The organism is Rhodococcus sp. NPDC057297 (assembly GCF_042667435.1).
Lineage (GTDB): Bacteria > Actinomycetota > Actinomycetes > Mycobacteriales > Mycobacteriaceae > Rhodococcoides.
Genome location: NZ_JBHUZE010000005.1, coordinates 230,523 through 343,949, shown reverse-complemented (window position 1 = coordinate 343,949; position 113,427 = coordinate 230,523). Strand labels below are relative to the sequence as shown.

At 64.4% G+C, this 113,427-nt stretch carries 113 protein-coding genes and 1 tRNA gene (1 of these 114 cut by a window edge); 32 read left to right on the top strand and 82 right to left on the bottom strand.

Features of this window, described 5'->3' with window-relative positions:
• Nucleotides 1–104 precede the first annotated feature (104 nt).
• The gene (locus tag ACFULT_RS17935; protein WP_037110910.1) at nucleotides 105–572 is read right to left on the bottom strand and encodes a universal stress protein; all 468 of its coding nucleotides are present in this window, start codon (nucleotides 570–572) and stop codon (nucleotides 105–107) included.
• 144 nt (nucleotides 573–716) lie between these two features.
• Here ACFULT_RS17935 and ACFULT_RS17930 point away from each other — a divergent pair, with 144 nt between their 5' ends.
• Both ACFULT_RS17930 and ACFULT_RS17925 read left to right on the top strand, forming a co-directional pair.
• Nucleotides 717–1,172 (top strand): cupin domain-containing protein, encoded by a 456-nt coding sequence (locus ACFULT_RS17930; RefSeq protein ID WP_037110908.1) that lies wholly within the window; start codon nucleotides 717–719, stop codon nucleotides 1,170–1,172.
• A 110-nt stretch (nucleotides 1,173–1,282) separates the two neighbouring features.
• A complete protein-coding gene (locus ACFULT_RS17925) occupies nucleotides 1,283–2,005 on the top strand; it encodes a GAF and ANTAR domain-containing protein (RefSeq protein ID WP_378482055.1) in 723 nt (240 codons plus the stop codon).
• 6 nt (nucleotides 2,006–2,011) lie between these two features.
• Here ACFULT_RS17925 and ACFULT_RS17920 read toward each other — a convergent pair whose 3' ends face one another.
• Nucleotides 2,012–3,496 carry a DHA2 family efflux MFS transporter permease subunit gene (locus tag ACFULT_RS17920; protein ID WP_378482054.1) on the bottom strand — a complete coding sequence of 495 codons (1,485 nt, stop codon included), beginning with the start codon at nucleotides 3,494–3,496 and terminating at the stop codon, nucleotides 2,012–2,014.
• Nucleotides 3,493–4,110, bottom strand: a complete 618-nt coding sequence (locus tag ACFULT_RS17915; protein ID WP_378482053.1) for a PadR family transcriptional regulator — start codon at nucleotides 4,108–4,110, stop codon at nucleotides 3,493–3,495. Before ACFULT_RS17915 ends, ACFULT_RS17920 begins: the two co-directional genes overlap by 4 nt.
• A 188-nt stretch (nucleotides 4,111–4,298) precedes the next feature.
• Here ACFULT_RS17915 and ACFULT_RS17910 point away from each other — a divergent pair, with 188 nt between their 5' ends.
• From ACFULT_RS17910 to ACFULT_RS17900, 3 genes are read left to right on the top strand one after another with little or no spacing between them, the layout of a single operon-like run.
• Nucleotides 4,299–8,429: a molybdopterin-dependent oxidoreductase gene (locus ACFULT_RS17910; RefSeq protein WP_378482052.1), complete on the top strand. Its 4,131-nt coding sequence runs from the start codon at nucleotides 4,299–4,301 to the stop codon at nucleotides 8,427–8,429.
• Nucleotides 8,430–8,442: 13 nt separating this feature from the next.
• A complete protein-coding gene (locus ACFULT_RS17905) occupies nucleotides 8,443–8,997 on the top strand; it encodes an isochorismatase family protein (protein WP_378482051.1) in 555 nt (184 codons plus the stop codon).
• A 44-nt stretch (nucleotides 8,998–9,041) separates the two neighbouring features.
• The gene (locus tag ACFULT_RS17900; protein ID WP_378482050.1) at nucleotides 9,042–9,434 is read left to right on the top strand and encodes a VOC family protein; all 393 of its coding nucleotides are present in this window, start codon (nucleotides 9,042–9,044) and stop codon (nucleotides 9,432–9,434) included.
• A 27-nt stretch (nucleotides 9,435–9,461) separates the two neighbouring features.
• Here ACFULT_RS17900 and ACFULT_RS17895 read toward each other — a convergent pair whose 3' ends face one another.
• Complete coding sequence (locus ACFULT_RS17895; RefSeq protein ID WP_037110524.1) at nucleotides 9,462–9,851, bottom strand: VOC family protein; 390 nt, start codon at nucleotides 9,849–9,851, stop codon at nucleotides 9,462–9,464.
• Nucleotides 9,848–10,153, bottom strand: coding sequence for a helix-turn-helix transcriptional regulator (locus tag ACFULT_RS17890; RefSeq protein ID WP_037110523.1), 306 nt, complete (start codon nucleotides 10,151–10,153; stop codon nucleotides 9,848–9,850). Before ACFULT_RS17890 ends, ACFULT_RS17895 begins: the two co-directional genes overlap by 4 nt.
• A 53-nt stretch (nucleotides 10,154–10,206) precedes the next feature.
• Between ACFULT_RS17890 and ACFULT_RS17885 the strand changes: the two genes are divergently transcribed.
• Nucleotides 10,207–10,500 carry a hypothetical protein gene (locus tag ACFULT_RS17885; RefSeq protein WP_378482049.1) on the top strand — a complete coding sequence of 98 codons (294 nt, stop codon included), beginning with the start codon at nucleotides 10,207–10,209 and terminating at the stop codon, nucleotides 10,498–10,500.
• 4 nt (nucleotides 10,501–10,504) lie between these two features.
• On the opposite strand, the gene ACFULT_RS17880 is transcribed toward ACFULT_RS17885, so the two are convergent.
• The 3 genes from ACFULT_RS17880 to ACFULT_RS17870 are packed head-to-tail and all read right to left on the bottom strand — an operon-like array spanning nucleotide 10,505 to nucleotide 11,780.
• Nucleotides 10,505–10,660: a hypothetical protein gene (locus ACFULT_RS17880; RefSeq protein ID WP_170945310.1), complete on the bottom strand. Its 156-nt coding sequence runs from the start codon at nucleotides 10,658–10,660 to the stop codon at nucleotides 10,505–10,507.
• 55 nt (nucleotides 10,661–10,715) lie between these two features.
• A complete protein-coding gene (locus ACFULT_RS17875) occupies nucleotides 10,716–11,171 on the bottom strand; it encodes a MarR family winged helix-turn-helix transcriptional regulator (protein ID WP_378482048.1) in 456 nt (151 codons plus the stop codon).
• 33 nt (nucleotides 11,172–11,204) lie between these two features.
• Nucleotides 11,205–11,780 (bottom strand): TetR/AcrR family transcriptional regulator, encoded by a 576-nt coding sequence (locus tag ACFULT_RS17870; RefSeq protein WP_241483783.1) that lies wholly within the window; start codon nucleotides 11,778–11,780, stop codon nucleotides 11,205–11,207.
• 89 nt (nucleotides 11,781–11,869) lie between these two features.
• Here ACFULT_RS17870 and ACFULT_RS17865 point away from each other — a divergent pair, with 89 nt between their 5' ends.
• Nucleotides 11,870–14,119, top strand: coding sequence for a glycoside hydrolase family 3 C-terminal domain-containing protein (locus ACFULT_RS17865; protein WP_378482047.1), 2,250 nt, complete (start codon nucleotides 11,870–11,872; stop codon nucleotides 14,117–14,119).
• A 147-nt stretch (nucleotides 14,120–14,266) separates the two neighbouring features.
• The gene (locus ACFULT_RS17860; RefSeq protein WP_378482046.1) at nucleotides 14,267–15,001 is read left to right on the top strand and encodes an alpha/beta fold hydrolase; all 735 of its coding nucleotides are present in this window, start codon (nucleotides 14,267–14,269) and stop codon (nucleotides 14,999–15,001) included.
• An 11-nt stretch (nucleotides 15,002–15,012) separates the two neighbouring features.
• Here the strand turns inward: ACFULT_RS17860 and ACFULT_RS17855 are convergent, their stop codons facing one another.
• Nucleotides 15,013–15,339 (bottom strand): ArsR/SmtB family transcription factor, encoded by a 327-nt coding sequence (locus ACFULT_RS17855; RefSeq protein ID WP_378482045.1) that lies wholly within the window; start codon nucleotides 15,337–15,339, stop codon nucleotides 15,013–15,015.
• Nucleotides 15,340–15,355: 16 nt separating this feature from the next.
• Between ACFULT_RS17855 and ACFULT_RS17850 the strand changes: the two genes are divergently transcribed.
• Both ACFULT_RS17850 and ACFULT_RS17845 read left to right on the top strand, forming a co-directional pair.
• Nucleotides 15,356–15,826, top strand: coding sequence for an SRPBCC family protein (locus ACFULT_RS17850; RefSeq protein WP_378482044.1), 471 nt, complete (start codon nucleotides 15,356–15,358; stop codon nucleotides 15,824–15,826).
• Between the two features lie 19 nt (nucleotides 15,827–15,845).
• Complete coding sequence (locus ACFULT_RS17845) at nucleotides 15,846–16,211, top strand: RidA family protein (protein WP_094721387.1); 366 nt, start codon at nucleotides 15,846–15,848, stop codon at nucleotides 16,209–16,211.
• Nucleotides 16,212–16,284: 73 nt separating this feature from the next.
• On the opposite strand, the gene ACFULT_RS17840 is transcribed toward ACFULT_RS17845, so the two are convergent.
• Entirely contained in the window at nucleotides 16,285–16,911 is a 627-nt protein-coding gene (locus ACFULT_RS17840; RefSeq protein ID WP_378482043.1) for a dihydrofolate reductase family protein, read from the bottom strand.
• A 299-nt stretch (nucleotides 16,912–17,210) separates the two neighbouring features.
• On the opposite strand from ACFULT_RS17840, the gene ACFULT_RS17835 reads away from it, so the two are divergent.
• From ACFULT_RS17835 to ACFULT_RS17815, 5 genes are read left to right on the top strand one after another with little or no spacing between them, the layout of a single operon-like run.
• Nucleotides 17,211–17,309 (top strand): potassium-transporting ATPase subunit F, encoded by a 99-nt coding sequence (locus tag ACFULT_RS17835; RefSeq protein ID WP_019667462.1) that lies wholly within the window; start codon nucleotides 17,211–17,213, stop codon nucleotides 17,307–17,309.
• A gap of 5 nt (nucleotides 17,310–17,314) precedes the next feature.
• A complete protein-coding gene (gene kdpA / locus ACFULT_RS17830) occupies nucleotides 17,315–19,069 on the top strand; it encodes a potassium-transporting ATPase subunit KdpA (RefSeq protein WP_378482042.1) in 1,755 nt (584 codons plus the stop codon).
• Nucleotides 19,066–21,174: a potassium-transporting ATPase subunit KdpB gene (kdpB, locus tag ACFULT_RS17825; RefSeq protein ID WP_378482041.1), complete on the top strand. Its 2,109-nt coding sequence runs from the start codon at nucleotides 19,066–19,068 to the stop codon at nucleotides 21,172–21,174. Before kdpA ends, kdpB begins: the two co-directional genes overlap by 4 nt.
• Before the next feature lies 1 nt (nucleotide 21,175).
• The gene (locus ACFULT_RS17820; RefSeq protein ID WP_378482040.1) at nucleotides 21,176–21,808 is read left to right on the top strand and encodes a potassium-transporting ATPase subunit C; all 633 of its coding nucleotides are present in this window, start codon (nucleotides 21,176–21,178) and stop codon (nucleotides 21,806–21,808) included.
• On the top strand, nucleotides 21,808–24,306 hold the full coding sequence (locus ACFULT_RS17815; protein WP_378482039.1) for an ATP-binding protein: 2,499 nt from the start codon (nucleotides 21,808–21,810) through the stop codon (nucleotides 24,304–24,306). Before ACFULT_RS17820 ends, ACFULT_RS17815 begins: the two co-directional genes overlap by 1 nt.
• Nucleotides 24,307–24,524: 218 nt before the next feature.
• Here ACFULT_RS17815 and ACFULT_RS17810 read toward each other — a convergent pair whose 3' ends face one another.
• Together ACFULT_RS17810 and ACFULT_RS17805 are read right to left on the bottom strand one after the other, a co-directional pair.
• The gene (locus tag ACFULT_RS17810; protein WP_378482038.1) at nucleotides 24,525–25,415 is read right to left on the bottom strand and encodes an alpha/beta fold hydrolase; all 891 of its coding nucleotides are present in this window, start codon (nucleotides 25,413–25,415) and stop codon (nucleotides 24,525–24,527) included.
• A 19-nt stretch (nucleotides 25,416–25,434) separates the two neighbouring features.
• Nucleotides 25,435–26,040: a TetR/AcrR family transcriptional regulator gene (locus tag ACFULT_RS17805; RefSeq protein ID WP_255122938.1), complete on the bottom strand. Its 606-nt coding sequence runs from the start codon at nucleotides 26,038–26,040 to the stop codon at nucleotides 25,435–25,437.
• A 109-nt stretch (nucleotides 26,041–26,149) separates the two neighbouring features.
• On the opposite strand from ACFULT_RS17805, the gene ACFULT_RS17800 reads away from it, so the two are divergent.
• Nucleotides 26,150–27,091, top strand: a complete 942-nt coding sequence (locus tag ACFULT_RS17800; protein WP_378482037.1) for an alpha/beta fold hydrolase — start codon at nucleotides 26,150–26,152, stop codon at nucleotides 27,089–27,091.
• A 493-nt stretch (nucleotides 27,092–27,584) separates the two neighbouring features.
• The gene (locus tag ACFULT_RS17795) at nucleotides 27,585–28,172 is read left to right on the top strand and encodes a hypothetical protein (protein WP_378482036.1); all 588 of its coding nucleotides are present in this window, start codon (nucleotides 27,585–27,587) and stop codon (nucleotides 28,170–28,172) included.
• A gap of 68 nt (nucleotides 28,173–28,240) precedes the next feature.
• Here the strand turns inward: ACFULT_RS17795 and ACFULT_RS17790 are convergent, their stop codons facing one another.
• Together ACFULT_RS17790 and ACFULT_RS17785 are read right to left on the bottom strand one after the other, a co-directional pair.
• Nucleotides 28,241–28,435: a hypothetical protein gene (locus tag ACFULT_RS17790; protein WP_378482035.1), complete on the bottom strand. Its 195-nt coding sequence runs from the start codon at nucleotides 28,433–28,435 to the stop codon at nucleotides 28,241–28,243.
• A 151-nt stretch (nucleotides 28,436–28,586) separates the two neighbouring features.
• Nucleotides 28,587–28,659, bottom strand: a tRNA-Asn gene (locus ACFULT_RS17785).
• Between the two features lie 139 nt (nucleotides 28,660–28,798).
• On the opposite strand from ACFULT_RS17785, the gene ACFULT_RS17780 reads away from it, so the two are divergent.
• Nucleotides 28,799–29,047 carry a hypothetical protein gene (locus ACFULT_RS17780; protein WP_020111626.1) on the top strand — a complete coding sequence of 83 codons (249 nt, stop codon included), beginning with the start codon at nucleotides 28,799–28,801 and terminating at the stop codon, nucleotides 29,045–29,047.
• Here the strand turns inward: ACFULT_RS17780 and dnaG are convergent.
• From dnaG to ACFULT_RS17745, 7 genes are all read right to left on the bottom strand, one after another.
• Nucleotides 29,044–30,966, bottom strand: coding sequence for a DNA primase (gene dnaG / locus ACFULT_RS17775; protein WP_037110506.1), 1,923 nt, complete (start codon nucleotides 30,964–30,966; stop codon nucleotides 29,044–29,046). The genes ACFULT_RS17780 and dnaG overlap by 4 nt on opposite strands.
• 42 nt (nucleotides 30,967–31,008) lie before the next feature.
• Nucleotides 31,009–32,286, bottom strand: a complete 1,278-nt coding sequence (locus ACFULT_RS17770) for a deoxyguanosinetriphosphate triphosphohydrolase (RefSeq protein ID WP_037110504.1) — start codon at nucleotides 32,284–32,286, stop codon at nucleotides 31,009–31,011.
• Nucleotides 32,283–33,002, bottom strand: coding sequence for a YdcF family protein (locus tag ACFULT_RS17765; protein WP_378482034.1), 720 nt, complete (start codon nucleotides 33,000–33,002; stop codon nucleotides 32,283–32,285). Before ACFULT_RS17765 ends, ACFULT_RS17770 begins: the two co-directional genes overlap by 4 nt.
• A 54-nt stretch (nucleotides 33,003–33,056) precedes the next feature.
• The gene (locus ACFULT_RS17760) at nucleotides 33,057–33,665 is read right to left on the bottom strand and encodes a response regulator transcription factor (RefSeq protein WP_037110503.1); all 609 of its coding nucleotides are present in this window, start codon (nucleotides 33,663–33,665) and stop codon (nucleotides 33,057–33,059) included.
• Complete coding sequence (locus ACFULT_RS17755) at nucleotides 33,662–34,780, bottom strand: sensor histidine kinase (protein ID WP_378482033.1); 1,119 nt, start codon at nucleotides 34,778–34,780, stop codon at nucleotides 33,662–33,664. The genes ACFULT_RS17760 and ACFULT_RS17755 overlap by 4 nt, the downstream gene beginning before the upstream one ends.
• 67 nt (nucleotides 34,781–34,847) lie before the next feature.
• A complete protein-coding gene (locus ACFULT_RS17750) occupies nucleotides 34,848–35,633 on the bottom strand; it encodes an ABC transporter permease (protein ID WP_378482032.1) in 786 nt (261 codons plus the stop codon).
• Entirely contained in the window at nucleotides 35,630–36,532 is a 903-nt protein-coding gene (locus ACFULT_RS17745) for an ABC transporter ATP-binding protein (protein ID WP_378482031.1), read from the bottom strand. Before ACFULT_RS17745 ends, ACFULT_RS17750 begins: the two co-directional genes overlap by 4 nt.
• Before the next feature lie 117 nt (nucleotides 36,533–36,649).
• Here ACFULT_RS17745 and ACFULT_RS17740 point away from each other — a divergent pair, with 117 nt between their 5' ends.
• Nucleotides 36,650–38,653 (top strand): TPM domain-containing protein, encoded by a 2,004-nt coding sequence (locus tag ACFULT_RS17740; protein ID WP_378482030.1) that lies wholly within the window; start codon nucleotides 36,650–36,652, stop codon nucleotides 38,651–38,653.
• A gap of 151 nt (nucleotides 38,654–38,804) precedes the next feature.
• On the opposite strand, the gene ACFULT_RS17735 is transcribed toward ACFULT_RS17740, so the two are convergent.
• Nucleotides 38,805–40,190 carry a glycine--tRNA ligase gene (locus ACFULT_RS17735; protein WP_019667482.1) on the bottom strand — a complete coding sequence of 462 codons (1,386 nt, stop codon included), beginning with the start codon at nucleotides 40,188–40,190 and terminating at the stop codon, nucleotides 38,805–38,807.
• Nucleotides 40,191–40,466: 276 nt separating this feature from the next.
• Here ACFULT_RS17735 and ACFULT_RS17730 point away from each other — a divergent pair, with 276 nt between their 5' ends.
• Together ACFULT_RS17730 and ACFULT_RS17725 are read left to right on the top strand one after the other, a co-directional pair.
• A complete protein-coding gene (locus tag ACFULT_RS17730) occupies nucleotides 40,467–40,790 on the top strand; it encodes a metalloregulator ArsR/SmtB family transcription factor (protein WP_170947470.1) in 324 nt (107 codons plus the stop codon).
• Nucleotide 40,791: 1 nt separating this feature from the next.
• Nucleotides 40,792–41,214 (top strand): Fur family transcriptional regulator, encoded by a 423-nt coding sequence (locus ACFULT_RS17725; RefSeq protein ID WP_037107481.1) that lies wholly within the window; start codon nucleotides 40,792–40,794, stop codon nucleotides 41,212–41,214.
• Between the two features lies 1 nt (nucleotide 41,215).
• Here the strand turns inward: ACFULT_RS17725 and ACFULT_RS17720 are convergent, their stop codons facing one another.
• The 27 genes from ACFULT_RS17720 to hrcA all read right to left on the bottom strand — a co-directional run bounded on the left by ACFULT_RS17720 (nucleotide 41,216) and on the right by hrcA (nucleotide 65,455).
• Nucleotides 41,216–41,611 carry a hypothetical protein gene (locus ACFULT_RS17720; RefSeq protein ID WP_019667485.1) on the bottom strand — a complete coding sequence of 132 codons (396 nt, stop codon included), beginning with the start codon at nucleotides 41,609–41,611 and terminating at the stop codon, nucleotides 41,216–41,218.
• The gene (locus ACFULT_RS17715) at nucleotides 41,604–42,422 is read right to left on the bottom strand and encodes an isoprenyl transferase (protein ID WP_019667486.1); all 819 of its coding nucleotides are present in this window, start codon (nucleotides 42,420–42,422) and stop codon (nucleotides 41,604–41,606) included. The genes ACFULT_RS17720 and ACFULT_RS17715 overlap by 8 nt, the downstream gene beginning before the upstream one ends.
• Complete coding sequence (recO, locus tag ACFULT_RS17710) at nucleotides 42,379–43,203, bottom strand: DNA repair protein RecO (RefSeq protein WP_080732902.1); 825 nt, start codon at nucleotides 43,201–43,203, stop codon at nucleotides 42,379–42,381. Before recO ends, ACFULT_RS17715 begins: the two co-directional genes overlap by 44 nt.
• Nucleotides 43,118–44,041: an urease accessory protein UreD gene (locus ACFULT_RS17705; RefSeq protein WP_378482029.1), complete on the bottom strand. Its 924-nt coding sequence runs from the start codon at nucleotides 44,039–44,041 to the stop codon at nucleotides 43,118–43,120. The genes recO and ACFULT_RS17705 overlap by 86 nt, the downstream gene beginning before the upstream one ends.
• On the bottom strand, nucleotides 44,038–44,652 hold the full coding sequence (gene ureG / locus ACFULT_RS17700; RefSeq protein ID WP_037107474.1) for an urease accessory protein UreG: 615 nt from the start codon (nucleotides 44,650–44,652) through the stop codon (nucleotides 44,038–44,040). The genes ACFULT_RS17705 and ureG overlap by 4 nt, the downstream gene beginning before the upstream one ends.
• Nucleotides 44,649–46,355, bottom strand: a complete 1,707-nt coding sequence (gene ureC / locus ACFULT_RS17695; RefSeq protein WP_378482028.1) for an urease subunit alpha — start codon at nucleotides 46,353–46,355, stop codon at nucleotides 44,649–44,651. The genes ureG and ureC overlap by 4 nt, the downstream gene beginning before the upstream one ends.
• The gene (gene ureB / locus ACFULT_RS17690) at nucleotides 46,352–46,990 is read right to left on the bottom strand and encodes an urease subunit beta (protein WP_037107469.1); all 639 of its coding nucleotides are present in this window, start codon (nucleotides 46,988–46,990) and stop codon (nucleotides 46,352–46,354) included. Before ureB ends, ureC begins: the two co-directional genes overlap by 4 nt.
• 26 nt (nucleotides 46,991–47,016) lie before the next feature.
• On the bottom strand, nucleotides 47,017–47,667 hold the full coding sequence (locus ACFULT_RS17685; RefSeq protein WP_378482027.1) for an urease accessory protein UreF: 651 nt from the start codon (nucleotides 47,665–47,667) through the stop codon (nucleotides 47,017–47,019).
• Entirely contained in the window at nucleotides 47,664–48,140 is a 477-nt protein-coding gene (ureE, locus tag ACFULT_RS17680) for an urease accessory protein UreE (RefSeq protein WP_052059199.1), read from the bottom strand. Before ureE ends, ACFULT_RS17685 begins: the two co-directional genes overlap by 4 nt.
• Nucleotides 48,137–49,561, bottom strand: coding sequence for an Asp-tRNA(Asn)/Glu-tRNA(Gln) amidotransferase GatCAB subunit A (locus ACFULT_RS17675; protein WP_037107463.1), 1,425 nt, complete (start codon nucleotides 49,559–49,561; stop codon nucleotides 48,137–48,139). Before ACFULT_RS17675 ends, ureE begins: the two co-directional genes overlap by 4 nt.
• 33 nt (nucleotides 49,562–49,594) lie before the next feature.
• Nucleotides 49,595–49,789 carry a hypothetical protein gene (locus tag ACFULT_RS17670; RefSeq protein WP_378482026.1) on the bottom strand — a complete coding sequence of 65 codons (195 nt, stop codon included), beginning with the start codon at nucleotides 49,787–49,789 and terminating at the stop codon, nucleotides 49,595–49,597.
• Nucleotides 49,786–51,204, bottom strand: a complete 1,419-nt coding sequence (locus ACFULT_RS17665) for an amidase (protein WP_378482025.1) — start codon at nucleotides 51,202–51,204, stop codon at nucleotides 49,786–49,788. The genes ACFULT_RS17670 and ACFULT_RS17665 overlap by 4 nt, the downstream gene beginning before the upstream one ends.
• Nucleotides 51,201–51,428, bottom strand: coding sequence for a hypothetical protein (locus ACFULT_RS17660; RefSeq protein ID WP_037107459.1), 228 nt, complete (start codon nucleotides 51,426–51,428; stop codon nucleotides 51,201–51,203). The genes ACFULT_RS17665 and ACFULT_RS17660 overlap by 4 nt, the downstream gene beginning before the upstream one ends.
• A complete protein-coding gene (locus ACFULT_RS17655; RefSeq protein ID WP_378482024.1) occupies nucleotides 51,428–52,240 on the bottom strand; it encodes an ATP-binding cassette domain-containing protein in 813 nt (270 codons plus the stop codon). Before ACFULT_RS17655 ends, ACFULT_RS17660 begins: the two co-directional genes overlap by 1 nt.
• A complete protein-coding gene (locus tag ACFULT_RS17650; RefSeq protein ID WP_378482023.1) occupies nucleotides 52,237–53,118 on the bottom strand; it encodes an ABC transporter ATP-binding protein in 882 nt (293 codons plus the stop codon). Before ACFULT_RS17650 ends, ACFULT_RS17655 begins: the two co-directional genes overlap by 4 nt.
• A complete protein-coding gene (locus ACFULT_RS17645; RefSeq protein ID WP_378482022.1) occupies nucleotides 53,115–54,038 on the bottom strand; it encodes an ABC transporter permease in 924 nt (307 codons plus the stop codon). The genes ACFULT_RS17650 and ACFULT_RS17645 overlap by 4 nt, the downstream gene beginning before the upstream one ends.
• Nucleotides 54,035–54,994: an ABC transporter permease gene (locus tag ACFULT_RS17640; protein ID WP_378482021.1), complete on the bottom strand. Its 960-nt coding sequence runs from the start codon at nucleotides 54,992–54,994 to the stop codon at nucleotides 54,035–54,037. The genes ACFULT_RS17645 and ACFULT_RS17640 overlap by 4 nt, the downstream gene beginning before the upstream one ends.
• On the bottom strand, nucleotides 54,991–56,604 hold the full coding sequence (locus ACFULT_RS17635; RefSeq protein ID WP_094655441.1) for an ABC transporter substrate-binding protein: 1,614 nt from the start codon (nucleotides 56,602–56,604) through the stop codon (nucleotides 54,991–54,993). Before ACFULT_RS17635 ends, ACFULT_RS17640 begins: the two co-directional genes overlap by 4 nt.
• A 268-nt stretch (nucleotides 56,605–56,872) precedes the next feature.
• Entirely contained in the window at nucleotides 56,873–57,601 is a 729-nt protein-coding gene (locus ACFULT_RS17630; RefSeq protein ID WP_094655440.1) for a response regulator transcription factor, read from the bottom strand.
• Between the two features lie 85 nt (nucleotides 57,602–57,686).
• Nucleotides 57,687–58,598 carry a GTPase Era gene (gene era, locus ACFULT_RS17625; protein ID WP_020111631.1) on the bottom strand — a complete coding sequence of 304 codons (912 nt, stop codon included), beginning with the start codon at nucleotides 58,596–58,598 and terminating at the stop codon, nucleotides 57,687–57,689.
• Complete coding sequence (locus ACFULT_RS17620) at nucleotides 58,595–59,947, bottom strand: hemolysin family protein (RefSeq protein ID WP_378482020.1); 1,353 nt, start codon at nucleotides 59,945–59,947, stop codon at nucleotides 58,595–58,597. The genes era and ACFULT_RS17620 overlap by 4 nt, the downstream gene beginning before the upstream one ends.
• The gene (gene ybeY, locus ACFULT_RS17615; protein ID WP_019667490.1) at nucleotides 59,944–60,486 is read right to left on the bottom strand and encodes an rRNA maturation RNase YbeY; all 543 of its coding nucleotides are present in this window, start codon (nucleotides 60,484–60,486) and stop codon (nucleotides 59,944–59,946) included. Before ybeY ends, ACFULT_RS17620 begins: the two co-directional genes overlap by 4 nt.
• Before the next feature lie 45 nt (nucleotides 60,487–60,531).
• Nucleotides 60,532–61,533 carry a PhoH family protein gene (locus tag ACFULT_RS17610; RefSeq protein WP_241483684.1) on the bottom strand — a complete coding sequence of 334 codons (1,002 nt, stop codon included), beginning with the start codon at nucleotides 61,531–61,533 and terminating at the stop codon, nucleotides 60,532–60,534.
• Nucleotides 61,534–61,683: 150 nt separating this feature from the next.
• Nucleotides 61,684–62,418 (bottom strand): S9 family peptidase, encoded by a 735-nt coding sequence (locus ACFULT_RS17605; protein WP_037107437.1) that lies wholly within the window; start codon nucleotides 62,416–62,418, stop codon nucleotides 61,684–61,686.
• Entirely contained in the window at nucleotides 62,415–63,191 is a 777-nt protein-coding gene (locus tag ACFULT_RS17600) for a 16S rRNA (uracil(1498)-N(3))-methyltransferase (protein WP_378482019.1), read from the bottom strand. The genes ACFULT_RS17605 and ACFULT_RS17600 overlap by 4 nt, the downstream gene beginning before the upstream one ends.
• Before the next feature lie 2 nt (nucleotides 63,192–63,193).
• Nucleotides 63,194–64,348, bottom strand: a complete 1,155-nt coding sequence (gene dnaJ, locus ACFULT_RS17595; RefSeq protein WP_019667494.1) for a molecular chaperone DnaJ — start codon at nucleotides 64,346–64,348, stop codon at nucleotides 63,194–63,196.
• A gap of 63 nt (nucleotides 64,349–64,411) precedes the next feature.
• Nucleotides 64,412–65,455 (bottom strand): heat-inducible transcriptional repressor HrcA, encoded by a 1,044-nt coding sequence (hrcA, locus tag ACFULT_RS17590; RefSeq protein WP_026348199.1) that lies wholly within the window; start codon nucleotides 65,453–65,455, stop codon nucleotides 64,412–64,414.
• A gap of 128 nt (nucleotides 65,456–65,583) precedes the next feature.
• Here hrcA and ACFULT_RS17585 point away from each other — a divergent pair, with 128 nt between their 5' ends.
• The gene (locus ACFULT_RS17585; protein ID WP_037107431.1) at nucleotides 65,584–65,889 is read left to right on the top strand and encodes a type II toxin-antitoxin system VapB family antitoxin; all 306 of its coding nucleotides are present in this window, start codon (nucleotides 65,584–65,586) and stop codon (nucleotides 65,887–65,889) included.
• A gap of 19 nt (nucleotides 65,890–65,908) precedes the next feature.
• On the opposite strand, the gene hemW is transcribed toward ACFULT_RS17585, so the two are convergent.
• Nucleotides 65,909–67,117, bottom strand: a complete 1,209-nt coding sequence (gene hemW, locus ACFULT_RS17580) for a radical SAM family heme chaperone HemW (RefSeq protein WP_378482058.1) — start codon at nucleotides 67,115–67,117, stop codon at nucleotides 65,909–65,911.
• Between the two features lie 397 nt (nucleotides 67,118–67,514).
• Between hemW and ACFULT_RS17575 the strand changes: the two genes are divergently transcribed.
• The 5 genes from ACFULT_RS17575 to ACFULT_RS17555 are packed head-to-tail and all read left to right on the top strand — an operon-like array spanning nucleotide 67,515 to nucleotide 72,951.
• The gene (locus ACFULT_RS17575; protein WP_378482018.1) at nucleotides 67,515–69,248 is read left to right on the top strand and encodes a nitrite/sulfite reductase; all 1,734 of its coding nucleotides are present in this window, start codon (nucleotides 67,515–67,517) and stop codon (nucleotides 69,246–69,248) included.
• Complete coding sequence (locus tag ACFULT_RS17570) at nucleotides 69,245–69,955, top strand: phosphoadenylyl-sulfate reductase (RefSeq protein ID WP_037107426.1); 711 nt, start codon at nucleotides 69,245–69,247, stop codon at nucleotides 69,953–69,955. The genes ACFULT_RS17575 and ACFULT_RS17570 overlap by 4 nt, the downstream gene beginning before the upstream one ends.
• Complete coding sequence (gene cysD, locus ACFULT_RS17565) at nucleotides 69,952–70,887, top strand: sulfate adenylyltransferase subunit CysD (RefSeq protein ID WP_037107423.1); 936 nt, start codon at nucleotides 69,952–69,954, stop codon at nucleotides 70,885–70,887. Before ACFULT_RS17570 ends, cysD begins: the two co-directional genes overlap by 4 nt.
• 2 nt (nucleotides 70,888–70,889) lie before the next feature.
• Nucleotides 70,890–72,194, top strand: a complete 1,305-nt coding sequence (locus ACFULT_RS17560; RefSeq protein WP_378482017.1) for a sulfate adenylyltransferase subunit 1 — start codon at nucleotides 70,890–70,892, stop codon at nucleotides 72,192–72,194.
• Nucleotide 72,195: 1 nt separating this feature from the next.
• Nucleotides 72,196–72,951: a sirohydrochlorin chelatase gene (locus ACFULT_RS17555; RefSeq protein WP_037107419.1), complete on the top strand. Its 756-nt coding sequence runs from the start codon at nucleotides 72,196–72,198 to the stop codon at nucleotides 72,949–72,951.
• Here ACFULT_RS17555 and ACFULT_RS17550 read toward each other — a convergent pair.
• The 7 genes from ACFULT_RS17550 to ACFULT_RS17520 all read right to left on the bottom strand — a co-directional run bounded on the left by ACFULT_RS17550 (nucleotide 72,912) and on the right by ACFULT_RS17520 (nucleotide 78,129).
• Nucleotides 72,912–73,583 (bottom strand): YoaK family protein, encoded by a 672-nt coding sequence (locus ACFULT_RS17550; protein ID WP_037107489.1) that lies wholly within the window; start codon nucleotides 73,581–73,583, stop codon nucleotides 72,912–72,914. The genes ACFULT_RS17555 and ACFULT_RS17550 overlap by 40 nt on opposite strands.
• A gap of 164 nt (nucleotides 73,584–73,747) precedes the next feature.
• Nucleotides 73,748–74,824: a sulfate/molybdate ABC transporter ATP-binding protein gene (locus ACFULT_RS17545; RefSeq protein WP_037107416.1), complete on the bottom strand. Its 1,077-nt coding sequence runs from the start codon at nucleotides 74,822–74,824 to the stop codon at nucleotides 73,748–73,750.
• Nucleotides 74,824–75,624, bottom strand: a complete 801-nt coding sequence (cysW, locus tag ACFULT_RS17540) for a sulfate ABC transporter permease subunit CysW (protein ID WP_037107414.1) — start codon at nucleotides 75,622–75,624, stop codon at nucleotides 74,824–74,826. Before cysW ends, ACFULT_RS17545 begins: the two co-directional genes overlap by 1 nt.
• Nucleotides 75,621–76,445 (bottom strand): sulfate ABC transporter permease subunit CysT, encoded by an 825-nt coding sequence (cysT, locus tag ACFULT_RS17535; RefSeq protein ID WP_052059197.1) that lies wholly within the window; start codon nucleotides 76,443–76,445, stop codon nucleotides 75,621–75,623. Before cysT ends, cysW begins: the two co-directional genes overlap by 4 nt.
• A 5-nt stretch (nucleotides 76,446–76,450) precedes the next feature.
• A complete protein-coding gene (locus ACFULT_RS17530) occupies nucleotides 76,451–77,473 on the bottom strand; it encodes a sulfate ABC transporter substrate-binding protein (protein WP_037107411.1) in 1,023 nt (340 codons plus the stop codon).
• Between the two features lie 201 nt (nucleotides 77,474–77,674).
• A complete protein-coding gene (locus tag ACFULT_RS17525; RefSeq protein WP_342585472.1) occupies nucleotides 77,675–77,776 on the bottom strand; it encodes an Ms4533A family Cys-rich leader peptide in 102 nt (33 codons plus the stop codon).
• A 134-nt stretch (nucleotides 77,777–77,910) separates the two neighbouring features.
• Nucleotides 77,911–78,129 (bottom strand): hypothetical protein, encoded by a 219-nt coding sequence (locus ACFULT_RS17520; protein ID WP_241483682.1) that lies wholly within the window; start codon nucleotides 78,127–78,129, stop codon nucleotides 77,911–77,913.
• Between the two features lie 84 nt (nucleotides 78,130–78,213).
• Between ACFULT_RS17520 and ACFULT_RS17515 the strand changes: the two genes are divergently transcribed.
• On the top strand, nucleotides 78,214–80,256 hold the full coding sequence (locus tag ACFULT_RS17515) for a glycoside hydrolase family 15 protein (protein ID WP_037107409.1): 2,043 nt from the start codon (nucleotides 78,214–78,216) through the stop codon (nucleotides 80,254–80,256).
• Nucleotides 80,257–80,270: 14 nt separating this feature from the next.
• On the opposite strand, the gene ACFULT_RS17510 is transcribed toward ACFULT_RS17515, so the two are convergent.
• On the bottom strand, nucleotides 80,271–81,269 hold the full coding sequence (locus ACFULT_RS17510; protein ID WP_378482016.1) for an NAD(P)H-dependent flavin oxidoreductase: 999 nt from the start codon (nucleotides 81,267–81,269) through the stop codon (nucleotides 80,271–80,273).
• Between the two features lie 28 nt (nucleotides 81,270–81,297).
• Entirely contained in the window at nucleotides 81,298–83,196 is a 1,899-nt protein-coding gene (gene lepA, locus ACFULT_RS17505) for a translation elongation factor 4 (protein WP_051127752.1), read from the bottom strand.
• Between the two features lie 229 nt (nucleotides 83,197–83,425).
• Between lepA and ACFULT_RS17500 the strand changes: the two genes are divergently transcribed.
• Nucleotides 83,426–83,989, top strand: a complete 564-nt coding sequence (locus tag ACFULT_RS17500; RefSeq protein ID WP_037141673.1) for a type II toxin-antitoxin system PemK/MazF family toxin — start codon at nucleotides 83,426–83,428, stop codon at nucleotides 83,987–83,989.
• Between the two features lie 25 nt (nucleotides 83,990–84,014).
• On the opposite strand, the gene ACFULT_RS17495 is transcribed toward ACFULT_RS17500, so the two are convergent.
• The 3 genes from ACFULT_RS17495 to ACFULT_RS17485 are packed head-to-tail and all read right to left on the bottom strand — an operon-like array spanning nucleotide 84,015 to nucleotide 87,367.
• Nucleotides 84,015–84,845, bottom strand: a complete 831-nt coding sequence (locus tag ACFULT_RS17495; RefSeq protein WP_019664687.1) for a transglutaminase family protein — start codon at nucleotides 84,843–84,845, stop codon at nucleotides 84,015–84,017.
• Between the two features lie 8 nt (nucleotides 84,846–84,853).
• Nucleotides 84,854–85,828 (bottom strand): alpha-E domain-containing protein, encoded by a 975-nt coding sequence (locus ACFULT_RS17490; protein ID WP_037110330.1) that lies wholly within the window; start codon nucleotides 85,826–85,828, stop codon nucleotides 84,854–84,856.
• On the bottom strand, nucleotides 85,829–87,367 hold the full coding sequence (locus ACFULT_RS17485; RefSeq protein WP_255122947.1) for a circularly permuted type 2 ATP-grasp protein: 1,539 nt from the start codon (nucleotides 87,365–87,367) through the stop codon (nucleotides 85,829–85,831).
• A 366-nt stretch (nucleotides 87,368–87,733) separates the two neighbouring features.
• Between ACFULT_RS17485 and rpsT the strand changes: the two genes are divergently transcribed.
• Complete coding sequence (rpsT, locus tag ACFULT_RS17480; RefSeq protein WP_019664690.1) at nucleotides 87,734–87,994, top strand: 30S ribosomal protein S20; 261 nt, start codon at nucleotides 87,734–87,736, stop codon at nucleotides 87,992–87,994.
• Between the two features lie 65 nt (nucleotides 87,995–88,059).
• On the opposite strand, the gene holA is transcribed toward rpsT, so the two are convergent.
• The 11 genes from holA to ACFULT_RS17425 all read right to left on the bottom strand — a co-directional run bounded on the left by holA (nucleotide 88,060) and on the right by ACFULT_RS17425 (nucleotide 98,678).
• On the bottom strand, nucleotides 88,060–89,034 hold the full coding sequence (gene holA, locus ACFULT_RS17475) for a DNA polymerase III subunit delta (protein WP_037110327.1): 975 nt from the start codon (nucleotides 89,032–89,034) through the stop codon (nucleotides 88,060–88,062).
• A gap of 66 nt (nucleotides 89,035–89,100) precedes the next feature.
• A complete protein-coding gene (locus tag ACFULT_RS17470; RefSeq protein ID WP_378482015.1) occupies nucleotides 89,101–90,639 on the bottom strand; it encodes a ComEC/Rec2 family competence protein in 1,539 nt (512 codons plus the stop codon).
• Nucleotides 90,636–91,517: a helix-hairpin-helix domain-containing protein gene (locus ACFULT_RS17465; protein ID WP_037110325.1), complete on the bottom strand. Its 882-nt coding sequence runs from the start codon at nucleotides 91,515–91,517 to the stop codon at nucleotides 90,636–90,638. The genes ACFULT_RS17470 and ACFULT_RS17465 overlap by 4 nt, the downstream gene beginning before the upstream one ends.
• A 120-nt stretch (nucleotides 91,518–91,637) precedes the next feature.
• Complete coding sequence (locus tag ACFULT_RS17460; RefSeq protein WP_037110324.1) at nucleotides 91,638–92,495, bottom strand: DegV family protein; 858 nt, start codon at nucleotides 92,493–92,495, stop codon at nucleotides 91,638–91,640.
• Nucleotides 92,492–93,235: a diglucosylglycerate octanoyltransferase gene (octT, locus tag ACFULT_RS17455; RefSeq protein ID WP_378482014.1), complete on the bottom strand. Its 744-nt coding sequence runs from the start codon at nucleotides 93,233–93,235 to the stop codon at nucleotides 92,492–92,494. Before octT ends, ACFULT_RS17460 begins: the two co-directional genes overlap by 4 nt.
• Nucleotides 93,222–93,887, bottom strand: coding sequence for a histidine phosphatase family protein (locus ACFULT_RS17450; protein ID WP_378482013.1), 666 nt, complete (start codon nucleotides 93,885–93,887; stop codon nucleotides 93,222–93,224). Before ACFULT_RS17450 ends, octT begins: the two co-directional genes overlap by 14 nt.
• Nucleotides 93,888–93,890: 3 nt before the next feature.
• Nucleotides 93,891–94,301, bottom strand: a complete 411-nt coding sequence (rsfS, locus tag ACFULT_RS17445; RefSeq protein WP_378482012.1) for a ribosome silencing factor — start codon at nucleotides 94,299–94,301, stop codon at nucleotides 93,891–93,893.
• Nucleotides 94,302–95,030, bottom strand: a complete 729-nt coding sequence (gene nadD, locus ACFULT_RS17440) for a nicotinate-nucleotide adenylyltransferase (RefSeq protein ID WP_255032893.1) — start codon at nucleotides 95,028–95,030, stop codon at nucleotides 94,302–94,304.
• Nucleotides 95,031–95,054: 24 nt separating this feature from the next.
• Nucleotides 95,055–96,470: a VWA domain-containing protein gene (locus ACFULT_RS17435; protein WP_037110316.1), complete on the bottom strand. Its 1,416-nt coding sequence runs from the start codon at nucleotides 96,468–96,470 to the stop codon at nucleotides 95,055–95,057.
• A 1-nt stretch (nucleotide 96,471) separates the two neighbouring features.
• Complete coding sequence (locus ACFULT_RS17430; protein WP_037110362.1) at nucleotides 96,472–97,359, bottom strand: MoxR family ATPase; 888 nt, start codon at nucleotides 97,357–97,359, stop codon at nucleotides 96,472–96,474.
• A 50-nt stretch (nucleotides 97,360–97,409) separates the two neighbouring features.
• The gene (locus ACFULT_RS17425) at nucleotides 97,410–98,678 is read right to left on the bottom strand and encodes a glutamate-5-semialdehyde dehydrogenase (RefSeq protein ID WP_037110314.1); all 1,269 of its coding nucleotides are present in this window, start codon (nucleotides 98,676–98,678) and stop codon (nucleotides 97,410–97,412) included.
• A gap of 153 nt (nucleotides 98,679–98,831) precedes the next feature.
• Here ACFULT_RS17425 and ACFULT_RS17420 point away from each other — a divergent pair, with 153 nt between their 5' ends.
• Nucleotides 98,832–99,929 carry an NADH:flavin oxidoreductase/NADH oxidase gene (locus ACFULT_RS17420; protein WP_037110313.1) on the top strand — a complete coding sequence of 366 codons (1,098 nt, stop codon included), beginning with the start codon at nucleotides 98,832–98,834 and terminating at the stop codon, nucleotides 99,927–99,929.
• 126 nt (nucleotides 99,930–100,055) lie between these two features.
• On the opposite strand, the gene ACFULT_RS17415 is transcribed toward ACFULT_RS17420, so the two are convergent.
• The 9 genes from ACFULT_RS17415 to ACFULT_RS17375 all read right to left on the bottom strand — a co-directional run bounded on the left by ACFULT_RS17415 (nucleotide 100,056) and on the right by ACFULT_RS17375 (nucleotide 112,960).
• Complete coding sequence (locus ACFULT_RS17415) at nucleotides 100,056–101,018, bottom strand: D-2-hydroxyacid dehydrogenase (protein WP_378482011.1); 963 nt, start codon at nucleotides 101,016–101,018, stop codon at nucleotides 100,056–100,058.
• Nucleotides 101,018–102,391 (bottom strand): MFS transporter, encoded by a 1,374-nt coding sequence (locus tag ACFULT_RS17410; RefSeq protein ID WP_037110309.1) that lies wholly within the window; start codon nucleotides 102,389–102,391, stop codon nucleotides 101,018–101,020. The genes ACFULT_RS17415 and ACFULT_RS17410 overlap by 1 nt, the downstream gene beginning before the upstream one ends.
• A 189-nt stretch (nucleotides 102,392–102,580) precedes the next feature.
• Nucleotides 102,581–103,819, bottom strand: a complete 1,239-nt coding sequence (locus ACFULT_RS17405; RefSeq protein ID WP_378482010.1) for a M20 family metallopeptidase — start codon at nucleotides 103,817–103,819, stop codon at nucleotides 102,581–102,583.
• The gene (locus tag ACFULT_RS17400) at nucleotides 103,816–105,147 is read right to left on the bottom strand and encodes a PLP-dependent aminotransferase family protein (RefSeq protein ID WP_378482009.1); all 1,332 of its coding nucleotides are present in this window, start codon (nucleotides 105,145–105,147) and stop codon (nucleotides 103,816–103,818) included. The genes ACFULT_RS17405 and ACFULT_RS17400 overlap by 4 nt, the downstream gene beginning before the upstream one ends.
• Entirely contained in the window at nucleotides 105,144–106,358 is a 1,215-nt protein-coding gene (locus ACFULT_RS17395; protein ID WP_170945308.1) for a Xaa-Pro peptidase family protein, read from the bottom strand. Before ACFULT_RS17395 ends, ACFULT_RS17400 begins: the two co-directional genes overlap by 4 nt.
• A 244-nt stretch (nucleotides 106,359–106,602) precedes the next feature.
• Nucleotides 106,603–107,301 carry a GntR family transcriptional regulator gene (locus tag ACFULT_RS17390; RefSeq protein WP_378482008.1) on the bottom strand — a complete coding sequence of 233 codons (699 nt, stop codon included), beginning with the start codon at nucleotides 107,299–107,301 and terminating at the stop codon, nucleotides 106,603–106,605.
• A 15-nt stretch (nucleotides 107,302–107,316) separates the two neighbouring features.
• Nucleotides 107,317–108,780: an NAD-dependent succinate-semialdehyde dehydrogenase gene (locus tag ACFULT_RS17385; RefSeq protein ID WP_378482007.1), complete on the bottom strand. Its 1,464-nt coding sequence runs from the start codon at nucleotides 108,778–108,780 to the stop codon at nucleotides 107,317–107,319.
• The gene (locus ACFULT_RS17380; RefSeq protein ID WP_378482006.1) at nucleotides 108,777–111,698 is read right to left on the bottom strand and encodes an FAD-binding and (Fe-S)-binding domain-containing protein; all 2,922 of its coding nucleotides are present in this window, start codon (nucleotides 111,696–111,698) and stop codon (nucleotides 108,777–108,779) included. Before ACFULT_RS17380 ends, ACFULT_RS17385 begins: the two co-directional genes overlap by 4 nt.
• Nucleotides 111,695–112,960: an aspartate aminotransferase family protein gene (locus tag ACFULT_RS17375; RefSeq protein WP_037110302.1), complete on the bottom strand. Its 1,266-nt coding sequence runs from the start codon at nucleotides 112,958–112,960 to the stop codon at nucleotides 111,695–111,697. The genes ACFULT_RS17380 and ACFULT_RS17375 overlap by 4 nt, the downstream gene beginning before the upstream one ends.
• Nucleotides 112,961–113,051: 91 nt before the next feature.
• On the opposite strand from ACFULT_RS17375, the gene ACFULT_RS17370 reads away from it, so the two are divergent.
• On the top strand, nucleotides 113,052–113,427 hold the start of the coding sequence (locus ACFULT_RS17370; RefSeq protein ID WP_378482005.1) for a ribokinase. 485 nt of this gene lie beyond the right edge of the window; the window shows 376 of its 861 coding nt (coding positions 1–376); the start codon lies at nucleotides 113,052–113,054; its stop codon lies off the right edge, out of view.

The following is a 113,427-nucleotide window of genomic DNA, read 5'->3' as shown; positions in this document are numbered from 1 at the left end:
AAAGTGCCTGCTCGCAACGGGTTTCGGTCTCTGACCTGCACCCCGGTTCGATCTCATAATCCATTGGTCGCGGGTTCGAGCCCCGCCCGCCCCACACAATCACTTCACGGCACCACGGTCACCGGCCATCGCCCGGCTTTGACCAATCGCACGGCGACGGATCCGAACATTCGATGGCCTGCGTGCTCGGAGGCGCCGACGACGATGGCGTCGGCGCGTAATTCGTCGGCGACGGAGACGAGGCCGTTGAAGGGGTCACCGGTCGCGGTGCGGAACTCCCACCGGATCGAATCGGAGTCGCGGCTCGATTTCTGTATGTAGGCGAGAAGTTCGTCGGCGATCTCCTTCCCGGTTTCGACAAGGGAGATTCCCGCTTGACCCCATGCGGCGGTTGCGAGGGGTTGGACGTAGACCAGAACGAGCAGCGAGCCTTGCCTGCGCGAAAGTCCGGCGGCGTAGGCCGCGGCGCGCCAGGCTGAATCGGAGCCGTCGATCCCGGCGAGGATGACCTTGGGTCCGTCCACTCCGTACTCGAAGACAGAGGAATCGGGGGTATGTGCTGAGTCGTCCACTACTGCAGATTACTCAGCCTCACGATTTGTTCGGACGCTCCTGCCGGCTCCGCTACCGGCCGCGGAAATTTTGATACCGACTCCGCGATCGACCTGCGTATCTACGCTGGGTGCGGGTCGGTCCTTCCACGAGAGGTGAACCACATGTCCGTGCTTTCTCGCTGTGCCGCGGTAGGCGTGTCCTGTGTCGCGTTCGCCGGCCTCTCCCCTGCTCTGGCCGGTGCGACACCTCCCTCAGGGGTCACGGCGGAAACTTTGGCTCATGTCTCGTTCCCGCTGATAGCCGGCAGCGCAGAGCTCGCAGGCACGGACTTCACGGCACGCAGAATAATCATCGCACCGGGCGGAACGACCGGATGGCATTATCACGACGGTCCGGTGTATGCGTACGTCGAATCCGGCGTTCTGACAAGGACTTTGCACGACTGCACGAGGGTGTCGACGCCAGCGGGGCAAGTTGTTGCCGAAGAGGTCGACGCAAGCCATGTCCACCAGGGCGCCAACCTTGGCGCCGTCCCGGTGGTTCTGTACGCTGCCTACATCGAGCCTCCGGGCAAACCGTTTGCCGAGGATGCGCCGGCGCCCCTGTGCGCCGGGTGATCGATCGACTCTGACCACTCGGTATCCTTGACGGTCGAATGCAGCTTCTCGAGTCCAGGGCAGCGACACCAGACCCTGTGCGATATCCGCACACCCCGATCGGAGTGTTCATGACCGGTGATTTACACGCCAACGGAATCGCGTCCACCGATCCGGCGACCGTGTTCGCGGCTCTCGCGGACATCGTGTATCGCGGTACCAGCGCCGACGAGGTGTATTCGGCCATCTGTGTTGCTGCGACGCTGTTGGTGGACGGGTGCGACCACGCGAGTTTGATGGTCGTTCAGCGGGGTCAGCCGATCACGGTGGGCGCCTCCGATCAGGTGGCGCGGACTGTGGACGACATCGAGCGCGCCACCGGCGAGGGTCCGTGCTTGGACGCGATCGAGCAGGAGTCCGCTCAGATCGAACCCGATTTCCTGTCGCCGACGCAGTGGCCCGCGCTCGCGCGAGGCGTGGTGACGCGCACTCCGGTCCGCGGAGCAATGGGTTTTCGATTGCTGCTCGGCACCAAGAAGGTGGGCGCGCTCAATCTGTTCAGTGACACCCCCGGCGCATTCGACGGTGCGGTCGCGGATCGCGCCATCGTGATCTCGGCGTTCGCCGCGGTGACGGTGTCGGCGATCGCGAGCGGCGAGGAAGCAAGCACACTCCGTGCCGGGTTGGAGAGCAACCGTGAGATCGGCAAGGCGATCGGTCTTCTGATGGCGACGCACGACGTCAGCGACGATCAGGCGTTCGAGATGCTGCGCAAGACGTCGCAGGACATGAACGTCAAGATTGCTGCGCTTGCGCGATCGGTGATCGAATCGCACAAACGCAGCCTCCCCTAATAGCGGTTACTCACTCCGGACGGGTGGCCCTGGCGCATCGACGCGCTTGGGTAGAGCGAAGACGAGCAGCAGTGCCGCGACACCGAACGCTGCACTGACGGCCATCGCGACGGACGCTGCGTGCATGAATCCGCTGGCCACAGTGTCGGGGCCGGTGATCGTCAGCGATCCGAAGAGCACACTGCCGATCACCGCGATGCCGACGGCGCTGCCGATGCGCTGCATCGTCGAGATCACGCCGCTGGCCGCTCCCGCATCTTGACGGTCGACCGTCGCGACGATGAACTGCGCGTTCGGTGCGATGAAGGCGCCGTTGCCGAGTCCGGCGATGAGCAATGGAAGCAGCAGCTTCCAGTTGGTGAGGTCCGCCCCATCGGTTGTGGCGAGAACGATCCAGATCCAGATCAGACCGATGGCGACGAACGACGTCCCGAGCAGCAGCACCGTGCGCCCGAGGCGTTGTGTGAGCCTGTTGCTCTGCGACGACGCGATGATGCTTCCGATCGCGAACGGAAGCATGACTGCTCCCGACGACAGCGCGGAGTTGCCCAGACCTGTTTGCCACAGCAGTGACAGTGTGAAGAAGATGCTGGTGAACGACGCGAAGTACACAAGTGCCAGGATGGTGCCACCGGTGAAAGCGGGGTGGGTGAAGAGTTTGGGCGGCACCAGCGGGTTGCGTCCGCGCCGTGTGTATCGGACTTCCCATACGGCGAACGCAGCGATCAACAGCGCGCCTGCGACGAGCGTCAGATACGTCCACAGTGGCCAGCCCTGGTCCTGGCCTTCGATCAGCGGTACGAGCAGCGCGACGAGACCAGCGGTGACGAGAACGAGGCCGACCCAGTCGATTCCGGATTGCGGCGTGGTCTCCGTATCGGATCGCTTCGGCAGCAGAACCGCGGCGGCGATCAGTCCGACGATGCCGATGGGCAGGTTGACCCAGAACACTCCGCGCCAACCGTTCTCGTTTCCGAACGCCTCGATGATGAGACCGCCCGCTATGGGACCGAGCGCGGTGGAGACGCCGATGACTGCGCCCATGATCGCAAATGCCTTGCCCCGCACCTGCCCTGGGAACAGCAGCTGGATGAACGCGGTCACGGCGGGGACGAAGATGCCACCCGCCAGTCCCTGGACGATACGAGCAACGACGAGTTGAATGTCGTTCTGAGCCAACCCACATGCGAAGCTGGCCACGGTGAACAGTGCCAACCCGGCGAAGAACACCCATTTGTGACCGATTCGGTCGCCTACTTTTCCGGCTGGGATGAGCGCAAGCCCGAACGCCAAGGCGTACCCGGAGATGATCCAGGACAGCGTTGCTTCGGACGCGTCGAGGCTGGTTTCGATGGTCGGCAGTGCGACGTTGACGATGGTGGTGTCGAGCAGCGCCATGAACATTCCGAGCAGCAGCACCACCAGCGCCTGCCATGAGCGGCGTGGCACCACCGCGGCCGGTGCCGAGGCTCGTGAGTTGATTTCGGTCATGATGTGGAAGAGCCCTTCGATCGGTGTGATGGCGGTGGTTGGTGTGGGGGCGGAAAGTGTGTTCGTGCACGTTCCTCGGCGACGACGTCGGGCAAGGCGTCGACGAGGCTTTCGTGCCAGTCGATTTCGGCGTGCAGGCGCTTCTCGCGATGTTCCAGAGCGAACGTCTCGGCCCGCGACAAGTACGGCCGCGCCCGTGCATTTGCTTCTCGGGCGGTGCGCAGCAGTTCTTTCAGCATCGCGATGCGGCTTGTGACGATGCGGGGAAGCTCGTCGAGACGATCGGGGTCGAGCCTGCTGAGGGCCAGGTCGAACGGATCGGGTCGCAGCACGTACTCGGTCAGTCCGTCGCGTCTGAGTTCGCTCAGTGCGACGCGGCCGGCCTCGGTGATGCCGTACACCTGGCGGGCCGGAAAGTTGCCTTCCTGCTCGGTGCGCACATCGGAAATCAACCCCTCGGCATGCAACCGCTTCAGCGCGCCGTACAGCCCGCCGACGGAGATGTCGGTCCACATGTGGACGTGTTCTTCTTCGGCGAGCAACTTGAGGTGGTGGCCGTGCATCTCACCTCGTTGGGCAAGGGACCCCAGAATGAACAGGCGGATGGACGACACAGGACTACTCTCGCAGGAGTACTCGCGCGTGTCAAAGCCGCTACCAGCGGAAATATCCCATTCGTCGGATTCGTTCGGATCCAATCCAGCCGACTTCACGTCGCGCACCGGGAAGCCGTGAGGACATCGTCACATCGGCCTAACCGTCAGGTCATCGATGGGAATCCTCGAACGATGATCGTGGGTTCGTGGCAACAGAAACAGTCGACGTCAGTGTGGACACCGTCAAGACGGTGTGCGCGTACTGCGGCGTCGGATGCGGAATGACGTTGCAGATCACCCGGGGACCCGACGGCCCGGCGACGGTCGAGAAGTCCGTCGGAGACAAGTCTCATCCGTCGAACTTCGGCCGACTCTGCACGAAGGGTTCGACGACGTCGGACATGCTGCTGGCTCCCGGGCGCCTCACCACTGCGCTGACCAGAGCCAGGCGTGGGGACGATCCGATGCCTGCGGACACACCTCGGACGATCGTGGAGACGGCGCGCAGGCTACGGGCGATCCTCGACGAACACGGACCCGAATCCGTTGCAATCTACGTGTCCGGGCAGATGTCCTTCGAGGCGCAGTATCTGTCGAACAAGTTGGCCAAGGGTTTCATCGGAACCAACCAGATCGAGTCCAACTCGAGGCTCTGCATGGCCAGTGCAGGTACCGGCTACAAGCAATCGTTGGGAGCGGACGGCCCTCCCGGCTCGTACGAGGATTTCGATCACGCGGACGTATTCTTCGTCACCGGGGCGAACATGGCCGACTGTCACCCCATCTTGTTCCTACGCATGATGGATCGGGTCAAGCAGGGCGCCAAGTTGATCGTGGTCGATCCTCGGCGCAACGCCACCGCGGACAAAGCTCACCTGCATCTGCAGATCACCCCCGGAACCGACCTGGACCTGTTGAACGGTCTCCTGCACCTTCTGGTCGCCGACGGTCACGTGGATCGCGAGTTCGTCGACGAGTTCACCGACGGCTGGGAAGCCATGGAGGGCTTCCTCGCCGAGTACACGCCGGCCGAGGTGAGCAGGAGAACCGGCATCGACGAGCAGGCACTGCGGACGGCCGCGACGTGGATCGGCGAGGCCGGTAACTGGATGAGCTGCTGGACAATGGGTTTGAACCAGTCGACGCATGGAACTTGGAACACCAACGCCGTGATCAATCTACATCTGGCGACCGGGGCGATCTGCCGTACCGGCAGTGGTCCGTTCTCTCTGACCGGTCAGCCGAACGCCATGGGCGGCCGCGAGATGGGGTACATGGGCCCCGGTCTACCGGGTCAGCGGTCCGTGTTGTCGGAGGAGGATCGGACGTTCGTGGAGAACCGGTGGGATCTTCCTCCCGGAACACTCCGCACCGAGGTCGGCGGCGGCACCATCGACATGTTCTCACGCATGGCCGACGGCGACATCAAGGCATGCTGGATCATCTGCACCAATCCTGTTGCCTCGGTGGCAAACAGGAAGACAGTCATTGCCGGACTCGAACGTGCCGAGTTGGTGATCACTCAGGATGTGTTCGCGGACAACGAGACCAACGGATACGCCGACGTCGTCCTTCCCGCCGCACTGTGGACGGAATCGGAGGGTGTCATGATCAACTCCGAACGCAACCTCACACTGTTCCAGAAGGCCGTCGACGCTCCGGGGCAGGCGTTGCCGGATTGGCAGATCATCGCAGCAATGGCCTGCGAGCTCGGATTCGCCGACGCTTTCACCTATTCGAGCGCCGAGGAGATCTTCGAGGAGATCAAACAATTCTCCAATCCGCGGACCGGGTACGACCTGCGCGGAGCGACGTACGACCGTCTGCGCGCCACCTCGTTGCAGTGGCCGTGCCCGCCGGACGACGACGCCGACCGGCATCCCATTCGCTATGTCAACGACGGAATCAGCCAGACCCGGCGCGTGCTGAGCGACGGATCGGTTCCGCGCCTGTCTTTTCCGACGCCGACCGGCCGAGCGCAGTTCTTCGCTCGACCGTCCATGGCACCGGCGGAGATGCCCGACGACGACTACCCGTTCCTGCTCAACACCGGCCGACTTCAGCACCAGTGGCACACCATGACGAAGACCGGAAAGGTGGCCAAACTGAACAAGCTGAACCCTGGTCCCTTCGTCGAACTTCATCCCCTCGATGCCGAACGGCTCGGCGCTGCGAACGGCGACCGGATCGAAGTAGCGTCCCGGCGTGGCCGAGCAGTGCTGCCTGCCGTGATCAGCGATCGCGTTCGACCGGGAGACTGTTTCGCGCCGTTCCACTGGAACGACTCCTTCGGTGAATACCTGTCCATCAACGCCGTGACCAACGACGCGATCGATCCGTTGTCCCAACAGCCTGAGTTCAAGGTGTGCGCCGTGACGTTGACCAAGGTTGCCGGGGCCGTCGAGAAAAGCGACCCCGTACCCGCTTCGGCTTCGCCTTCGGCAGTCGACGCGCTGGCCGGTCTGGTCGGCGATCACGCCGGACCGGCGCTACCACTCCCCGTGCACGAACAGCGTTACATCGCAGGCCTTCTCGCCGGTCTCCGCGCGGACGGTTCGTTGGCCGGCACTCCTATGTTGCCCGCCACTACTCCCCTCTCCCCCGAGACCCGAGCGTGGGTGGAAGGTCTGCTCGCAGGCCTGTTCTCGCGCCAGGACGTGGCCGCACTGGATACACAGGCGGGAAACGACCCGCTCGGGCAGGATGCATCGGACAAGTCAGCGGTGCTCGTCCTGTGGGCGTCGCAGACCGGCACAGCCGAGGAGTTCGCCTACTCCAGCGTGGATGCGTTGAGGAACGCCGGTATCGCGGTGACGGAGCACGTCATGGACGATTTTCCGGCCGCTCGTCTGTCGCAGTACACAGTCGTGCTGCTGATCAGCAGCACGACCGGTGACGGTGACGCACCCGACAACGGTGCGACGTTCCTCGACGGACTCAGCGGAGACGACGCCCCGGACCTGACCGGACACCGCTACTCGGTGCTTGCATTCGGAGACTCCAACTACGACGACTTCTGCGGCAACGGGCGTCGACTCGACAGCAGATTGGCCGATCTCGGCGGTGAACGCCTCGTGGGCCGAGTCGACTGCGAACCCGACCACGAGGAAGCGTCGGCGATGTGGCTCGAACGGGTGCTGGCCAAGCTGAACACGGCATCGCAGCCCGTCGCACAGGCCGTGATCGCTCCGACGTCAGCATCGGCCGACGGGGCGCCGTCGTACGGCAAGAAGGCGCCGCTGCCCACCGCACTGGTGCGTAACACCCCACTGAGTGCGGCCGGGTCGAGCAAGGACGTCAGGCAGTTCGGATTCCACTTGCCGGAAGGCACGCTCACCTACTCGGCGGGTGACGCGCTCGGCGTCTGGCCGCGCAACAGTGACGTACTGGTCGACGAGTGGCTGGGCGCAACGGGTCTGGACGGAGACACCGTCGTCGACCTCGCCGGGCACGAGTCGATGCCGCTTCGCATCGCTCTCCGCGACCGGCTCGAGATCGCTAAGGCCACACCGGATTTGCTGAAGTTCGTGCACTCCCGCACCAACGACGCCGATCTCGAACGAATGCTGATGCCGGAGAACAAGAGTGCGCTCGCGGACTGGATGTGGGGTCGGCAGTCCATCGACGTACTGGCCCACGCTCCGGTGACAGCGGACGTGGATCAGTGGCTGACGGTACTGAAGCCGCTGCAGCCGCGGCTCTACTCCATTTCGTCGAGTCCGAAGGAAAGCCCGAGCGAAGTGCAACTGACCGTGTCCACGGTACGGTTCAACGTGCACGGCATACCGCGTCGTGGTGTGTGTTCGACGTATCTCGCCGACCACGCCGAGGGTGAGGACGTGGGAATCTTCGTTCAGAAGTCGGCGCATTTCAAACCACCGGAGGACCCGACCGTACCGATGATCATGGTCGGACCTGGAACGGGCATCGCCCCCTTCCGCGCCTTCCTCCACGAAAGGCGCGCTCTCGGCCACACCGGCCCGAACTGGCTGTTCTTCGGTGAGCAACATGCCGCAACGGACTTCTACTACCGCGACGAGCTGACGACGATGCTCGACGACGGTTCCCTCACGCGCCTCGACGTCGCGTTCTCTCGGGATCAAGCGTCCAAGGTGTACGTGCAGGATCGGATGGTCGAGCACGGTCCGACGCTGTGGAAGTGGCTCCAGGAGGGCGCACACTTCTACGTCTGCGGCGACGCGTCACGAATGGCGAAGGACGTCGACAATGCACTCAAAGGCATTGTCGCTCAGCATGGTCGGCTCGCTCCAGCCAGCGCCGACGCCTACGTGAAGTCGTTGTCGGCCGAGAAGAGGTACGTCCGCGACGTGTACTGAGTATCGTCGTCGCATGACGATGTGGAAGGACCGTCCGCGTACCGCGCTGCTCGTCGTCGACGTTCAGGTCGACGTGATGGCGGCGTCGATCGATTCCGACACCGTGGTGGGTCGCATCGTCGACTTGGTGGAGAAGGCACGCTCCGCTGGTGCGCCGGTGGTGTGGGTTCAGCACTCGGCCGACGACCTCGTCGCGGGATCTCCGGGCTGGGAGTACGTGCCACAGCTGAGACGAAACGAGTCCGAACCCGTGATTCACAAAACGTACGGCGACTCGTTCGAGGACACCGATCTCGACGCCGTCCTCGCGACGTCGGCCGTCGGCAGGATCGTCGTCGCGGGCGCCCAGACGGACTTCTGCATCAGAAGCACACTGCACGGCGCGCTCACCCGCGGTTACGACACCGTTCTGGTCGGTGACGCGCACACCACGGAGGATTTGACCGAGTGGGGTGCGCCGAGCCCGGAACAGGTGATTGCACACACCAATCTGTACTGGGACAACCAGCGCGCCCCGGGAAGGAAAGCCGGAACGGTTCCGACCGACAAGGTCGACTTCGGCCGGTAGAGCAGCGCTAGGCTCTGCCGAGGTACCGGGCTCGAGGAGGATACATGGACATGAAGTTGGAACTGATCCCTATCGCGGTGAGCGATGTCGATCGAGCCAAATCGTTCTACGTGGACAAGCTCGGGTTCGTAGCCGACGTGGATGTGACTCCCGCAGAGGGTGTTCGCGTGGTTCAGCTGACCCCTCCCGGGTCGGCATGTTCGATCAGCATGGGAACCGGGCTCGGTGCGTATGCAATGCCTCCCGGTTCGACGAAAGGGCTGCATCTGGTCGTCGCGGACATCGAGGCATCGCGGGCCGAGTTGGAACACCGCGGCGTTCGGGTCGACGACGTCCAGGATGTGGGAGGCGGGGTGAAGTACGCGGCATTCGCCGATCCCGACGACAACACATGGACGCTGCAGGAGATGGCGTGGCGCACCGGGGATGCGTTCTAGTCGCCCGAGCCACGCCGGCGCGCCATCTCAGCCTGCGTAGTTGGAGATCTGAATCAGGTTGCCGCAGGTGTCGTCGAACGTCGCGACGGTGACCGGGCCCATGTCGGTGGGCTTCTGCGTGAACACGACGCCGAGGCCGATCAGACGCTCGTATTCGGCGCGGACGTCGTCGACAGCGAAAGACGTGGCAGGAATGCCGTCGGCCATCAGGGCGTCGCGGAATGGCTTCACCGCGGGGTGTTCCGCTGGTTCGAGGCCGAGTTCGGGCCCGTCTTCGTTGCCGGGACCGACCAAAGTCAGCCACTTGTGTTCGCCCAGCGGAATGGCGTGCTTGACGACGAATCCCAATATGTCGGTGTAGAACGCAAGCGCTTTGTCCTGGTCGGACACCATGAGGCTGGTGATGTAGATCTTCATGATTTCTCCTGTTCTCCGGCGACCGGCCATCGGTCGACTATCGAGCGAAGTGGTGACGTGTCGAGATAGTGAAATTTGTAGCGGCCTTTGCGTTCCGAGCGAATCAGTCCGGCGGCCTCCAACACGTCCAGATGCTGGGACACCGCCTGCCTGGACAACGAAAACCCGTGGATCGAGATGAGTCGGGTGCACAACTCGAACAGCGTCTGCTCGTCGCGGAGCACCAATTCGTCCAGAATCACTCGACGGGTGGCATCCGACAACGCCTTGAACAGTTCGGGAGTCCCCGAGTCGTCGGGCATGAGAAAACAATAGGCAAGTACGCGCTTGCATGTCAATGCGTACCGTCGACCTCATGCCCGATGGCCCCGAGCGCACCGAAGACGGTCGATATGTGGTGATCAACGGTCGCCGATGGAGGGCGACCGACCCGGCAATTCCGGAGGATCGAGCTGCGGAGCTACGGTCGATACTCATGGCATGGCGCCGCGACGTGAAGGCAACGGGCGGCGCCCCGGAGTCACGGGCAGGAGTTCAGGCCTCCAAGGTTGCGCTCGGCGAACGCGGCGCACCCTGGTGGGACCAAACCGACGACGAGCGTCGCCGACGCTGGGAGACCCCAGTCCCCCGCCCCGGCGACGACGAATGATCACTCACTCCGTCGTGCGATAGACACGCCAGAACCACAGCGCCGCCAGCGCGAGCATCACTCCGCCGGAGCCATAGGCACCCACTACGAGCAGACAGGTGCCCACGCCTGCCAGCACGACGATCAAGGCCAGTTGTACCGCGTCCCGCCACTGCATCACTTGCGTCTCCAGGGTGTTGTGGTCGACAGGCAAGCCTCGCTCGCGATCGTCTCCGTCAATCGCTGATGTGCGACCTCATGCGATCGAATGCCCGCCCCAGTGACGCGACGTCTTCGATTGTCAGGCGATCGAACATCAACTCTCGCACGGCAGCGACGTGTCCCGGGCTGGCGTCGGCGAGCTTTGCCAATCCCGCGTCGGTGAGTTCGGCCGACATCCCACGCTTGTCGTCGTCGCATTTGACTCGCTTCACCCAACCGGCGTCGACGAGCCTGGTGGTTGCGCGCGTGACGCCGCTGCGGGTGGTGGTCACGGCGTCGGCGAGTTCGCTCATGCGCAGCCTGCCATCAGGCGCCTCGGACAGCACGACCAGTAGTTCGTAGTCGGCGAACGAGATGCCCGAGTCACGAGTCAATTGCCCGTCGAGCGCGCGCACCAGCAGACGGGTCGCGTCGAGATAGGCACGCCATGTGTGCTGCTCGGAATTATCGAGCCACCGTGTCGACGTCATGCGGTGAGCTTACCTATTTGATTGATTTGGAAACTACTTACCGGTGCGTCGCAGGATTTCCCAAAAGTAGGACACGTGCCGTGCCATGTCGAGTTCCGGGTCGAACATCCAGTGCGTCTGCAGTCCGTCGATCATCGCGAACATCATGATCGCGATGCGCTCGGCATCGAGATCCGACGGTAGTTCACCGGACGCTTGCATGCGCTCGACCTCGGCAGCAAGCCCGGCGCGAGACGACCGGTAGCGCTCACGGAAGAACTCGTGCGACGGGTGATCCTTCTCGGCCGCCTCGGAGGCGAATCGCGAGTACAGCTGCACCAGGCCTGGCACCTCTGCATTGTGCTCGACCAAGTCGACCAACGGATCCTCGCCGGGTTCACCGAGTGCACGGTCGACGTCCACTTCGTCGCGTCGTTGCAGAATCGCGGTGAACAGCACTTCCTTGGTACCGAAGTAGTGAAGCAATCCGGCCTGACTCAGTCCGACGGCGTCCGCAAGTTCACGCACGGTGGCCTTGCTGTAACCATCGCGCGCGACGATCTCGAGGGCCGTCGTCAGGATTTCCTCCCGCTTGGCCACCCCTTTCGAGTACGCACCTCGTCGAGCCACGAGGAGAACTGTACGGCGGGTCCGTTGCACACCAAAACCGAGCGACGTACTGTTTTGGCATCACTTCCTTTCGACGACGAGGGCGAGCCATGGACCAGAACACCGAGATCACCGACATGTCGCTTGCCGACAAGATTGCGCTGGGAAGCGGAGCGGACTTCTGGACCACCCGCGCTGCCGGATCCGTGCCGTCGCTGATGCTGACCGACGGCCCACACGGCGTCCGAAAGCAGACCGGGGCGACGGATCACCTCGGACTTGCCGGCAGCGCCCCTGCGACATGTTTTCCGCCCGCTGTGGGACTGGGCCAGTCCTGGGACCCCGACCTGGTCGGTCGCGTCGGTGAGGCGCTCGGCGTCGAAGCCCGCGCCCTCGATGTCGACGTGCTTCTCGGCCCCGGTGTGAACATCAAGCGAGACCCACGCTGCGGCAGAAACTTCGAGTACCTCTCCGAGGATCCCGTCGTGGCAGGTGTCCTGGGTGCGGCGTGGGTGAGCGGTCTGCAGAGAACCGGCGTCGGGGCGTCGCTGAAGCACTTCGCGCTGAACAACACCGAGCACGATCGAATGCGGTCGAGCTCGGACGTCGATGCGCGGCCGCTCCGCGAGATCTACCTGAACGCTTTCTCCCACATCGTGCGCACCGCGAACCCGTGGACGGTGATGTGCTCGTACAACAAGATCAACGGCGTCTACGCCTCCGAGAACACGTGGCTGCTGACGGACGTGCTGCGCGGTGAGTGGGGTTTCGACGGCGTCGTCGTCAGCGACTGGGGTGCCGTCGCCGACCGTCCGACATCGGTTGCGGCCGGTCTGGACCTCGAAATGCCCGGCCGCGGCGGCGCAACCGATGCACAGGTCGAGTCGGCCGTGAAGTCCGGCGCGGTTCCGATGGCTGCGGTGGACCGCGCAGCCGAGGCGGTCGCCCGACTCGCAAAACGCGTGCGCCGCAATGACGGAGCCACCGCGCCCGACCTCGATGCTCATCATGCCCTGGCACGCGAAGTAGCTGCTCGGAGCGTCGTTCTGCTGAAGAACGACGACGATGTTCTCCCTCTGCGAACCGATCAGCGGATAGCCGTGATCGGCGAGTTCGCACAGGAGCCGCGTTACCAAGGTGGTGGCAGTTCGCACGTCAATCCCACCCGGCTCGACGTGCCGCTCGACGAAATCCGTCGGCACGCTTCGTCCGTCACGTACCACCAGGGCTTCACGACGACCGACAACCCACCGCATGCCGGCGCTTCACCGCATGCCGGCGCTTCACCGCATGCCGGCGCTTCACTGCATGCCGACGCAGTCGCTGCTGCCGCCGAGGCGGACGTGGCCGTGGTGTTCGTCGGACTCGGCGCACGTCAGGAGTCCGAGGGATTCGACCGCGAAGACATCGACATTCCCGAGGATCAGCTGGACCTGATCACAGCCATCGCGCAGACGCAGCCGAGAACCGTCGTCGTACTGTCCCACGGCGGTGTTCTTCGTCTGCAGCCGATTTCGGCGATCATCCCTGCGATCCTCGACGGCGCCCTACTCGGCCAGGCAGCAGGCGGCGCTCTCGCGGATGTTCTGTTCGGCGTCGTCAATCCGTCGGGCCGGTTGACCGAGACGGTCCCGGAGAGAATCCAGGACGTGCCGGCCTATCTGAACTTCCCGGGCGAGAATTCACACGTCCGCTACGGGGAAGGCATCTTCGTCGGGTATCGCTGGTACGACGCCCGCGAGATCGAGGTGACCTATCCGTTCGGACACGGATTGTCCTACACCGAGTTTCGATATTCCGATCTCGACGTGTCCGCGACCGACTCCGGCGTTGCCGTGTCGGTCACCGTCACGAACTCCGGTTCCCGGTCCGGCCGCGACGTCGTTCAGGTCTACGTGGGCAAGCCCGATTCGACGCTCGTTCGAGCGCCCCGCGAGCTGAAAGGGTTCGCCGTCACCTCCGAGCTGGATGCAGGTGCCGACGAGCGCGTCGAGGTTCACCTCGACAGATCCGCGCTCGCCTACTGGGAAACTCGAACGGACCGATGGGCCGTCGAGGACGGTGACTACACCGTCGACGTCGGCGCGTCGAGTCGCGATATCCGCGCGTCGGCAACGGTGGCAATTTCCGGCGATTCCGTCGAGATCCCGCTGACCATGAACTCGACTCTCGGTGAGGCGCTCGCCGACCCGCGGACCGGTCCCGCTCTGGCCGACATGTTCCCGTCCTCACCATCGGGTTCCGACGACGCACTGGGCGTCGACATGGTGCGCATGATGGCCTCGATCCCGTTGAACCGACTCGTCGGATTCGGAATGGCACCGGAGGCATTGAACAATATTGTCGAATCGGACCGATGACGACGGACGCCACCCCTGCTGGCAGGTAGGGCGAACCCCCACCAGCGCGCAGGGTATCTGGCTGCCAGCCGCGACGACATCGTCGGCCCGGAAGACGAGAGTTCCGTGGAGAACACACCGTTCTCTCGTCTTCCGGAAGGCACCATCATGGCTAGCACTCCCACTCCCACGGTCGTACTGATTCACGGCGCTTTCGCAGATGCGGCAAGCTGGGCACCGGTCACACGACGGTTGATCGACAAGGGCCACCGCGTTCTCGTGCCCGCGGTCCCGAATCGCAGCCTCCTCGGCGACTCCGCGTACATCCGATCCATCGTCGAGTCGATCGAGGGACCTGTCCTCCTGGCCGGGCACTCGTACGGCGGTGCGGTCATCACGGTGGCGGGCGCCGCAGACAACGTCGTCGGCCTGGTCTACGTGTCGGGTTACGCCCTCGAAGAGGGTGAATCTCTCGGTGAGCTGCAGGGAAGGTTCCCCGACTCAGATCTCGCAGCCAATCTCGTCTACACGCCCTTCCCCGTCGCGGGCTCCGAAGACGGTACCGACGTCTCGGTGAAGATCGACTCGTTCCACGCGGTCTTCGCCGCCGGTGTTCCGCCGGAGGCTGCCGAGGTACTCGCAGTGTCCCAACGGCCTTTGGCAGCAGCGGCGTTCGGGGAAGCGGCGCCCGTCGCAGCGTGGAAGACCAAGCCGGGCTGGGGAATCGTGAGTAGCAACGACCGCACCATCAACCCCGATGTGGAGCGTTTCGGGTACGAACGTGCGGGGTTGCGCTCGGTCGTCGAAATCGATGCACCTCACCTGGTCATGATTGCCGAGCCGGCCGCGGTCGTGTCCGTCATCGAGGAGGCACTGGCCGCCGTCACTGCGCCTGTGGTCTGACCCCGGCTCGGTCACGACTCGTCGAGGCGCCCCAGCAGGTCGACGGCGGCGCGCGTGTACTCCCCTATCCACCGGTCCGAAATTCGCTTGATCGGCAGCGGCGCCAAGGAGAGGTGGCGCTCGCGGCCGATCCTGCGACCGGTCACGAGTTCGGCGGCTTCGAGAACGCGCAGGTGCTGCAGCGCTGTCGTCCGGTCGATGTCGGGAAACAGCGCACACAGTTCACCCGTGCTGCGGGGCGCTTCTTTCAGGGCGTCCAGCATGCGTCGGCGTAGCGGTGATGCAAGCGCTTTGAACACGCGATCATCATCGTCACCCTTGTGCCCGGAAGCTCTCATGTTGTAAAACTACAACATGTCCGAGAATCTGACCGAACTGTCCTTCACCGTGTCGGGACGGATTTCCCGACCCGTCGCCGATGTCTACGAGGCCGTCGCCGACCCCGAACAGCTGTCGAGGTACTTCAGCACCGGAGGTGCACGCGGGCGCCTCGACGCGGGCGCCGAAGTGACCTGGGATTTCCACGACTTTCCCGGCGCGTTTCCCGTTCAGGTGGTCGACGCCGATCCACCCAATCGGATCGTGATCAGGTGGGACGGTGAAGGGACGTCCTCCGACGATGGGAGCACCACGACGACCTTCGAGTTCGAGCCACTCGACGACGACACCAGGACACTGGTGACGATCACGGAGTCCTCGTGGAGGCCGACGCCTGCCGGTGCGAAGAGCGCGTTCGGCAACTGCCAGGGCTGGACGGGAATGCTCGCTGCCCTCAAAGTGTGGGTGGAGCACGGAATCAACCTGCGCGACGGGTTCTACAAGTAGAGCAGCATAATTGGGCCCCATGAGCCAAAGACAGAACATCTCGTCCGGGTCCGAGTGGGAACCCAAGATCGGGTACAGCCGCGCAGTCCGGATCGGCAACCACATCGCGGTGTCCGGAACCACCGGTCAGGGAGCGACCGCGGGTGAGCAGGCCCGAGCCGCACTCGAGACCATCGAACGCGCGCTGGTGGAGGCGGGTGGTTCGCTGCAGGACGTCATCCGTACCCGCATCTACCTGACCGATGTGTCGCTGTGGCAGGAAGTCGCCGCAGTCCACGGCGAGATCTTCGCCTCGACCCGTCCGGCGTCGACGCTTCTCGGAGTCGGCGCACTCATCGACGAAGCACTGTTCGTCGAAATCGAAGCCGACGCGATCGTGTCCTGACACCACCCCGACTCCGCGCAGGGTGCCCCGGTAGAAGTCCGGGGCACCCTGACGTGCATCCGGGCCTTCCGAATCACTGCCGCTCGGCGGACATGTCGCCTGTCTGCGGCGTGCCATCGAGACGCCCGTACTGGAGGTAGGTGACGCCGTTGTCCGTGGCCTCCGGCGGAGCCAGCAGCTCGAGGTTGGTGGGGACCGCACCACCGTCGAACACCTTCTTGCCCACTCCGAGAACTATGGGATACAGCCACAGATCGATGCGGTCGAAGAGCTTCTCGCGCACCAGCGTCTGCACTAAGTTCAGGCTCCCGACGACCTTGATGTCCTCGTGCCGATTCCTGATCTCCCCTATCGCCGACGCCAGGTCCGGGCCCAGGTGCGTGGCACCGTTCCACGACAGATCGGGCGTGCCGCGCGACGCCACGTACTTGGGGACGCGGTTGAACAATGTCGCGATCGAATCGTCCTGACCACCTTCCTGGTGCGGCCAGTACGCGGCGAAGATGTCGTACGTTCGACGCCCGAGCAGTAACGCGTCGGTTCCCTCGTACGCAGCCTGCACCTGAGCTCCGGTGAGTTCGTGCATGAGAGGTGCTTGCCATCCTCCGAAGGGAAACCCGGTGGGATCCTCTTCGGGGCCTCCCGGCGCTTGAGCCACGAGGTCGAGCGTTGCGAACAGTTCCAGCCGTATCGTGCCCATGTTCTTTCTCCTTCGAGGTCGTCTGCAGTACCGACCGTCGTGTCGCTCGAAATTCATCGCTGCCGTCTTGTTCGCGTCAGAACTCGGTTCGGTCCCGTAAAGGATCCGTAAGGATCCGTTCCGCGGCGCACACACGGCAGTAGACATGCAGTCGACCGGCAGGCACTGGGCCGCCGGAACGCTACGAAAAAGAGGGCGAAGAAATTCATGGCTGATCTCGGCTACCTCGTGGTCATGGCCGGCGGATTCGGTGTGTGCGCGCTGATCCTGAAGGCCATCGCCTCGAACGGGGTGTCCAAATGACACTCGACGGCGCAATCAGCGTGATCCTGCTGGTGATCGCGGCCGCAACGATCGTGTACCTGTTCGTTGCACTCGTCGATCCCGAAAGGTTCTGACGGCGATGAACTCTGCTCTGGCTTCTGCCCTTCAGATCGGCGTCGTGGCAGTCGTACTCGCGGCCGCCTACGTCCCGCTGGGCGACTACATGGCGAAAGTGTTCGCGCACGACAGCGACCGAGCACCGGACGTCGCCTCCGCCTCGGGTGGGACGGCGACCGTGGTGCGGTCACCGGCGATGGCGGACCTCCGCGTCGAGACCTGGATCTACCGGTTGTGTCGGATCGATTCACGGTCGCAGCAGACCTGGATCGGGTACTCGTTGTCCGTTCTGGGATTCTCGATTGCGAGTGCGTTCTTTCTCTATGTGCTGCAACGAGTTCAGGGCGTGCTCCCGCTGAACGGTGGCCTACCCGGCGTCAGTCCCTCGGTTGCGTTCAACACGGCGATATCGTTCGTGGCCAACACGAACTGGCAGTCCTACGTGCCGGAGACGACGATGTCGAACTTCACTCAGCCCGTAGGACTTGCCGTGCAGAACTTCGTGTCGGCGGCCGTCGGGCTTTCGGTGGCCATCGCAGTTGTCCGTGGATTCGTCCGCGTACGGACGGGCGGTGAACTCGGCAACTTCTGGGTCGACCTCGTACGCGGTTCACTTCGCATCCTGCTCCCTTTGTCCTTCGTAGTCGCCCTGATCCTGTTGACCCAGGGCGTTGTGCAGTCCTTCGCCAGCAGTTTCGCGTCCACCGGACTCGACGGGTCGACGGCCGGTAATGCGCTGGCTCCTGCCGCATCGCAGGAAGCCATCAAGGAGCTCGGTACCAACGGTGGCGGCATTTTCGCCGCCAACTCGGCGCATCCGTTCGAGAATCCGACGCCGTTGTCCAACGTCGTACAGATCATCTCCATCTTGCTCGTCCCGGTGGCATTGACCCGGACGTTCGGAACCATGGTCGGCGATCGAAAGCAAGGCCTGACACTGCTCGCCGTGGTGACAGTTCTGTTCGGCGCCCTGCTCGCGGTGACCGCTGCTGCAGAATCGGGCGCACGCGGTGTGGCGGCCCAAGCCGCCGGAGTGATGCTCGAAGGCAAGGAAGTTCGTTTCGGCATCCCTGGAGCCACATTGTTCGCCGTGGCGACCACCGGTACGTCCACCGGCGCGGTCAATTCCGCACACGACAGCATGTCCCCACTAGGCGGCGGTGCGGTGCTACTGAACATGCTGCTGGGTGAAATCGCCCCGGGCGGTGTGGGAACCGGCTTGTACGGCCTACTCGTCCTCGCCGTCATCGCAGTCTTCGTCGGCGGTCTGCTCGTCGGCCGAACACCCGAGTATCTCGGTAAGAAGATCGGCCAACGCCAGATAACCCTCGCCGCACTGTCGGTGCTCGTCATGCCCGCGTTGGTTCTCACCGGTACGGCGATCACCGTGATCCTGTCGTCCACCACCGGTTTTCAGGGCAACGCCGGTGAACCGGGCACTCCCGGCTCCATCCACGGTTTCACGGAGGTGCTCTACGCGTTCGCCTCCGCTGCCAACAACAACGGCAGCGCTTTCGGTGGGCTCACCGTCACGAGCGACTGGTTCCAGACATCGCTCGGCGTCGCGATGCTGCTCGGTCGCTTCCTCCCGATCATTTTCGTCCTGGCACTCGCCGGATCACTCGTCACCCAGCGGCGCAGCGCACCGAATCCTGGAACCCTGCCCACCACCGGTCCGTTGTTCTCGGTCCTGGTACTGGGAACCGTGGTTCTCGTTGCAGCACTGACATTCTTCCCGGCCCTCGCTCTGGGCCCGATCGCAGAGGCATTGCAATGACCATCACCACCTCCCCGCTCCTCGCCGACGAATCCGACGTCGACGAGTCACCGTCACCGGTCAGGTCCGGATATTTCAGTCCACGTCAACTGTGGACTTCGCTGCCGAACGCCGCGGCCAAACTCGATCCTCGGCATCTCGCACGCAACCCCGTGATGTTCGTCGTCTTCGTCGGATCGGTGGTCTGCACGGTCCTCGCCGTGCTCTCCCCGTCGGTGTTCGCGTGGCTCGTCGCGGCATGGTTGTGGTTCACCCTCCTGTTCGCGAACCTCGCCGAGTCCGTCGCCGAGGGCCGCGGAAAAGCACAGGCCGCCAGTCTGAGAGCCGTCAAACGTGACACCGTCGCCAAGCGTCAGGCAACCGACGGAAGCATCGAGGAAGTTCCGGGTGCGGACCTGCGCGTCGGGGATCACGTGGTCGTCTCCGCAGGAGAGGTCATCCCAGGCGACGGCGACGTCATCGAGGGAATCGCGACGGTCGACGAGTCCGCCATCACCGGCGAATCCGCACCCGTAGTGCGTGAATCAGGCGGCGACCGCTCCGCGGTCACCGGTGGCACCACGGTTCTGTCGGATCGCATCGTCGTCGAGATCACGTCCGCGCAGGGCGAGACGTTCGTGGATCGGATGATCGCTCTCGTCGAGGGCGCCTCGAGGCAGAAGACCCCGAACGAGATCGCGCTCGACATCCTGCTGGCGTCCCTGACGATCATCTTCCTTCTCGCCGTTGTCGCGATCGGTCCCATGGGCGCGTATGCGGGCGAGGCGCAGGATCCCGTCAAACTGATTGCGCTGCTCGTCTGCTTGATTCCGACGACCATCGGCGCCCTGCTGTCGGCAATCGGGATTGCTGGGATGGACCGGTTGGTCCAGCGCAACGTGCTGGCCATGTCCGGGCGCGCTGTCGAGGCAGCAGGCGACATAGACACGCTGTTGATGGACAAGACCGGCACGATCACGTACGGAAACCGCCGCGCCACCGGGCTCCATCCGATTCCAGGCGTCACGGCCGACGAATTGGCGGCGGCCGCCAGGTTGTCGTCACTCGCGGACGGAACGCCGGAGGGGCGCAGCATCGTGGATCTGTGCGCGCTCGATTTCGGATTGCCCCTGCACCCGACCGAATCGGAGAAGTCAGCGGAGTTCGTCCCGTTCACCGCACAGACGCGAATGAGCGGAATCGACCTGGACGGCACTCGAATCCGCAAGGGGGCGGCGGATTCCGTCCTCGCGTGGGTCGACTCCCACCTGCGTGGAGATGTAGGCCCTAGCCTACATTTCCACGCACAGGAGACCGTCACCTCGATCGCGGAGATGGGCGGCACTCCCCTGGTCGTCGCCTCCGCCGGACAGGACGACTCGGCGCGTGTCCTCGGCGTGATCGAGTTGTCGGACGTGGTCAAGCCTCGAATCGCGGAACGTTTCGCGCAACTACGCGCAATGGGAATCCGCACGGTCATGGTCACCGGCGACAACCCGAAGACCGCCAAAGCAATTGCCGCACAGGCCGGGGTGGACGACTTCCTGGCCGAGGCCACCCCCGAGGACAAGCTGGAACTGATTCGACGAGAACAGCAGGGTGGTCGCCTCGTGGCCATGACGGGTGACGGGACCAACGACGCTCCTGCCTTGGCGCAGGCGGACGTCGGCGTCGCCATGAACACCGGCACATCGGCCGCCAAAGAAGCCGGCAACATGGTCGATCTCGACTCCGATCCCACGAAACTCATCGAGGTCGTCGAGATCGGAAAACAGCTGCTGATCACGCGGGGAGCGTTGACGACCTTCTCGCTCGCCAACGATCTCGCGAAGTACTTCGCCATCCTGCCGGCACTGTTCAGCGTGGTGTATCCGCAACTCGGCACGTTGAACATCATGGGGCTGGCAACGCCGGAATCGGCCATTCTGTCGGCGGTGATCTTCAATGCACTCGTCATCATCGGGTTGATCCCCCTGTCGCTGAAAGGCGTTCGTTACGTGCCGTCCAACGCGGGGACGTTGCTTCGGCGGAACCTTCTCGTCTATGGAGTCGGTGGTGTGATCACCCCGTTCATCGGTATCTGGCTCATCGATCTCGTCGTTCGTTTCATCCCAGGGATAGGCTGACATGCGCTTCGTTCAAAGGTTCTTCGGTCAGATCGTCGCCGGACTCGCCGTCCTGCTGACGCTCACGGTGATTCTGGGACTCGGGTACCCGGCCGCGGTGTGGGCGGTGAGCAGGCTCGGATCGGACTCCGCGGAAGGGTCGCCGTTGACCGACAGCGCCGGCTGCGTGGTCGGCAGCAGCTTGATCGGCGTGGATCCTCAGGTCGAGGACGGCATGCCGGATCCGTTCTTCCACACCCGGGTCACCGGATCGGTGGCCGACGAGGACCCGTTCGCACCAGGTGATCCCGCCGCCGCACTTCCCTCGAACCAGGGACCGAGCAGCGAGACGCTTGCCGATTTCGTCGAGCAGCGACGCGTGCAGGTCGCCGAACGCGAGAACGTCGACCCGGATCAGGTTCCGGCCGACGCAGTGACCGGATCCGGATCGGGCATCGATCCACACATCAGCCCCGCCTACGCGGCCATCCAGATCGCCCGAGTCGCGCAGGTGAACGGGCTGAGTCAGGACACGGTGAGGTCGCTCGTCGACGAGTACACCTCGGGACGCCAACTCGGTTTCCTCGGCAACGAGCGAGTCGACGTGCCTGAGCTCAACGTCGCGCTGGGTCTGACCGCCCCCGGCTGCAGCTGATGTCCCCCGACGCCCGCGGTGAACTGCGCATCTATCTGGGCGCCGCTCCTGGCGTCGGGAAGACCTTCGCGATGCTCGGCGAAGCGCATCGCAGGAAGGAACGCGGATGCGATGTCGTTGCGGCCGTGGTGGAAACCCACGGCCGCGCGCGCACCGCAGCCCTGCTCGAGGGAATCGAGATCGTCCCGATGCGCACCGTGGACTATCGCGGTAGCAAGGCGCTGGACATCGACGTCGACGCCGTCATCGCGCGTCGACCTGGTCTGGTCCTCGTCGACGAGCTCGCGCACACCAACACCCCCGGCAGCCGAAACGGCAAACGCTGGATGGATGTCGAGGACTTGCTTGCCGCCGGGATCGATGTGGTGTCGACTCTCAACGTCCAACATCTCGAGAGTCTCAACGACGTCGTCGAACACATCACCGGCGTTCCGCAGCGCGAGACCGTCCCCGATTCGGTGGTCCGAGCCGCGGATCAGATCGAACTGGTGGACGTCACTCCCGAAGCACTGCGACGCCGCCTGTCGCACGGGAACATCTACGCCGCCGACAAGATCGACGCAGCACTGAGCAATTACTTTCGGCAGGGCAACCTCACTGCGCTGCGGGAACTCGCCCTTCTGTGGATCGCCGATCAGGTCGATGCGGCCCTGGCCAAATACCGAACGGCACACCGGATAACCGAGACGTGGGAGGCGCGCGAGCGGGTCGTCGTGTCGGTCACCGGTGGACCCGAATCGGAGACGCTGGTGCGTCGGGCGCGGCGTATCGCATCGAAGTCGTCCGCGGATCTGATGGTGCTGCACGTCATTCGAGGCGATGGGCTCAGCGGAGTGTCGGCGCCGCAGATGGGTAAGGTCCGCGCACTGGCCGAGCGTCTCGGAGCCAGCATGCACAGTGTCGTCGGCGACGATGTTCCTGTCACCCTGCTGGAGTTCGCCCGCGGCGTGAACGCAACCCAGTTGGTGATCGGGACATCGAGACGCTCTCGGTGGGCCCGCATTCTCGACGAGGGTATCGGTGCTGCCGTGATCCAGAAGTCGGGAAAGATCGACGTCCACATGGTCACGCACGACGAGGTCAGCCGCGGGTGGCGTCTGTCCCGACTGATCAGACCCGATCCGACGCACCGGCGGATTCTCTCCTGGGCGGCAGCCGTCGTCGTCCCGTTCCTGTCGGCACTGGCGATGTTGCTCGTGGACCCCTATCTCGACCTCGGCGGCGAGAGTGCCTTGTTCTTCATGGTGGTTCTTGCAGTCGCCTTGCTCGGTGGTGTTGCCGCAGCGGCGCTGTCGGCACTGATAGCCGGGTTGCTTCTCAACTTCTTCTTCGCCGACCCCCGCTACAGTTTCACCATCGCCGAACCGGACAATTTCGTGACGACGGTGGTGCTGTTGATCATGGCCGTCGCCGTCGCCTTCCTGGTCGATGTCGCCGCTCGCCGTGCCGCGCGGGCGAAACGTGCATCTCAGGAGGCAGAGTTGTTGACACTGTTCGCAGGCACGGTTCTGCGCGGCGGCGACCTGCACACCTTGCTGGAGCGAGTCCGTGAAACCTATTCGCAGCGTGCAGTATCGATCGTTCGGCGATCGGGCGACGTCGTCGAATCCGTCGGTAGCGACGCGCCCACCGACGCCCCCTCGGCAGACACCGCGATCGAGACGCCGGACGCCGATTTCGCGTTGCTGTTGGCCGGATCGAAAACCGGTGCGCACGATCGACGAGTACTCGCAGCGGTCGCGAACCAGGCGGCGGGACTCATCCGTCAAGCCGAACTGGCCGAGGAAGCGAGCGCAGCATCGGTTGTGGCGGAGGGTGATCGCTTGCGGCGGGCCCTCCTGTCATCCGTCAGCCACGACCTTCGAACCCCCCTCGCCGCTGTCAAGGCGTCGGTCTCCAGCCTGCGCAGCACCGATGTCGAGTTCTCCGCCGACGACACCGCCGAGTTGCTCGCGACGATCGACGAGTCCACCGACACGTTGACCGCTCTCGTCGGGAACCTGCTCGATTCGTCTCGCCTCGCCGCCGGTGTCGTTCGGCCCACGCTGTCGACCGTTCGGGTCGAGGACACGGTGCGAGCAGCGTGCGACTCCACGACGCGAGGCGCACCCGACCTCGTCGTCGACGTCGGGGACACCACCGTCGCGGCCGACCCGATTCTGCTCGAGCGGGTACTGGCCAATCTCGTCGACAACGCAGCCAGGCACGCCGCCGACACCACGATCCGGATCGGCGCCGCTACCGTCGGCGACCGCACGATCATCACTGTCGCCGACAGTGGCCCGGGGATCACGCTCGGCTCGAAAGATGCTGTCTTCGAGCCGTTTCAGCGCCTCGGCGACACCGACAACACCACCGGCGTCGGCCTCGGACTGTCCGTGGTCCGCGGTTTCGTCGACGCGATGGGCGGATCGGTCTCGGTGTCGGACACCCCCGGCGGCGGCGTCACGATGACGGTGGAACTGGCGTCGTCCATCTCACCGACATCCGACACCTGATCAGCCCGAGTTGGCAGTGCGGCTCAGTCGCTCAACGGCCGGAGCCATTCGGCCTCGAGGTCGCCCTCGACGAGTTCGGGGAGCGCACCGAAATAGGTTTGCATGAACGGTTCGGACGATACCGCTCACGATCGCGGGACGTCGGGAGCCGTTCTCGGACGCGACCGTCGCCGACAGCGGAACCGGCGCCGTCCATCGCGCCGACATCCGACACCTGATCAATCCAGGACGGAACGCAGCGCTGCCGCGAATTCGACGGGCCTGCCGGTCTGGCCGAACTCGCCGCCACAGAACCCCTGGTGTCCGCCGGGGAACACGGCGGCGTCGCGGCCCAGCAGCGCAGCAACGGCATATCCGGCGCGACCGGCTAATTCACCGTCGACCGGACCGCCGGATTCCTCACCGACGGCGACGACGATGCGGGTACCGGACGCCTTCAACGCGTCTACGTCGGGTGCGAAATCCACCACGCCACCGCGCATGTTGGACATCAACGGGTCGTTGCGCGATCCATCGTCGTCCGTCGGCAGGCCGAACTGCGATGGATCCGGCGCCGGTCGATCGAGGTAGTCCTGGTCGACGTCACCGCGGTGCATCACCAGCATGATGAATGCAGCCATCGCGGGGCCGGAGCCGTGCGCGTCGTAGATGGAGACCATGTCCTCGCAGACGGCGCGGATGTGGTCGCGGTCCGGCAGCGTCGCACCGGCCGGTGGTTCGTGTGCGACGAGCGTTCGAACGAGTCCGGGGTGGGCAGCCACGAATGCCAGCGCATTCACTGCTCCCCCACTTGTCGCGAAGACATCGACCGTGTCCGAGCCCAGTTCGAACAGGAGCGCGCGGAGATCGTCCGCGTGGTGAGCGGCTGTCACTGCGGCGGTGTCGTCCTCGCATGTACTGCGACCGGTGTTGCGGGGATCGTAGGTGACCACCACCCTGTCGGTGAAGTGCGACGCCAGGGTTCCGAATCCGCTTGCGTCCATAGGTGAACCGATCAACAGAAGCGGTACCGCGCCTTCGCTCGACGGACCGACGACGTCGTACGTCAGAGTTGCACCGGGCACGGTGAAAGTGTGAGTTGTCATGCTCGTGTCGACCGCGCTGGGCATGAAAATTCATCGCGGCGCCTCACGAGTCGGCTCCGAGCCTGCTGCCGACCATCTCGACGATCTCCGACGCCGCCGACCCCGTGTCGAAGGTGGGGTCCTCCAGGAATTCGTCGACGACCGCGTCGATCATCCCTCCCGCGAGGATCGCCAGTGTGCGCTCGTCCCGACCCGGTCCCCGGTCGTCACCCCTGGCCTCGGACAACAGTCCCGCAAGGGGACGCCAGCGCTCCTGCCTCTCGTGTCGGGACGCGCCGTTGTTCGCAGCTGCCAGTCCGGCCTGCACCATGGTTCGTGCGTGATCCGGATGATCCGCTAGGTATCCGATCATCGCGCGCACGTATGCCTCGGGGCGTTCCGGTGGCGGCGACGCGTCGACGTGCTCGCCGACGTGTGTGACCAGCGCGGTCAGAACATGCTGATATGCGGCCGTGAGCACCGCATCCTTGGTGGTGAAGTGGTACACCACCGTGCCCTTGACGACCCCCGCGGCATCGGCGATCCGCGCCAACGACGCGGCGGCATATCCGTGGTCGGCGACCAGTGAGACAGCTGCGGCGATGATCTGCGCACGCCGTTCGCGCTCGATTCTGGTCGGTCCATCGGCCCCTGACATACGCGCAGACATGACGTAAGGTTACCGACATCGACCAATTTTTGACCATATGGTCAATAAATGAGAGGTAGCCATGGACGATCCATCGCCAACCCGCCCCAGGAGAAGGCGTCGAGCATGGGTGATTGCGGCAATCGTCGTGGCGGTAACGGTGACCGCGGGCGCATTCGCCCTCCGCACCCCCAGCCCCGTCGGTCATTGGAACTCAAAGGACAAGCACGAGAAGTTCGTGGCCGATTACCAACGCGCCTGGGAGGACATGCCGACACCTGACCGAACCCTGGACGTACGAACGGAATTCGGATTCGTTCGTGTCTACCGCTTCGACGGCACCGGACCGACCAGGACGGAGCACCCGTTCGTGCTACTGCCCGGCAGATCGTCACCCAGCCCTATCTGGGCCACGAACATGCCCTCGCTGCTCGCACTCGGTGACGTGTACGCACTGGACCTGCTGGGCGAACCGGGAATGAGTGTGCAAGAAGTCCCGATCGAGAACGACGACGACAACGCGGCCTGGCTCGACCAGACTCTCGAACAACTCCCCGAAGACGAATTCAACCTACTGGGCCTGTCCATCGGCGGATGGGCCGCGACCAACCTGGCAACCCACTACCCCGACCGTGTTGCCTCCCTGATGCTGATCGACCCGGCCTACACGTTCGCCACCATCCCGCTCGGGACGGCGGTTCGAGCCATCCCGGCATCCGTCTCGTGGCTACCCAAGTCCTGGCGGGATTCGTTCGCCTCGTACACAGCCGGCGGCGCACCGGTCGAGGACAACGCCGTGGCTCGGATGATCGAAACCGCCATGAGCGCCTACTCGATCAAGCTGCCGCAACCGTCGCTGATCCCCGAGAGCGACCTGGAAGGCCTCCGAATGCCTGTCCTCGCGGTACTCGCCGGACGATCGGTCATGCACGACGCGTCCGACGCCGAGGAGGTCGCTCGACGTGCACTCGGAAACGGCACCGTCGTCGTCTACCCGAAGGCGTCGCACGCCGTCGGCTCCGAGGAGGCCGACCGAATCGCCGACGAGATCAGCCGATTCCTCTCGTCCTGAACCAGTATCCGGCACTGCCTCAACAGGAGTCGACGTGCAGCCGGTGTGCACCGCAGGTCAAGCACTGGAAAAGGTAGCCCGAAAGATCACCTTCGGCTTCCAGATACTTCCTCACGACGACGGGCTCGAAACCGGTTCCACCGTCGACATCGGCGGCGAAGTCCACGGAGTAGAACGAATCCTGGTACTTCAGGTCACTCGGTCGACCGCACGCATCGCACTCCCCCTGCCATCGACGCAGGAACACAACCCGCGACGAAATTCACCCACCTGTTGTGCGTTGTGCAGGTCTGCCTACGCACAACAGGTGGGTGAATTTGGGCCCCGACAGCGGAAACCCGCGATCAACTGGACTGTCCGCACTCGCCCTGACCTCAATGCAAAGACGCCGACGAAACGAACCGGAAGATCTTCGCGATAGACACCCAGACCCGAGGAACGTCGATTCTCAGCTGGATCGATGCCGAGAATTGCCATCGCGAATAGAGCACTCATGAACACCAAGACCCTCGTCGCCGTCATCGGCGCTGTTGTCACACTCACTCTCGGCGCCTGTTCCTCTTCGCAAACGTCACCAACCGTAGATGCACCGGCCAGCGAAGTGCCGACCTCATCCAGCGCGGTACCTCAGACCGGCACAACTCCACCTCTACCTCCGGCTCCGGTTGAACCCGCAGCCCTTCCTGCACCGATCACATTCGAGTGCGGCGACTTCTCGCTCTACCAATCCGGAACCGCTCTGTATTCCGACGGGACGACTGGATACGAAGCCAGCTGCGACACCTACCAAGCGCCCGTCGAGAAAATTCTCTGGTACTGCGATTACCCCGAGACTGCCGTCTACACAGACGGAACATCATCGGGCACGGACCCCGCATGCATCCACGACGACGAACCCGTGAACCCCGGCGGCGGATACCCGTACATTGCTTCCGAGGACCGTAACGGCGACGGCGTTGTCAACGGCTACGAACGTTGCGGCCTGGCCTGCGGCGAAGAACCCACCAGCGGAGACATCCAAACCCAGCACGGCTGCGAAGAGGGTTACATCACCGGCGAGTTGTGCAGCCGCTACAACTGAAACGGTCCGGTCGAACCACAAGTCGATTCACGATCGGAGACTCGACGCCCACTCCGCAACGTACGTCCTCAACCCCGGTACTCCTCCGCCGCAAAAGGAATCATGCTGTCCGGGAATCGGTTCAGACCACCGAGCATAGACGCGAATATCTGGTGATCGAAGCCCCGGTCCAACCCCGCAGCATGCGCCAGCAGAGTGACCCGATCGAGCAGTGCCCCCAACTTCCGTCCAGCCAACTCCTCGGGCGCGAACGTCGGTCCCACGATGCACGCCGTCGGAGGTATTCCCGGCACCCCATCGTCGAGGTTCTGAGGGAACTTGGGAAAGCCTGACCGTACGCCTTTGCCAACAGCAATTAGATACGAAAAAGGCCCCCTGTCCCGCACATGGGTGCGGTTCAGGAGGCCTAATACGCTCCCCCGGCTGGACTCGAACCAGCAACCGTCCGATTAACAGTCGGAAGCTCTGCCAATTGAGCTACAGGGGATTACTCAGTGGCTTCGCACTCTCGTGCGGGCCGAGAGAAACAATAGCGCACACCCCCATGGGAGTACCAAATCGCCCTGCTCGGGCCCCGTCAGGCAGGATGGTGGGACGCGTGCACAACACTGATCTAAGGACTTGTGATGATTCGTTTGGTTCTGGCTGCTGGGGCGGCGTACGTGCTCGGAGCCAAGGCTGGTCGTGGTCGCTACGAGCAGATTCGTAAGACGGCTTCCGCCGTGGCGGGTAGCCCGGCGACCAAGAAGGTCATCGAGGTCAGCAGGCAGAAGCTGTCGGATTCGCTGAACACACAGCCGAAGCTCGAGCCGATGAAGCCCATCGACGACGAGACGCAGCTGTACATCCCGCAGGATCAGCTGCGTAAGCGTTAGCCGGCCGCGGAGTCGTCCTCGACGTTGCCGATGGCCTGTTCGAGCAGGCTTCGTCGGTACTGTTCGAGGGCGATGACGTCGCCGAGGAGCGCGTAGTACTCGTCCTGGTTGTCCTGCGGTGACATGCGCTGCATCTTGGATTTGAGCTCGGCGACCTGCTCCCCCACCCAGACTTCCTGTAGACGAGCCAGTACCCCGCCGATGTAGCGCGTGAGCGCGATGTCCGCCACCGGGATGTGTTCGACCGCGAGCTCCATCACGAGCGATTTCACGACCGGTGTTTCGGTCCGCTTGGCGACGGCGTCGACCCACTCCCCTCCGCCGAGGCCTGCGGCGGTCCCCCCTGCGGCGGTGACCGCTGCGCTGACGGCGGCGTAGGCGGGGTGAGTGAAGGTCTCGGGAGGCAGTGAGTCGAAGACCGACCCGGCGATCGCCGGGTTCTGCAGCGCGGACTTCAACGCCTCACGCTGAGGCCACAGAGACGGATCCTTGGGATGTGGACGCGTCGGGCCGGCCGGCACCTCCGCCGGGGGCGCCTGGCGCTTGTCGAACGGTGTGCGTTTCTTCGTGTCTCCGCGCGCGCCCTTCTTGGCTTCGTCTCGAACCCGTGCGAGAACCATCGCGGTGTCGTCCCAGCCGGTCCAGCCGGCGAGTTGACGGGCATATTCGTCGCGCAGCGATGCGTCCTTGATCCGCGCGACGACGGGGACGGTTCTGCGCAGCGCTTCGACCCGGCCCTCGGGTGTGTCCAGATCATGTTCACGCAGAAGCGATTTCACGACGAATGCGAACATCGGGGTGCGGCGTGCAACGAGGTCACGTACGGCGGGATCGCCGGATTTCTGCCTCAGCTCGCAGGGATCCATGCCCTCGGGCGCGATGGCGACGAAGGTCTGTCCGGCGATCTTCTGATCACCCTCGAAAGCCTTCATCGCGGCCGCCTGGCCTGCGTCGTCGCCGTCGAAGGTGTAGATGACCTCGCCGCGGAAGTAGCTGTCGTCCATCATGAGTCGACGCAGCATCGCCAGGTGGTCCTCACCGAACGCGGTGCCGCACGAGGCGACTGCGGTCTTGACGCCTGCCAGGTGCATGGCCATGACGTCGGTGTATCCCTCGACGATGACGGCCTGATGCGATTTGGCGATGTCCTTGCGTGCCATGTCGAGCCCGAACAGCACCTGAGACTTCTTGTACAGCATGGTTTCCGGCGTGTTGATGTACTTGCCGGGCATGGTGTCGTCGTCGAACAGTTTCCTGGCGCCGAAGCCGATGGTGTCGCCGCTCTGACTGCGAATCGGCCACACCAACCGTCGCCGGAACCTGTCGATGGGTGTTCCGCGCTTACCGGGTGTCGCCAGGCCCGCGTCGATGATCTCCTTGGCTTCGAAGCCGCTGGACAGCAGGTGTTTGGTCAGGGTGTCCCAGCCGTCGGGCGCGTATCCGCAGCCGTACGCCAGCGCGGCTTGGCCGTCGAAGTTGCGCTCGGTCAGGTAGTCCCGCGCGGCCTGGGCGTCGGGTTCACGCAGACGTGCGGCGTAGAACTCCTGGGCCGCCGAGTTGGCCGCGATCAGCCGTGCTCGGGTGCCCCGGTCACGTTGAACCGATGGCCCTCCGCCCTCGTAGGTGATCGAGTAGTTCAGCCGGTCGGCGAGTTGCTCGACGGCTTCGACGAAGGAGATGTGCTCGATCTTCTGGAGGAAGGAGTAGGCGTCACCTCCCTCACCGCAGCCGAAGCAGTGGAAATGCCCGTGGTTGGGTCGGACGTGGAACGACGGGGATTTCTCGTCGTGGAAGGGGCACAGGCCCTTCATCGAGTCGCCGCCCGCGCGCTTGAGAGAGACATAGTCACCGACGACGTCTTCGATCCGTGTGCGTTCGCGAATGGCGGCGATGTCACGTTCAGGAATTCGGCCGGCCACGAAGGGCAGTCTAGTCCTGCCCCAAGACTCCGACGAAGCGGATCAGCCCCAGCTGGCCTGAGCTCCGAGGCTGCGCTTGTCGATCAGTTCGAGGCGGCTTTCGGTGTACGACGCGATCTGGTCCACCACGACTCGGGTGCGCTCGGCATCGGACTGGGCGCGGTTCCAGGCGGGGACGAAAATGGGGTCCAGCTCACCCGGCCCGGATCGTTCGACCCATTCGGCGACGCGGTGAATGCGGTCGCGTTGGCGTGCCTGCCGCACCTTGTGGCTCGCGTCGGACATCACGTAGCGCAAAGCCATCGTCTTCAGCAGAGCGACTTCGGACGCAACGATCGGCGGGATCACCAAGTCTGCGTCGTACCGGGACAGGGGCTCGGTTCCCCATTTCTGACGGGTGGCGTCGATGGCTGCGGTGGCGAATCGCCCGACCAGCTCGCTGGTCAGATGCTTCAACGCGACCGACGCGGCGAGGGTGCCGTCGAATTCACCGACAGCGACGACCACCGGCATGCGGGACAGGCGTTCGGCGGCTTCGACGAGCTCGTTCTGGTCGAGGCCGCGAAACTCGCGAACACCGAGTTCGGCGAGCTCTCGTTGCTCGGCCCGGTCGCCGAGTGACCGGAGTGCGATGCGGCCGTCGATGACGCCGTCTTCGACGTCGTGGACCGAGTAGGCGACGTCGTCGGCCCAGTCCATGGATTGGGCTTCGAGGCATTTGCGACGGTCGGGTGCGCCGTCGCGTACCCAGTCCAGGATTGCGGAATCGTCTTCGTAGGCACCGAATTTCGCGCCGGGCGACGGGCGCAACCAGGGATACTTGATGGCGGCGTCGAGCGATGCGCGGGTGAGATTGAGCCCGACGCTGGTGCCGTCGGAATCGAGGATCTTGGGCTCGATTCCGGTGAGGATGCGCAGGTTCTGCGCGTTGCCCTCGAACCCGCCGCAGTTCGCGGCGACCTCGTCGAGCGCTTTCTCGCCGTTGTGCCCGTAGGGCGGGTGCCCGATGTCGTGGGCGAGACCGGCGAGGTCGACGAGGTCGGGGTCTGCGCCGAGCCCTTCCCCGATGCTGCGACCGATCTGTGCGACCTCGAGTGAATGTGTGAGCCTGGTGCGCGGAGTGTCGCCGTCACGCGGCCCGGTCACCTGTGTCTTGTCGGCGAGCCTGCGCAATGCCGCGCAGTGCAGCACACGTGCTCGGTCGCGCGCGAACTGACTGCGATGCGACGCGTTTTCCTGCCCGCTGTCCAGCCCGGCGGTCTTGGGTGCTTCGGTGACGAATCGTTCGATGTCGTGGTCGCTGTAGTCGCTCACTGTCATTGCCCTGCCGTGTAGGAGAAGTCCGCGGTGAAGTGCGTCAGCTGATACCACAGCAACGCACCGGTCTCACGCGCGATTCCGTGGGCCTGGGACTCGCGGGTGTACACAGCCGGCCCGGTGCGGGTGGGCGATGTCCACGCTTCGAGTCCAGCGTCTCGGGCCATGGTGCGCGTGCGCAGCGAATGCCACGGATCGCTCACCAGCACGACTGATGACTTGCCCTGCGCGCGAAGCGTTTCGCTGACCGCCTCGATGCTTTCCAGCGTGTCCGAGCCCTGTTCGACGGCAATGACCTTGTCCGCCGGCACTCCCTGATCGATGAGGTAGTTACGGCCGGACGCAGCCTCCGTGTAGAGGTCGCCTTCCTGCTTCCCGCCGACGGTCACTATTTCCGGTGCGACCCCTTCTTCGTACAGCGCGGCTGCCTGTGACAATCGCGCTTCGAACACGCTCGACGGCGTGCCCGAGTACTGCGCCGCGCCGAGCACGACGATTGCCTGTGCAGGCGTGTGGTCGTCGATCCGGGCCACCTGCCAGACACGCACCGCGGTGCCGCCGACGACGACGAGTCCCATCAGAACTACTCCGACGACAAGCCTCGTCGTCCAGCGACCGAGCGTGCCGAAGAACCCGAGCCGCGCGGGTTCGGGCTCGGTGTATTCGTACGTCTCCCCGTAGGGATCGCCGTACGGATCGCGGTCGACAGTCGAGTTCACCCCTCGAGTTTGCCAGCCCGACCCTCGAGAAGGCGCCTGGGCACGCGGGGCGACCTACAACCATCCCCGTTCCCGCGCGACTCGGATTGCCTCGGCTCGCGTCGTCGTACCCGTTTTTCCGATTGCCGCGGACAAATGATTCCGTACCGTCCCTTCCGACAGATGGAGCGCAGCGGCAACTCGACCTGCAGTTCCTCCCTCGGCAGCAGCACGGAGAACTTCCTGCTCACGTGCCGTCAGCGGGGACACTCCGTCGGTCAACGTCTCGGTTGCGAGAGTGGGATCGACCACCCGCAGGCCCATGTGAACGCGCCGGACGGCGTCGGCGAGTTGGCGCGCCGGGGTGTCCTTGACGACGAATCCATCGGCACCCGCGTCGATGGCACGTCGCAGATATCCAGGCCGGCCGAAGGTGGTGACGATCATCACTCGGCAACTGGGGTAGTGCCTTCTCAGTTCCGCAGTCGCTTCGATGCCGTCGAGGCCCGGCATCTCGACGTCCAGCAGTGCGACATCCGGGCGATGCTCCACCGCCGCCGCAACCACCTCGTCGCCGCGCCCGACTTCCGCGACGACCTCGAGATCGGATTCCAGGTCCAACAACGCCGCCAGTGCGCCCCGGACGAGAGCCTGATCGTCTGCCAACAGCAACCGGATACTCATGCCGACACCACTTCCACCCGAAATCCACCCGCAGCTGATTTCCCCACGCTCAACGAGCCGTTCGACGCCTTCACACGCTCGGCCAGCCCTCGCAGGCCGTGTCCGTCGTCCGAGATGCTTCCGGACGTGCCGACGCCGTCGTCGGAGATCTCGATGCGACCGGCTTCGACGACCACCGTGCACTGCCGGGCCCCACTGTGCCGGATCACGTTGGTGACCGCTTCACGCACTGTCCAACCGAACAGTTCACGGTTGCGGAGAGGGACCACGTCGGCATCGGCGGGAAACACGGCGTCGACCCCCGCCGCGTCGAGAGCCGACCGCGTCGACGCGAGTTCCGTTGCGACGTCGACCGTGCGCATGGCCCCGACGGTGGAACGGACGTCGCCGAGTGCTTCCCGAGCAAGAGCTTCCACCTCGGCGATCTCGACGGCCGCGCGGGCAGGATCGACCTCGACGAGCCGCCCGGCGAGTTCTGCTTTCACCGTGATGACGGTCAGCGAGTGCCCGAGAATGTCGTGGACATCGCGGCTCACTCGTTCACGCTCGGCGACGACGGCGAGGTCGGCGAGCTGTTGCCGTGCCTCGGCGAGTTCGTGGTTGCGCTTGAACACCTGAGTGATTCCCCAGGCCGCGACTGCGCTGATCACGAGCTGAAATGCGAAGAAAGAACCGGGATCCCAGGACGAGACGATGCGGGGCAGAAGTTCGACGACGGCGACCAGTGCGATGACGACCGTCCACGCCTGACGGGTGGACAACGTCATCATGGCGAGAACCGCCATGTAGATGGTCGCGCCGAACGCCTGGCTTCCAATCAAGACCGCGAGGAACATCGTCAGCGCCGCCATTGCGGCCAGACTCGCCCAGGCCCATCCCCTGGCGAGTTCGTGACCCGCCCGCCGAGCGTTGCGAAATCCCCAGAACGTGACGACGAACAACGCGCCGAAGGCCACAACGGCGGTGACGCCCGATACCTTCCCGACCACACTCGGCAGCGCCAGGGACTCCCCCAGCGGGTACGCGAGATAGAAAAGCCAGATCATGCCGAAAACCCAGCCGAAACGGAACGTCCGTCCGAGTCCCTCGGAGTCGTCCGTGTCGGCCCGGGTCATGGAGAACACGCTAGTACGTGCGTGGAAATGTGTCCCAGGGGACACATTTCCACGCACAGCGGATCGGTCAGACACGCTTGGTGTCTCGGCGGAACAACACGGCCGCGCCGAGAACGAACAGACCGGCCCAGACGGCCAGGTTGGCCGAAGCGACCACGAGCGTCCCCGTCGTCGGATCGGCGAACGGCGCGCGGGCAACCGTCGCCAGCCCGTAGAGCGGAGTGAACTTGGCAACGAAGGGGAACCATCCGCTGTCTGCGAGCGGTACGAACAGTCCGCCGGCGAATGCGAGGACGGCGAGGAGCGGACCGAGGACCTGCATCACGTTCTCGGACGGCAGCAGGTATCCCATGAACAGTCCGAAGGCTGCGAACACGCCGCTTCCGAGCCACGCGATGATCCCGCTGGTGATCCAGATCCAGATCGGCATGTCCGCGCCGACGAACGCGGCGACCACGAAGACCGCCACCACCGACGCGAGGCCCATCGTCATCGCGACCAGGATCTTGGTGACGATGTACGCGACCGGACGCAGCGGTGTCAGCCGGAGCTGTCTGCTCCAGCCCTGCGCCCGCTCGACGGACACCATCGCTCCACCGCTGGTTGCGCCCAGCATCGCACCGTAGACCGCCATGCTGATGGCGATGTACGCGGTGACGTTGCCGTGTGCGAAGGAGTAGTCGGACTTGAAATCCGACTGCGAACCGAAGATCACGAAGAACACCGGTGGCATGACGAGAGTGAAGGCAATGGTCCGCCGATTGCGGAACAACCTCTTGATCTCCAGTCCGAGAAACGTGAGGCTGAACCCTCCGAGAGCCAAGGTCGGGCGAGGAGCGGTTGCTGTGGTCATGTCGCACTTCCTACGAGATCGGTTGTCAGAGCGAGGAATGCATCCTCGAGGTTCTTGGAGACGATTTCTACGTCGACGGCGTCGGTGCACGTCAACAGATATCGCGCGACGGCATCGGAATCCTTACCGTGGACTATCACTCGCTCGCCGCGCATCTCGACGTGGTCCACACCTGGAATACGCAGCAGCGCAGTCTGATCCACACCGCGGGCCGTTGCCGTGACAGTTCGACCGGAGGCGAGGTTCTTGACCTCCGCGGCACTGCCGTCGGCGACGATCCTGCCGTGGCGCAGCAGAACGATCCGATCCGCGTACGCGTCGGCCTCGTCGAGGTAGTGCGTCGCGAACATGACCGTGCGGCCGCCGCGAGCATCGTGGCGGATCGCATTCCAGAAATCGCGCCGCCCTTCGACATCCATTCCGGTCGTGGGCTCGTCGAGAAGAATGAGATCGGGTTCAGGCAGCAGTGCGAGGGCAAAGCGAAGCCGCTGCTGCTCACCCCCGGAGCATTTCGCGACGCGCCGATCGGCGATCCCGGTGATCCCGGCACGCGCGAGAACGCTGTCGACCGGACTCGTGCGCGGAAACAGCGACGCGGTCAGCTGAATCGTTTCACGGACCGTCAGATCTCGGATGAGCCCGCCGCTTTGCATCACCGCCGACACCCGTCCGTCGGCGATCGCCTCGGCGGGTGGACGCCCGAACACCGACACGCTGCCGGTATCGGGCTTCGCCAGCCCGAGCATCATGTCGATAGTCGTCGTCTTGCCCGCTCCGTTCGGACCGAGAAACGCGACTACTTCACCGGGCTCCACTCGCAAACTCACATCCGCGACAGCCTGGACTTTCCCGAAAGCTTTGCTCAGGTGCTCGAGATGCACCGCAGGTGTTGTTGTCATGAGAACTACCCTGCTCGCGTTCGGGCATCCATCCCTCGTCCGAGCGTCACGTTCTTGCCGTGACAACTGTCATGGGTGGTGCCGCGGTATCACCGCCGGACGGTAGATTCTGTTCCCATGACGCAGTTCACGGTCCGACGCTTTTTCGCAGTCACTGTTCTCACATCGATGCTCGGGTTGGCCGCCCTGATCGGAGTGACGGCCCCGGCCTCTGCGGAAGCGCCGTCGAGGCTTGCCGGCCAGATCACGGATTCGGTCGGGGCCCTCGACGAGTCGGAACTAGTGGACGTCCAGGCCGCGATCGACGACCTGTACAACTCGGCGCAACTACGGCTGTGGGTCACGTACGTCGCCGACTTCGACAACATGTCAGCCGAGCAATGGGCGCAGCAGACCTATCGGGCGAGCGACTTCGGGCAGCGCGACGTGCTGTTGGCCGTTGCCACCGTCGACCGGTCGTACTACCTCGCCGTCGACACATCGTTGGATCGAATCACCACGAGCGAGCAGACGGACATTCGGACCGACGACGTCGAGCCCGCTCTGCGAGAACAGGATTGGTCCGGCGCAGCCATCGTTGCCGCAGGATCTCTCGGCGAAGCGTACGCGAGTTCCGGCAGCGGCGGGTCCAGTACACCGTGGCTGATCGGCGCAGGCGTCGTTGTCGTTGCCGGAGGCGGTGCCGTCGTCTACTCTTCGCGGCGCAACAAAGCACGCAGGCAAGCGGGAATCGACGCTGCACACAACATCGACCCCACCGACACCGCAGCACTGTCCGCTCTCCCCCTGGAGATACTCGACGCGAGAGCACACTCGATGCTCGTCGAAACCGACAATGCCGTCCGGTCGAGCGAGGAAGAGCTGGCTATCGCTCGCTCGGAATTCGGCGACACCACAGCCGCCCCGTTCATCACCGCGTTCGAGGGAGCGAAAAGGGCGCTCGCAACTGCGTTCGAGGTACGTCAACGCCTCGACGACGCCATCCCGGAAACACCGGAACAACGACGCTCGATGCTCATCCAGATCATCTCCTCGTGCGGCCGCGCCGATCACGAACTGGATTCGCGGGTCGCCGAGTTCGAGTCGATGCGAGACCTGCTGATCAACGCAGGTTCCAAGCTCGACTCGCTGACACAAGCCGTCGTCGAACTCACCGTCCGCGTACCCGAGTCCGATGCCGTTCTGAAGGCGCTGCACACCGAGTTCGCGGCGCCGGCGCTCGCCTCGATCTCGTCGAACATCACCATGGCACAGGAGGACATCGAACTGGCCGAGCGCAACATCGAGGTCGGCCGCGAGGCTGCGACGAAACCCGCAGGCCAACAGGGCGAGCTCGTGTCCGCGATCCGGACCGCGGAAAAAGCCGTCGACCAGGCTCGGGCACTGCTCGACGGAGTAGACCACGCGCAGAACGACATTCGCAACGCAATTGCCACGCTCCCCGCCGCGATCGAGGACGTTCGCCGCGACATCCAGAGCGCCGCCACGCTCGCCGAGCACGGTGGCCAGGAGCTTCAGAACGCACGCGCAGCGGCCGAGCAGGCACTCCGCATCGCCGAAGAATCCAAAGCGACCGATCCGCTCGGCAGCTTCACGCAACTCGTCGCTGCCGATCAACACCTCGATGCCGTCATCGCCGACGCCACCGAGGCGAAGACCCAGGACGATCTGCTCCGTTCACGACTGGCCCGCGACCTCGGCGGAGCACAATCCCAGATCACCGCAGCGAAGGACTACATCTCCACCCGACGCGGCGGCGTCGGCGCAGAAGCTCGTACGAGGCTCGCCGAAGCGGAACGGCACTTCGCAGCAGCTCGACAACTCGAATCCTCGGACCCGGCCAAAGCGATCCAGCACGCGCAGGCAGCAGCGCAACTGGCATCGAGAGCATCTCAGTCCGCCCAAGCCGACGTACGGGACTGGGAGAATCGCAACCGTCCACGAGGCGGCAGCAGCGGCGGCAACGTCGCCGGCGCTGTCCTCGGCGGCATCCTCATCAACAGCGTCCTCCGCGGCGGCGGAGGCGGTGGCTTCGGCGGTGGTGGTTTCGGAGGCGGAGGCTTCGGCGGGGGCGGGGGCGGTGGCGGTGGAGGCTTCGGTGGCGGAGGCGGTCGGTTCTAGCTCCCCTCCGGCTCACCCGCGCCTGACGCCCGCGCAGCGCACCGACGCACCGACGCACCGAGCGACCCAAGCACCGAGCGAAAGTGGCTTCCGGTCAGTCTGACTGATCGAGAGCCACTTTCGCTCCGGAAAGGGGTAGCGCTCAGCCCACTCAGGCGCCCAGTAGCCGGGCCGCGAGGTAGGCCTCGACTTGGTCGAGGGCGACGCGTTCCTGTGCCATGGTGTCGCGTTCGCGGATGGTGACGGCCTGGTCGTCGAGGGTGTCGAAGTCGACGGTGATGCAGAACGGCGTACCGATTTCGTCCTGACGACGGTAGCGGCGGCCGATGGCGCCGGCGTCGTCGAATTCGACGTTCCAGTAGGCGCGCAGCTGCTGTGCGAGGTCCTTGGCCTTCGGCGTCAGGTCGGCGTTGCGCGAGAGCGGCAGTACGGCGACCTTGACCGGTGCGAGGCGACGGTCGAGCTTGAGTACGACGCGCTTGTCGACGCCGCCCTTGGCGTTGGGAGCTTCGTCCTCGGTGTAGGCGTCGACGAGGAATGCCATGAGTGACCGTGTCAAGCCGGCTGCGGGCTCGATGACGTACGGCGTGTAACGGGTGTCCGTGGCCTGCTCGTAGTAGCTGAGGTCCTGGCCCGACGCCTTGGAGTGGACCGACAGGTCGTAGTCGGTGCGGTTGGCGATGCCTTCGAGCTCGCCCCACTCGCTGCCCTGGAACTTGAAGCGGTACTCGATGTCGACGGTTCGCTTGGAGTAGTGCGAGAGCTTCTCCTGCGCGTGCTCGTAGAGACGCAGGTTCTCGGGGTCGATACCCAGGTCGGTGTACCACTTCATGCGGTAGTCGATCCAGTACTGGTGCCACTCGTCGTCCTCGCCGGGCTTGACGAAGAATTCCATCTCCATCTGCTCGAACTCGCGGGTGCGGAAGATGAAGTTGCCGGGGGTGATCTCGTTGCGGAAGCTCTTGCCGATCTGCCCGATGCCGAACGGCGGCTTCTTACGGGAGGTGGTGAGCACGTTGGCGAAGTTGACGAAGATACCCTGCGCGGTTTCCGGACGCAGGTAGTGCAGGCCTTCTTCGTTGTCGACCGGTCCGAGGTAGGTCTTGAGCAGACCCGAGAATGCGCGGGGCTCGGTCCACTGGCCGGGGTCGCCGGTTTCGGGATCGCGGATGTCGGCGAGACCGTTCTCCGGCGGGCGCCCATGCTTCTCTTCGTAGGCTTCGAGAAGGTGGTCTGCACGGTAGCGCTTGTGCGTGATGAGGGACTCGACCAGTGGATCGGAGAACGTCTCGACATGTCCCGACGCTTCCCACACCTCGCGCGGAAGGATCACCGAGGAGTCGAGGCCGACCGTGTCTTCGCGGCTGGTGACCATGTTGCGCCACCACTGCTTCTTGATGTTGTCCTTGAGCTCGACGCCGAGCGGACCGTAGTCCCACGCCGACTTGGTACCGCCGTAGATCTCACCGCACTGGTAGACGAGTCCTCGACGCTTGGCGAGGTTGGCGACGGTTTCGACTTTGGACTTGGGTGCCACTGGCGGAGCTCTCCATCTTGTGTCTTGCGAGAGGGACTTGTACAGGCGTCAAGACTATCGGTCGTGGGCCGCTTTCTCCGAACGCTCCCGTCCGCGTTTGACATGCGCACTCGTGCATATCAAAATGGAAGTGATTTGCATTAACGATCGCTGGACTACTGTGAAGCAGGTACGCGAGCCCTGAACACGAAGGAGAATCTGTTGGCAATCCTGGAGACGGACCCTTCGCACCTCGGCAACGATCAGCCTGCACACAGCCACTCCACCGAGGCCCACGTGCATGATCCGTTCGTATCCGCACCGCCTGCACCTGTTCCGGCCAAGGAGACGTTGACGGCTGCGGGTGACATCCTGCGCGCGTTGGCCGCACCCGTTCGCATCGCGATCGTGTTGCAACTTCGCGAGTCCGAGAGATGCGTCCACGAACTGGTGGGCGCCCTCGGAGTGACCCAACCGTTGATCAGTCAGCACCTACGCGTTCTGAAGGCCGCCGGTGTTGTGCAGGGTGAACGTAACGGACGCGAAGTGCTGTACCGACTGGTCGACGATCACCTGGCTCACATCGTCGTCGACGCCGTCGCCCACGCGGAGGAAGGCTGACATGCCCGAGAGCACGAGAACACGCAAGCCCGTCGCGGTCGGGATCCGAGCGACCAAGCAACGCAGCGCCATCTCGGACCTGTTGGACAACATCGAAGAGTTCCGGTCGGCGCAGGATCTGCACGACGAGCTACGCAAGCGCGGCGAAGGCATCGGGCTGACGACGGTGTATCGCACGCTTCAAGCTCTCGCCGACGCAGGCACCGTCGACGTCCTCCGGATCGACACCGGCGAATCCGTCTACCGGCGGTGCTCGTCCGGCCACCATCACCACCTGGTCTGTCGCGATTGCGGCTACACGGTCGAAGTCGAGGGCGTAGCAGTCGAGAAGTGGTCGCAGGCCGTCGCGGAGGACAACGGATTTTCCGACGTCAGCCACACGATCGAGATCTTCGGCACATGCAACGAGTGCAGGGCCAAGTAGGTCACGGAAGCAGGCCTTCGCGCGCTTTCTCCACGCCCCCGAGGACCAGTACCAGCATGGTCATCAGGGCTTCGTCGTCAAGGCCACTCGCCGGGAACGTGTAGCGCAGCAGGACATCCGCCGATTTCTCGTGGACATTCACCGAGATCGACCCGAACTGCGAGTCCGCGTTACGGTCCGCCACCTTCTTGTGCAGAGCGGCCTTGAGGGGCCGGTCCCATGCCAGTACTGCCGTCAGCGACAGCACTTCGAGACCGGGCGACAGTGCCACCGAGCGGAGAGAACACAGGGCACCGGCGTAGTCGAAGCCGAGCGAGCCTTCTTCCCCTACCACCACCGTCGCGAACTGCGACAGCGCCAGTTCTGCACGCGACTGCAGGGTGGTGGGCTCACTCATACTTCACTCCTCCGAATCGACGGTCCCTGGACGCGTACTCGATGCACGCTTCCCAGAGGTCCCGGCGATCGAAATCCGGAAACAGTTTTTTCTGAAAGACGAACTCCGCGTATGCGGACTGCCAGATGAGGAAGTTGGACGTGCGCTGCTCCCCCGACGGACGCAGGAACAGATCGACGTCCGGCATGTCTGCTTCGTCGAGGTACTTGGCGACGGTGGCTTCGGTGATCTTCTCGGGATCGAGTTTCCCCGCCGCCACCTGACGCGCGATTTCTCTTGTCGCGTCGGCAATTTCGGCGCGACCACCATAATTGACGCACATCGTCAGCGTCATGACGGTGTTCTTCTTCGTCAGTTCCTCGGCGACTTCCAGTTCCTTGATGACGCTGCGCCACAGACGAGGCCGTCGCCCGGCCCACCGAACACGAACACCCATCTCGTTCATCTCGTCACGGCGACGTCGGATGACGTCGCGATTGAAGCCCATGAGGAACTTCACCTCGTCCGGGCTGCGCTTCCAGTTCTCGGTCGAGAAGGCGTAGGCCGACAGCCACTTGACTCCGATGTCGATGCATCCGCAGACGGTGTCCATGAGCACGGCCTCACCGCGCTCGTGCCCTGCGGTTCGTGGCATTCCTCGGTCCTGTGCCCACCGGCCGTTGCCGTCCATGACGAGGGCGACGTGACGCGGAATCAGTTCGGGCTGAATGATCGGAGGCGTGGCTCCCGACGGGTGTGGATCAGGGGGCCGAATCGCCCTGTCACCGTCAGACTGACTGCGCGGTTCGCGTCGGAGAATCACGGTCTTCATCCTGCCCGACGCCTGTTGCTCCAACCTCACCAGGCCCGATCTGATGCGGTGCTGTGCGTTCGACGAGCGGCAACGTCCGCAGTTGGCGCTCCAGATGCCACTGAAGATGAGCGGCAACCAGCCCGCTGGCTTGGGACCGGACGGCCGTCGACGTCGTTTCCGTGTAGTCCCATTCACCGCGTTCGAGGGCGACCATCAGGTCCATGACACCGGTCATGGGCGTCGCCGAACCCGGAGGCCTGCAGTGCACGCACACAGACCCACCTGCCGCGACATGAAATGCTCGGTGCGGCCCTGGGGCTGCACACCGCGCGCATTCGGTCAACGACGGCGCCCAGCCGGAGAAGCCCATGGCGCGGAGCAGGAACGCGTCGAGAATCAATTCAGGAGGACGAGATCGGTCGGCGAGCGCACGCAGCGCGCCGACAGTCAGCTGGTGCAGTCGCTTCGCCGGTGCGTGTTCTTCACCGGCCAGCCGCTCCGCGGTCTCGAGGATTGCGCAGCCGGTGGTGTAGCAGCCGTAGTCGCTGACGATGTCCCCACCGAACGCGTTGACGGTGTGCACCTGGGTGACGATGTCCAGATTTCGACCCGGATGCAGAAGGAGATCGACGTGCGCGAAGGGTTCGAGCCGAGCGCCGAACTTCGACTTCGTGCGGCGTACACCCTTCGCGACAGCCCGGACGATGCCGTTGTCACGAGTCAGGAGCGTGACAATACGGTCGGCTTCGCCCAGCTTGTGCTGGCGCAGCACGACTGCGTTGTCCCGGTACAGCCTCACGTTCTCCAGTGTCCCACGTCGGCGACGATGCGGGCGGATGCCACTCACGGGACGGGTCGACGTTCCTTGCACGCGGCGCATGCCGGAGCGATCGAACGAGGGACCGGATAGCCTCCCGCACCGTATCTCCCCCGGTCGCCGCGATCCGGATCGCGTAGCCAGCATCGTTCGGAAGTACCGAGCCTGCGGCGTAGACGCCCCACTTTGCATCGAACCGGTCCAGATCCACCGCCGGATCCTCAGCGGCCGGTCCCAGCAGATACACCGTCGCGAACGCCCGAAGACCCGCCCGCGGATTCGGCATCGCCGACGCGTGTTGGGCGTCGAACAACCGCATATCGCCGTCGACGGTCAGCGTGACGCGCGAGCGAAAACTTCCGAACGACTCGGCGGTCACGTCGGGATGCGCGACGACGGCATCGGTCAGCATCACCGACCCACCCCGCTCCAGTTCGACGTGGGTGTTCTGCACGACATGCGCGAACCGAGTAAGGATCCTCGGCTCCGGCTGGTAGATGAGCATGCTCGACGCCTCGGCCCGCAGTTCGGTCTCCTCGACGGCGGGCTTCGATCCTGGCAACCCGGTCACCAACATCGCACCCTGGCCGGTGACCTCGGCGCGGGCACCCGCCGTCGCCGCAATCCGTTGCCGGACGTGATCGCCCGCATGCAGTGATGCTCCGGCATTCTGGACGATCAGCCGCCCGTGGCCGGGATCGTCCGCGTCGAGGTAGAACATCCGACCGATCGTCTGAGGCCATCGATAGCGCCTGCGGTCCAGCACTGTTCGGTTACCGGACGTAGCGAACGACAGATCGAGCGACCTGGGCTCGGTCACACGAACAGAATTTCGCGGTCGAGTACCCCGACGAGTTCGACGATGCCCGTTCCGGCGCGGGCATTGGTGCACACGATCGGTCGGCCGGATCTGACCTCGTCGGCTTCCTTCAGCATCCGTTCGAGGTCAGTACCGACATAGGGCGCGAGGTCGATCTTGTTGACCACCAGAAGATCACAGCGCACGACGCCAGGCCCCCGCTTGCGTGGGATATCGTCGCCGCCGGCCACGTCGATGACGAAGACCCAGTAGTCCACCAGATCCCGGGAGAAGGTCGACGCCAGATTGTCACCGCCGCTCTCGAGCAGCAGCACCTCGGTGTCGGGGAAGTCCGCTTCCAGCTGGTCTGCCATCGCGATGTTGAGCGAAGGGTCCTCGCGAATCACCGTGTGTGGGCACCCGCCTGCTTCGACGGCCCGTACCCGCGCGGGGTCGATCAATCCCGATCGCTTGACCCGTTCTGCGTCCTCCGCGGTGACCAGGTCGTTGGTGATGACCGACACCGAGCGACCGTGTCGAGCGAACTCGGCGATCAATCGTTCGACGATGGCGGTCTTTCCGGACCCGACAGGTCCGCCGATGCCGATTCGTGCTGCTCGCAGTGCGTTCATCGAAGCATGTACCTCCGGGCGAAGGAAACAGTCCTGGGTGGAATACCGGTGAGAAGTCGGCCGTCGGCTCGCACGTCGAACGTGCGGGGGTCGACATCGATGTGGGGCAACGCGGAATTCCGAATCATGTCGGACTTGCGCAGCGCGCGGACCGAGTCGATGGTCAGCACGTTCTTGCGTAGACCAAGGGCGTCGGGCAGTCCGGCGTCGGTGGCGAGGGCCGACATGAACACGAAGCCGAGCCGCTCGGGAGCCGACCCGAGCGATCCCCAGTTCGCGCGCTGTACCACCGGTTCGGAACGCGAGATACTGCCTGCGGCGTCGCCGAGGGCGGCCCATGCAACGAATCCGTTCTTCATGACGAAGTTCGGTTTCACCCCGAAGAATGCAGGCGACCACAGCACCAGATCGGCCACCTTCCCCACCTCCACGGACCCGACGTGCCGTCCGACCCCTATCGAGATAGCGGGATTGACAGTCAGTTTCGCGATGTACCGTTTGACGCGTTCGTTGTCCGCCGACGCGGTCGCCTCCTCCGGTAGCCTGCCGACCCGCTGCTTCATGATGTCGGCCAACTGCCAGCAGTTCGCGATGTTCTCGGCGACCCGGCCCATCCCTTGGGTGTCGCTGCCGAAGATGGAGATCGCGCCCATGTCGTGCAGGAAGTCCTCGGCAATCATCGTCTGTGGACGGATGCGCGCTTCGGCGAACGCGACGTCCTCCGGCGCATCCCAGTTCATGTTGTGCGCTTCCATCGTCATCGGTACGCCCTCGTCGAGCGCATAGGGGGTGTACGGGTTCGTCGGATTGGTTGATGCTGGAATGACATTGTCGTATCCGACGCAGCGAATCAGATCCGGGGCGTGCCCTCCCCCGGCGCCCTCCACGTGATACATGTGGATGGTGCGGTCGCCGATGGTCGACATGGTGGTCTCGGCGAATCCGAACTCGTTGATCGAATCGGTGTGCAGGTGCACCGCGAAGTCGGCCGAGTCGGCGGCCCGCAAGGTCGCGTCGATCACCGCAGGCGAGGCACCGAAGTCCTCGTGAATCTTGACCGCTCCCGCACCTGCAGCCACCGATTCACGCACTGCTGCAGCGTCGGAGGATCCGCGTCCGAAGGCGACGAAGTTCATCGGCGACGCCTCTCCGCCGCGCAAGAACAACCCGAGATTGCGGGTGCTTCCCGATCCCACCTCGAAGGCAGGCCCCGGAGATCCTCCGATCAACGTCGTGGTGCCCGTGGACAGCGCGTGTTCGCTCTGCTGCGGGGAGATCAGATGGGCATGCGTCTCGATGGCACCTGCGGTGACGATCAGTCCTTCGGACGGGATCGGCGTCGTCATGTGCCCGACGACCATGCCAGCCGTGACGTCGGGCATGACGTCCGGATTGCCCGCCTTTCCGATACCGACGATCAAGCCGTCTCGAATCCCGATGTCCGCTTTGATGATTCCGGCGACGGAATCGATGATCGTCGCGTTGGTGAACACGTAATCCAGCGCGCCGGTCGAGGACCTGGAGTTCGGCCGATACCCCTCGCCGTCGCGGACGTTCTTGCCCGCACCCGCCAGCAGCTCGTATCCGGGTGTGGTCAGATCCTTCTCAATTTCGACGACGAGGTCGGAATCCGCGAGCCGGATGCGGTCACCCGTCGTCGGACCGAACATCCGCACGTACGCCGCGCGGTCGATGCTCGTCACTGCCCTTCTTCCTCGTCGAGCGATCCGTTCACCAGTCCTCGGAAGCCATGGGCGACGCGGCCGCCCTGCATGGGAACAAGTTCGACGGTTACCGGAATCCCTGGCTCGAAACGAACTCCTGCTCCTGCCGCCACCGCCAACTTGAGTCCCCACGCTGCGCGTCTGTCGAATTCGAGTGCCGCGTTCACCTCGAAGAAGTGGCTCTGGCTGCGCACCTGGACATCCCGATCACCGGTGTTGATCACCCGCAGTTCGAAGGAGGGCAGATCGGCGAACAACTCGATCGGCGTATCCGCCGTCATGATTTCCCCTGGAGTCCGATCCCCCTCCTTCCACGGAATCGGATCGATGACGGTGACGAGCTTGGTCCCTTCGGCGAAGGGCGCGTCGACGAGCACCATGGTCAGCATCTGCGGCACCCCGCTCATGACCTGCTCGTGCGTCAGCAGGTGGCATGCATAATCGATGACGGCATCGTAGGCCATGTCCTTGCGCGCCGCGAGCATGATTTCGTCGGTCAAGTAGGCAACAGCCTCGGGATGACTGAGCGGGACGCCCGCGGCCAGATTGCGCCGAGCCATCGCAGCGGCGGTGAACACCGTCAGTCTTTCGATCTCGGTCGGGGTGAGCAGCACTATGTCTCCTGTTCTCGTGCGTGAAGTCAGCTGGCGAACAGCCTGATGCCGTCGCCTCGGCGTTGGGCGGCGATATCGGCGAAAGCGGTGAACGACGACGGTTCGGCGTCGGGAACGAGTGCCAGGATCGATCCCAAGACGCCCTCTACGTCCTGCATGATCCTCTGCGATCCCAGGTGCCCGGTGACGCCGAGGCGCAGCGCGGCACTGGCGATGCCGGACAACACCTGCCATCCGCTGATCGCTTCGGCCGCAGTCACCGTGAGTCCATGCCCGCGATAGCAGACTGCCTGCGCGACGGGAAGGTGCCCCGGCGCCGACCCGGACAGCACTGCAGCCCGGTAGGCGACCGCGTCGGATGCGCCGAGGGCGGCGAAGGTCGACAGCAATGCCGCCCCCGATCGCCGCGACGCCTCGCGGAGAGTCGACAATGCACTCGACGCCTCCCCGAGACGATCCGCGTGTTCCGGATCCTGCCACGCCGACCGCAGCAGGACTCGGTCCATCGTGTGCCAGCGGCCGGTCACCGCTTCGGCGGCGAAGGCCGACACGTCGGCCTCACCGGTGACGAAGCCGTCCCGCACCGCACCCTCCAGTCCTGAGGAGAACGCGAACCCGCCTGAGGGAAAAGCACTGTCGCCGAAACGAAGTACCGCGAGGAGGTCGGGAACGCTCACTCTTCGAGATGCTCGACGGTGCCGTCGTCGAGCAGTTCGGCGATGCGTGCCCGGTAGTCCGATTCCGGACCCTCCAGCACTACCGTCATCGTCGTCCCGGTCATCGTTGCCTTCCAGTGCAGGTGACCGGCGAGAAATCCGAGATGCATCGCGGACGGGATGGTCGACGCCCGTAGCCGCAGCGTTCTGGGCGCGCCTGCCCGCACCACCACGGCTCGTGATTCACCGAGCACCAGCACCGCACCGTCGACCAACCGCTTGTGCCGGTCGAGTACAACGGCGTAGTCGCGCCCCGCATCCGAGGTCACCCGAAGGCGACGGCGGTCGAGGTCGGTGGCGTCGAGGTGCACGTATTCGACTGCGTGCCGGTGCCGCAACTCGTGTAACTTGTCCGCGATCCCGGCTTCGAACTCGTGCCCCACGATCTCGTCGACGACCGGAGTCGACGAGACCGTAGCCCGCGAGAGTGTCATGCGGGCACAGCTGCAGGCGTCAGTGGTGCGATCCGGCCTACTACATCCGAGGCCTGCTCCAGAGCGAACCCCACGCGCAGGATCTCCGCCTCGCAGAACGGCTTTCCAATGATCTGCACACCGATCGGCATTCCGGTCGAAGAGAATGCGGCGGGCACCTGTAGCGCCGGAAGACCGGTGACGTTGGCGGGAGCGGACATTCGCGAGTACGCGGATGTCGCTCCTTCGACGACGCCGTCGTCCCAGCGAAAGTACGGATCCTCGCGCAGCGCCGCGACGCCGGGGACGGTCGGCGCCAGCAGTACGTCGATGCCACCGCCCGCGCCACGGTACATGTCGCGCCAGGCGTCCTGAATCCTGGTGCGCAGCCGGATGGAGTTGATGTAGTCGGTGGCGAGAATCGCTTCGCCTGCTTCGACGAGGGTACGTACCTCCTCGGTGAACTTCTCCGGCGAAGTCCGAAGCGCGTCCATGTGATACGCGCTGGCCTCCGCCGTCAGGATCCCCCACTCGACCGGCAGAATGTATTCGGCAAGTGGAATTTCGACCTCGACGAGTTCGGCGCCGAGACTCTGCAGCAGCTCCGCAGTCTGCTGTGCAACGTGCTGCGTCTCCTGCTCGACGTGATAGTTGTAGAAGTTGGTCGGAATACCGATACGTGTTCCCGCGACACCCCTGTCGATCCCGGTCGTGAAATCCGGGATGTCTTGGTTCACCGATGCCGGATCCCTGCGGTCGTACCCGGACATCGCCGCCATGACCAGTCCTGCGTCGACCACGTTGCGGGTCAGCGGTCCGACGTGGTCGAGTGACCACGACAGCGACGCAACACCCGCACGGGACGCCCGTCCGAATGTTGGTTTGAGCCCGACGGTTCCGCAGAGGCCCGCCGGAATCCGAATGGATCCGCCGGTATCGCTACCGAGGGCGACGTGCACGACGCCAGCGCCGACGGCAGCACCGGAACCACCCGAGGAGCCACCCGGGGTGCGGGTCGGATCCCACGGATTTCCCGAGGTCGGTGTCGTTGCGCCGTAGGCGAACTCGTGTGTGTGCGTCTTGCCGATCATGACCATGCCCACCTCGGACAGTTTCGCTACCGCTGCACTGTCGACGGTCGGGACGTTGTCGGAGCGCTGAGCGGAGCTGGATGTGGTCAGAATGCCCGCTGTGTCGTAGAGATCTTTGACTCCCAACGGGATTCCGTGCAGGGTGCCCTTGTAGTTTCCGGCCGCGATCTCGGCCTCGGCCTGTTCTGCCTGGGCGAGCGCGTGCTCACCCGTCACGGTCACGAAAGCCGTGATGGCCGGCTCCACCGCGGCCAGGCGGTCGAGCGAGGACTGCGTCACCTCGACGGGCGAGACCTCTTTCGTCCTGATCTTCTCGGCGACCTCGGACAGTGAGAGTTCGTGGATTTCCATTGACAAGCCTTTCCGAACGATGTGGGTGGGTGCCTATTCCCAGGACGCGTTGAATGCGGCGGCCGGAACCGTCTCGCCGATACCGGTGATGCTGGCCTTGCGAACGAGTGCGAGAGTAGAACTGTAGGTCTCGAATTCGGAGTCGAGGCGCTCTGCGCTGACCGGCAGTCCGGCGTACTCGAAGACAGTTGCGAGTTGTTCTTTCGTCGGAACGAAGTTGGCGGTCACAGAAGTTCTCCTGTCAGGGTGGATGCGGTATATGGAACCGCGGCGGCAAAATCGGTGCGGGCCTCGAAGGCCCGTCCGACGGCGAAAGCGAGTGCTTCCTGGAACGGTGGCGTCATGATCTGCAGGCCGACGGGTAACCCCTGGTTGTCGAAGCCCGCAGGAACGGACAGTGCCGGCATACCGGTGACGTTGGCGGGAACGGTGAGTGCATTGAGGCCGTTGAGAACGTCGATCTGGCTCTTTCCCAACGAGGTTCGCTCGGTTCCGAGTATCGGCGCGGTACCGGCGACCGTCGGCGACAGCAGGGCGTCGACCTCGCCGAACATCCGGTTCATTCCGGCAGTCACCACCGATCGCGCCCGCTGAGCGTCGACGTAGGAGACACCGCTGTGGAGGTTACCGACCCGAAGTGCGTCTACGACGTCGGAGCCGAACAGTTCAGGTCGCTCGGTAGCTCTCGCCCGGTGGAACGATGCGGCTTCGACACTGGCGACGACACCGACGATGTCCGGGCAAAGTTCGACTCCGGCGAACGCCACCGGAACTATCGTCGCGCCTGCCTTCTCGAGTTCTCGGATTGCACGGTCGAACGCTGCCGCGACGCCCGGTTCGAGACGGTCGCAGAAATAGGCTTCGCTGACGCCGAGTCGCATACCGTCGACACCTCGGTCCAGCATGACACCGAAGTCCGGTACTGCCTCCCCGGCGCTGTAGGGATCGCCTGTGTCGTGACCGGCAAGCACCCCGAGGGACAGCGCGGCGTCGGCCACGGTCGTAGCCAGCGGGCCCGCGTGGTCGAGAGTCCAACTCAGCACCGTGACCCCTCGCTTGCTCACTCGGCCATAGGTCGCCTTCATCCCGGTGACCCCGCACAATGCGGCAGGAATGCGGATCGATCCGCCAGTGTCGGTGCCCATCGCCACGGGAGCGAGTCGTGCTGCTACTGCCGCACCGGATCCGCCGCTGGAACCTCCTGGCACGTGGCCAAGTGACCACGGATTCCGCGTCGGAGGCGTCGTGACTCCGTAGGCGTACTCGTGGGTGGTCGTTTTACCGATGAGAATCGCCCCGGCGTCGCGCAGCGCGGTCACCGTTGCGGCATCCTCGGTCACGGGTGCTTCGGAAGAGGCTCGAGATCCCGACCGCGTCGGGTACCCCGCGACGTCGTACAGGTCCTTGACCGCAAACGGGACCCCGCGAAGCGGGCCACCAGGGACTCCGGATCGCACGGCCTCACGCAGCACCGAGGCCTCGGCGCGTGCTTCGTCGGCGGTCACCAGCACGAAGGATGCCAAGGACGGGTCGATCGCGGCGATCCGGTCGAGGTAGGTCTCGACGACGTCGACGGGATCCAGTTCGCCTGTTTCGACGCCGTGGTTGATCTCCGTCGCGGTCATCCCCGTCGGATCGATCACTTCGATCCTCCTGTCGTGCCGAGGACTGTCGTATCTGTCGTGCCGAGGACTGTCGTATCTGTCGTGCCGAGGACGAGGGGAAGCGAATCGCTTTCTCCCACGGCTGCGGCGAGCCGGGCTGCCGAGCGCAGCGACGACGCGCCTGCGGATGCGGCATCACCGATCATCGATTCGGGCACCCCGCGGGCTGTCAACGAGGCTCGCGCCCAGTCGTGTTGGCTCATCAGCTCGCTACTTTCGTCGGTTCGAGGACAGCGTCGACGAGCGAGCGGGTGATCGCGGTCTTCGGCTTCGAAAGCAGGTCGTCTACCGGACCCGATTCGACAAGGGTGCCGTGATCCAGCACTCCCCCGTTGTCGCACATGTGTTCCACCAGCGCCAGGTTGTGCGTGATGAGAAGCATGGTCAGTCCCCGTTCGGACTGTAGATCCTTGAGCAGGTTCAGGATCTGCGCTTGGACCGAGACATCCAGTGCGGCGGTGGGCTCGTCGAGAACGAGAAAGTCCGGATCGGTGATCAGGGCGCGAGCAATCCCAAGACGCTGCCGTTGTCCGCCCGAGAATTCGTGGATATAGCGGTCGTAGTGCGCCGCTTCCATCCCGACGCGGCCGAGCATCTCCAGCACCAATCCGCGAATCTCGCTCTTCGGTGCCATCTGGAATCGCTGCAACGCGTAGCCGATCTGCGCGCCGACACTGCGGCGCGGGTTGAACGCCGAGCCAGAATCCTGGAACACGATCTGCATCCGCTTGCGATAGCGCCGCATGTCGAGTTCGGTCATCGCCGCGATGTCGTTGCCTTCGAACAGGATCGATCCCGAGGTTACCTTCTCGAGGGCAAGCACCATCCGGCCGGTCGTGGTCTTGCCGGAACCAGATTCACCGATCAGCCCGAACGTCTCACCCTTGGCGATGTCGAAGCTGATCGAGTCGACGGCCACGAAGTCCGTTTTCTTCCGCTTCTCACCACGCACCGGGTACACCTTGCGCAGATCGCGCACCGCCACGAGCGGCACCGCGAAGTCGTCGGCTGTCATCTTGTTTCTCCTTGCGCCGAGACGAGTTGTTTGAATTCGTAGAGCCTGCGATTGCTCCGGGGCACGGCCCTGGTTGCGTCGTCGAGATGCAGTTTGGGAACCGCGCTCATCAGCCCCTGGGTGTAAGGGTGCTTGGGCTCCTCGAGCACAGCAGCCGTGGTACCCGCCTCCATCACCTCACCGTGACGCATCACCGTGACCTGCGAGCAGACGTGCGACACGACGCCGAAGTCGTGCGTGACGATCAGAATCGCCGTCCCCAGTTCACGATTGATCTCGAGCAACAGATCGAGAATCTGCTTCTGTACGGTGGCGTCGAGCGCTGTGGTCGGCTCGTCCGCGAGTAGCAGCTCCGGCCGACACGCGAGCGCGATTGCAATGACGACACGTTGACGCTGCCCACCACTGAGTTCGTGCGGGTAAGCCTTCATCCTGCGTGCCGGGTCCGGCAACGCCACCAGTTCCAGCGATTCCAACGCCTTCTTCCGGGCTGTCTCCTTGTCCACCTTTTGATGCAGCCGGATGACCTCGATCAGCTGGGCACCGATCGTGAAGGAAGGATCGAGTGCGCTCAGCGCGTTCTGCGATACCAGACCGATGTGGCTGCCTCGAATTCCGCGCATCTCTTTCTCTGTCTTGTCGAGCAGGTTCTCGCCGCGGAACACGATTGCTCCGCCCTCGATGCGGGCGCGGGAGGTACCGAGCAGGCCGAGCACACTCAGCGAGGTCACGCTCTTTCCGGATCCGGATTCTCCTACCAATCCGCGAATCTCGCCTGGCGCCATCGTGATCGATACGTTCCTGACGGCGTGAACGACACCGCCGTCGGTGTGGAAATCGACCCGCAGGTTCTGGATATCCAGTAGGGGCTCGTTCATCGTGTCTGCTTTCTGGGGTCGAGGGCGTCCCGAATTCCGTCGCCGACGAGATTGAAGGCGAGTGCGACGAAGAGAATCACCAAACCGGGAATTGTGGCGATGTGGTAGATGCCTTCGAGAAGCACGCTCGATCCGTCGGAGGTCATGATTCCCCAGTCGGGAGTTGGCGGAACGACACCGACACCGAGGAAGCTCAGGCCTGCTGCGACGACGATCATCAACCCGCACAGGGTCGTTGCGTACACGATCAGCTGGGCGATGACGTTCGGTGCGAGTTCCCGGAACATCAGATGCCCCGGATTCGCGCCGTACGCGCGCGCTGCCTCGATGTACTCCTTGCCCGATTCCTGCACGGTCGCGGTGTACGCGACACGGGCCATGTACGGGATCAGAGTGACGCCGATGGAAAGCATCACGTTGCCCAGACCTGCTCCGAGGACCGCGGACAGTGCGATCGCGAGCAGCACGAGCGGGAAGGCGAACAACACGTCGAGAACACGCATCAGGAGTTCGCCGGCGCGGCTGCGCTTGTAGCCGGCGAACAGCCCGATCATCAGCGACAACGGGAACACCACGAGGACGGGCACAACGGCGACGAGAAGTGAGTTTCGGCCACCGTAGAGCAAGCGCGAGAGGATGTCTCGGCCCTGTCCGTCGAGTCCGAGGATGTGGCCTTCGGTGCCGACTCCCGCCAGGCGGTTGACCGGGTCACCGGAGGTCGGACTGTAGGAGGTGAGCAGCGGTGCGAAGATCGCGGCCAGTGTCACCAGGATCAAGAACAGTGCCGAGACGAGTGCGACTCGGTCACGGCAGAAGGTACGCAGACCGAGTTTCCACTGCGAGGTCGAGGCTTTCGGTGCGGATGTCTCCTGCGCCGACGCCGCGGTGGTACGGACGTCGATGTCGACTGCTGCATTCATGCGTTCACCGTCTTTCGGGTGCGCGGATCGAGGAGTCCGACGGCGATGTCGGCAATGAGGTTGACGACGACGAAGGCCAAGGCGATGAACAGCACACCCGCCTGGACGACCGGAATGTCGCGTTGGGTGATCGAGGTGTAGAGCTGCTGCCCTAGCCCGGGCCACCCGAAGACGACCTCCACGAACACCACTCCGCCGAGCAGATAGCCGACCTGCAAACCGATGACGCCGACGATCGGCGGCAACGCATTACGCAGTCCGTGACGCCACAGCACCGACTGCTCGGACAGACCCGAGGCACGCAGCGTTCGGATGTAGTCCTGCTGCAGCACGTCGACCATGACGCTGCGGGTCATTCGTGCGATGACCGCCAACGGCACCAACGCCGCTGCGACGGCGGGCAGAACCAGATGCATCAGAACGTCGCCGAGCCCGCCCGGATGACGGCTGTTGTACATGCCCGAGGTCGGGAAGACGCCGAGCTCGATCGAAAAGAAGCCGATCAGGACCAACCCGAACCAGTAGACCGGGACGCTTGCCCCTGCCAGCGAGACGAACATCGCCACGCGGTCGAAGACCCCGTTCTGTTTGCGCGCGGCTGCGATTCCCAGCGGCACGCCGATCACGATGCACAGGACGAGTGCCGCGACGGTCAGGATGATCGTGTTCCAGAAGCGCGGCATCATGATTTCGGTGACGGGCTTGTTGACCGTCAGAGAGCGCCCCAGATCGCCTTGCAGCAGACTACCCATGTAATCGAGGTACTGCACCGGAGGTGACCGGTCGAGACCAAGTTCACTGCGCACGGCCGCAACCGATTCCGAGGTTGCACCGGATCCTAAGATTGTCAGCGCCGGGTCGCCGGGGACGAGCTGGAGGAGCAGAAAGACGACGATGCTGACCCCGAGCAGAACCGCAACGGTGGACAACAATCGTGAGCGGAGTGTTCCTGTCATTGCTCGAGCCTCACTTCTTTGAGGTCGTACCACTCTTCGCTCGCGGAGACGAATCCGGAGACATAGGGAGCGAGCACGTAGGGGGCTTTGTCGTTGACGACAGGTGCGAGAGCTGCGTCCTCGGTGACGATGTCGTTCGCCTGACGCCAGTACTCGTTGGCCTCGTCCTCGTCGGTGGACTGGATCGCCAGATCCATCACAGCGTCCAGTTCGGGGCTCGAGTAGTATCCGACGTTGACGCCGTTGGGCGCCTGCAGCTTCGACGATGTCACGATGTAGAGCCAGTACGGGGTGGTCATACCCCAGGACATCTGGGCCATACCGACCCCGGGTTGCATGCCCTGCGCCCAGGTGCCGAGGTACGAAATCCATTCCTGCGTCTGGATGTTCATCGTGATGCCGATCTCGGCGAGGTTCTGCTGCAGGTACTCCGCCATCTGTGTCGGAATGATCTGACCCGAACCGTCGACCGAGGTGATCAGAGTGGTTTCGAAACCGTCTTGCAGACCGACCGAAGCGAGAAGCTCCTTGGCCTGGTCGATGTCGCGAGTGTAGGCATCGGTGCGTTCGACGAACGCGCCGTTCGCGGGAGCCTGCACGCCGTACGCCGGGTTGACCGTTCCGCGGAGAAGATCGGTCGCCATGCCCTCACGGTTGATCGCGAGGTTGATCGCCTGCCGAACTTCCTTGATCGCCATGTTCGGATCCTGCATGTTGAACGAGAGGTACCACACGTGAGGCGGGGTGCCCTCCGACAGCTGGTAGCCCTCGTCTACGAGGTTGCCGACACTGTCCGGACTCGGAACAGCGATCATGTCGACGTCACCGCTGCGCAGCGCGGCGACTCGCGCAGAGGCGTCGGGCAGAGGCCGGAAGACGACACCCTGGATCGACGGTTCGATTCCCCAGTAGTCGTCGTTGCGCTTCAGGCTGATTCGCTCACCGCGGATTCGCTCGTCGAACACGAACGGTCCTGTTCCCACCGGGTGATCACCGATACCCTCGCCGTACTGCTCGATCGCGGTGGGGCTCATGATGGCTGTCGAACCGTTACCACCCTGAGCCAGCATTCGTAGGAACGGTGAGAACGGTGTCGCCTGCTTGACGACGAGTGTGTACCGGTCGACGGTCTCGATAGATTCGGTGTTCAGCCAGATGAAGTTGGTTTGTCCTGCGGCCTTCGCGGAGTAGTGCGGAGCCTCCTTGTCCCACATTCGCCGGAAGTTGTATTCGACTGCGGCGGCGTCCAATTCGGTGCCGTCGTGGAATTGGACGCCCTGTCTGATGTGGAACGTGTAGGTGAGGCCATCGGGAGAGACCTCCCACGACTCCGCAAGCCCCGGCTCCAGCGCCGGAACCTGTGCTTCGCTCGACGGTGTCCGTAGGTCCTCGGTCACCAGTGGTTCGAAGATCTGCTGATTGATGCGCCACGAGACCCAGCCGCCTGCCACCTGGGGATCGAGGACGTCGGCCTCGGATTCGATGGCGATGACGAACGTGTTGTCGGTAACGATCTCACGATCGGCGCTGCACGCGGTCAGCGACGAGATCGCCAGGACGACCGCCGCAGCGAGACCGGTGAGCGAGCCCGACCTGCGTCCGCGTTTCACGTGCGGTCACTTCGAGAAGCGATGTTCATGGACATGGTCCTTCGATCTACGAGTGTGAAGGAGAACGTCTGTCTCCGTAAGCCGAGCGGTGCGCCGTCGAACCGATCGGGATACATGAACCGTAGAGAAGGACAGAGTCGGAAGAGAATACGTCGAATTACGTATTCCAGATGTCATGGATCACAATGGAAGTCGAGGTTCTACGCCATCCAATAGGCACGTTTCTTCCACGTGACGGATGTGTTGAGAATTGGTACCGGACGCGGATTCAGGACGCCGCAAGAGAGATCGCGTCGACCGTTCGTCGGTCGGAACCGAGCCCGAGCTCGGTAGCGTAGACCGCCGCCATGACACGATTCGGCACATCCAACTTGCGCAGGATTTTTTCGACGTGGGTCGTCACTGTGCGGGGCGAGAGGACCAACTCCTCACCGATCTCCGCGTTCGACATTCCACGACGCACCAGGCCGAGAATCTGCAACTCGCGGGCGGTCAGCCGAAACCGCGAGGTCGCGCGCAGATCGCTGGCGTACCGCGTGAATGCGGGTCGCATCCGCTCGAGGATGGTCTTGGCGGGCGTCGGAAACTGTTCTTTCTCGACATTGCCGTGACACATGCCGATGAGCGTGCCGTCGTCGTCGTGTAACAACATCAGCACACCGTTGGAGAAGCCATCGGGACGCAACACCGACATCGCAGTCGGTGACGTCCCGAAGCCGGGCACCTCGGTCCAGTCGAACACCTCGTCCACGTGCGAGAACTGTTTCTCGAACTCGGGAAGCCGATCGATGTCACCGGTCAGGAACCCGGCGACCCTCTGGTCGTATCCCCGCTGCTCGACGGTGACGTAGCGATCGGTCGTCTCGTCCCGGTACGCAAGCAGGAAACTGTCGCATCGACCCTCGTATCGGAGGTAGTCGATGGCTCCGTTCATCCGCCGGGTCGCTGCCGGCGACGCCATTTCGGCAACAATGGACGCGATGTCGTGATCGGGCATGGTGCGTCCTTCGGCTCGACGGGCAGTCGAACCGAGTAAACAGCAGAACGCTTTCGTCGTTGTTAACGCACAGTTTCGACTACCGTCAGAAGCCCAGTTTGCCCATCTGCTTCGGGTCGGTCTGCCAGTCCTTGGCAATTTTGACGTGCAGGTCGAGGTAGATCCTCGTGCCGAGAAGCTTTTCGATCTGCAGCCTCGATGCCGTGCCGACCTCTTTCAATCTCGACCCGCCTTTACCGATGATGATGGCTTTCTGGCTAGGGCGTTCGACGTAGAGGATCGCGTGGACGTCGAGCATGTTGTCGTGGCCCTCGCGAGGGGTGACCTCGTCGATCACCACGGCGAGCGAGTGCGGGAGTTCGTCGCGAACGCCTTCCAGAGCGGCTTCGCGGATGAGTTCGGCCATCAGGACGTCTTCGGGCTCGTCGGTGAGTTCGCCGTCCGGGTAGAAGGCGGGGCCCTCCGGGAGCTCCGACGCGAACAGGTCGACGAGCTTCTCCACCTGCTCACCCGACGCGGCGGAGACCGGGATGACGTGACTGTCCTCGCCGAGGAGCTTGGAGAGCGCCATCAACTGCTGTACGACGCGTTCTTTCTTGACCTTGTCGATCTTGGTGACGATGCCGATCAACGTGGTCCTGGGCGCGATGTGACGTACCTGTTCGAGGATCCAGCGGTCGCCGGGTCCGATCTTCTCGTCCGCGGGGATGCATAGCCCGATGATGTCGACCTCGGAGTAGGTCTCCTGAACCAGGTCGTTCAGACGCTGCCCCAGAAGTGTTCTCGGCCGGTGGAGTCCGGGTGTGTCGACGAGGATCAGCTGCGCGTGCTCGCGGTGAACGATTCCGCGAATGGTGTGCCGTGTCGTCTGCGGCCGGGACGAGGTGATCGCGATCTTGGAGCCGACGAGCGCGTTGGTGAGCGTCGACTTGCCGGTGTTCGGCCGTCCGACGAAACAGATGAATCCCGATCGAAACTCGGTGCCTGCGTCGGTCATTCTTCGTCTCCCAGCTCTTCCCGCCGTCTGTGGCTGGGATTGTCGTCGTCTGCCGTGTCGTGTTCGTCGTCGTCGTCGGGAGCAGGCACTCGTTCCACCAGAACGGTCGTGATGCGTACTCGCCCACGTGGGTCTGCACCGCCTTCTCCGATCAGGATCAAGCCGTGTGTTTCGACGCGTGAACCGGGTAGCGGCACGCGGCCGAGCTCGTAGCCGAGCAGTCCACCGATGGTGTCCACGTCCTCGGACTCGATCTCGATGTCGAACAGCTCGCCGACGTCCTCCAGTGTGACGCGGGCGGACACACGATAGGTGCCGTTCTCCAGGTCCTCGATGGGAGCGACCTCGGCGGAATCGTATTCGTCGGCGATCTCGCCGACGATTTCCTCCAGCACGTCCTCGATGGTCACCAGCCCTGCGATGCCGCCGTATTCGTCGACCAGTAAGGCCATGTGGTTTCGATCGCGCTGCATTTCGGCCAGCAGGCTGTCCAATGCCTTCGAATCCGGCACGAACACCGCGGGTCGCATCAGTTCGTCGACCTTGACCCCTCGGCCGCCGTCTGTGGAGTAGTACGTCCGTTGGACGAGGTCCTTAAGGTAGACCACGCCGACGACGTCGTCGACGTTCTCACCGATCACCGGGATGCGGGAGTGTCCGCTGCGCACTGCGAGGGATGTGGCTTGGCCTGCCGACTTGTCGGATTCGATCCACACCATCTCCGGCCGGGGCACCATGATTTCGCGCGCGGAGGTGTCCCCGAGTTCGAACACCGACTGGATCATCCGACGCTCGTCGTCGGCGACGACGCCGCGTTCGCGGGCCATGTCCACCAGCTCACGAAGCTCGATTTCCGATGCGAACGGGCCGTTGCGGAAACCCCGTCCGGGAGTGATGGCATTTCCGATGAGGATGAGAAGACGACTGATAGGGCCGAGTATCCAGCCGAGAGCTCGAAGCGGAAACGCGGCGGACAATGCGATGGAGTACGCGTGCTGCCTACCGAGCGTTCGCGGGCCGACACCCACCGCGACGTAGCTGACCAGCACCATGACGATGGCGGTGACCGCGAGAGCAAGCGTCTCCGATAACAGGTCCATCATGCCGCCGACGAGAAGTACGGTGGCCGCGATCTCGCACAGGATGCGCAGCAGAACGGTCAGGTTGACGTAGCGAGGGCGGTCCGCCACCACTTCGAGCAACCCGATGGCACCGGGCCGCTCGTCCTTGGCCATGTCCTCGATCCGTGCCCGCGACACGGTGTTGAGCGCCGAATCCACGGCCGCGAAGACACCTGCAACGGGCACCAGCACCACAGCGGAAACGATGAGTGCAGGTGCACTGCTCACAGGTTCTCGTCCCTGGAGAACCCGGTCTTACCCAGCAGTCGTGCGTCACGAGCCGCTTGGATCTCGGCTTCCTCTGTGCGGCGAAGATCCTCGTACCACTCTTCGAGGATGCGATTCTGGAGACCGAACATCTCCTTCTCCTCGTCCGGCTCGGCATGGTCGTAACCGAGCAGGTGCAGCACACCGTGCACCGTGAGAAGCGCCAGCTCGTGTTCCAGCGGGTGCCCGGCTGCGGCTGCCTGATCGGCGGCGAACGACGGACACAGCACGATGTCGCCGAGCATCGACGGCCCCGGCTCGGGGGCGTCTGGACGACCACCCGGCTCCAGCTCGTCCATGGGAAACGACATCACGTCCGTCGGACCCGGCAGATCCATCCACCGCATGTGCAGGTCGGCCATGGTCGCCGAATCCACCAACACCATCGACAGTTCGGCGGCAGGGTGCACGTCCATACTCGCGATCGCGAACCTCGCCACGCTCACCAGTTCCGGCTCGGAGACATCCATCCCCGATTCGTTGGACACCTCGATACTCATCTACCGCTCATTCTCTGTCGATTCTCCGCTCGGGCAGCCATGAGTCTAACGGCGTGCGGCACGTGCCCCGCCCGAGCGTCGCTGCGCACGGTTACCGATCGAGTCGTTGCCCTCGCGAGAGGACTCGAAGCGCTCGTACGCGTCGACGATGTCGGACACCAGCCGGTGTCGAACGACGTCACTGCTGGTCAACTGCGCGAAGTGGATATCGTCGACCTCGGTCAGGATTTCGCTCGCGGCGCGGAGACCCGATCGGGCTCCACCGGGAAGGTCGACCTGGGTGATATCCCCGGTGACCACGATCTTGGATCCGAATCCCAGCCTCGTCAGGAACATCTTCATCTGCTCGGCAGTGGTGTTCTGGGCCTCGTCGAGAATGATGAAGGCGTCGTTCAGAGTCCGGCCACGCATGTATGCGAGCGGTGCGACCTCGATGACCCCCGCCTGCATCAGCTTCGGGATGGCTTCGACGTCCATCATGTCGTGCAACGCGTCGTGCAGCGGACGCAGGTACGGATCGATCTTCTCGTGCAACGTGCCGGGAAGGAATCCGAGACGCTCGCCGGCCTCCACTGCCGGCCTGGTCAGGATGATCCGACTGACCTGCTTGGCCTGCAGAGCCTGGACGGCCTTCGCCATTGCGAGGTAGGTCTTGCCGGTTCCCGCAGGCCCGATGCCGAACACGATGGTGTTGGCGTCGATGGCGTCGACGTACCGCTTCTGGTTGAGGGTCTTCGGCCGAATCGTCTTGCCTCGGCGCGAGAGGATGTCCAAGCTCAAGACCTCCGCCGGCGACTCGGAGACGCCCTCGGTGAGCATCGCCACCGTGCGCCGGACCGCGTCGGGAGTCAGAGGTTGGGCACGCTTGACGACGGCCGCCAGCTCGGAGATCACGCGTTCCGCCAGCGCGACGTCCGCGACCTTTCCGCTGAGCGTCACCGCGTTACCCCGCACGTGGATGTCCGCGCTCAGCATCTGCTCGAGTGTGCGTAAGTTCTCGTCCGACGGTCCCAGCAGCGGCGGAACCGCTTCTGGTGCCAATTCCATACTCGACCGAACCTGGCGTTCGGCAGGAAGATCGCTGTGTTCACTCACGTGGTGGCTATGGCCTGCTTCCGGTTGTCTGGTCTCGAACTCGGCTGCTGGAAGTTTAACGCTCCTGGATGTGAGCGCATTCCAATTACTCCACCCGCCGCATCACTCCAACACGGCGGCGAGAGAATGCTTCCAACATCGGCTGCCGGGCTGGAGGAATGCGAAATGATCCTCGCCGTCGACGACGGTCGAGGTCACGTGGTCTCCGGCCGCGCGCGCCGCCTGTGCGTACTCTTCGCTCTGCGACACCGAGACCTGTACGTCCTCGGCGCCGTGGATGCAGTGCACGGGAATGCCGGTCGGTACGCGACAAAGCGGCGACGCCGCACGGTACGTCTCCGGCGCGTCGTCGTAGTCGACGCCGAAGAGCGCCCGGATCGGCTCGTACGAGGCGCGTGACACGAGGTCGAGCACACCCGCTTGCGACACCACCCGCGACGGACGAAGTGCGGTGTCCCTCTCCCCCGCGAGCCAGACCGCGAGGTGTCCCCCGGCCGAATGGCCCAGCAGACGCACGTCGGCGAGATTCAGCTTACGCGGTGAATTGTCCTGCACCACAGTGGCGATCGCGTCGACGGCCGACGCCACGTCTCCGCTTGTCTCGGGCCAGAGCCCTCCGGCACCCACACGTCGGTACTCGATGTTCCACGCGGCGTACCCGGCTCGTGCGCATTCGACGGCGTACTGCGTTCCCAGGTTGAGCGCGTACTGCCCACTCCAGAAGCCGCCGTGGATGACCACGACGACCGAAAGCGGTTCCGTCGCATCGCCTTCGGGCAGATACAGATGTCCGAACTGCTGGGGGTGGTCACCGTAGGCGATGGTGGTTCGCTTCATGTCGGGGATCCGAAGTCGAGGGGCGCTTGCTTCCATCTGTCGGTGAGTGCACCGATCGCACCCAACGCAACCGCTGCCGCCGTCGACGTCCGTAACACCGTGGGCCCCAGCATGACCGGAGTCGCCCCAACTTCTGTCAGCCGAGCGATCTCCTTGTCGTCGATGCCGCCCTCCGGCCCGACGATCAGCAGGACCTCCTGGACCGTTCGGAACGGGAGCGACGAGAACTCGGCGGTGGCCGCCTCGTGCAGCACCGCGACCACCCCGCCTCGATCGACCACGTCGCGCACCAGGGAGACCACGCCGGCGGTGTCCTGCACGTCGCTCACCGACGGGACGAACGGTCGCCTGGACTGCTTCGACGCCGCGGCTGCGACACCTTGCCATCGCGCGACGCCTTTGACTGCCTTCGGTCCGTCCCAGCGCGCAACGCAGCGCGCGGACTGCCACGGGTGAATCGAATCGATACCGGCTTCGGTGGCCAGTTCGACGGCCAATTCCGAGCGCTCTGCTTTGGGAAGCGCCTGGACCAGGCCGACGGTCGGTGTCGGTGGCGTCGCATCGGATCGGGCGTTCACCGCCAGCTCGAGACGGTTCTTCTCCGCAGCCGTCACGACCGTGTCGGCGAGGCCGCCTCTACCGTCGGACAGCAGTAGCCGTTCGCCGACGCGGATACGTCGGACCGTGGCAGCGTGGTGGCCTTCCTTACCGTCCAGCACGGCGACGCCACCGACCTCGGGCAGCGGATCGAGATAGAAGACGGTAGCCGCCATCGTCAGCGACCGCTGAACGCTTCCCGCAACCGGGAGAACAACCCACCGCTGTGCTGAGATCCGGTAGTGACGACCTCGGCGGCGTCGCGGTCACGCAACCGCTTGAGGTCCTCGAGCACCTGTGTCTGCTTGCTGTCCAGGCGGGAGGGCACGACGACTTCCAGGTGCGCGTGAAGGTCGCCGCGGACGCCCGAACGGAGCTTCGGCATTCCGTGTCCGCGCAGAACCGCGACCGACCCCGGCTGGGTGCCTTGGTCGACCGTGATCTCGGTCGGTCCGTCGATGATGGCGTCCACGGACACCGATGTTCCGAGTGCTGCGTCCACCATCGGGACACGGATGGTGCAGTGCAGGTCGTCGCCGTCACGAACGAACACCTCGTGCGGCTGCTCGACGATCTCGACGTACAGATCACCGGCAGGGCCACCACCCGGTCCGACCTCGCCCTGCGACGCGAGGCGGATACGCATTCCGTTGCTGACGCCGACGGGCACCTTCACCGAGATCTCACGACGCGAACGCACCCTGCCGTCACCCGCGCACTTACGGCACGGGTCGGGAATGGTCTCGCCGGCTCCGCGGCACGTGGGGCACGGGCGCGACGTCATGACCTGGCCGAGGAACGAGCGCTGCACCGACTGGACCTCACCGGCACCGCCACACGTCTCGCAGCGCACCGGCTTGGAATCTCCGTTGGTGCCGGAACCGGTACACACGTCGCAGAGAATCGCTGTGTCGACGGTGATGTGCTTGGTGACACCGGTGGCGCATTCGTCGAGCGTCAGCTTCGTGCGCAGCAGCGAGTCGGCACCGGGCTGAACACGGCCGCGAGGACCACGACCGCCGCCCTGGCCCCCACCGCCGAAGAACGCCTCGAAGACGTCGCCGAGACCTCCGCCGAAGCCCGCGCCGCCGAAGCCACCGCCTCCGCCGCCGCCCTGCTGCAACGGATCGCCGCCGAGGTCGACGATGCGGCGCTTCTCCGGGTCGGACAGCACCTCGTACGCGGTCGAGATGTCCTTGAACCGAGCCTGGGCAGCCTCGTCCGGGTTCACGTCGGGGTGGAGCTCACGCGCCAACTTGCGGTACGCGCGCTTGATCTCCTGGTCGGTGGCCTTCTGACCGACCCCGAGTGTTCCGTAATAGTCCCGTGCCACGTGAGTCTCTTTCTTCGAATCTGTTCTTGGTTGATCGAGCCGATGCAGTCGAGCTGGAGGTGCTCAGCGTTCTGCGAGCACTTCTCCGATGTATCTCGCAACGGCCGCAACCGATGCGATTGTTCCTGGATAGTCCATCCGCGTGGGCCCCAGCACACCCATGCCACCGAGCACCATGCCAGCCGAACCGTATCCAGTGGAAATCACCGAGGTGCCGCGCATCTCCTCGACCTGGGTTTCCTCGCCGATCCGGACGGTGACCGTGCGCGTGTCCTGCGTCACGGCAAGAAGCTTCAGCACCACGACCTGTTCCTCGAGCGCTTCGAGGACACCGCGCAAGGAGCCGGGGAAGCCTGCGTCGCCCGCGAAATCCGCCGCGTTGCGCGTCAGATTCGCGGTTCCGCCGAGGACCAACCGTTCCTCGGGATGTTCGACGAGCGATTCGATCAGAACAGTTGCCGACCGGATGATGGCGTCGCGCAGGGATGCGGGCGAGTTCTCCGCGAGCTCGGCGACCGCGGCCGACGCCGCAGCCAGCCGCTTGCCTTCCATCGCGCCACCGAGCAGGCGACGCAGTTGCGCCAGCTCGTCGTCGTCGATGACGTCTCCGAGTTCCACGATCCGCTGATCGACGCGACCCGAGTCCGTGATGAGCACCATCAGCAGTCGAGCCGGCGTCAGCGCCACGATCTCGAGATGACGAACCGAGGACACCGACAGCGTCGGGTACTGCACGACCGCCACCTGACGAGTCAGCTGGGCCAGCAGCCGCACACCGCGTCGCAACACGTCGTCGAGGTCGACGCCGTTCTCGAGAAACTCCAGAATCGCCCGGCGCTCGGCGGACGACAGCGGTTTGACGTCCGCGATGCGGTCCACGAACTGCCGGTACCCCTTGTCGGTGGGGACACGACCGGAGCTGGTGTGCGGCTGCGCGATGTAGCCCTCGGCCTCGAGCACCGCCATGTCGTTACGGACGGTCGCGCTCGACACGCCCAGGTTGTGACGCTCCACCAACGCCCGGGAGCCGACCGGTTCCTGAGTGGAGACGTAATCCGCGACGATTGCACGCAGAACTTCGAATCGCCTGTCCTCGGTGCTCGACACGTTCCCCCCTTCGGTTCGTTCGGTCACGCGGTTGTCAACAGTCTGAGTCTAGTAGCCGCCACGAACACGAGCCGTCCAAGGCCTTACTGTGGTGCGGTGACCTACTCGACTTCGACGACGTTCACCGCATGATCTTCAAGGGCGTACGCGACGGGAAGCCGTACCCGGAGCACGGTCTCTCCCTGCGGGACTGGTCCAAGATCCCGCCACGGCAGCTGCGACTGGACGAGATCGTCACCACGACGAAGGTGCTCGAGCTCGACCGACTTCTGTCCGAGGACTCCACCTTCTACGGCGACCTGTTCCCCCACGCCGTCCACTATCGCGGCGTGGTCTACCTCGAGGACGGCCTGCATCGCGCAGTACGCGCCGCGCTACGAAACCGGACGGTTCTGCACGCTCGAGTCTTCGACTACGACGTCCTCGGCGCCTGACGGTCCCCACCACGACCGGTCAGGCCGCGATGGTCCTGACGACGGCGTCGGCGAGCAGGCGCCCACGGTCGGTCAGCACATAGTTGCCGTCACCGAAAGTCATGAGGCCGTCGGCAACGACCTGGGCCGCTGCACGGCGTTCGGCGTCGCTCAGCACGTCGGCGGGTAACCCGGTGCGCAACCGAATCTTCAACATCAGATCCTCGAGGTGACGATCCTCTGTCGTCAGCCGTTCGCTGCCCGCGATCGGCAGCGCGCCGGACGCCAGATCGTCCGCATATCGGGCAGGGTGCTTGACGTTCCAGAAGCGCGTGCCGCCGACGTGGCTGTGTGCACCGGGTCCGGCGCCCCACCAGTCACCGCCGTTCCAGTAGCCGATGTTGTGCTTGCACTCGGCGTCGGCGCCGGTTGCCCAGTTGGACACCTCGTACCAGTGCAGGCCTGCAGCGTCGAGCACAGCATCGATCCGCTCGTAGCGACTGGCGAGAACATCGTCGTCGGGCATCGGGAGTTCTCCGCGACGCACCTTGCGAGCCATCGCCGTGCCGTCCTCGACGATCAACGCGTACGCGGACACGTGGTCGACCCCTGCGTCGAGCACTGCGGCCAACGACGCGTCGAGGTCCTCGTCCCTCTCCCCCGGTGTTCCGTAGATGAGGTCCAGGTTCACGTGCTCGAAGCCTGCCTCGCGCGCCTCCTTCGCAGCGGCCACAGCCCGGCCGGGCGTGTGCGTGCGATCCAGGACGGCCAGCACGTGCTGTGCGGCGGACTGCATGCCGAGTGAAACTCGGGTGAATCCTGCGGCACGAAGTTGCTCGAAGAACTGTGGAGACGTCGATTCCGGGTTCGATTCCGTCGTGACCTCGGCACCCTGAGTCAGTCCGACGCTCGCGCGCACGGCGGCCAGCACGTCGGAAAGACCGGCTCCGCCGAGAAGAGACGGCGTGCCGCCACCGACGAACACGGTGTCGGCCGTCGGGACGTGTCCGAGGCGCGCGTCGATCAATGCGGCCGCAGCGTCGAGCTCGCGCCGCAGGCCGTCCATCCAGGACTCGGGCGATGCGGAGGTGCCCAGCTCACCGGCTGTGTAGGTGTTGAAATCGCAGTACCCGCACCGCGTCGCACAGAACGGGACGTGGACGTAGATTCCGAACGGCCGCTGTCCGATTCCGTCGAACGCCTCGTCGGGCAGGGCGAGTGGGACGGGCGGGGTAGCGAGCAGGTTCACCGCTCCAGTGTCCCAGAAGTCGAACACACCGATTCACCTCGCAGGCTCGCAGCCACGTGTCGTAGGCGCGAAGCAAGTTTCCGGCCCTCTGCCTGCCTATTTACCCAAAATCGTGGGTAAATAGGCCTGCCGCGGTCGGACCAGCGGGAATGACGTGGCACAATGGTCCGCGTGACTGACTCTGGGATCCCGCTCGTGGCGCGTCGCCACGTCGATCTCAAGCGTGTGTGCAGTTCATCGTGTCCTTGTTGTCGAGTCTGCAGCTGAGCTCTACGCCGGCCAGCTCGACCGATCTCCACGCACGAAGTCAGAACGATCCGTCCGGATGCGCGCCCGCGGTGAGAACCAGCCCTCTCCCTGCAGCGGCCCGGAAGCCGATAGAGCCAGGAGCACACCGATGTCGTCGACAACCGACGCGGCCACGTCCGCCGCCTCGTCCACGCCTGCTGGCGTAGCCCCGAGGGAGCGTACCGCCAGGCCGACCAAGCGCCGAGCCGAAGGACAGTGGGCGCTCGGTTACCGCGAACCTCTCAACGCCAACGAGCAATCCAAGAAGGACGACAACCCGCTCAACGTCCGCGCTCGTATCGAGAACATCTATTCGAAGCAGGGTTTCGACAGCATCGACAAGGGCGACCTACGCGGCCGGTTCCGCTGGTGGGGTCTCTACACCCAGCGCGAACAGGGCTACGACGGCACGTTCACCGGTGACGAGAACATCGACTTGCTCGAAGCCAAGTACTTCATGATGCGCATCCGTTGCGACGCGGGTGCGCTGAACCTCGAACAGTTCCGCACCCTCGCCGGAATCTCCCAGGAGTTCGCCCGCGACACGGCCGATCTGTCGGATCGCGAGAACGTCCAATATCACTGGATCGAGGTCGAGAACGTCCCCGAGATCTGGCGTCGTATCGAGGCCGTCGGGCTGAAGACCACCGAGGCGTGCGGCGACTGCCCGCGTGTCGTGCTCGGGTCTCCCCTCGCCGGTGAAGCTGTGGACGAGGTGATCGACCCCACGTCGGCTATCGACGAAATCGTCGAGCGCTACATCGGCAAGCCCGAGTACTCGAACCTTCCGCGCAAGTTCAAGACGGCGATCTCCGGCCTGCAGGACGTGGTGCACGAGATCAACGACTGCGCCTTCATCGGTGTGAATCACCCCGAGCACGGACCGGGTCTGGACCTGTGGGTCGGCGGCGGACTGTCGACCAACCCCATGTTGGCCCAGCGCGTCGGCGTCTGGGTGCCTCTCGGAGACGTGCCGGACGTGTGGGAAGGCGTCGTCTCGATCTTCCGCGACTACGGATATCGCCGTCTGCGCACCAAGGCACGTCTGAAGTTCCTGATCAAGGATTGGGGCATCGAGAAGTTCCGTCAGGTCCTCGAGGACGAGTACCTGCACCGCAAGCTGATCGACGGCCCGGCGCCCGAGAAGCCGTCCCGCCCCCGCGATCACGTCGGCATCCAGAAACTGAAGAACGGACTCAACGCCGTCGGCGTCGCGCCGATCGCCGGCCGCATCTCCGGCACCATCATGGCCAAGGTCGCCGACGCCGCCGAGAAGGCCGGATCGGATCGTCTGCGGTTCACTCCGTATCAGAAACTGATCGTCCTCGACGTCCCCGACGACAAGCTCGAGCAGCTCATCTCGGACCTCGACGCGCTCGGACTGCCTGCCCGTCCGTCGCACTGGCGCAAGAACCTGATGGCCTGCAGCGGAATCGAGTTCTGCAAGTTGTCCTTCGCTGAAACTCGAAAGCGCTCACAGGTTCTCGTTCCCGATCTGGAAGCACGACTCGAGGACATCAACGCACAGCTCGACGTACCCGTCACCATCAACATCAACGGCTGCCCCAACTCGTGTGCGCGCTCCCAGATCGCCGACATCGGATTCAAGGGAATGCTCGTCGACGACGGTGCAGGGAATCAGGTCGAGGGATTCCAGGTTCATCTAGGAGGCAGCCTCGGCCTGGACAGTGCGTTCGGCCGGAAGCTGCGCCAGCACAAGGTGAACAGCACCGAACTCGGTGACTACATCGAGCGAGTGGTGCGGAATTTCGTGAAGCACAGAGGCGAAGGCGAACGGTTCGCTCAATGGGCCGTGCGAGCAGACGAGGCGGATTTGCGATGACTACCAGACTGGACCTGTCGGTCGATCAGCTGAAATCGATCGCCGAGCGAGGCGCGAGGGAGTTGGACGGCGCCAATGCCGTCGAACTGCTCGAGTGGACCGAACGAGAGTTCGGCAACGACTACATCGTGGCGTCCAACATGCAGGATGCCGTTCTCGTTCACCTCGCCGCGCAGGTACACCCGAACGTCGACGTGTTGTTCCTCGACACCGGCTACCACTTCGCGGAAACCATCGGCACGCGCGACGCGGTGGAAGCCGTGTACGGGGTGAACGTCATCAACGCACGCGCCGAGCAGACTGTTGCCGAACAGGATTCGACCGAAGGCAAGGACCTGTTCGCGCGCGAACCCAACCGATGCTGCGCACTGCGCAAGGTCGCACCGTTGCGCAAGGAGCTCGCCAACTACAGCGCCTGGGTCACCGGTATCCGACGCGTGGAGGCACCGACCCGCGCCAACGCTCCCCTCGTCTCGTTCGACGACGCATTCGGCCTGGTGAAGATCAACCCGATCGCCGCGTGGTCCGACGACGACATGCAGCGCTACATCGACGAACACTCCATCCTCGTCAATCCACTCGTCGACGAGGGATATCCATCGATCGGGTGCGCGCCGTGCACCGTCAAACCTGCCCCCGGCGCCGATCCGCGTAGCGGTCGGTGGGCCGGCAAGGCCAAGACCGAATGTGGGTTGCACGCCTCATGACCGTGAACACAGCAACGGATCGCCCCCGAGTCGACAGCGCGCGCTTCGACACCCTCGACGCACTCGAGTCCGAGGCAATCCACATCTTCCGCGAGGTCGCAGGCGAATTCGAACGCCCGGTGATCCTGTTCTCCGGCGGTAAGGACTCCACGGTCCTGCTGCACCTGGCGATCAAGGCCTTCTGGCCCGCACCGCTTCCGTTCGCGCTTCTCCACGTGGACACCGGGCACAATCTGCAGGAGGTGCTGGACTTCCGTGACTACGTCGTCGCGAAGTACAACCTGCGCCTGCACGTCGCGAAGGTCGAGGACTACCTCGCCGACGGCCGCCTCACCGAGCGTCCCGACGGCATTCGCAACCCCTTGCAGACCGTTCCCCTGCTCGACGCCATCTCGGAGAACCGCTTCGATGCGGTCTTCGGTGGTGCGCGCCGTGACGAAGAGCGCGCCCGCGCCAAGGAACGGATCTTCTCGCTGCGCAACGCATTCGGCCAGTGGGATCCGAAGAAGCAGCGCCCCGAGTTGTGGAACCTTTACAACGGCAAGCACTCCCCCGGTGAGCAGGTCCGTGTCTTCCCCCTCAGCAACTTCACCGAGCTCGACATCTGGCGCTACATTGCGCGGGACAACGTCGAATTGGCGAGCATCTACTACGCCCATCAGCGCCCGGTCTATCAGCGCGACGGCATGTGGATGACCCCGGGCGTGTGGGGCGGTCCGACGGACGCCGAAGAGCTGCAGACACTGTCGGTGCGCTACCGCACCGTGGGCGACGGATCCACCACGGGCGCCGTCCTGTCCGACGCCGCGGACAACGAGGCCATCCTCGCCGAGGTCGCCGCATCCCGCCTCACCGAACGTGGCGCCACCCGAGGCGACGACCGCGTCTCCGAGGCAGCCATGGAAGACCGCAAGCGCGAAGGATACTTCTGAGCATGTCCACATCTGGTTCGCAGCTTCTTCGCCTCGCCACCGCCGGTAGCGTCGACGACGGTAAATCGACACTCGTCGGACGGTTGCTGTACGACACGAAATCGGTGCTGGCAGACCAGATCGACGCCGTCACCCGGGCGTCGGTCGATCGTGGCCTGAGCACACCCGACCTGTCGCTACTGGTGGACGGCCTCCGAGCCGAACGCGAGCAAGGCATCACGATCGACGTCGCCTACCGCTACTTCGCAACGCCTGCACGGTCTTTCGTGCTCGCCGACACTCCCGGCCACGTCCAGTACACGCGTAACACGGTGTCCGGTGCGTCAACGGCGCAGTTGGTGATCCTGCTGGTCGACGCCCGCAAAGGTGTCATCACGCAGACTCGTCGTCACGCTGCTGTTCTGGCGCTCCTCGGTGTGCCGAAGCTGGTTCTCGCGGTCAACAAGATCGACCTCGTCGAGGATCCCGCACAGGTGTTCGCGGACATCTCGGCCGAGTTCAACTCGCTGACATCCTCACTCGGGTGGGCCTCGAAGGACGTCGTCGAGATTCCGGTGTCCGCGCTGCACGGTGACAATGTCGCGGTTAGGTCGACGAACACGCCGTACTATGACGGTCCCACGCTCATCGAGCACCTCGAATCCGTTCCCGTCGACGCCGAGCCCCATCGAGTCGGTCTGCGGTTCCCGGTGCAGTACGTCATCCGTCCGCGGACAGCCGACTACCCCGATTACCGCGGTTACGCGGGCCAGGTCGCGGCGGGAGCCGTCGCCCCCGGGGACGAGGTGATCGTGTTGCCCTCCGGAACCCGTACCACCGTCGAGCGAATCGACACTGCCGACGGAGAACTCGATTCCGCACACGCAGGGCGCAGCGTCACGCTGATCCTTGCCGACGACGTCGACGTCTCCCGAGGCGACACCATCGTTTCGCCGCAGGACGCTCCCGAGCCGATCGGCGAGTTCGACGCCACCGTCTGCTGGCTCGCCGAGAAGCCGCTGCGTCCCGGTGCCCGCCTGCTGCTCAAGCACGGTACCCGTACGACCCAAGCCATCGTCGGCACACTCGTCGAGAAGTTCGACGAGCAAAACCTCACAGCCGAGCCTTCACCGGAATCGTTGGAACTGAACGACATCGGACGCATCTCGGTGCGTGTCGCAGAGCCGATCGTCGCCGACGACTATGCCGTCAACCGGCACACGGGAAGTTTTCTGCTCATCGATCCCTCCGGCGGCAACACTCTTGCTGCCGGCCTCGTCGGCGACGCCCTGTCCGCAGTCGAGCTGGGGGAATCGGTACCGGCCTGACATGAGTGTTCTGATCGCCGTGGCCCACGGCAGTCGCGATCCGCGTTCGGCGGAAACCGTTGCTGCTGTGGTCCACGGCGTTCGACTGCGCCGCCCGGACCTGGACGTACGGGTGGCATATCTCGATCTGACCGAGCCTGCTGTCGGTACCGTCATCGGCGAGGTGGCGGCCGAGGGACATTCGTCCGCGGTCGTGGTTCCCCTCCTCCTCGGCAGCGCATTCCATGCGCGGGTCGATCTCCCGGGCATTCTCGACGCGGCACGCGTCCGATACCCGTGGATGACGTTCACCCAGGCCGATGTCCTCGGTGACGATTCGCGGTTGGTCGACGTGCTCCGCGCACGCGTCATGGACACCGGCGTCGATCGATACGATCCCGACGTCGCCGTTGCCGTCGCCGCTGTCGGATCCTCGGACTCGCTTGCAAATCGACGTACTCGGGCTCTCGCGTCACGTCTTCTCGTCGGCACCGAATGGTCCGGTGCTCAGGTGTGCTTCGCGACCGGGGTCGAATCTCCGCCTGCCGACGCCGTCGCGCGGCTGACGGCGTCGGGGCCCCGCCGAGTCGTCGTAGCCCCGTGGTTTCTCGCGCCGGGCCTGCTCACCGACAGAGTGTTCGGTGCGTTCGACAACTCGGCCCTTCGTGCCGATGTGCTCGGTGACCACCCGCTCGTCGCAGACGTGGTGTCGTCCAGGTTCGACGAGGCGCCGAGGTATCAACCGAGGATCGACGAATCCTCCACCGTCCGCCGGTAGGTGTACAGCGTCGTGACGGCACACACGACAGTTGCAGCGATCAGGACCTGAGGGCCGGTGATGGCCAGGCTCATGAGTCCGCCGACGAGAGCACCGAGACTGAACGCCGCATAGAGCAGGAAGTATTCGAGCCAATCCTTGGCCGATCCACCGCTGATGTGACGCTCGATTCCCTGCCCCATCTTCACCAGAGTGCCCGTGACGTAACTCAGCGGGATCGACACCTCCCCGTTCTTGACGAACGAGGTGTTGAGCGCGCCCATCGCGAAGGAGATGAACAAGATCGGCACGAACTGTACCTGTGGTGCACTCCATCCGCTCATCACGACGTCGACCACAGAGGCGATTGCCAAAGCGATGGTCGTGAGAACCGTTGCGCCGTGGGGATGATCGCGCCACACGTGGCGCCGACACAGTGACGCGATCACGACGCCCGCGACGAACGTCAGGATCAACAGGATCGCAGCGGCGGCCATGGCGTTCTCGCCCCGGAAGAATCCGACCGCGCCGCGCTCGGTGTTCCCGGTCATGAACGTCACGAAGTAGCCACCGGTATTGGTGAAGGCTGCGGCGCCGACCAGTCCGGCTAGACCGGCGAGTACCCAGGACAGTCGGGCGTGAGAGCTGAACATGTCTCGCATGTACCCCGACGGTAGCGAAGCGCATGCCGAGGTTCTTCGTGGAATTCGTCACTGCCGGAACACGTATGCGACCAGATCACCTCGAAATGCGGAATACACGAGCAACCGTTACCGTGTGGCCGCGAGCCGCAACCGCACGGTCGAGCAACCGAACATCACCGCTGCTGGTTGCTAGTTGCGCTCTCCAGCGGATCCGTCTGGACTGCATTTCCCGTCGGGGCGATCTCCGGAATCCTCGTCGCTCTGACGTACACGGTCTCTCCGGGGCTGAGCTGGAGCGCCTCGCTGTCACCGCGGGTGATCTGCGCAGCGAACAGTTCACCGGTGGCTGCGTTCTCGAGCTCGACCTTCACCTCGAATCCCAAGTGGACGACACGCTGGACGACCGCACGTGTCACGCCCGCGGATTCGGCGGTGCCGGTCTCCTGAGCGAGAGCCAACGACGGGTCCCGTCCCACGCGGATGTCGTGCGGGCGAACGAGTTGGCCGTTGAGCTTGGCTACCTGTCCGAGGAACGACATGACGAAATCGTTGCCGGGACGGTCGTAGAGATCCTCGGGCGAACCCACTTGTTCGATGCGTCCCTTGTTGAGCACGGCGATCCGGTCCGCGACGTCGAGCGCCTCTTCCTGATCGTGTGTGACGAGGACAGTGGTCACGTGCACCTCGTCGTGCAGCCGCCGCAGCCACGTGCGCAGATCTTCACGGACCTTGGCGTCGAGAGCACCGAAGGGCTCGTCGAGAAGCAGAACCTGAGGGTCGACCGCGAGGGCACGCGCCAACGCCATACGCTGACGCTGTCCTCCGGACAACTGTGCAGGGAACCGAGTCTGGAAACCCGACAGTCCGACGATCTCGAGCAGGTCGTCGACTTTGCGTTTGATCTCCTCCTTGGGGCGCTTCCGGATCTTCAGACCGAACGCGACGTTGTCGCGGACGCTGAGATGTTTGAACGCGGCGTAATGCTGGAACACGAAACCGATCTCGCGCTTCTGAGGGCTGATCCACGTCACGTCCTGGCCGGCCAGAATCACTTGCCCGGAGTCCAGCTGTTCCAGACCGGCAATCGATCTCAGGAGCGTCGATTTACCCGAACCACTCGGTCCGAGCAGCGCGGTCAACGAACCCTTGGGTATGTCGATGCTGACATTGTCGAGAGCTGCGAAGTCGCCGTAGTTCTTGTTGGCGCCGACGACGGAGATCTCGATCTCGTCCGACTTCTGTGCGGTCATTACTTCGTCCTCTTCTTGTCGAGGGCTGTCATCAGAAGCAGCACGATGACGGCGATGGCCATGAGGAGCGTCGATGCCGCGTACGCGCCCTGCTGATTGAAGTCCTCGTATCGCGAATTGACCAGGAGGGTCAGGGTCTGCGAGACGCCGGGAAGGTTGGTCGAGACCATGATCACCGCACCGAACTCACCGAGAGATCGAGCGACGGTCAGCACGATCCCGTACGTCAGTCCCCAGCGGATAGCGGGCAAGGTGATGCGCCAGAAGGTCTGCAACGACGACGCTCCCAGCGTCGAGGCGGCCTCTTCCTGTTCCTCACCGATCTCGTAGAGAACGGGTTCGACCTCGCGCACGACGAACGGAAGCGTCACGAAGATCGTCGCGATGATCATTCCAGGCAGCGCGAAGATGATCTTGAAGCCGAGGCTTTCGATCCCACCGAACCAACCGTTGGCACCCCACAACAGAATCAACGCGACGCCGGTGACGATCGGAGACACCGCGAACGGCAGGTCGACGACGGCTTCGACGATCCCCTTGCCGCGGAACCGTCCTCGGACCAGCGCCAAGGCGGTGATGACACCGAATACCACGTTGATCGGTACGACGATGGCGACGATCAGCAGCGACAGTTGCAGTGCGGACTGCGCCGCAGGCGTGGTGATCAGCCCCCAGAACTCGAGAAACCCGTTCTCGAAGGTGCGGTACAGAATGGCGCCGAGCGGAAACAGGACGAGCGCAGCTAGATACAGCAATGCTATCGACCGCAGGGACAGTTTGACCGGTAGTCCGATCTTCATCGAATCTGCTCCTCTCGGCGCGCGAGCCGATTACCCACCACACGCAGAACGAACAGCACGATGAACGCCAGCGCCAGCAACACGACGGAGATAGCTGCCGCATCGACGGGTTGGTCGTACTCGATCAGTTCACGGATGTACTGCGACGCGATCTGGGTATCCCCGGGAATGTTGCCACCGATCAGCACGACGGATCCGAACTCGCCGATCGCGCGAGCGAAGGCGAGTCCGGTTCCACTGAGAATCGATGGAAGAAGGACCGGAAGGATGATCGACCGAAAGATCGTCCAGTTGTTCGCCCCCAGCGAGGCCGCGGCTTCCTCGACCTCGCGGTCGAGCTCGATCAGGACGGGCTGAACTGCTCGCACGACGAACGGAAGGGTAACGAACAGCAACGCGACGACCACCGCGGGCTTGGTGGCGTTGAACACCAAGCCGACCGGGCTCGCCGGTCCGTACAGAGACAGCAGCACCAGGCTGGCCACGATGGTCGGCAGCGCGAACGGAAGGTCGATCAGCGCGTTCACGAAGCGCTTGCCCGGAAACTCGTCACGAACGAGAACCCACGCGATGAGCGTGCCGAACACCAGGTTGATGACGGCGGCCGCCGCCGAGACCTCCAACGTGACCTTGAACGTCGCGATCGCTCGAGGTTCGGTGACCGCGTCCCAGAAGCCGGCGAGGCCGTCGTCGAACGATTTGACGGTGAGCGCAGCGAGCGGCAGGAGCACGATGATGCTGAGCCACAGCACCGCGACGCCGAGACCGAACGGCCCGACGGACCCGGGACCTCGAAACTTTCTTCCCTTACGTTGCGACATGTCAGCTATTTGGTGCTGTCTTTGTAGATCGTCGTAATTGCACCGGTATCACCGAAGAGCTCGGAATCGACGACGTCCCACCCACCGAGATCGTCGATCGTGCGCAGGTTCTGCGGGGTGAAGAACTTGTCCGAGAATTCTGCGGCGATTTCCGGGTTGGTCGGACGGAAGCCGGACTCGGCCCAGATGCGCTGGCCTTCGTCGGTGTAGATGAAGTCGTTGAGTGCGTTTGCCTTCTCCAGCTGCGAACTCGTGTTGACGACCGCTACCGGGTTGTCGATTCGGAAGGTGTCGGCCACGTCGATGTGCTCGACGGGCTGTCCCTGCTCCTCGATCAGCAGCGCTTCGTTCTCGTAGCTCAACAGGACATCACCCTGCCCCTGCAGGAACGCCTCCGTTGCGGCGCGGCCCGATTCCGGCTGCACCGGGAAGTGCCCGGACACGAGCTGCTGGACGTAGTCGAGTCCGGCCTGCTTGTCCTGGCCGCCGTTGCTCTTGGCTGCGTAGGGAGCCAGAAGGTTCCACTTGGCGGAACCGGAGCTGAGGGGGCTCGGGCTGATCACCTGAACGTCGGGCTTCAGCAGATCGTCCCAGGTCTGAATGTTCTTGGGGTTGCCCTCGCGCACCACCAAGGTCACCACCGAACCGAAAGGCACACCGCCGTAGGCGTTCTCGTTCCAGCCCTCGTCGACTTTGCCTGCCTTCACGAGACGCGTGATGTCCGGCTCGACGGAGAAGTTCACGATGTCCGCCGGCGCGCCGTCGGCGACCTTGCGAGACTGATTACCCGAGGCACCGTAATCGGCGTTGATGGCGGTATCCCTGCCGTCCTCGGTGGCCTCGAATGCAGGCCCGATGGCATCCCACCCATTCTTCGGGACCGCGTACCCGACGAGAGTCAGTGTCGAACCGCTGCTCGACCCACCGTCGGCCCCGACGGTATCGCTCGACCCACCGCCGCACGCCGCGAGGACCAGAGTTCCCACAGCAGCGAAGGTGGTGAGCAGGTATCGAGAGTTGAGCCTCATCGAGAAGTGCCTTTCATCGAATGTGAATCTGATTTGTCGTTGACGGAATCCGTGGAGCAACCGAGGACCGCACACACCTGCTCGAGTCATGCCCGCCGGGTAGCACGGTGAAGCGTCCTTCGGGCACGCGGGCGAGAACCCCGCACGGCGCAGCGCACGCTTCTCAGGCGCGGGGCAGTACGGACTGGGCAGGCGGCCGAATCAGGACGCGGATCGACAACAGTCGATATCCGCGACTGCAAGCATGCCGACCGCGATCAACGCCAATTCATGGCGGACCTGGTACTCGGCAGCGGCAGACACGGACAGAAATCTAGCAGAGGAACCCGGCGGACTCTAATTGCGCGGGCACGCGTCCGATCACCTGGTCAGAAACCATGCCAGAACGACGAGTACGAGCAGTGCGATCAGGGCCAGCGTGACCCTCGACTTCGGCATCAATGACCTTCCGCGACGGGCGACTCGGACGCATCTTTCTCGGCACGCGCGTCACGTCCGAGGGCATGAAGAACAACAGCCAGAACTCGATCGAACACCCGAGCCAATCCCAGCGCGGCCGGAACCAGAACGAGCAGGACGACGAGCGACTGCGGCACGAAAGGCAGCCCGGTGATCCACAGCTCGATCCCGTCCCACCACGTTGCCACTGCATGCACGAACCTCAGCCTAGAGGGCACGTGCGCCACGCCGAAAATCGCCACCGGTGGACGCCGGGCACCGGTGGCGTCGATGATTGAGCGATGACGGCCTTCGACGAACGTTCCACCGTGGTGCCCGTGCCCGACGATTCGATTCCCCGACCAGGCTCTCCCGACGGCGACGGCCATGACCCGCAGGGAGTGTTGTCGAGTACCGAAGCGCCGGTGTCGACAATCACCACCGGCCGAAGCGCGTTTCCTCCGATCGACGATTACGCGTTTCTCTCCGACTGCGAGACAACGTGCCTGATCGCCCGGAACGGCTCCGTCGAGTGGATGTGCGTTCCTCGTCCGGACTCCCCCAGCATCTTCGGTGCCGTCCTCGATCGGAGCGCAGGACACTTCCGCGTCGGCCCCTACGGCCAATCGGTTCCCGCTGCGCGCCGCTACCTTCCCGGCGGACTGATCGTCGAGACCACGTGGCAGACCGAGACGGGCTGGCTCGTCGTCCGTGACGCGCTGGTGATGGGGCCGTGGCACAACACCGATCAGCGCTCGCGAACGCACAAGCGGGCCCCGTCGGACTGGGATGCGGAACATATTCTGCTGCGAACCGTCAAGTGTGTCAGCGGCACCGTCGAACTCGAGATGAGTTGCGAACCGGCGTTCGACTACCACCGCGCGCCCGCCCGCTGGGAGTACACGGGAAAGGTGTACGAGGAGGCGACGGCGACGTGCGAGGCCAGCTCGGTCGGTGACCAACCCACGCTGAAGCTCACCACCAACCTCCGAATCGGTATCGAAGGTCGCGAGGCCCGCGCACGCACCCGAATGACCGAGGGCGACAACATCTTCGTGGCCCTGTCCTGGTCGGATCTGCCAGCACCGCAGACATTCGAGGAAGCGGCGGACAAGATGTGGCGCACGTCCGAGTGCTGGCGCCAGTGGATCACCATCGGTCGCTTCCCCGATCACCCGTGGCGCGGATACTTGCAGCGCAGTGCGCTTGCGTTGAAAGGCTTGACCTACGCACCCACCGGCGCCCTGCTGGCGGCGTCGACGACATCGTTGCCGGAAACTCCTGGAGGAGAACGTAACTGGGATTACCGATATGCGTGGGTGCGCGATTCGACGTTCGCCCTGTGGGGCCTCTACACCCTCGGACTCGACCGTGAGGCGAACGATTTCTTCTCGTTCATGTCCGACGTGTCGATGACCGAGGACGGCAAAGCCAATCCACTGCAGGTGATGTACGGCATCGGCGGCGAGAAGACGCTGGAGGAAACCGAACTGCCACACCTGTCCGGGTACGACGGCGCCAAGCCGGTGCGGATCGGTAATGGCGCGTACAACCAGGAACAGCACGACATCTGGGGCACCATGCTGGATTCGGTGTACCTGCACGTCAAGTCACGCGAGCACGTTCCGGAGTCCCTGTGGCCGCTGCTGAAGCGTCAGGTCGAGGAAGCGATCGCGAATTGGCGGAAGCCGGACCGCGGCATCTGGGAGGTGCGCGGCGAGCCGCAGCACTTCACCTCGTCGAAGGTCATGTGCTGGGTCGCGCTCGATCGGGGCGCGAAACTCGCGTCCATCCACGGCGAGACCGACTACGCGGACCAGTGGAACGAGATCGCCGACGAGATCAAGGCCGACATTCTCGAACACGGTGTCGACGACCGCGGTGTTCTGACGCAGCGGTACGGACACGAATCACTGGACGCGTCACTACTTCTGGTGCCGTTGCTACGCTTCCTCCCCGCCGACGACCATCGGGTCCGTGCAACGGTCCTGGCAATCGCCGACGAGCTGACCGTCGACGGTCTGGTCCTGCGCTACATGGTGGACACCACCGACGACGGGCTGGAGGGCGAGGAAGGAACGTTCACCATCTGCTCGTTCTGGCTGGTGTCCGCGCTCGTCGAGATCGGCGAACTCGCCCGCGCGAAGCACCTGTGCGAACGACTGCTGGGATACGCCAGCCCGCTCAAGCTCTACGCGGAAGAGATCGACGCCAGGTCGGGACGGCACCTCGGTAACTTCCCGCAGGCATTCACCCACTTGGCGCTGATCAACGCAGTCGTACACGTGATCCGAGCGGAGGAAGCGCAGGCCGCCGGTCACTTCCAGCCGGCCCACACCAACTGACGTGAGTGGCCGACTCACTGCAACTGGGTCGCCCATTCCGCCATCAAGTCGGTTGCCGACGCCGCGCGTGCGCGTCGGTGACCGGTTCCGGCCCACATCGACAGCGCCGACGGGTCCCCTGCTGCTCCGGCCTTCGCGCGCATCGGAGCGGTCAGGTAATGCAGGTCCGGGTACGCGAGCGGAGCATCACCGGAGTGATCGCGCATGAATTCGTTGACGATTCCGCGCGCGGGGCGTCCCGAGAATGCACGTGTCACCGCGGTCTCCTCGGTGGCGGTCAGCTGCTCGCGGTGGACCGGGCGGGTTCCCGCCTCGGCCGTGTTCAGAAACGCCGTGCCCAGCTGCGCAGCGTGCGCCGCGCCGGATTTCAACAGCGGTGCAACGTCGTTGCCGTCCATCAGGCCGCCCGCAGCGATACGAGGCAGAGCGGACGCCCGCCGCACCGCCTCGAGCAGTTCCGCCAACGGTTCCTCGGGAGCCGAGCCGTCGAAGCTTCCGCGGTGTCCACCGGCCTCCGGACCTTGGACGATCAGTGCGTCGACACCGCTGGCCTCGGCTTCCTCTGCTTCGCTGACGGAGGTCACCGTGCACCACACTTCGGTTCCGACGTCGTGCAGCGCGGCGACTTCCGCGGCATCGAATGTCCCGAACGTGCTCGATACGAGCGGGACCGGGTTCTGTACGAGCCAGCGGAACTTTTCCGGGTAGTAGTCGTCGCGCCTGGTCAGTTCACCCCGGGGCGCGTCGTACTTCTCCAGCCACGGAGCGATGCGATCGGCGTACGCGTCGACATCAGCACCGGAAGGGTCGTCGGGAAGGAACAGGTTGACGCCGAACCGGACCTCTCGCAGCGAATCCACCTTCGCCCCGAAAGCGTCCAGGTCGAGTAATGCACCGGCCAGCATGCCGAGACCACCGGCTCGCGAGACCGCGGCAGCGAGCTCAGGAGTGGACGGTCCGCCTGCCATCGGCGCACTGATGATCGGAATGGTCAGTTCGTTCAGGAGTCTCATCGTCACACTCCATGAAACTACTCCGCTGCTATTTCTTCGGCTTGTCCGCCGACGACTCCGAGGACAGTGCAGCGACGAATGCTTCCTGCGGCACGTCGACGCGACCGATCGTCTTCATGCGCTTCTTGCCTTCCTTCTGCTTCTCGAGCAGCTTGCGCTTACGGCTGATGTCACCGCCGTAGCACTTCGCGAGAACGTCCTTGCGGATCGCTCGAATGTTCTCGCGGGCAATGATTCTGGATCCGATGGCAGCCTGGATGGGCACCTCGAACTGCTGACGAGGAATCAGCTCTTTGAGCTTGGTTGTCATCTTGTTGCCGTACGCGGCTGCGGCATCCTTGTGCACGATCGCGGAGAACGCATCGACGGCCTCGCCCTGCAACAGGATGTCGACCTTCACGAGCGCAGCGCTTTGCTCGCCGACTTCCTCGTAATCCAGGCTGGCGTAACCGCGGGTGCGGGATTTGAGGATGTCGAAGAAGTCGAAGATGATCTCGGCCATCGGAATGGTGTAGCGGAGCTCGACTCGGGTCTCGGACAGATAGTCCATACCTCCCAGCTCGCCACGCCTCCCCTGGCACAGTTCCATGATCGAGCCGATGAACTCACTCGGGGAGATGATGGTGCACTTGACCATCGGCTCGAACACGTCGCGCGTCTTGCCCTCAGGCCAGTACGACGGGTTGGTGACGATGTGCTCGGCACCGTCCTCCATCTCCACGCGGTACACCACGTTGGGCGACGTGGAGATCAGGTCCAGGTTGAACTCGCGTTCGAGACGCTCGCGGGTGATCTCCATGTGCAGCAAGCCCAGGAAGCCGCAGCGAAAGCCGAAGCCGAGCGCCACCGACGTCTCGGGCTCGTAGGTCAATGCTGCGTCGTTGAGCTGCAGCTTCTCGAGCGCATCACGCAGGTCCGGGTAGTCGGACCCGTCGAGGGGGTACAGACCGGAGTAGACCATCGGCCGTGGCTCGCGGTATCCGGTCAAAGGTTCCGTCGCACCCTTGCGTGCGGTGGTGACGGTGTCACCGACCTTCGACTGACGCACGTCCTTGACGCCCGTGATGAGGTACCCCACCTCGCCGACGCCCAGGCCCTTGGTTGCCTTCGGGTCCGGCGACACGATGCCGACCTCGAGAAGTTCGTGTGTCGAGCCCGTCGACATCATCGTGACCTTCTCGCGCGGATTCAACGCACCATCGACGACACGGACGTAGGTCACGACGCCGCGGTACGTGTCGTAGACGGAGTCGAAGATCATCGCGCGGGCCGGGCCGTCGGCGTCACCGACAGGAGCAGGTACCTGCTTGACGACCTCGTTCAGCAACTCCTCGACGCCGACGCCCGTCTTGCCGGACACGCGCAGGACGTCGTCCGGCTCACAACCGATGATGTGAGCGATCTCCGCGGCGTAGCGATCCGGATCGGCCGCCGGCAAATCGATCTTGTTGAGCACAGGAATGATCGTCAGCTCTTTGTCGAGCGCCAAATACAGGTTCGCGAGCGTCTGAGCCTCGATACCCTGCGCTGCGTCGACGAGCAGAACAGCACCCTCACACGCCTCGAGCGCACGAGAAACCTCGTACGTGAAGTCGACGTGTCCAGGCGTGTCGATCAGGTGGAGAACGAACTCTTCACCGTCGACGACCCACGGCAGGCGCACGTTCTGCGCCTTGATGGTTATGCCTCGTTCACGCTCGATGTCCATGCGGTCGAGGTACTGAGCTCGCATCGACCGATCATCGACGACGCCCGTGAGCTGCAGCATCCGGTCAGCCAGCGTCGACTTGCCGTGGTCGATGTGGGCGATGATGCAAAAGTTCCTGATCCGGGCGGGATCGGTGAACGTCGTATCGGCGAAGCTGGGCACTCGTATCCTTTGCTGGCGCTTGCAAGAGAGAACCCGACTATCGTCCCACAGGCCCATTCCGCAGGCTCCACTCCCGCCCGTCCCACCACGGTCATTCCGCAGGCTCCACTCCCGCCCGTCCCACCACGGTCATTCCGCAGGCTCCACTCCCGCCCGCCCCACCACGGTCATTCCGCAGGCTCCACTCCCGCCCGCCCCACCACGGTCATTCCGCAGGCTCCACTCCCGCCCGCCCCAGGTCCTGGGTCGACGGGTTACGCGGGCCGGGTCGCTAAACTCGACGCCCATGGCGGGCAACTGGAGCAAATTGGGCAAGCAACTCGGGAAAATTGCGCTTCGGGAGGGGCCGAGACTGTTTCGCCAGTTGCAGAACTCCGGCGCCCTGCAGAAGGGCAAGGACGCGATTGCCGGCAACTCGTCGTCGGCACCCGCGCCCACGCCGGGTCGCCCGGTGGCGTCGAAGACCGTTCCGACGGCCCACCGCGCCCGTCGGGTCGAATACTCCCCTGACCTCGACGGCAAGGCCGATCCCGGTGAGATCGTGTGGACGTGGGTCACGTACGAGGAAGATGCAAGTCAGGGCAAGGATCGACCGGTGCTCGTCGTCGGCCGGGACGGACAGACCCTTCTCGGGTTGATGCTGTCCAGTCAGGACAAGCGCCAGGGCGACCCCGACTGGGTGTCGATCGGGTCAGGGTCGTGGGATGCGGAAGGTCGGCCGAGTTGGATCAGGCTCGACCGTGTTCTCGACGTGCCGGAGAGCGGCATCCGGCGCGAGGGCGCCATCCTGGCCAAGGGAAAGTTCGACGCGGTCGCCGCCCGTCTGCGTAAGGACTACAGCTGGTCCTGAAATCGCATGCGGGCGACGCGCCCGACTACGCCAGCCTTGTGATTTCCACCACGACATCGAGAGCGGTGGATCCACCACCCGAGAAGATGCCTTTCAGGGGTGGCACGTCTGCGTAGTCACGGCCGAGACCGACCGAGACATGCTGCTCGTTGACGGCGATGGCATTGGTGGGGTCGTATCCCCACCAGGCTCCGGTCCACGCTTCGATCCAGGCGTGAGACTGCCCTTCGACCGACGCACCGATGACGGCGTCTTTCTTCGGGTGCAGATAGCCCGAGACGTAGCGGCTGGGAATCCCGAGGCTACGCAGCAGGAGCAGCGTCAGGTGTGCGTAATCCTGGCAGACGCCCTTCTTCTCGGACCAGGCCTCGACTGCCGAGGTGTGCACGCCCGTGGTTCCCGGAACGTAGGACATCTCCTGGTTCACCCAGTTCGCGATCTCCACGACCGACTCTTGAGGCGGCAGGCCTTTGGAGAGCTTTTTCGCGATCGCTGCCAGCTGGCGGTTCTTGGGAACGTAGACGGTGTTGTCGAGGACCTCGTTGAACCGGTCGATCACTGGTTCGCTGGCAAGCTCCTCCCATGACGCGTTCTCCTCCGGAGCCAAGAACGGATCGGTTTCGACGACGGACGACCCCGTCACTTCCAGTTCCGTGTGCGGTGCGTGAAGATCGAAGGCCGTTACCGCCGTACCCCAGTAGTCGGTGTACCGGTAACTCCTGGTCACCGGATTGGTCTCGACTCGGTTCAGGATGACGTTCTGCCGGTTGTCACTTCGCGGTGTCAGGCGCGCCTCGTTGTAGGACGACGTCACCGGAGCGTCGTATTGATAGCCCGTGGTATGGACAACGCGCATACGCCAGCTCACAGTTCACCTTCCAATTGATCCTCGTACGTTCCCGAACCCGCATCGGTCCACGCGACCCAGGGCGCCGCATGGAAATACTGCTTGGAAATCGCGTCTCCCAGTTCTCGGCACGTCTCCTGCAGCGCCAGCAACCTGTCTTGCAGATCGTCCAACAGTGCTCCGGGTCGCAGAAATTCGAGCTCGCTGCGGGCGCGGCCGAGTAGTCGCTGCGCCTCGGCTCGAGCGCCGACGCGGCTGTTGGGCTGATGATCGAGTTGATCCAACGAGCGTTCCGCCTCACTCAACGCATAGAACACCGAACGTGGGAACAGCCGGTCCAACAGCATGAATTCGAGCACTCGCTGCGCATCGAGCGCGCCGCGGTACGTGCGGAGGTAGGTGTCGTGCGCGCCCGCCGCACGGAGCACGGTCACCCATGCCGGCGACGACGGCCGGTCACCCGCACGCGAGAGCAGCAGACGCACCACCATGTCGACGCGTTCCACCGAACGACCGAGAATGAGGAAGCGATATCCGTCGTCGTGACTCAGCGTGGAATCGGCGAGTCCGGCGAACATCGCCGCCCGCTCCTCGATGTAACTGAAGAACTCGTGCGGTCCGGTGCGCTTCGACGCCCGGATGCGGTCTCCCAAGCCGTTGTAGGTGGTGTTGAGGCACTCCCACATCTCGGTGGACGTGACTTCCCGTGCACCACGAGCGTTCTCACGGGCACCCGACAGGGAATCGACGATCGATCCACGTCCCTCCCGACTGAACGCGACCACCTCGGTCAGCGACCACACGTCCAGGGACACGTCGGGTTCGTGCTGGAACCCGAGAACGCGGAGCAGGACACGAGAGATGTGATCGGGATCGACCGTCGCGTCCTCGAGGAGCTGATGGACCGTGACGTCCAGGATTCGAGCCGTGTCGTCGGCCCGCTCCACGTACCGCCCGATCCAGTAGAGCGACTCTGCGTTACGCGCGAGCATCTAGCATCCACCACCGTTCGAAAGCTGTTGCTGCTGCTGTTGTTGTTGCTGCTGCTGCTGATCCATGGTCAATTCCGGGCCCTGTTCGGCCCGTGGAGCCTCGGGCGGCTCGCTGACGATCTCCTCACCCGCTAGTTCCTGCTCTTCCTGCGACGTTCGAGTTGCCAGAACCCAGGTGTCCTTGCTTCCACCGCCCTGGCTCGAGTTGACCACGAGCGAGCCTTCGGGAAGCGCGACTCGGGTCAGCCCGCCCGGCAACACCCAGACGTCGTCGCCGTCGTTGACCGCGAATGGCCGCAGGTCGACGTGGCGAGGCACGAGCCGGCCGCCGATCTTCGTCGGAACCGTGGACAGCTGAACGACGGGCTGCGCGATCCAGCCACGGGGATCGGCTCGGATCTTCTTGCTGATCGTCGACAGTTCCTTGGGCGACGCGTCGGGACCGAAGACGATGCCGTAACCGCCTGATCCTTCGACCGGCTTGATGACCAGTTCGTCCACTCGGTCGAGCACTTCCTCGCACTCGTCGTCGAGCCAGCACCGGAACGTGTCGACGTTCGCGAGGAGCGGCTTCTCGCCCAGGTAGTAGTCGATGATCGTCGGAACGTACGTGTAGACCAGTTTGTCGTCGCCGACTCCGTTGCCGACGGCACTCGAGATGACGACGTTGCCTGCGCGAGCGGCGTTGACCAACCCGGCGACGCCGAGGACCGAGTCCGGACGGAACTGCATGGGGTCCAGGTAATCGTCGTCGATGCGGCGGTAGATGACGTCGACCTGGCGTTCGCCCTCCGTCGTACGCATGTAGACGACGTTGTCGCGGCAGAACAGGTCGCGGCCCTCGACCAGTTCGACACCCATGAGACGAGCGAGCAGGGAGTGTTCGAAGTACGCGGAGTTCGCGACACCCGGTGTGAGGACGACCACCGTCGGGTCGGCTTCGTTGAGGGCCGCGGACGCGCGTAGCGCCCGGAGCAGGTGCGACGCATAATCACCGACGGCGCGTACCCGGTGCGTGGCGAAAAGATCGGGGAACACTCTCGCCATGGTGCGGCGATTTTCCATGACGTAGGACACGCCGGAGGGCGACCTCAGGTTGTCCTCCAGCACACGGAACGTGCCCTGGGCATCGCGAATCAGGTCGATGCCTGCGACGTGGATACGCACGCCGTTGGGCGGGACGATGCCCACTGCTTCACGGTGGAAGTGCTCACACGACGTGACCAGACGTTTCGGCACGACGCCGTCGCGCAGAATTTCTTGGTCTCCGTAGATGTCGGCCAGAAACATCTCCAGCGCCCGGACGCGCTGCTTGATGCCACGTTCGAGGCGCGACCACTCGCCTGCGGCGATGACGCGCGGAACTTGATCAAGAGGAAACGGGCGTTCCTGTCCCGAGAGGGAGAACGTGATGCCCTGGTCGACGAAGGCGCGGCCGAGTGCATCCGAGCGCGCGTCGAGGTCCGCTGAACTCGACGGCTCGAGTGCGGTGTGAATGCCCTTGTAGGGAGTCCGGGTCTTGCCGTCCGGGTCGAACATCTCGTCGAAGGCCAGACCGTACTTTCCGACATCGGAATAGCCGCCGAACACGCCGTCCACTTCGGGTTTCTCGCGAGCTGCCGACTTGGATTTGCTTGGCTTGGCCTTGTCTTGGGCTGTGGCTGCAGATCGCGGGCTCATCTCGGCAATGTTGCTACAGAGGCAGGAGATAAGCGCGCCGGACGCGTTAATTTCTGGAAACGCACAACACTTACCCTGTGTACGTACAGGCCGAATTGGGTTCTGCCGACGGTGCTGGTATTCTCGATCTTCGGCGCTGGGCTTCATGGCTTGGCAGCAGACTTCGGGCATTCCAGCATGGACCGCCCTGACCGGAATACCGACGAAGACAGAAGGATTTTACGCGTGGCCAACATCAAGTCCCAGAAGAAGCGGATTCTCACCAACGAGCGCAACCGCCTGCGCAACCAGTCGGTGAAGTCCTCGCTGCGGACGATCATTCGCTCCTTCCGCGCCGCTGAGGCCGAGGGCGACAAGGACAAGGCTTCCGCCATCCTCGTCAGCGCAGGTCGCCAGCTGGACAAGGCAGCCAGCAAGGGTGTCATCCACAAGAACCAGGCAGCCAACAAGAAGTCGGCTCTGGCTCTGGCAGTCAACAAGCTCTGATTCTTTTTCGTCGAAAGAACCCGCTCGGTCGTCACCGAGCGGGTTCTTTCGCGTTCCCGTGATGCCTACCGTGCACTGAGCGTCGCCACCACCGACACTGCGCTCTCCACTGCATAATCCGCGTCGGCGGCCTGGCCCTTGACGTCGGCGTTGAGCTTCGACACCACCTGCAAAGCCTCCCCGATCGACGCACCGGTCCAGCCGCGGGCCTGTGCTTGTGCTTTCTTGATTTTCCACGGCGGCATCCCCAGTTCTCCCGCCATCTTGAACGGGTCACCTCGGCCTGCCGAACCCACGAGTGCGATAGTGCGAACTGCATCGGCCAGTGCGTCGGCCAGCAGAACATGCGGCACGCCCCGATGCATGGCCCACCGCAACGCTTCGAGAGCGCCGGGCACGTCTCCCCCGACGGCTTTCTCCGCAACGTCGAATCCGGATACTTCAGCTTTGCCCGAGTAATACCGTCGGACCGCGTCGACGTCGACCTTGCCCGCGGTATCCGCAATGAGCTGCGAGCAGGCGGCAGCAAGTTCACGAAGATCGGAACCGACCGCCTCCACGACCGCCTCCACGACGTCCTGGTTCACTCGCACCTGGGCCGTGCCGAACTCACGTTTGACGAAATCCGACCTCTCCGACGCCTTCGTCAGCTTTGCGCACTCGTGCGTGACGGCACCGGATTTCTGCAGCGATCCCACCATTGCCTTGGCCCTGCCACCGCCGGAGTGCATGATCACCAACACGGCCCCCTCGGGCGGATCGGCCGCCGCGTCCAGAACCAACGCGACGGCGTCCTTACCTGCCTCGGCTGCTGCTTCGAGTACGACCACGCGGTCCTCGGCGAACAGCGACGGGCTGAGAAGTTCGGCAAGTTCCGGTCCACTTGCGTCGCCTGCCCGCAGTTTGGTGACGGGAACATCGTCGCCCTCGGGGGCGGCCTTCTTGACCGACGAGACGATCGATGCCACTGCCCGGTCCATGAGCAGTTCCTCGTCACCGAGAACGAGATGCAGAGGTTCCACCGGACTGTTCGCATTCACACCGACGATCGTGCCATGTGGGTCCGACGTAGTTCACCGCCACCTGCCGCGACGCGGATTCGGTCTTCACACCGACCAGACGATCCACAGAACCGTGGCCGCTGCCCCCGCTCCCCCGATCATCCACCGCAGGAATCGAACCCTCAGAGCGCAGACGATCGCAGCCGTCACGGCCACGACGATCACCACACCTGCTGCGCCGCCGGGAGTTCCGATACTCGCACCCGGGACGGATCCCGCGCGCTCGGCAACCAGGATCAACCACCACAGCGGAGCGTCGGTGAGTCTCAACACGAGGGACGCCGGCCCCGACGCCCACGGTGCCACGGCAGCAGCGACCACACCGACGACGGTGATCGGCGCCACGACGGGTGCGACGGCCATGTTCGCGGCGATTCCCACCACCGACAGGGTTCCGGACATGCCCGCGACGATCGGTGCGGTCACCGCATGAGCCGCCGACGCGACCGCAACGATCTCCGCGGCGCTGCGACCCCAGCCGTGGCTGCGCAGCCAATCCACCCACACCGGAGCCACCACGACCAGTCCCGCGGTCGCGGCAACCGACAGCGTGAAACCGACGTCGACGGAGAGCTGAGGCAACCACACCAGCAATCCGAGGACAGACGTACACAATGCGGGGACAGCTTGCCTGCGTCTGCCTGTCACGAGAGCGAGCAGGCCGACCGCGCCCATGACGGCCGCACGCAGCACACTCGGTGACGGTCTCGCCACGACGACGAACGCGACGACAGCCATCGCGCCGATCAGCACCGTGGTCCTGGGACCGAGCGCCGCCGAGCGGGTGAGCAGGAGAACCGCACCGAGCACGATCGCGAAGTTCGCACCCGACACCGCGGTCAGATGAGTCAGACCCGCTGCGCGAAAGTCGGTTTCGACGTCTTCCGGCAGGCCGGACACGTCGCCCACCACGAGTCCGGGAAGCACACCTGCGCGATCGGCTGGGAGAGCCTCTGCGGCGGCGGACGACAGCGATGTCCTGACGGTCGACGCCGCGCGGGCGACGGTTCCCGGTGGCTGGACGTGCAGGGGTGGTCCGTTCACGCGGACGACCGCGAGCGTCAGGTTGCGCCGGGTCGGTTCCGCCAACCGACCTCTCACCAGAACCTGTTGGCCGGGCACCAGATGGTCCCATCCGTCGGAGGGTGCGAGCACAGTGAGGCGGCCACCCAATTCGATCGGTGTGCCCGCGAGGTCGATTCGTCGGAGCTCCACCGCGATGGTCACCATCGAGGGTCCGGGCGAGCGTGTCCGTCGGGGATCCTCTACGACGGACACAGCGGCGCTGATCCACGCACGGTCCTTCGCGGCTGCGGTTACCGGACTGGACTCGAACATCGAGGCGTGCACGGCCGACGCGCCTGCGTAACAGCACGACACGACGGACATCGCGACGAGCCCGAACGCTGCCGCGCCGAGCCGAGCCCGGCATCGTAGAACAACGACGACCACGACACCCGATATCACCGCGACCGCGGCAGCGAGTACCGATCCGCCGAGAACTCCGACGATCGTCGCACCCCATCCCGCCGCTGCCGCCGGAACCAGGCGCACATCGTGTGCACGGATCGGCGGTTCGGTCATACCGTCACCTGAGGTCTGAGTTTCTCCAGGCGCACCGGACCGATACCGTCGACCTCCGCCAATTGCCCTATGTCGCCGAACTTTCCGTTGACCTCCCGCCAGGCGACGATGTTGGCCGCAGTCACCGGCCCCACGCCGTCGAGGGCGTCGAGCTCGGCGACCGTCGCGGTGTTGAGGTTCACCAGTGCCGTGGACCCGGTCGCTGAGTCCTCGGCGGAACCGGGCTGGTCAACGGAATCAGGGCCGTTGGCAGAACCGGGCCCGGATGACGCAGCCGAATCTCGTACGGTGCCACTGACTACCGGCCTACCTTCCGGCGGGAGAACTCCGACGATGATCTGGTCACCGTCACTCACCTTGGCAGCGAGGTTGAGCGCCAACATGTCCGCACCCTCCAGGACGCCGCCGGCCGCAGCGATCGCGTCCGCTACACGGGCGCCTGGCGGCAGGTTCACCAACCCCGACGAGACGACGAGGCCGACCACGCTGACCACGATCCGCGACGGGGGCTCCGGCACCGATGGCTCCGTCGCACTCGGTGTCGACTGCGAGTCCGACACCGGTTGCACGACGGGCAGGGCCGGTACCGGTGCCACCTGCGGTGAGTCTCGCAGCATCGCGTAGCCCGCGACGAGCAGGACGATCAGACCGACGCCGCACAGTCCGAGGAGTCCGGTGCGACCGGGATCCATGCGAGCTCCGCGCCACCGCTCCGGAAGATACGCGGACAGAGCGGAGTCGTGACCGTCGTCGAACCCGAGCCGCTCCGGTCCGTCCCGTACCGCGCTGTCGGAGTCGTCGGCGTACTCGTGGTCATCGGTTGCGCGATCGACTCGAACGGCCTCCCGAGAGATGGGCCGAGCCCGCGGCGATGACATGGGAGGTGACGGTAACGAGGCCGCCGACCCCACCGCGCCGCGAAACCCAGGTCGTGAATTGCCCTGTGGACAACCCAGCGCCTGTGGACAACCCGCACCCCCGCGGTGGTCCGACGACGGCTACTGCGCGACGACGACCCCGACCGCGCCGGGCCCGACGTGCGCTCCGAGGACAGCGCCGAAGGGCACCACATCGATGTCGATCGGGTGCGCGATGCGCTCGCGCAGCATGGACACCACCGTGTCGGCACGGTCCGGGCAGAGCATGTGGTGCACCGTCATGGCGAGGTCGTCGTCACTAGAGTCGTCGTCACCCGAGTCGGCGGCGCCCTCGGCCACTCTCGAGGCAGCGTCGACGAGCTTGTTCAGCGCTTTCGTCGAGGTGCGCGCTTTCTCGCCTAGTACCAGCTTTCCGTCGGTGAGGTGCAGCACTGGTTTCATCGCAAGCGCGGTACCGAGCAGTGCTGCGGCAGCGCCGATTCTGCCGCCGCGACGAAGGTGGTCGAGACGATCGACGACGATGAAGCTGCTCGTTCTCGCCGTCATCGACGCCGCGGTGTCGTACACGTCGTCGAGACCGTCACCGTTCGCTGCCGAGCGCGCCGCGGCGAGCACCGCATAACCGAGACCCATGCCGGCGGAGGCCGAATCGACCACACGAACTCGATCCCCGACGGCTGCTGCAGCCTGACGAGCAGCCTCCCAGGTGCTCGACAGTCCTCGCGAGATATGCACGGCCACAACCCCGTCACCGCCACTGCGATCGAGGGCATCGGAGTAGAGGTCGGTCAGCTCGGACGGCGACGCTCCGGCCGTCGTCACCGGACCTTTCGCAGCGAAGTCCTCGGGGATGGTGTCGACGCCCTCTCTCAGGTCGACGCCGTCGACGAAGACATGAAGCGGCGCCACTGCGATTGCCGAACCGCCGCGTTCGGGGCCGATGCATGCCGACGAGTCGGTTACCACGACGACTGTCACGCCGGTGCGCTCCGATCGGGCGCAACCGATCTCAGCACGGTGAGCATGGCGTCGGCGACCTGAACGTGGGCGTCCCAGCCCCAGTGGATTCCATCCGGGTTCGCCTGTCCGGAGTCGATGTTCTCCCGTACGGCGGTGGCAAGATCCACGAGCGGGACACCTGTGGTCGAACTCCACTGCCGCAGAGCCTTTTCCGCCGCCGGTCGACCGGAGTGAACCCGACCGTAGGCGTCGGAGCGGTGCACCGAAGGAAGCGTCCCGACGACCGGCAGATCCGGGCGGACGTAGGCCAGCGCGGCACGCGACTGTTCCAGATAGTCGACGCTGAGCTTGGGCGGCAGAGCCACCGGCCAGCCGAGGTGCGCGAGTCGCGGCTGCGCCCACTGGTATCCGGTACGAACGATTCGGCGGAGCGCGGGCGGGCGAATGTACCGAATCTGCTCACGGAGGGCGGTCGGCATCGGCGAAGGCAGCGAGTCCATTCCACCGACACCGAACACGACGGCGCCCGCCTTGGGGATCGCGGCCCACACCCGTGGGTCCTGAGTGAGTGCCCACCACGCGTCTCGACTGGTCCAGCCGATCCGGGCAACCAACTCTACTTTCCAACCCAGCTCGGCGGCAACGATATTGGGCCAGATGCGAGGATCGTCGACGGGCAGTCCGCCCTCGGGCCCGTAGTAGCTCAGCGAGTCCGCCAGCACCAACAGAACGGGTGCGGGAGCATCAGAGGACGTCACTGGCCACCCGCGCCGACGCATTCCACACGTCGAGGCGCCAGCCGAGATTCTCGCCCTCTCCGTGGCTGCTCAACTGCACCCAACTCGTGTTGGACAGTCCGCCGAGGACCGGCCACCGGTCGACCGGCAGATCCAGTAACGCCGCGGTCATGGCTGCGATCTGACCGCCGTGCGCGACGAGGACGACGGGCGCACTCGACCCGTCGGATCCCCACTCCGGCAGATCTGCGACGAGTTCCTGCACGACGGGCAGGCTGCGGCGCGCGACGTCGATCCTGCTTTCGCCTCCGGGCGGTGCCATCGTCGCGTCGGCGCGCCACGCCGCACGTGCCCCGGGTGCGACGGCGTCGACGTCGAGGTGGGTCAGGCCCTGCCATTCGCCGAGGTGCGTCTCCCGGAGTCGCTGATCCGTGACGACGACGACGCCCGACGCGTCACCGAGAGCGACCGCCGTGTCGTACGCCCGTCGCAGGTCCGAGGACACGATGCGGAGCGGTGAGCGGGCCGCGAGTTCCGCGGCCGCGGTCTTGGCCTGGGATCGACCGAGTTCGGTGAGATCGGTGTCCAGCTGTCCCTGCATCCGGTCGCCCGCGTTGTATTCGGTCTGACCGTGGCGCAGTAGGATCAGCTGCCGTTTCGTCGGTTCGGTCACTGCTCAGGAATCCGAACCGTCGTCGCCTGTTGTCTCCGACGTCTCGGGACGTTCGCCGAGTCCGGGGACCTCGATGCTGGGGCAGTCCTTCCAGAGCCGCTCGAGGGCGTAGAAGTTCCGCTCGTCGTTGTGCTGCACGTGCACGACGACGTCGACGTAATCCAGTAAGGCCCATCGACCTTCCCTGGTCCCCTCTTTACGGACGGGCTTGAAGCCTTCTTCGCGAAGCTTGTCCTCGATGTTCTCGACGATCGCGTTGACCTGGCGCTCGTTGGGCGCCGAGGCGATGACGAAGCAGTCGGTGATGACCAACTGCTCCGAGACGTCGAGAACCACGACGTCGCTCGCCAGCTTGTCGTCGGCCGCGAGTGCCGCGATGCGTGCGATCGAGGTGGCCTGGTCTGTAGCAGTCACTTAACTTGTCTCCCGTTGTGTGGAACTCGAGTGTGTCGAACCGGCTTGTGTCTTCTGAGGGGCAGGCTCCGACATGGTGACAGAGCCGTCGAGGCGCTGTTCGCCTTGCGGTCGGTAGAGGTTTCGCTTGGAGATGTACTGGACCACGCCGTCCGGTACGAGGTACCAGACCGGGCGATTCTCGCTTGCGCGCAGTCGGCATTCGGTGGAGCTGATCGCGAGTGCCGGTATCTCTATCAGCGTCAAGGCGTCCTTCGGCAGGTCTTGGAGATGATCCGCCAGGTGCTCGACGCCCAGTTCGAAGCCCGGCCTCGATACTCCGACGAACTTGGCGAGCTCGAACAGCTCTTCCCAGTTCTGCCAGGTGAGGATGCTTTCCAGGGCATCGGCACCGGTGATGAAGTACAACTCGGCACTCGGGTGCTGCTCGCGTAGATCACGAAGCGTGTCGACCGTGTAGGTAAGTTTCTCGCGGTCCACATCGACTCGACTGACCGAGAAGCGCGGATTCGACGCAGTCGCGATGACCGTCATGAGATAACGATCCTCGGCCGGGCTGACGGCCTTGCCTTCCTTCTGCCACGGCGTACCCGTCGGGACGAAGATGACTTCGTCGAGGCCGAAACTGTTGGCTACCTCGCTCGCTGCCACGAGGTGGCCGTGGTGGATGGGATCGAACGTTCCGCCCATCACGCCCAGCCTGCGAACTACGTCGGGTTGTCGGTGCACGATTGACGAGCTTACTTGCCGTGCTCAGACGGGAAGGAGTCGCGAGACGATGTCACTCAGTTGCTGCGCCGATCGGCACTCGTACATGCCGATCACCTCGCTGTACACCCCTGCCGCGGAGTCTCCGGACCCCCACTGCCCCTTCGGCTCGGGGTTGAGCCAGTACGCGTGCTTGGCAACGGCAACCGTTCGCGCCAGAGCCCCGAGTTTGGGATCCCGATAGTTGGTGCGGCCGTCGCCCAGGACCAACACCGAGGTCCGTGAGGTGACGGTGTGCGCGTACTTGTCGTCGAAAGTCTCGAACGCGTTGCCGTAATCGGAGTGACCGTCGTAGGTGATCAGCTCGGATTCGCGCATGATCCGCGACATGGCTGCACCCAGGTCGCTTCCGGTGTCGAAGAATCGAGTCACCTCGTCCGTCGAGTCGATGAACGCGAACACCCGTACCCGTGAGAACTGCTCCCGCAACGCGTGGACGAGCAACAACGTGAAGTGACTGAAGCCTGCGACGGAACCGGAAACGTCGCACAGCACCACCAGCTCGGGCCGCGCACGCCTGGGCTTTCGCTGCACGAGGTCGATCGGTACACCACCGGTGGACATGGATTTTCTCAGCGTCCGCCGGAGATCGATCGAGCCACGCGTGCTGCGCTGCCTTCGCGCCGCGAGGCGACTCGCCAGCAGCCGCGCCAGCGGGGCGACGCTTCGCTTCAGGGCGACCATCTCGGTGTCCGACGCTCGGAGGAAGTCGACTTCCTCGGCGAGCTTGGGGACGCCGTAGCTCGCGACGCGTTCCTTGCCGAGGCGCTCGGCAGCGCGACGCCGAGTCTCCTTGTCCACCATTTTCTTCAGGTCGGCGATTCGCTGAGCGGCTGTGCGCTTGGCGACCTCGTCCTCGTACGATCCCGCTGGCCTGTTCGATCCGGTTTCCGCGTTTCCGAGTAGGCCTTCGAGTATTCGGCTGAGCAACGTGTCGGGTGCGACGTCTCGGAGGGCCTGGTATGCCGAGAAGGACGGTCCGTTCGCCGATTTGTACTGGCCGAGTTCCTCGACCATCTGCGCAGCGAGCATCTCGGTCAGGCCGATCGCGTCCTCGCTGCCGTCGACGAGCAGGTCGGTGATGAGTTCGCGAAGTGCGACGAAGTCGACGTCCCCGTCGGGGGTACGCGGAAGAGCAGTGTCGATTCGTCCGGAGTCCCGTTGCCCGGTGGCCGCGGGGAACCACAGGTCGAACAACGCGTCGTAGGTGTCACGATGCGTGGGCCGACGCAACAGCGCGCAGGCAAGGCCTTCACGGAGGGCTTCGCGATCGAGCAGATCCAGAACCGCCAGAACGTGCCCCGCGTCCACGGTCTCCGACGGTCCGACGGCTATCCCGCGCTTCCGCAATGCCTCGACGAAATCGACGAGGTGACCGGGAAGACCGTGCGGTGCAAGCATGTCAGTTCAACCGGAGCTCGGCCGCGGCCTTGTCCTGATCGGATTGGTGCTTGAGCACGACCCCGAGCGTGGCACGGACTGCGTCGTCGTCGAGTGTGTCCATCCCGAGCGCGAGAAGGGTGCGTCCCCAGTCGATGGTCTCCGCGACCGACGGCAACTTCTTGAGCTGCATCGCCCGCATGACACGCACGACGCGCACCAGTTGCTCGGCGATGGCCTCGGGGAGCTCGGGGACTCGGCTCGCGAGGATCTTGCGTTCGAGGTCGGCGTCCGGGAAATCGAGATGCAGGAACAGGCAACGCCGTTTCAGGGCCTCGGACAGCTCGCGGGTCGCGTTGGACGTGAGGACCGTGAACGGCCGTCGCACCGCGGTGATGGTGCCGAGCTCGGGGATGGTGACGGCGAAGTCACTGAGCACCTCGAGAAGCAGACCCTCGATCTCGACATCGGCCTTGTCCGTCTCGTCGATCAGCAGAACCGTCGGATCCTCGCGGCGGATGGCTTGGAGCAGCGGACGAGCCAGCAAGAATTCCTCGGAGAACACATCCAGCTTGGTCTCGTCCCAGCTGCTCGAGCCGACGGTGCTGGATTGGATGCGCAGGATCTGCTTGGCGTGGTTCCACTCGTACAGTGCACGGGCCTCGTCGACGCCTTCGTAACACTGCAGTCGCACCAGTTCCGCATCGGCCGTCTGTGCGACAGCTCGCGCGAGCTCGGTCTTCCCCACTCCTGCCGGTCCTTCGATGAGCAGCGGCTTGCCGAGCCGGTCCGCGAGGAACACCGACGTAGCCGTGGCCTTGTTCGCGAGATACCCGGTCTCGGCGAGCTTGGCCACGACGTCGTCGACACTCGCGAACAGGGGCGGTGTCGTCGGTAATGCTCGATCCACAGTCAATCCTCTCGGGTTCTGCTTCAGGACCTCGGTCACACCCGGCACGATCAGACCGGGCGGGTGTGACCCTCGCCCCAGACGATCCACTTGGTCGACGTGAGCTCCGGAAGACCCATCGGGCCTCGGGCGTGCAACTTCTGGGTGGAGATGCCGATCTCGGCGCCGAAGCCGAACTGCTCTCCGTCGGTGAAGGCGGTCGACGCATTGACCATGACCGCGGCAGCGTCGACTCGCGTCGTGAATTCCCGAGCGGCGCCGAGGTCGGCGGTGACGATGGCCTCGGTGTGCCCGGTGCCGTAGGTGTCGATGTGCGAGATCGCTGCGTCGATACCGTCGACGACCTTCAGCGCGACGTCGAGAGACAAGTACTCCTCCGACCAGTCCTTCTCCGTCGCGGGCACCAATCCGGGTAGGTCGCCGTGCACGACGACACTGTGAGTCTGAAATGCCTGCAGCAACCGCGGAACCGCGACGTCCGCGATCGAACCGTCCACCAGAATGGTTTCCGCCGCGTTGCACACACTCACGCGTCGGGTCTTGGAATTGAGAACGATCTTCTCCGCGGTGTCGAGATCCGCAGCCGAATGCACGTAGATATGGCAGTTGCCGACACCGGTCTCGATGGTGGGCACCGTTGCATCACGAACGACTGCCGAGATCAGCCCGGCTCCACCGCGCGGGATGACGACGTCGACGAGTCCGCGGGCTTGGATCAGGTGCGTGACCGTCGAGCGGTCGAAGCTACGCAGAAGTTGGACGGCGTCGATGGGTAACCCGCCGGCTGCGAGTGAGCCCTGGATGGCTTCGACGAGGGCGGCGTTGGAACGCGCCGCGGAGGACGATCCTCGCAGCAGTGCAGCGTTGCCGGACTTGAACGCGAGACCGAAAGCATCGACCGTCACGTTGGGACGCGCCTCGTAGACCATCCCCACCACGCCGAGAGGAACGCGTTGCTGGCGGATTTCCAGGCCGTTCGGCAACGTCGACCCTCGAATGACCTCCCCGACCGGGTCCGGCAGTCCGGCGACCTGGCGCAGACCTGCGGCGATTCCGTCGATCCGAGCTTCGGTCAACCGCAGGCGGTCGAGAAGACCCTCGTCCGTGCCTGCGGCTCGCGCAGCGTCGACATCCGCAGTGTTGGCGTCGATGACCTGTGGAGCTGCGGCAAGCACACCATCTGCAGCTGCGTGCAGCGCAGCATCCTTCTCGGCGGTGGTCAGGAGCGCCAGGGCGCGCGAGGCGACCCTCGCTCGCTCGGCCGCGGCATGAACGAGTTCACGCTCGTCCACCTCTTCGTGGGCGGGTGCTGCAGTCATGCACTACACACTAACCGTCCGACACCGACGTTCCTGCAGTCGGTGAGTCGGCGCAGCCGAGTCGGGAATGACGACGCTGCCGCGTCGGTTGCCACGCTTCGAGGGTCTGCACTTCGACCGGCAGCCCGTCTCGAGAACGACGAAGGAGAAATCTTGAGCGCCTTGTTCGAGCCCCTGACACTGCGGGGCGTCACGTTCCCGAACCGTGTGTGGATGGCGCCGATGTGTCAGTACTCCGCCGCCAAGGAGGGCGACGATGTCGGAGCGCCCCACGACTGGCACCGGACCCACCTGGTCAGCCGCGCCATCGGCGGCGTCGGGCTGGTCATCACCGAAGCTTCCGCCGTCAGCCCGGAAGGTCGTATCAGCCCGGCGGATCTCGGGATCTGGAACGACCGCCAGGCCGACGCATTCGCGGACATCGTCTCGCAGATCCACTCCTTCGGATCGGTAGCCGGCATCCAACTGGCGCACGCCGGCCGTAAAGCGTCGACGACGGAGCCGTGGGCGGGTGGCGAGTCGATCCCCGCCGGCGAGCCGCACGGTTGGACCACGGTTGCGCCGAGCGCACTTGCGTTCGGCGACTACTCGACGCCCGTCGCAGCGACCACCGAGGACATCGCCGGCATCGTCGCAGATTTCGCTGCCGCCGCCGAGCGGAGCCTTCGCGCTGGATTCAGAGTTGTCGAGATTCACGCAGCGCACGGTTACCTGATCCATCAGTTCCTGTCGGCAGCGAGCAACAAGCGCACGGACGACTACGGCGGCGACTTCGCCGGACGCACACGTCTGCTTCTCGAGGTCGTCGACGCTGTGCGCGCGGTGTGGCCGGCCGACCTGCCCCTGTTCGTCCGAGTGTCCGCAACGGACTGGCTCGACGACACCTCGGGGCTGGAAGCTCCGAGTTGGACTGCGGATCAGACAGTCGCACTCGTGCAGTTGCTGCAGGATCACGGCGTCGACCTGATCGACGTGTCGAGCGGCGGAAACGCGCGGGCCCACATCCCTGTCGGTCCCGGGTATCAAGTGCCGTTCGCGAAGAGGGTCCAGAACGAGACCACCATCCCGGCTGCGGCGGTGGGGCTCATCACCGAGCCCAAGCAGGCCGAGGACATCGTGGCCACCGGCGAAGCGACTGCGGTGTTGCTGGGCCGAGAGCTTCTACGCGACCCGTACTGGCCTCGCCGCGCCGCCCGCGAACTGGGTGCAGACATCACGCCGTCGGTGCCGAATCAGTACGCGCGAAGCTGACCGGCACGGCTGAACGACGAAGACGCCGAACCGATTCAGTGCATCGTGGGTACCCCGGAAACGAGAGGCGAGTCCGACTCCGCCGGGGTGCCCACGATGTTGTCACCGGCCCGAGGGATCGATGCCTCAGCCTACGAAGCCCAGTTTCTTGTCCACCACGTTGACGAGGTCTTCGGAACGGGCATATTTCGTGAAGTTGGCGACGAACAACGCGGACAATTTCCCACGCCATCCGCGAGCATCGCCACTCATGTGCGGAGTGACCACCAGATTCTCGGTGGTCCAGATCGGGCTGTCAGCCGGCAGCGGCTCTGTCTCGAACACGTCCAATGCCGCCCCGGCCACGTGACCCGACTGCATCTGCGCAAGCAACGCGTCGGCGTCGAGCAGCTCACCCCTGCCGACATTGATCACTCGCACACCGGGTTTGGTGGCGGCCAACACGTCAGCGCTCACCACACCTCTCGTCGCCTCGGTCAGCGGAGCGACGAGCACGAGGTAGTCCACGTCGGGCACGACCTGGACCAGGTCTGCACTGGCATGCACCACACCGAAGTCCGCGTCTCCGGATCGCGCCGTGCGACCCACACCCGACACGCGCATACCGACCGCCTGTAGTAAGCGACCGATTTCGCGACCGATTGCACCCGTACCGACGACCATCGCGTGGGCGTCGTCGATACGCTCGGTTTCCCTGTGCTTCCATTCCTTTCGCTGCTGGAGCGCAGCGGACGCTGCTGTGTCTTTCGCGAAGGCGAGGATCTGTCCGAGTACGTACTCGGCAATCGGCCGGTCGAAGACACCCCGTGAATTCGTCACCACCACATCGGAATCGGCGAGATCGGCGAACATGAGCGAATCGACTCCGGCGGCTGCGATGTGAATCCATTTCAGCGAGTCGCACCTGCTCCACACCTGCTCTACCGCAGACGAGAAGAAGTCCCACAGCAGCAGCACGTCCGCCCCGGGGACGGCATCCGCGAGAGTGTCGGCAGTGGCGTAACGAACCTCCGCCACCGCGGACACCGTCTCCATGCCGACGGGAAGATCGTCGGCATGGAGTACGACGACAACGGGCTTGTCCGCCACTACTTCTTGTACCCCACGAGTTCCACACCGGATGCCGCGACCTCGTCGTCGTTGTCACCCGGGCACTGACTGCCCCGCAGTGAACGACCGGCCGTTTCCGGCATCAGCATGATCGGCACGAACGCAATTGCCGCGGCGAGCATCATGTACCAGCCGGGGATCAAGTTCGATCCGGTCTTGTCGATCAGGAACGTCAGGATGAGGGGCGCAGTACCGCCGAACAGAGACGTCGAGACGTTGTAGCCGATGGCGAACGCGCCGTATCGCACCTGCGTCGGGAACAGCGCCGGCAGCGTCGAGGACACGCACGAGCACATGATCACCAATAGGATGCCGAGTCCGAGCAGTCCGATGGACTGGCCGACGAGACCGGTGTTGATGATGAGCAGAAACAGCGGAACGCTGAACACGAAGTAACCGACGCAGGCGGCCAGCAACAGCGGTTTACGGCCGATTCGGTCGGACAGCGAGCCGATCGGGTTGATGATGGCCATCATGATCAACATGATGATCACCAAGGTGAAGTTGGACTGAGTCGTGCTGTGGCCCAGTGTGTCGCTGAGGTAGGACGGCAGGAACGTCAGCACGGTGTAGTACGCGATGTTGAGCAGCAAGACGAATCCCATCAGGATGAGAATTCGCTGCCAGTAGGTCATCGTCGTCTTCAACGACGCAATCGCACCGCCACCGGACGCACCCTCGGAGACCGTTTCGCCGTCGGCCTTCGCTTCGGAGAACACCGGAGAATCCTCGAGCCGCGTCCGGAGCCACAGGGCTACGATTCCCAGCGGCAAGGTCAGCAGGAACGGAATACGCCAACCCCATGCCTCCATGGTGTCGTCGCCGAGCCCGAGGTTGAGCAGCGTACAGAGAGTAGCGCCGGCGACAGTGCCTGCCAGGGTGCCGAATTCGAGGAACGACCCGAAGAATCCGCGGCGCCGGTCCGGTGCGTACTCGGCCATGAAGACTGCCGCGCCTCCGTACTCTCCACCGGTGGAGAAGCCCTGCACGAGTCGGCAGACGAGCAGCAGGATCGGGGCGAGAATGCCGATCGTGTCGAATGTGGGCAGAATGCCGATGGCCGCCGTGGCGATCGACATCATGGTCACCGTCAGGACCAGGACCTTCTGCCTGCCGATGCGGTCTCCTAGCGGGCCGAGCACGATCCCACCGATAGGCCTGATGATGAAGGATGCCGCGAGCACCGCGAAGGTGGACAGCAGGCTCGCTCCCCCGTCCTCCGACGGGAAGAAGTTTGCAGCGATGTACACCGCCAGGTAGCCGTACACTGCGTAGTCGAACCATTCGACGGCGTTACCGAGTGCCGATCCCCCGATGGCACGGTGAAGAATTTTGGTCTCCTCCGGGTTCAATTCGGAGGTGTCGGGCGGATAGCCCGTAGGACTTCCGTTTCCCCCTGCTTTCGAGTTACTACTGTCGGACCCACTGCTGGACGACTGTGTCACGGCCGGAATACCTCTCGCTTTGTGTACAAACGTGGAGCGTCGGGTTGGTACTTCGCAGCGTTTCACACTACGGAAGCTGATGTTCGTGTTTTCGCGCTACCCCTTCGTCCTGGACATAACTGCAGGTAGCGCAACGATTCTGGACGCCAATAGTGCGTACGCCCTTGCGCTGTCACACAATTGCTGGACCGACACCGATTCATCGGGTTGATGAGCCTGTGTTTCGATCTCACCCGGTCCCAGCACGACGACGGGCGTACCCAGATCTCGGGCGACGAAACCTCCGTCGCAGGATGCGGTCCACACGTCTGTCCCGCGATAACCGACCGCGTCGGTCACCGCAGCAACCGCCGCGGCCGCTGTGTCACTGTTTTCGCTGGTCAGAAAGCCCGGCATCTCCATCGAAACGCCAACGGACACTTCGACGCCGTCACCGGTGATTCCGGCGCCGTCGATCGAGAGACTCAGCTCGCGGGCAATCTCGTGTGCGTCTTCGCCGGGCAGAAGCCGCCGATCGACGGTGAGGACGCACCGATCGGCAACCATCGAGGTTCCGGTACCACCGACGATGGTGCCGACGTTCCAGGTTGCGGGACCGAGAACGGGGTGTGGGTTCTGTCGCATCTCGTGTGCGGATTCCTCGACGAGTCCGACGATCTTCGCCGCAGCCTTGATCGCGCTGCGGCCGTTGCTCGGTCTACCTGCGTGCGCGGACCTGCCCGTCACCACGATCTCCAGATTCGCAGCACCCCGGCACGCGGTGATCGTCACCAGGTCCGTCGGTTCAGCGACGATGCAGTGCGAGTACCTGGGCGCTGGCCCGCCCGCAGTGGTGCCACTCTGCACGAACGCTCTGATTCCGAGACCGGTGTCTTCCTCGTCCACGAGACAGGCAAGCGAGACAGGCGCGGTGAGTTCGCCTGCAGCGCGCTCGATCGCGGCCATCGCGATCACCACCGCGGCCAGACCGCCCTTCATGTCGCACGCGCCACGTCCGTACAGTCGGCCGTCACGTGTCGTCGCACGAAACGGATCCGTCGACCATCCACCCCCGGCGGGAACGACGTCGGAGTGCCCGACGAAGAGAACACCCGGATCCGTCGATCCCCCCACCGAGACAATCACATTCGGTCGACCCGGTGCTACGTCCACCACCTCCACTCGGAAGCCCAGATCACGGCACCGTGCGGCAAGCACGTTCGCAACGTCGCCTTCGGTACCACCTGGGTTCTCGCCACCTGCGTCGATCAATACCGATGCAAGAGAAACGATCTCATCGGAATCGATACATCCGAGCAGCGCCTCTTCGAAATCGGCAACTTCCCCCGTGATCATCGAGTGGGATCGCTGGACATCGTGTCCACCGCGCGGTCCACTGCTGCGGCAAGCCTTTTCACACCTTCGTCGATTCGCTCGGGCGTCGAGGACGCGAAGCACAACCTCAGCGAGTCGTGGAACTTGCCACCGACGGACAGTGCAGGTCCGGGTATGTAGGCGACCCCTTCTGCCAGAGCCACCTCGAACAGATCCTGAGTGGACACAGCGGATGCCCTCCCGCGCAGCGTGGCCCAGAGAAAGAACCCGCCTTCGGGATCGGTGGTCTCGATCGTGTCGCCGAAGTACTTCTCCAGGCTCCGTTGCATCGCGATTTTCCGTGGCCGGTATACGGCGGCGAGCGAACGAAGGTGTTCGGTCAGTTGACCCCTGCGGATGAACTCCGCGATCATTCGTTGGTTGGGCAGGTTGGTGCAGGTGTCCATTGCCTGCTTGGCGTTGATCAGCAACTGCCTGGCCTCGGGGGCGGCGTCGACCCATCCGACGCGCAGACCGGGTGCGATCATCTTGGAGAACGTTCGCACGGAGAAGACCAGCGGATCCGAGGGGCTGAGCGCTGCGAAACTCGGTATGTTCTCACCTTCGAATCGGAGCAGCCCGTACGGATCGTCGTCGAGGATCACCGATCCCCACTGATGTGCGAGTTCGATCAGCAGTGTGCGCCGGGCCAGCGACATCGTCGTGCCGGACGGGTTCTGAAAGTTCGGAATGACGTAGATCATCTTGGGAAGGCGCCCTGCTCGGGCGACCAGGTCCGGCAACGCTTCGACGATCAGTCCGTCGGAATCCATCGGCGCTTCGAGTACTTCGCCGCCGTAGCTCAGCACCGTCGCGGTTCCGTTGGTGTAGGTGGGGCTTTCGACGATCACCAGATCACCTGGATCCACGAACAGTTTGCAGGCGAGATCGAGCCCCTGCATCCCACCCGAGGTGATCACGATTCGGTCCGCCGACGATGGTTCGCCCACCGAGTCGAGGTACTCCAGGAGTGCGTCCAGCAGGCCGGGATCGCCTTCGGTGGCGGCGTAATCCATGGCGTCCGTCGTCATCACCTGCGCCGCGATCTCCGAGAACGCCGCCGCTGGAACCGTCTCCGCAGCAGGCGAACCCATTGCGAATCGAACGATGTCGTGCTTCTGTGCGGCGAGGAGCGACGTGGAGGAGTCGATGACCGAACCGACGAGTTTGTCGGTCCGAAGCGCCCACGGGATGGCGGGAGTGGAGCCTGCGGAATGACCCTGGTGGGCGGGAGTGGAGCCTGCGGAATGACCCGGAGAAGCGGGAGCGGAGCCTGCGGGGTGGTTGAGCGAGGTGGCGTGCATGTTCACTCCTTCGTCAGTAGGCGGCGCGGGTACGAGGTGAAGGTTTCCACTCCGCTGTCGGTGACTCGGACGGCTTCGGAGACTTCGTATCCGTAGTCGTCCATCCACATTCCGCCGATGATGTGGAAGGTCATGTTCTCGGCCAGGACGGTGTCGTCGTCGGTCCGGATGCTGACGGTTCGTTCACCCCAGTCCGGTGCGTAGGCGATGCCTATCGAGTATCCGATGCGAGACGGTTTGTGCAGGCCGTGTTTGGCGAGGCCGACGTTCCATATCTGCGCGAGTTCGGTCGTTGTCATTCCTGGTCGAACCTCGGCCAGGACTCCGTCGAGTGCTTCTCCTGTCGATTGGGCGAGGTAGTCGAGTCGCTTGCTGGGGGTTCCGAGGACGATGGTGCGCGCCATCGGTACGTGGTACCGGCGGAAGACGCCCGCGAGTTCGACGACGGTGGTCTCGCCTGCGATGAACCGCTGGTCGGACCACGTGAGATGCGGTGTGTCCGCGCCGGCGCCGGTGGGCAGCATCGGGACTATCGCCGGGTGGTCTCCGCCGAAATCGTCCGTTCCCCGTACCTGGGCGTTCATGATGGCCGCGGCTGCGTCGCACTGGCGTCCGCCGACGACGACGGCATCGTAGGCTGCCGACATCGCGGATTCGCAGACTTCGGCGGCGCCGCGCATGAGGTCGATCTCGGCGGGTGATTTGACCACGCGCACCCAGTTGACGAGTTCGTAGGAATCGGTGAATCGATATTCTGGAAGGGATTTGACCAGGGCTTCGAATGCCTTGGGGCTGAAGTAGTACGAGTCCATCTCCAGACCGACTTGGCCGTGCGAGAAATTGTTCACCACACCGAGTTCGCGGAGTCGCTGTGCGACCCAGACGAACGGGTGGGTGTCCTTGCGCTGCACGAAGGTCTCGGGATAACCGAATGTCTGCTCCTGCGGCAGCCACGAGGTCCGAAATGCTCCGTTGGCATCCATTTCTCTGGCGAAGAAGTACAGGTCGCCGTCCAACGGCACATAGAGCATCTGGGGGGTGTAGAACGACAAAGCGTTGTAGCCCAGCAGGTAATAGAGGTTGGATGGATCCGTGACGATGAGCGCCGTGAGGTTCTGTGACGCCATCGATGCCCGTACCGCTGCAAGGCGGGCGGAGTACTCGTCGTCGGTGAACGTGATGGGAGTGCTGTTGGGCAGATCCACGTATTCGGCCAGGCCTTCCGAGTGGTTCGGTCCGACTGCACTGGTGACCTCTGCCGCGAAGTATTCGTTCACTGGTACCCCCTTTCGAGGCGTTTCGGGTGTTCCGATCAACCGGTCTGCAGTTTGCAGATTGTTGACAATCAGGCTAAGTGCCAGGTCCACTCCGCCGCAAGAGAATCCGTGTTACTTCTTCGTTTCGACTTGTGCGCGCGGGCGACACGCTACCGACCCGCCCGCGCGCACGTACCCTGACCAGCTACTGGGCGATTCCCGTTGCCTCGTCGGCCATCGCACGCGTGAGATCGTGGATCGCGGTGTCCATGTGCTCGTGCACGCCGGCTTCGAGTGCAGACCAGTCTCCCCCGACCAGCAGGTTCACCAACAACTGATGTTCTTCGACCAATGCTTCCGGTCGGTAGTACGCGGTTTCGAGGTTGGCCATGCAGATGCGCGCTTCCGCGGCCAACGTCGCGTACATCCGCGACATGCGACTGTTGGACGTCGCGGACACGAGCGCAGTGTGGAACGCCAGGTCCCGCTCGGCAAGCCCGAGCCAGTCCGCGCGATCGATGAACGGCTGCATCTGATCCACGATCGCCGACAATCGAGCAGCCGTCACCTTCAACGTCGATTCCTCCCCGTGCACGAGGGTCCACGCGGCGCCCACTTCGATCGCTGCACGAGCCTCGTAGATCTCCGCGACATCGTCGCTGCTGAGTTCCACGACGAACACTCCGCGATTGCGGTAGCTGACCAGCAGACCTTCTTGGTTGAGCCGCTGTAGCGCTTCCCGCACCGGGCCTCGCGATATTTCGAGTTCGGCGGCGACGTTCGCCTCGTTGATCTGCTCACCGGGGGCATAGGAACCGTCGATGATGCGGTCACGGATCTGATCGGCGATCACCATCGACGTGTTGCGCGCGTTGATGGGCGTCAGTCTTCTTGATCCTGGCACTGGTCTCTCCTCCTGCTAGGACCTTGGGATAGCAAAATACTTGTACTCGAGGAACTCGTCGATGCCGACCCTGCCGCCCTCGCGGCCCAACCCCGATTGCTTGACTCCGCCGAACGGCGCCGCCGGGTTGGACACCAGCCCGGTGTTCAACCCGACCATTCCTACTTCCAACCGCTCCCCCATCCGGAGCGCTCGATCGATGTCCTGCGTGAAGACGTATCCGACGAGTCCCCATTCGGTGTCGTTGGCCAACGCGATCACCTCGTCCTCGGTGTCGTACGGAACGACAGCGGCCACCGGGCCGAAGATCTCGGTCGACATCAGATCCGACGTGGGATCCACCGAATCGAGCACGGTAGGCGGATAGAAGTAGCCAGGTCCGTCGTCCTGCGCACCGCCGACGACGGCGCGCGCGCCGCGTCCCAGGGCGTCGTCGACCAGACGCTGCACCTTGGCGCGGCCCGCCTCGTCGATCAACGGCCCGACCTCGACACCGGCTCTGGCACCTGGGCCCACCTCCAGTGCGTCCATTCGCGCACCGAGCTTCTCGGCGAACTCTGCTGCTACGGAACGATGTACGAAGAACCGGTTCGCCGCGGTGCATGCCTCACCCATGTTGCGCATTTTCGCCACCATCGCCCCGTCCACGGCCCGGTCGACGTCGGCGCCCTCGGCGACGACGAAAGGTGCGTTGCCACCGAGTTCCATCGACGTACGCATCACCGTCGGTGCGGCTTGCGCGAGAAGGATTTTCCCCACCTCGGTCGATCCGGTGAAACTGATCTTGCGCGCCTCGCCGCTTGCCATCCACGATCCGACGACACCCGCAGCGTCGGTCGTCGGAACGACGTTCACGACTCCGTCCGGTACCCCCGCCTCGGCGAGAATCGCCGCGAGCGCCAGCGCGGTCAACGGCGTCTGCTCGGCCGGTTTGAACACCACAGTGCACCCAGCGGCCAGTGCAGGGCCGATCTTTCGCGTACCCATGGCGAGCGGGAAGTTCCACGGGGTGACCAGGATGCACGGTCCAACGGGTTCGCGGGTGACGATGATGCGATTCTTGCCGTCGCCGGTCAGGGTGTGATCACCCGAGATCCGTACTGCTTCCTCGGAGAACCACCGAAAGAATTCGGCCCCGTACGCAACCTCACCACGTGCATCGGCCAGCGGCTTGCCCATCTCCGCAGTGATGATCGCGGCCAATTCCTCGGTGCGCTCGATAACCAACTCGAACGCGCGACGGAGGATGATGCTGCGTTCGCGGGGAGCCGTCTGGGCCCACGACTTCTGGGCTTTCGCCGCGGCTGTCATGGCCGCCTCCGCGTCCGCGACGGCCCCGTCGGCCACGGTGGCGATGGTCTCCCCGGTCGCGGGATCGACCACGTCGAAGGTCTTTCCCCCGTGTGCGTCCTGCCAGCTGCCGCCGATGAACACCTGTGTCGGTGAACCGATCTCGGGTCGGGTCAGTGATGTGGTCATACGTCCCTCCTGGTGGTACCTGGATCCAGAATGTGTGCAAGATGCGTCGAGGCTCCGGCGCTGTGGTTGTCGGTGAGCTGGCGGACCTGCATATGGCAACTGAAGCCGTCGGTCAGGATCGGGCGATTCCCGGCCCGACGCACGGCCGGCGCGAGGGCCTGCTCGGAGACCTTCATGCTCATCTCGTAATGATTCGGTTCGAAGCCGAAATTTCCTGCCACACCGCAGCATCCAGTTGCTTCGTCGACCGACTCGATGCCCGCTGCGGCCAGTGCCTTCCGCTGAGTGGCTTCACCGAAAACAGCATATTCGTGGCAGTGCGTCTGGACGGTCACGGCGTCAGGGACCGGCCCCGATGGTGTCCATCCGCCCGCCGCTTGGTCGATCACGGCACCCGCGAAGCTCCGTACGCGTGCTGCGACGCGTCGGGCTGCGTCGGTGTTCACCAGTTCCGGCAGGTCCTTCTTCAGTGCCGCCGCACAACTCGGTTCTGTGACGACGATGGGACGGTCGGTCCCGTCGTCGAGCGCGTCCGCCGTCCGAGCGAGGTGCTTCCTGGCCGTCGCAAGCTGCCCGGTGGAGATCCAGGTGAGCCCGCAGCAGACGTCGCTGCGGCACTCGGCTGTTCGGCCGCCGTCGGCGAGGACCCGAACCGCAGCGCCGACGATCTCCGGTCGAAACCCTCTGGTGAACGAGTCGACGAACAGCACGACGTCACCGCCCTGAACCGAGCCGGCGGTCTGCGCCTTCAGTTCTGCACGTGATGCGAATCGAGGAAGCGCACGCTCGGTCGTCAGTCCTCCGAGTTTCGCAGCCAGGACACCGATTCTCGGTGTCAGCACGGCATTGAGCGCCGGAGCGATGCGCGACGTCAGCTTCAGCCACCGCGGAAGCCATCCCAGGGAATAGTGCGCCAACGGACGCACCCGACCAGCGTAGTGATGGTCGAGGAACTCCGCCTTGTAGGTCGCCATGTCCACACCGACCGGGCAGTCGGAGGAGCACGCCTTGCAGGACAGGCACAGATCGAGGGATTCCTTGACATCGGCGGATGCCCATCCGTCGGCGACGGTCCTCGAGCTGCGCACCATCTCCTGCAGCACTCGTGCCCGCCCGCGGGTGGAATCCTTCTCGTCACCGGTCGCCCGGAAACTGGGGCACATCACTCCGCCGCTGCTCGATCGACAGCGGCCGACTCCGACACAGGATTGTGTGGCGTGCACGAACGGATCGAGATCCGGGCGCGCGCTGACGTCCGGGCCCGATCCGATCTGGTGCAGATCGAACGTCGTCTTCCACTCCCGATTCGGAATATCAGCCAGTGCAAGGTCTTTCATCATCGGTGCCGGGTCGGTGATACTGCCCGGGTTGAGTAGTCCCCCCGGATCCCAGATACGCTTGAAACGCGCGAATGCGCCCAACATCGTGGCCGAGTACATCACCGGTAGCAGCTCCGAGCGCGCGCGTCCGTCGCCGTGTTCGCCGGACAGTGAGCCGCCGTGCCGGACCACCAGTGTTGCTGCATCCCGCAGGAACGCGTTCATTGTCGCGCGGCCCCCATCGGTCCGCTGGTCGAACGTGATGCGCACGTGCATACATCCCGCACCGAAATGCCCGTACATCACGCCGGTCAAGCCGTGGCGCGCCAGCAGGTCGCGAAAGTCCGCGAGGTACGCGGCCAGATTCTCCGGCGCTACCGCCGAATCTTCCCAACCAGGCCAGGATTCGGTGATACCGCTCTTGCCGTCGGACATGCGTGCCGACAGTCCGGCGCCGTCCTCACGCACTCGCCACAACGACTTCCGCTCGGACGGATCGGCAACGACACGACCGTCCTTCAACCGTCCCAGTTGCCGGAGCCTCTCGAGGAGACGCTCGGCCTTGTCCTCGACTTCGATGGGGTCCTCGCCGTCGAGGTCGACGTACAACCAGGCGTTTCCCGACGGGAGGCCGCGCACCGAGTCTGCGCCGCGACGCAACCGCATGGTGTCGACGATCTTCTCGTCGATGCCTTCGATTGCAGCGGGAGAGAATTCGAGAATTGTCATGACGTCCTCGGCGGCCTCGACGACGTCCTCGTATCCGAGGCTGAGCAACAGCGCCGCGGGAGGTATCTCCACGAGGGAAACCGTCACGGCGACGACGATCGCGCAGGTACCCTCGCTTCCCACGAGCGCACGTGCCACGTCGAACCCGTTCTCGGGCAACAAGGTCGACAGGTGAAACCCCGAAACCTGGCGAGGGATGAGCCCGAGCTCGAGACGGAAGTCCGCCATGTGATCGGAGACGAGCGACGTCAAGTCCTCGGTGATCCGCGCAGCTGCCTCGATCGACTCGGAGTCGAACGGGTCCACCGCGGTGAGTCCGTCCCGTGTGGCACGCACGAGGTGACCGTCCACGGTGACGACATCGAGGGCGATCGTGTGGTCTGCTGTACGTCCGTAACGCACCGAGTGGTTGCCGCAGGCGTCGTTGCCCACCGCGCCGCCGACGGTGGCCCGGAACTTGCTCGACGGATCGGGTGCGTACGTCAGCGCCCCTGCCGTCTCCGCCGACACCGCGGCGGCGAGTTCGGAGATGACGATTCCCGGTTCGACGACAGCAGACTTCCCTGGCTGGTCGATCGACACGACTCGAGTCATGTGGCGAGAGAAGTCGAGAACGACCCCAGCACCGATCGCATTGCCGGCCATGGACGTGCCGCCGCCACGGCTGACTATGGGTACGCCGGCACTCGTACATGCTCGGACCACGATCCGGACCTCGTCCGCGCTCTTGGGAAACACGACAGCGATGGGCGGGACACGGTAGTTCGAGGCGTCGTAGGAGTACTCGGCACGCCGCCGAGGTGAGTCGTCCACCTCGATGTCCGTCCTCCGCAGGACGCCGAGGACGGACGAGGCATCGAGAACGCTCACAGTGCTCGCTTCAGGGTTCTGGCGATTGCGTCGAGCCCTTCCGCGACCTCGTCGTCGGTGACCACGAGCGCGGGAATGATCCGAACGACATTTCCGAACCCGCCACAGGTGAGCAGCAGGAGACCTTCGGAGATGGCCGTCTGCTGCACGCGCGTCGCAGCCGCGGCGTCGGGTTCTCCGTTCTCGTCGACGAATTCGAGTGCTTGCATCAGACCGAGGCCGCGAGCATCACCGATGGCCGAATACTGCCCCTTCAGGTCGTTCAGTCCCTCGAGAAGTACCGCACCCTGTTCGGCAGCGTTGTCGACGAGGCCCTCGTCGCGCACGACGTCGAGTGTGGCCACGGCGGCGGCGGCGGCAACGGCGTTGCCGCCGTAAGTTCCTCCCTGCGAACCCGGCCATGCCTTGGACATGAGTTCTTCGGACGCAGCGATTGCCGAGATCGGGAATCCCGAAGCGAGTCCCTTCGCGGTGATGACGATATCGGGGCGCGCAGCGGAGTGCTCGTGGCCCCAGAACTTGCCGGTGCGTCCGACACCCGCCTGAACTTCGTCGAAGATGAGGACGATGTCGTGTCGATCCGCGCGCTCGCGCAGTCCTTCGAGGAACGCGGGCGGTGTCGGCAGATAGCCACCGTCGCCGAGCACAGGTTCGATGATGAATGCAGCAGTGTCCGCGGGGCTGGACACGGTCGCCAGAAGGTAGTCGAGCTCTTTCAGAGCGAACGCCACGGACGTCTCGGTGTCCCAGCCGTAGCGGAATGCGTAGGGGAACGGGGCGATGTGAACGCCTCCCATGATGGGCGAGAAGCCCGAGCGGAATTTCGTGCCCGCCGTCGTCAGCGACGCCGCCGCGACCGTGCGGCCGTGGAATCCTCCGTGGAACGCGATGATGTTGGGGCGCCCGGTGGCCATCCGGGCGAGGCGGATCGATGCCTCGACGGCTTCGGAGCCGGAGTTGGCGTAGAAGACGCTGTTCAGTCCGGCGGGGAGTACGTCACCCAGTTTCTCGGTCAGTTCCAGGAGCGGCTTGTGCATGACGGTCGTGTACTGCGCGTGAATGATCTTGCCGACCTGTTCGCGCGCGGCCTCGACGACCTTCGGGTGGCAGTGTCCGGTGCTGGTGACGCCGATTCCGGTGGTGAAATCCAGGTACTTGTTTCCGTCGGTTCCGTAGATCCAGCTGCCCGACGCGTAGTCGACGACAACCGGTGTGGCCTGCTTGAGTGCGGGGCTGAGGTGAGTGCGAGCTGGAGCTGTCATGCGAGCTATCGTGGTTCAGGATTTGCAGATTGTCAACAATCTGCAACCAATCGCTTCGCCGGGCTCTCGACGACATGGATATCGTCGGCTCATGCCAACGACCCGTGTTGCCGTCCTCGGCAGCATCAACATGGACCTCACGACGTTCACGCCGCGACTGCCGCAGCCGGGCGAGACCCTTCTCGGCACCACCTTCGCAGCCTCACAGGGAGGCAAGGGCGCAAATCAGGCGCTGGCGGCCGCACGCTCGGGCGCCGACACGACCTTCCTCGGGGCCGTCGGCTCCGACGCGTTCGGCCAGGATCTGATCGACACTCTGACCGAGGCCGGCGTCGACACATCCCTGGTTCGCCGCGTCGACGGACCGAGCGGCGTCGCCTCGATATCCGTGGACAGCGAGGGCGAGAACACGATCGTCGTCGTCGCGGGCGCCAACTCGTCACTGCTCGCCCTGTCCGACGCCGAGC

Coding starts and splice junctions, on each gene's coding strand:
- ACFULT_RS17930 (WP_037110908.1), top strand. CDS start 717: ATGTCCGTGCTTTCTCGCTGTGCCGCGGTAGGCGTGTCCTGTGTCGCG.
- ACFULT_RS17925 (WP_378482055.1), top strand. CDS start 1,283: ATGACCGGTGATTTACACGCCAACGGAATCGCGTCCACCGATCCGGCG.
- ACFULT_RS17920 (WP_378482054.1), bottom strand. CDS start 3,496: ATGACCGAAATCAACTCACGAGCCTCGGCACCGGCCGCGGTGGTGCCA.
- ACFULT_RS17905 (WP_378482051.1), top strand. CDS start 8,443: ATGACGATGTGGAAGGACCGTCCGCGTACCGCGCTGCTCGTCGTCGAC.
- ACFULT_RS17900 (WP_378482050.1), top strand. CDS start 9,042: ATGGACATGAAGTTGGAACTGATCCCTATCGCGGTGAGCGATGTCGAT.
- ACFULT_RS17895 (WP_037110524.1), bottom strand. CDS start 9,851: ATGAAGATCTACATCACCAGCCTCATGGTGTCCGACCAGGACAAAGCG.
- ACFULT_RS17890 (WP_037110523.1), bottom strand. CDS start 10,153: ATGCCCGACGACTCGGGGACTCCCGAACTGTTCAAGGCGTTGTCGGAT.
- ACFULT_RS17885 (WP_378482049.1), top strand. CDS start 10,207: ATGCCCGATGGCCCCGAGCGCACCGAAGACGGTCGATATGTGGTGATC.
- ACFULT_RS17875 (WP_378482048.1), bottom strand. CDS start 11,171: ATGACGTCGACACGGTGGCTCGATAATTCCGAGCAGCACACATGGCGT.
- ACFULT_RS17865 (WP_378482047.1), top strand. CDS start 11,870: ATGGACCAGAACACCGAGATCACCGACATGTCGCTTGCCGACAAGATT.
- ACFULT_RS17860 (WP_378482046.1), top strand. CDS start 14,267: ATGGCTAGCACTCCCACTCCCACGGTCGTACTGATTCACGGCGCTTTC.
- ACFULT_RS17855 (WP_378482045.1), bottom strand. CDS start 15,339: ATGAGAGCTTCCGGGCACAAGGGTGACGATGATGATCGCGTGTTCAAA.
- ACFULT_RS17850 (WP_378482044.1), top strand. CDS start 15,356: ATGTCCGAGAATCTGACCGAACTGTCCTTCACCGTGTCGGGACGGATT.
- ACFULT_RS17845 (WP_094721387.1), top strand. CDS start 15,846: ATGAGCCAAAGACAGAACATCTCGTCCGGGTCCGAGTGGGAACCCAAG.
- ACFULT_RS17840 (WP_378482043.1), bottom strand. CDS start 16,911: ATGGGCACGATACGGCTGGAACTGTTCGCAACGCTCGACCTCGTGGCT.
- ACFULT_RS17835 (WP_019667462.1), top strand. CDS start 17,211: ATGACACTCGACGGCGCAATCAGCGTGATCCTGCTGGTGATCGCGGCC.
- kdpA (WP_378482042.1), top strand. CDS start 17,315: ATGAACTCTGCTCTGGCTTCTGCCCTTCAGATCGGCGTCGTGGCAGTC.
- kdpB (WP_378482041.1), top strand. CDS start 19,066: ATGACCATCACCACCTCCCCGCTCCTCGCCGACGAATCCGACGTCGAC.
- ACFULT_RS17820 (WP_378482040.1), top strand. CDS start 21,176: ATGCGCTTCGTTCAAAGGTTCTTCGGTCAGATCGTCGCCGGACTCGCC.
- ACFULT_RS17815 (WP_378482039.1), top strand. CDS start 21,808: ATGTCCCCCGACGCCCGCGGTGAACTGCGCATCTATCTGGGCGCCGCT.
- ACFULT_RS17810 (WP_378482038.1), bottom strand. CDS start 25,415: ATGCCCAGCGCGGTCGACACGAGCATGACAACTCACACTTTCACCGTG.
- ACFULT_RS17805 (WP_255122938.1), bottom strand. CDS start 26,040: ATGTCTGCGCGTATGTCAGGGGCCGATGGACCGACCAGAATCGAGCGC.
- ACFULT_RS17795 (WP_378482036.1), top strand. CDS start 27,585: ATGAACACCAAGACCCTCGTCGCCGTCATCGGCGCTGTTGTCACACTC.
- ACFULT_RS17780 (WP_020111626.1), top strand. CDS start 28,799: ATGATTCGTTTGGTTCTGGCTGCTGGGGCGGCGTACGTGCTCGGAGCC.
- ACFULT_RS17770 (WP_037110504.1), bottom strand. CDS start 32,286: ATGACAGTGAGCGACTACAGCGACCACGACATCGAACGATTCGTCACC.
- ACFULT_RS17760 (WP_037110503.1), bottom strand. CDS start 33,665: ATGAGTATCCGGTTGCTGTTGGCAGACGATCAGGCTCTCGTCCGGGGC.
- ACFULT_RS17755 (WP_378482033.1), bottom strand. CDS start 34,780: ATGACCCGGGCCGACACGGACGACTCCGAGGGACTCGGACGGACGTTC.
- ACFULT_RS17750 (WP_378482032.1), bottom strand. CDS start 35,633: ATGACCACAGCAACCGCTCCTCGCCCGACCTTGGCTCTCGGAGGGTTC.
- ACFULT_RS17745 (WP_378482031.1), bottom strand. CDS start 36,532: ATGACAACAACACCTGCGGTGCATCTCGAGCACCTGAGCAAAGCTTTC.
- ACFULT_RS17740 (WP_378482030.1), top strand. CDS start 36,650: ATGACGCAGTTCACGGTCCGACGCTTTTTCGCAGTCACTGTTCTCACA.
- ACFULT_RS17725 (WP_037107481.1), top strand. CDS start 40,792: ATGCCCGAGAGCACGAGAACACGCAAGCCCGTCGCGGTCGGGATCCGA.
- ACFULT_RS17720 (WP_019667485.1), bottom strand. CDS start 41,611: ATGAGTGAGCCCACCACCCTGCAGTCGCGTGCAGAACTGGCGCTGTCG.
- ACFULT_RS17715 (WP_019667486.1), bottom strand. CDS start 42,422: ATGAAGACCGTGATTCTCCGACGCGAACCGCGCAGTCAGTCTGACGGT.
- ureG (WP_037107474.1), bottom strand. CDS start 44,652: ATGAACGCACTGCGAGCAGCACGAATCGGCATCGGCGGACCTGTCGGG.
- ureE (WP_052059199.1), bottom strand. CDS start 48,140: ATGACACTCTCGCGGGCTACGGTCTCGTCGACTCCGGTCGTCGACGAG.
- ACFULT_RS17675 (WP_037107463.1), bottom strand. CDS start 49,561: ATGGAAATCCACGAACTCTCACTGTCCGAGGTCGCCGAGAAGATCAGG.
- ACFULT_RS17660 (WP_037107459.1), bottom strand. CDS start 51,428: ATGAGCCAACACGACTGGGCGCGAGCCTCGTTGACAGCCCGCGGGGTG.
- ACFULT_RS17655 (WP_378482024.1), bottom strand. CDS start 52,240: ATGACAGCCGACGACTTCGCGGTGCCGCTCGTGGCGGTGCGCGATCTG.
- ACFULT_RS17650 (WP_378482023.1), bottom strand. CDS start 53,118: ATGAACGAGCCCCTACTGGATATCCAGAACCTGCGGGTCGATTTCCAC.
- ACFULT_RS17645 (WP_378482022.1), bottom strand. CDS start 54,038: ATGAATGCAGCAGTCGACATCGACGTCCGTACCACCGCGGCGTCGGCG.
- ACFULT_RS17640 (WP_378482021.1), bottom strand. CDS start 54,994: ATGACAGGAACACTCCGCTCACGATTGTTGTCCACCGTTGCGGTTCTG.
- ACFULT_RS17630 (WP_094655440.1), bottom strand. CDS start 57,601: ATGCCCGATCACGACATCGCGTCCATTGTTGCCGAAATGGCGTCGCCG.
- era (WP_020111631.1), bottom strand. CDS start 58,598: ATGACCGACGCAGGCACCGAGTTTCGATCGGGATTCATCTGTTTCGTC.
- ybeY (WP_019667490.1), bottom strand. CDS start 60,486: ATGAGTATCGAGGTGTCCAACGAATCGGGGATGGATGTCTCCGAGCCG.
- ACFULT_RS17610 (WP_241483684.1), bottom strand. CDS start 61,533: ATGGAATTGGCACCAGAAGCGGTTCCGCCGCTGCTGGGACCGTCGGAC.
- ACFULT_RS17605 (WP_037107437.1), bottom strand. CDS start 62,418: ATGAAGCGAACCACCATCGCCTACGGTGACCACCCCCAGCAGTTCGGA.
- ACFULT_RS17600 (WP_378482019.1), bottom strand. CDS start 63,191: ATGGCGGCTACCGTCTTCTATCTCGATCCGCTGCCCGAGGTCGGTGGC.
- ACFULT_RS17585 (WP_037107431.1), top strand. CDS start 65,584: ATGATCTTCAAGGGCGTACGCGACGGGAAGCCGTACCCGGAGCACGGT.
- ACFULT_RS17575 (WP_378482018.1), top strand. CDS start 67,515: ATGTCGTCGACAACCGACGCGGCCACGTCCGCCGCCTCGTCCACGCCT.
- ACFULT_RS17570 (WP_037107426.1), top strand. CDS start 69,245: ATGACTACCAGACTGGACCTGTCGGTCGATCAGCTGAAATCGATCGCC.
- cysD (WP_037107423.1), top strand. CDS start 69,952: ATGACCGTGAACACAGCAACGGATCGCCCCCGAGTCGACAGCGCGCGC.
- ACFULT_RS17560 (WP_378482017.1), top strand. CDS start 70,890: ATGTCCACATCTGGTTCGCAGCTTCTTCGCCTCGCCACCGCCGGTAGC.
- ACFULT_RS17555 (WP_037107419.1), top strand. CDS start 72,196: ATGAGTGTTCTGATCGCCGTGGCCCACGGCAGTCGCGATCCGCGTTCG.
- ACFULT_RS17550 (WP_037107489.1), bottom strand. CDS start 73,583: ATGTTCAGCTCTCACGCCCGACTGTCCTGGGTACTCGCCGGTCTAGCC.
- ACFULT_RS17545 (WP_037107416.1), bottom strand. CDS start 74,824: ATGACCGCACAGAAGTCGGACGAGATCGAGATCTCCGTCGTCGGCGCC.
- cysW (WP_037107414.1), bottom strand. CDS start 75,624: ATGAAGATCGGACTACCGGTCAAACTGTCCCTGCGGTCGATAGCATTG.
- cysT (WP_052059197.1), bottom strand. CDS start 76,445: ATGTCGCAACGTAAGGGAAGAAAGTTTCGAGGTCCCGGGTCCGTCGGG.
- ACFULT_RS17530 (WP_037107411.1), bottom strand. CDS start 77,473: ATGAGGCTCAACTCTCGATACCTGCTCACCACCTTCGCTGCTGTGGGA.
- ACFULT_RS17515 (WP_037107409.1), top strand. CDS start 78,214: ATGACGGCCTTCGACGAACGTTCCACCGTGGTGCCCGTGCCCGACGAT.
- ACFULT_RS17510 (WP_378482016.1), bottom strand. CDS start 81,269: ATGAGACTCCTGAACGAACTGACCATTCCGATCATCAGTGCGCCGATG.
- lepA (WP_051127752.1), bottom strand. CDS start 83,196: ATGGGCCTGTGGGACGATAGTCGGGTTCTCTCTTGCAAGCGCCAGCAA.
- ACFULT_RS17500 (WP_037141673.1), top strand. CDS start 83,426: ATGGCGGGCAACTGGAGCAAATTGGGCAAGCAACTCGGGAAAATTGCG.
- ACFULT_RS17495 (WP_019664687.1), bottom strand. CDS start 84,845: ATGCGCGTTGTCCATACCACGGGCTATCAATACGACGCTCCGGTGACG.
- ACFULT_RS17490 (WP_037110330.1), bottom strand. CDS start 85,828: ATGCTCGCGCGTAACGCAGAGTCGCTCTACTGGATCGGGCGGTACGTG.
- ACFULT_RS17485 (WP_255122947.1), bottom strand. CDS start 87,367: ATGTTCGACCCGGACGGCAAGACCCGGACTCCCTACAAGGGCATTCAC.
- ACFULT_RS17470 (WP_378482015.1), bottom strand. CDS start 90,639: ATGACCGAACCGCCGATCCGTGCACACGATGTGCGCCTGGTTCCGGCG.
- ACFULT_RS17465 (WP_037110325.1), bottom strand. CDS start 91,517: ATGTCATCGCCGCGGGCTCGGCCCATCTCTCGGGAGGCCGTTCGAGTC.
- ACFULT_RS17435 (WP_037110316.1), bottom strand. CDS start 96,470: ATGCTTGCACCGCACGGTCTTCCCGGTCACCTCGTCGATTTCGTCGAG.
- ACFULT_RS17425 (WP_037110314.1), bottom strand. CDS start 98,678: ATGACTGCAGCACCCGCCCACGAAGAGGTGGACGAGCGTGAACTCGTT.
- ACFULT_RS17405 (WP_378482010.1), bottom strand. CDS start 103,819: ATGATCACGGGGGAAGTTGCCGATTTCGAAGAGGCGCTGCTCGGATGT.
- ACFULT_RS17385 (WP_378482007.1), bottom strand. CDS start 108,780: ATGACCACATCACTGACCCGACCCGAGATCGGTTCACCGACACAGGTG.
- ACFULT_RS17375 (WP_037110302.1), bottom strand. CDS start 112,960: ATGACAGCTCCAGCTCGCACTCACCTCAGCCCCGCACTCAAGCAGGCC.